Annotated in this window: 97 protein-coding genes, 2 tRNA genes and 1 pseudogene (1 of these 100 running past the window's edge); 31 read left to right on the top strand and 69 right to left on the bottom strand. The window is 60.0% G+C overall.

Annotated elements, in window-relative coordinates:
• A protein-coding gene (gene pyk / locus F0A16_RS06995) for a pyruvate kinase (protein ID WP_149434681.1) crosses the window boundary here: on the top strand, positions 1-208 show its final stretch. Its footprint begins 1,256 nt before the window's first position; 208 of the gene's 1,464 nt are visible here — the last part of the coding sequence; its start codon lies off the left edge, out of view; it ends in the stop codon at positions 206-208.
• A gap of 107 nt (positions 209-315) precedes the next feature.
• Here the strand turns inward: pyk and oadA are convergent, their stop codons facing one another.
• Positions 316-2,136: a sodium-extruding oxaloacetate decarboxylase subunit alpha gene (oadA, locus tag F0A16_RS06990; RefSeq protein WP_149434680.1), complete on the bottom strand. Its 1,821-nt coding sequence runs from the start codon at positions 2,134-2,136 to the stop codon at positions 316-318.
• Between the two features lie 55 nt (positions 2,137-2,191).
• Entirely contained in the window at positions 2,192-3,607 is a 1,416-nt protein-coding gene (locus tag F0A16_RS06985) for an acetyl-CoA carboxylase biotin carboxylase subunit (RefSeq protein WP_149434679.1), read from the bottom strand.
• 137 nt (positions 3,608-3,744) lie between these two features.
• On the opposite strand from F0A16_RS06985, the gene F0A16_RS06980 reads away from it, so the two are divergent.
• Positions 3,745-4,731 carry a LysR family transcriptional regulator gene (locus F0A16_RS06980; RefSeq protein ID WP_149434678.1) on the top strand — a complete coding sequence of 329 codons (987 nt, stop codon included), beginning with the start codon at positions 3,745-3,747 and terminating at the stop codon, positions 4,729-4,731.
• A 237-nt stretch (positions 4,732-4,968) separates the two neighbouring features.
• On the opposite strand, the gene lipA is transcribed toward F0A16_RS06980, so the two are convergent.
• The 12 genes from lipA to F0A16_RS06920 form a co-directional block, all read right to left on the bottom strand.
• Positions 4,969-5,958 carry a lipoyl synthase gene (gene lipA, locus F0A16_RS06975; RefSeq protein WP_223119730.1) on the bottom strand — a complete coding sequence of 330 codons (990 nt, stop codon included), beginning with the start codon at positions 5,956-5,958 and terminating at the stop codon, positions 4,969-4,971.
• Between the two features lie 35 nt (positions 5,959-5,993).
• On the bottom strand, positions 5,994-6,662 hold the full coding sequence (lipB, locus tag F0A16_RS06970; protein ID WP_149434677.1) for a lipoyl(octanoyl) transferase LipB: 669 nt from the start codon (positions 6,660-6,662) through the stop codon (positions 5,994-5,996).
• Positions 6,663-6,667: 5 nt separating this feature from the next.
• On the bottom strand, positions 6,668-6,955 hold the full coding sequence (locus F0A16_RS06965; RefSeq protein WP_149434676.1) for an HP0495 family protein: 288 nt from the start codon (positions 6,953-6,955) through the stop codon (positions 6,668-6,670).
• A gap of 138 nt (positions 6,956-7,093) precedes the next feature.
• Complete coding sequence (locus tag F0A16_RS06960; protein ID WP_149434675.1) at positions 7,094-8,314, bottom strand: D-alanyl-D-alanine carboxypeptidase family protein; 1,221 nt, start codon at positions 8,312-8,314, stop codon at positions 7,094-7,096.
• Between the two features lie 26 nt (positions 8,315-8,340).
• Positions 8,341-9,393, bottom strand: a complete 1,053-nt coding sequence (locus F0A16_RS06955; protein WP_239023740.1) for a septal ring lytic transglycosylase RlpA family protein — start codon at positions 9,391-9,393, stop codon at positions 8,341-8,343.
• The gene (mltB, locus tag F0A16_RS06950; RefSeq protein ID WP_239023739.1) at positions 9,390-10,421 is read right to left on the bottom strand and encodes a lytic murein transglycosylase B; all 1,032 of its coding nucleotides are present in this window, start codon (positions 10,419-10,421) and stop codon (positions 9,390-9,392) included. Before mltB ends, F0A16_RS06955 begins: the two co-directional genes overlap by 4 nt.
• A 35-nt stretch (positions 10,422-10,456) precedes the next feature.
• Positions 10,457-11,599, bottom strand: a complete 1,143-nt coding sequence (gene rodA, locus F0A16_RS06945) for a rod shape-determining protein RodA (protein WP_149434674.1) — start codon at positions 11,597-11,599, stop codon at positions 10,457-10,459.
• Positions 11,589-13,484, bottom strand: a complete 1,896-nt coding sequence (gene mrdA / locus F0A16_RS06940) for a penicillin-binding protein 2 (RefSeq protein WP_149434673.1) — start codon at positions 13,482-13,484, stop codon at positions 11,589-11,591. Before mrdA ends, rodA begins: the two co-directional genes overlap by 11 nt.
• Before the next feature lie 105 nt (positions 13,485-13,589).
• On the bottom strand, positions 13,590-14,057 hold the full coding sequence (rlmH, locus tag F0A16_RS06935; RefSeq protein WP_149434672.1) for a 23S rRNA (pseudouridine(1915)-N(3))-methyltransferase RlmH: 468 nt from the start codon (positions 14,055-14,057) through the stop codon (positions 13,590-13,592).
• The gene (gene rsfS, locus F0A16_RS06930; RefSeq protein ID WP_149434671.1) at positions 14,054-14,431 is read right to left on the bottom strand and encodes a ribosome silencing factor; all 378 of its coding nucleotides are present in this window, start codon (positions 14,429-14,431) and stop codon (positions 14,054-14,056) included. Before rsfS ends, rlmH begins: the two co-directional genes overlap by 4 nt.
• A gap of 114 nt (positions 14,432-14,545) precedes the next feature.
• The gene (nadD, locus tag F0A16_RS06925; protein WP_149434670.1) at positions 14,546-15,220 is read right to left on the bottom strand and encodes a nicotinate-nucleotide adenylyltransferase; all 675 of its coding nucleotides are present in this window, start codon (positions 15,218-15,220) and stop codon (positions 14,546-14,548) included.
• Positions 15,207-16,490, bottom strand: coding sequence for a glutamate-5-semialdehyde dehydrogenase (locus tag F0A16_RS06920; RefSeq protein ID WP_149434669.1), 1,284 nt, complete (start codon positions 16,488-16,490; stop codon positions 15,207-15,209). Before F0A16_RS06920 ends, nadD begins: the two co-directional genes overlap by 14 nt.
• A 209-nt stretch (positions 16,491-16,699) precedes the next feature.
• On the opposite strand from F0A16_RS06920, the gene F0A16_RS06915 reads away from it, so the two are divergent.
• Genes F0A16_RS06915 through F0A16_RS06905 form a run of 3 tightly spaced genes read left to right on the top strand, consistent with a single transcriptional unit; the run spans position 16,700 to position 19,844 of the window.
• Positions 16,700-17,527: a hypothetical protein gene (locus tag F0A16_RS06915; RefSeq protein WP_149434668.1), complete on the top strand. Its 828-nt coding sequence runs from the start codon at positions 16,700-16,702 to the stop codon at positions 17,525-17,527.
• Positions 17,518-18,441 (top strand): diguanylate cyclase domain-containing protein, encoded by a 924-nt coding sequence (locus F0A16_RS06910; RefSeq protein WP_149434667.1) that lies wholly within the window; start codon positions 17,518-17,520, stop codon positions 18,439-18,441. Before F0A16_RS06915 ends, F0A16_RS06910 begins: the two co-directional genes overlap by 10 nt.
• Entirely contained in the window at positions 18,438-19,844 is a 1,407-nt protein-coding gene (locus tag F0A16_RS06905; protein WP_149434666.1) for a bifunctional DedA family/phosphatase PAP2 family protein, read from the top strand. The genes F0A16_RS06910 and F0A16_RS06905 overlap by 4 nt, the downstream gene beginning before the upstream one ends.
• 174 nt (positions 19,845-20,018) lie before the next feature.
• Here the strand turns inward: F0A16_RS06905 and F0A16_RS06900 are convergent, their stop codons facing one another.
• Positions 20,019-20,657, bottom strand: a complete 639-nt coding sequence (locus F0A16_RS06900) for a flavin prenyltransferase UbiX (RefSeq protein ID WP_149434665.1) — start codon at positions 20,655-20,657, stop codon at positions 20,019-20,021.
• The gene (mpl, locus tag F0A16_RS06895; RefSeq protein ID WP_149434664.1) at positions 20,641-22,014 is read right to left on the bottom strand and encodes a UDP-N-acetylmuramate:L-alanyl-gamma-D-glutamyl-meso-diaminopimelate ligase; all 1,374 of its coding nucleotides are present in this window, start codon (positions 22,012-22,014) and stop codon (positions 20,641-20,643) included. Before mpl ends, F0A16_RS06900 begins: the two co-directional genes overlap by 17 nt.
• A gap of 432 nt (positions 22,015-22,446) precedes the next feature.
• Here mpl and F0A16_RS06890 point away from each other — a divergent pair, with 432 nt between their 5' ends.
• Both F0A16_RS06890 and F0A16_RS06885 read left to right on the top strand, forming a co-directional pair.
• Positions 22,447-23,706 (top strand): 6-phosphofructokinase, encoded by a 1,260-nt coding sequence (locus F0A16_RS06890; protein WP_149434663.1) that lies wholly within the window; start codon positions 22,447-22,449, stop codon positions 23,704-23,706.
• Positions 23,707-24,105: 399 nt separating this feature from the next.
• The gene (locus F0A16_RS06885) at positions 24,106-24,654 is read left to right on the top strand and encodes a glycine zipper 2TM domain-containing protein (protein WP_149434662.1); all 549 of its coding nucleotides are present in this window, start codon (positions 24,106-24,108) and stop codon (positions 24,652-24,654) included.
• A gap of 1,002 nt (positions 24,655-25,656) precedes the next feature.
• Here the strand turns inward: F0A16_RS06885 and F0A16_RS06880 are convergent.
• From F0A16_RS06880 to hemA, 5 genes are all read right to left on the bottom strand, one after another.
• Positions 25,657-26,403: a HesA/MoeB/ThiF family protein gene (locus F0A16_RS06880; protein ID WP_149434661.1), complete on the bottom strand. Its 747-nt coding sequence runs from the start codon at positions 26,401-26,403 to the stop codon at positions 25,657-25,659.
• Positions 26,404-26,454: 51 nt separating this feature from the next.
• Complete coding sequence (locus tag F0A16_RS06875; protein ID WP_149434660.1) at positions 26,455-26,955, bottom strand: Lrp/AsnC ligand binding domain-containing protein; 501 nt, start codon at positions 26,953-26,955, stop codon at positions 26,455-26,457.
• A 179-nt stretch (positions 26,956-27,134) separates the two neighbouring features.
• Positions 27,135-27,965 carry a peptide chain release factor N(5)-glutamine methyltransferase gene (gene prmC, locus F0A16_RS06870; protein ID WP_149434659.1) on the bottom strand — a complete coding sequence of 277 codons (831 nt, stop codon included), beginning with the start codon at positions 27,963-27,965 and terminating at the stop codon, positions 27,135-27,137.
• Entirely contained in the window at positions 27,965-29,050 is a 1,086-nt protein-coding gene (gene prfA / locus F0A16_RS06865; protein ID WP_149434658.1) for a peptide chain release factor 1, read from the bottom strand. The genes prmC and prfA overlap by 1 nt, the downstream gene beginning before the upstream one ends.
• A 16-nt stretch (positions 29,051-29,066) precedes the next feature.
• Positions 29,067-30,341, bottom strand: coding sequence for a glutamyl-tRNA reductase (hemA, locus tag F0A16_RS06860; protein WP_149434657.1), 1,275 nt, complete (start codon positions 30,339-30,341; stop codon positions 29,067-29,069).
• A 293-nt stretch (positions 30,342-30,634) separates the two neighbouring features.
• Between hemA and F0A16_RS06855 the strand changes: the two genes are divergently transcribed.
• The 9 genes from F0A16_RS06855 to F0A16_RS06815 all read left to right on the top strand — a co-directional run bounded on the left by F0A16_RS06855 (position 30,635) and on the right by F0A16_RS06815 (position 38,306).
• Positions 30,635-32,347 carry a tetratricopeptide repeat protein gene (locus tag F0A16_RS06855; RefSeq protein WP_149434656.1) on the top strand — a complete coding sequence of 571 codons (1,713 nt, stop codon included), beginning with the start codon at positions 30,635-30,637 and terminating at the stop codon, positions 32,345-32,347.
• Between the two features lie 114 nt (positions 32,348-32,461).
• Positions 32,462-33,160, top strand: coding sequence for a lipoprotein insertase outer membrane protein LolB (gene lolB, locus F0A16_RS06850; RefSeq protein ID WP_149434655.1), 699 nt, complete (start codon positions 32,462-32,464; stop codon positions 33,158-33,160).
• Positions 33,157-34,041: a 4-(cytidine 5'-diphospho)-2-C-methyl-D-erythritol kinase gene (gene ispE, locus F0A16_RS06845; protein ID WP_149434654.1), complete on the top strand. Its 885-nt coding sequence runs from the start codon at positions 33,157-33,159 to the stop codon at positions 34,039-34,041. The genes lolB and ispE overlap by 4 nt, the downstream gene beginning before the upstream one ends.
• A gap of 141 nt (positions 34,042-34,182) precedes the next feature.
• A tRNA-Gln gene (locus F0A16_RS06840) sits at positions 34,183-34,257 on the top strand.
• A 263-nt stretch (positions 34,258-34,520) separates the two neighbouring features.
• Positions 34,521-35,462, top strand: coding sequence for a ribose-phosphate pyrophosphokinase (locus F0A16_RS06835; protein ID WP_187775929.1), 942 nt, complete (start codon positions 34,521-34,523; stop codon positions 35,460-35,462).
• A 148-nt stretch (positions 35,463-35,610) separates the two neighbouring features.
• Complete coding sequence (locus F0A16_RS06830) at positions 35,611-36,267, top strand: 50S ribosomal protein L25/general stress protein Ctc (RefSeq protein WP_149434653.1); 657 nt, start codon at positions 35,611-35,613, stop codon at positions 36,265-36,267.
• A 33-nt stretch (positions 36,268-36,300) separates the two neighbouring features.
• On the top strand, positions 36,301-36,885 hold the full coding sequence (pth, locus tag F0A16_RS06825) for an aminoacyl-tRNA hydrolase (protein ID WP_149434652.1): 585 nt from the start codon (positions 36,301-36,303) through the stop codon (positions 36,883-36,885).
• Positions 36,886-37,033: 148 nt separating this feature from the next.
• Positions 37,034-38,125, top strand: a complete 1,092-nt coding sequence (gene ychF, locus F0A16_RS06820) for a redox-regulated ATPase YchF (RefSeq protein WP_149434651.1) — start codon at positions 37,034-37,036, stop codon at positions 38,123-38,125.
• Between the two features lie 104 nt (positions 38,126-38,229).
• A tRNA-Met gene (locus tag F0A16_RS06815) sits at positions 38,230-38,306 on the top strand.
• 99 nt (positions 38,307-38,405) lie between these two features.
• Here the strand turns inward: F0A16_RS06815 and F0A16_RS06810 are convergent.
• From F0A16_RS06810 to F0A16_RS06740, 15 genes are all read right to left on the bottom strand, one after another.
• The gene (locus F0A16_RS06810; RefSeq protein WP_239023738.1) at positions 38,406-39,278 is read right to left on the bottom strand and encodes a D-amino-acid transaminase; all 873 of its coding nucleotides are present in this window, start codon (positions 39,276-39,278) and stop codon (positions 38,406-38,408) included.
• Positions 39,279-39,312: 34 nt separating this feature from the next.
• On the bottom strand, positions 39,313-40,293 hold the full coding sequence (gene dgcA, locus F0A16_RS06805; RefSeq protein ID WP_149434650.1) for an N-acetyl-D-Glu racemase DgcA: 981 nt from the start codon (positions 40,291-40,293) through the stop codon (positions 39,313-39,315).
• Positions 40,287-41,288: an N-acetyltransferase DgcN gene (gene dgcN / locus F0A16_RS06800; protein ID WP_149434649.1), complete on the bottom strand. Its 1,002-nt coding sequence runs from the start codon at positions 41,286-41,288 to the stop codon at positions 40,287-40,289. The genes dgcA and dgcN overlap by 7 nt, the downstream gene beginning before the upstream one ends.
• 70 nt (positions 41,289-41,358) lie before the next feature.
• On the bottom strand, positions 41,359-42,675 hold the full coding sequence (locus tag F0A16_RS06795) for a TRAP transporter large permease (RefSeq protein WP_149434648.1): 1,317 nt from the start codon (positions 42,673-42,675) through the stop codon (positions 41,359-41,361).
• Between the two features lie 58 nt (positions 42,676-42,733).
• Complete coding sequence (locus F0A16_RS06790) at positions 42,734-43,294, bottom strand: TRAP transporter small permease subunit (RefSeq protein ID WP_149434647.1); 561 nt, start codon at positions 43,292-43,294, stop codon at positions 42,734-42,736.
• Entirely contained in the window at positions 43,291-44,376 is a 1,086-nt protein-coding gene (locus F0A16_RS06785) for a TRAP transporter substrate-binding protein (RefSeq protein ID WP_149434646.1), read from the bottom strand. Before F0A16_RS06785 ends, F0A16_RS06790 begins: the two co-directional genes overlap by 4 nt.
• Before the next feature lie 131 nt (positions 44,377-44,507).
• Positions 44,508-45,947 carry an N-acyl-D-amino-acid deacylase family protein gene (locus F0A16_RS06780; protein WP_149434645.1) on the bottom strand — a complete coding sequence of 480 codons (1,440 nt, stop codon included), beginning with the start codon at positions 45,945-45,947 and terminating at the stop codon, positions 44,508-44,510.
• Between the two features lie 37 nt (positions 45,948-45,984).
• Positions 45,985-47,391 carry an amidohydrolase family protein gene (locus F0A16_RS06775; protein ID WP_149434644.1) on the bottom strand — a complete coding sequence of 469 codons (1,407 nt, stop codon included), beginning with the start codon at positions 47,389-47,391 and terminating at the stop codon, positions 45,985-45,987.
• 64 nt (positions 47,392-47,455) lie between these two features.
• Positions 47,456-48,376, bottom strand: a complete 921-nt coding sequence (locus F0A16_RS06770) for an N-carbamoyl-D-amino-acid hydrolase (protein ID WP_149434643.1) — start codon at positions 48,374-48,376, stop codon at positions 47,456-47,458.
• A gap of 96 nt (positions 48,377-48,472) precedes the next feature.
• Positions 48,473-49,138 (bottom strand): amino acid ABC transporter permease, encoded by a 666-nt coding sequence (locus F0A16_RS06765; RefSeq protein ID WP_149434642.1) that lies wholly within the window; start codon positions 49,136-49,138, stop codon positions 48,473-48,475.
• Between the two features lies 1 nt (position 49,139).
• The gene (locus F0A16_RS06760; RefSeq protein WP_149434641.1) at positions 49,140-49,823 is read right to left on the bottom strand and encodes an amino acid ABC transporter permease; all 684 of its coding nucleotides are present in this window, start codon (positions 49,821-49,823) and stop codon (positions 49,140-49,142) included.
• Between the two features lie 105 nt (positions 49,824-49,928).
• Positions 49,929-50,957 carry a transporter substrate-binding domain-containing protein gene (locus F0A16_RS06755; RefSeq protein WP_223119727.1) on the bottom strand — a complete coding sequence of 343 codons (1,029 nt, stop codon included), beginning with the start codon at positions 50,955-50,957 and terminating at the stop codon, positions 49,929-49,931.
• Between the two features lie 25 nt (positions 50,958-50,982).
• Entirely contained in the window at positions 50,983-51,771 is a 789-nt protein-coding gene (locus F0A16_RS06750) for an ATP-binding cassette domain-containing protein (RefSeq protein ID WP_338100598.1), read from the bottom strand.
• A complete protein-coding gene (gene hydA, locus F0A16_RS06745; RefSeq protein WP_239023737.1) occupies positions 51,761-53,323 on the bottom strand; it encodes a dihydropyrimidinase in 1,563 nt (520 codons plus the stop codon). Before hydA ends, F0A16_RS06750 begins: the two co-directional genes overlap by 11 nt.
• Before the next feature lie 213 nt (positions 53,324-53,536).
• Entirely contained in the window at positions 53,537-54,436 is a 900-nt protein-coding gene (locus tag F0A16_RS06740) for a LysR family transcriptional regulator (RefSeq protein ID WP_149434640.1), read from the bottom strand.
• A gap of 167 nt (positions 54,437-54,603) precedes the next feature.
• On the opposite strand from F0A16_RS06740, the gene F0A16_RS06735 reads away from it, so the two are divergent.
• Entirely contained in the window at positions 54,604-55,263 is a 660-nt protein-coding gene (locus F0A16_RS06735) for an aspartate/glutamate racemase family protein (RefSeq protein WP_149434639.1), read from the top strand.
• A 145-nt stretch (positions 55,264-55,408) separates the two neighbouring features.
• Here the strand turns inward: F0A16_RS06735 and F0A16_RS06730 are convergent, their stop codons facing one another.
• Positions 55,409-56,725, bottom strand: coding sequence for a M18 family aminopeptidase (locus tag F0A16_RS06730; protein WP_149434638.1), 1,317 nt, complete (start codon positions 56,723-56,725; stop codon positions 55,409-55,411).
• 132 nt (positions 56,726-56,857) lie between these two features.
• Here F0A16_RS06730 and F0A16_RS06725 point away from each other — a divergent pair, with 132 nt between their 5' ends.
• The 8 genes from F0A16_RS06725 to F0A16_RS06690 all read left to right on the top strand — a co-directional run bounded on the left by F0A16_RS06725 (position 56,858) and on the right by F0A16_RS06690 (position 75,994).
• Entirely contained in the window at positions 56,858-58,975 is a 2,118-nt protein-coding gene (locus F0A16_RS06725) for a carboxy terminal-processing peptidase (RefSeq protein WP_149434637.1), read from the top strand.
• A 236-nt stretch (positions 58,976-59,211) separates the two neighbouring features.
• On the top strand, positions 59,212-60,930 hold the full coding sequence (ligB, locus tag F0A16_RS06720; RefSeq protein ID WP_187775928.1) for an NAD-dependent DNA ligase LigB: 1,719 nt from the start codon (positions 59,212-59,214) through the stop codon (positions 60,928-60,930).
• Positions 60,931-61,406: 476 nt separating this feature from the next.
• The gene (locus F0A16_RS06715; RefSeq protein WP_149434635.1) at positions 61,407-63,467 is read left to right on the top strand and encodes a capsular polysaccharide biosynthesis protein; all 2,061 of its coding nucleotides are present in this window, start codon (positions 61,407-61,409) and stop codon (positions 63,465-63,467) included.
• A gap of 1 nt (position 63,468) precedes the next feature.
• A complete protein-coding gene (locus F0A16_RS06710) occupies positions 63,469-64,716 on the top strand; it encodes a capsule biosynthesis protein (RefSeq protein ID WP_149434634.1) in 1,248 nt (415 codons plus the stop codon).
• On the top strand, positions 64,713-65,489 hold the full coding sequence (locus tag F0A16_RS06705; protein WP_149434633.1) for an SDR family NAD(P)-dependent oxidoreductase: 777 nt from the start codon (positions 64,713-64,715) through the stop codon (positions 65,487-65,489). Before F0A16_RS06710 ends, F0A16_RS06705 begins: the two co-directional genes overlap by 4 nt.
• Positions 65,486-67,045: an LTA synthase family protein gene (locus F0A16_RS06700; protein ID WP_149434632.1), complete on the top strand. Its 1,560-nt coding sequence runs from the start codon at positions 65,486-65,488 to the stop codon at positions 67,043-67,045. Before F0A16_RS06705 ends, F0A16_RS06700 begins: the two co-directional genes overlap by 4 nt.
• Before the next feature lie 37 nt (positions 67,046-67,082).
• Complete coding sequence (locus tag F0A16_RS06695; RefSeq protein ID WP_149434631.1) at positions 67,083-74,675, top strand: type I polyketide synthase; 7,593 nt, start codon at positions 67,083-67,085, stop codon at positions 74,673-74,675.
• Positions 74,672-75,994, top strand: a complete 1,323-nt coding sequence (locus F0A16_RS06690) for an aminotransferase class I/II-fold pyridoxal phosphate-dependent enzyme (RefSeq protein ID WP_149434630.1) — start codon at positions 74,672-74,674, stop codon at positions 75,992-75,994. Before F0A16_RS06695 ends, F0A16_RS06690 begins: the two co-directional genes overlap by 4 nt.
• A gap of 72 nt (positions 75,995-76,066) precedes the next feature.
• Here F0A16_RS06690 and F0A16_RS06685 read toward each other — a convergent pair whose 3' ends face one another.
• The 10 genes from F0A16_RS06685 to F0A16_RS06640 all read right to left on the bottom strand — a co-directional run bounded on the left by F0A16_RS06685 (position 76,067) and on the right by F0A16_RS06640 (position 83,228).
• Positions 76,067-76,321, bottom strand: a complete 255-nt coding sequence (locus F0A16_RS06685; protein ID WP_149434629.1) for a Txe/YoeB family addiction module toxin — start codon at positions 76,319-76,321, stop codon at positions 76,067-76,069.
• The gene (locus tag F0A16_RS06680; RefSeq protein WP_149434628.1) at positions 76,318-76,569 is read right to left on the bottom strand and encodes a type II toxin-antitoxin system Phd/YefM family antitoxin; all 252 of its coding nucleotides are present in this window, start codon (positions 76,567-76,569) and stop codon (positions 76,318-76,320) included. The genes F0A16_RS06685 and F0A16_RS06680 overlap by 4 nt, the downstream gene beginning before the upstream one ends.
• Positions 76,570-76,815: 246 nt before the next feature.
• Entirely contained in the window at positions 76,816-77,079 is a 264-nt protein-coding gene (locus F0A16_RS06675; RefSeq protein WP_149434627.1) for a Txe/YoeB family addiction module toxin, read from the bottom strand.
• Positions 77,076-77,318: a type II toxin-antitoxin system Phd/YefM family antitoxin gene (locus tag F0A16_RS06670; protein ID WP_149434626.1), complete on the bottom strand. Its 243-nt coding sequence runs from the start codon at positions 77,316-77,318 to the stop codon at positions 77,076-77,078. The genes F0A16_RS06675 and F0A16_RS06670 overlap by 4 nt, the downstream gene beginning before the upstream one ends.
• Positions 77,319-77,504: 186 nt before the next feature.
• Positions 77,505-78,494, bottom strand: coding sequence for a DctP family TRAP transporter solute-binding subunit (locus F0A16_RS06665; RefSeq protein WP_149434625.1), 990 nt, complete (start codon positions 78,492-78,494; stop codon positions 77,505-77,507).
• 47 nt (positions 78,495-78,541) lie between these two features.
• Positions 78,542-79,822: a TRAP transporter large permease gene (locus F0A16_RS06660; protein WP_149434624.1), complete on the bottom strand. Its 1,281-nt coding sequence runs from the start codon at positions 79,820-79,822 to the stop codon at positions 78,542-78,544.
• Complete coding sequence (locus F0A16_RS06655; protein ID WP_149434623.1) at positions 79,819-80,361, bottom strand: TRAP transporter small permease; 543 nt, start codon at positions 80,359-80,361, stop codon at positions 79,819-79,821. The genes F0A16_RS06660 and F0A16_RS06655 overlap by 4 nt, the downstream gene beginning before the upstream one ends.
• Before the next feature lie 30 nt (positions 80,362-80,391).
• Positions 80,392-81,372, bottom strand: coding sequence for an NAD(P)-dependent oxidoreductase (locus F0A16_RS06650; protein WP_149434622.1), 981 nt, complete (start codon positions 81,370-81,372; stop codon positions 80,392-80,394).
• A 12-nt stretch (positions 81,373-81,384) separates the two neighbouring features.
• Positions 81,385-82,176, bottom strand: coding sequence for an IclR family transcriptional regulator (locus F0A16_RS06645; protein ID WP_149434621.1), 792 nt, complete (start codon positions 82,174-82,176; stop codon positions 81,385-81,387).
• The gene (locus tag F0A16_RS06640) at positions 82,176-83,228 is read right to left on the bottom strand and encodes a D-2-hydroxyacid dehydrogenase (RefSeq protein WP_149434620.1); all 1,053 of its coding nucleotides are present in this window, start codon (positions 83,226-83,228) and stop codon (positions 82,176-82,178) included. The genes F0A16_RS06645 and F0A16_RS06640 overlap by 1 nt, the downstream gene beginning before the upstream one ends.
• A 260-nt stretch (positions 83,229-83,488) precedes the next feature.
• Here F0A16_RS06640 and F0A16_RS06635 point away from each other — a divergent pair, with 260 nt between their 5' ends.
• Positions 83,489-84,505: an L-idonate 5-dehydrogenase gene (locus tag F0A16_RS06635; RefSeq protein ID WP_149434619.1), complete on the top strand. Its 1,017-nt coding sequence runs from the start codon at positions 83,489-83,491 to the stop codon at positions 84,503-84,505.
• Between the two features lie 76 nt (positions 84,506-84,581).
• On the opposite strand, the gene F0A16_RS06630 is transcribed toward F0A16_RS06635, so the two are convergent.
• The 3 genes from F0A16_RS06630 to F0A16_RS06620 all read right to left on the bottom strand — a co-directional run bounded on the left by F0A16_RS06630 (position 84,582) and on the right by F0A16_RS06620 (position 87,546).
• Positions 84,582-85,841: a type II toxin-antitoxin system HipA family toxin gene (locus tag F0A16_RS06630; RefSeq protein ID WP_149434618.1), complete on the bottom strand. Its 1,260-nt coding sequence runs from the start codon at positions 85,839-85,841 to the stop codon at positions 84,582-84,584.
• Positions 85,838-86,137 (bottom strand): helix-turn-helix domain-containing protein, encoded by a 300-nt coding sequence (locus F0A16_RS06625; protein ID WP_149434617.1) that lies wholly within the window; start codon positions 86,135-86,137, stop codon positions 85,838-85,840. Before F0A16_RS06625 ends, F0A16_RS06630 begins: the two co-directional genes overlap by 4 nt.
• A gap of 395 nt (positions 86,138-86,532) precedes the next feature.
• Positions 86,533-87,546: a phytanoyl-CoA dioxygenase family protein gene (locus F0A16_RS06620; protein ID WP_187775927.1), complete on the bottom strand. Its 1,014-nt coding sequence runs from the start codon at positions 87,544-87,546 to the stop codon at positions 86,533-86,535.
• A 387-nt stretch (positions 87,547-87,933) separates the two neighbouring features.
• Between F0A16_RS06620 and F0A16_RS06615 the strand changes: the two genes are divergently transcribed.
• Entirely contained in the window at positions 87,934-88,128 is a 195-nt protein-coding gene (locus F0A16_RS06615) for a hypothetical protein (RefSeq protein WP_149434615.1), read from the top strand.
• Positions 88,129-88,634: 506 nt separating this feature from the next.
• Here F0A16_RS06615 and F0A16_RS22240 read toward each other — a convergent pair.
• Positions 88,635-89,105, bottom strand: coding sequence for a helix-turn-helix domain-containing protein (locus F0A16_RS22240; protein ID WP_149434614.1), 471 nt, complete (start codon positions 89,103-89,105; stop codon positions 88,635-88,637).
• A gap of 576 nt (positions 89,106-89,681) precedes the next feature.
• Here F0A16_RS22240 and F0A16_RS06605 point away from each other — a divergent pair.
• From F0A16_RS06605 to F0A16_RS06590, 4 genes are all read left to right on the top strand, one after another.
• Positions 89,682-90,920, top strand: a complete 1,239-nt coding sequence (locus tag F0A16_RS06605) for a Hint domain-containing protein (RefSeq protein ID WP_149434613.1) — start codon at positions 89,682-89,684, stop codon at positions 90,918-90,920.
• 118 nt (positions 90,921-91,038) lie between these two features.
• Positions 91,039-93,396 carry a glycosyltransferase gene (locus tag F0A16_RS06600; protein ID WP_187775926.1) on the top strand — a complete coding sequence of 786 codons (2,358 nt, stop codon included), beginning with the start codon at positions 91,039-91,041 and terminating at the stop codon, positions 93,394-93,396.
• Positions 93,397-93,446: 50 nt separating this feature from the next.
• Entirely contained in the window at positions 93,447-93,632 is a 186-nt protein-coding gene (locus F0A16_RS06595) for a hypothetical protein (protein ID WP_149434611.1), read from the top strand.
• Positions 93,633-93,778: 146 nt separating this feature from the next.
• Positions 93,779-93,970, top strand: coding sequence for a hypothetical protein (locus F0A16_RS06590; RefSeq protein ID WP_149434610.1), 192 nt, complete (start codon positions 93,779-93,781; stop codon positions 93,968-93,970).
• 139 nt (positions 93,971-94,109) lie between these two features.
• On the opposite strand, the gene F0A16_RS06585 is transcribed toward F0A16_RS06590, so the two are convergent.
• The 18 genes and pseudogenes from F0A16_RS06585 to cysN all read right to left on the bottom strand — a co-directional run.
• The gene (locus F0A16_RS06585; protein WP_149434609.1) at positions 94,110-95,129 is read right to left on the bottom strand and encodes a cellulase family glycosylhydrolase; all 1,020 of its coding nucleotides are present in this window, start codon (positions 95,127-95,129) and stop codon (positions 94,110-94,112) included.
• Between the two features lie 138 nt (positions 95,130-95,267).
• A pseudogene (locus F0A16_RS06580) lies at positions 95,268-96,433 on the bottom strand (IS3 family transposase).
• 342 nt (positions 96,434-96,775) lie between these two features.
• A complete protein-coding gene (locus F0A16_RS06575) occupies positions 96,776-97,357 on the bottom strand; it encodes a sulfotransferase (protein WP_187775925.1) in 582 nt (193 codons plus the stop codon).
• Positions 97,358-97,648: 291 nt separating this feature from the next.
• Positions 97,649-98,500, bottom strand: coding sequence for a hypothetical protein (locus F0A16_RS06570; protein ID WP_149434607.1), 852 nt, complete (start codon positions 98,498-98,500; stop codon positions 97,649-97,651).
• 136 nt (positions 98,501-98,636) lie between these two features.
• Positions 98,637-99,644, bottom strand: a complete 1,008-nt coding sequence (gene galE, locus F0A16_RS06565; protein ID WP_149434606.1) for a UDP-glucose 4-epimerase GalE — start codon at positions 99,642-99,644, stop codon at positions 98,637-98,639.
• 79 nt (positions 99,645-99,723) lie between these two features.
• Positions 99,724-100,542, bottom strand: a complete 819-nt coding sequence (locus F0A16_RS06560) for a hypothetical protein (RefSeq protein WP_149434605.1) — start codon at positions 100,540-100,542, stop codon at positions 99,724-99,726.
• 9 nt (positions 100,543-100,551) lie between these two features.
• Positions 100,552-101,478, bottom strand: a complete 927-nt coding sequence (locus F0A16_RS06555) for a hypothetical protein (RefSeq protein WP_149434604.1) — start codon at positions 101,476-101,478, stop codon at positions 100,552-100,554.
• Position 101,479: 1 nt separating this feature from the next.
• Entirely contained in the window at positions 101,480-102,334 is an 855-nt protein-coding gene (locus F0A16_RS06550) for a beta-1,6-N-acetylglucosaminyltransferase (RefSeq protein WP_187775924.1), read from the bottom strand.
• A gap of 8 nt (positions 102,335-102,342) precedes the next feature.
• A complete protein-coding gene (locus F0A16_RS06545; RefSeq protein WP_187775923.1) occupies positions 102,343-103,392 on the bottom strand; it encodes a glycosyltransferase in 1,050 nt (349 codons plus the stop codon).
• On the bottom strand, positions 103,385-104,491 hold the full coding sequence (locus F0A16_RS06540; RefSeq protein WP_239023736.1) for a KpsE/RkpR family capsule polysaccharide export protein: 1,107 nt from the start codon (positions 104,489-104,491) through the stop codon (positions 103,385-103,387). Before F0A16_RS06540 ends, F0A16_RS06545 begins: the two co-directional genes overlap by 8 nt.
• A 39-nt stretch (positions 104,492-104,530) precedes the next feature.
• Positions 104,531-105,571, bottom strand: a complete 1,041-nt coding sequence (locus tag F0A16_RS06535; protein ID WP_149434601.1) for an ABC transporter ATP-binding protein — start codon at positions 105,569-105,571, stop codon at positions 104,531-104,533.
• 31 nt (positions 105,572-105,602) lie between these two features.
• Complete coding sequence (locus F0A16_RS06530) at positions 105,603-106,412, bottom strand: ABC transporter permease (RefSeq protein ID WP_187775922.1); 810 nt, start codon at positions 106,410-106,412, stop codon at positions 105,603-105,605.
• 109 nt (positions 106,413-106,521) lie between these two features.
• Positions 106,522-108,297, bottom strand: coding sequence for a polysaccharide biosynthesis/export family protein (locus F0A16_RS06525; RefSeq protein ID WP_149434600.1), 1,776 nt, complete (start codon positions 108,295-108,297; stop codon positions 106,522-106,524).
• A 272-nt stretch (positions 108,298-108,569) separates the two neighbouring features.
• On the bottom strand, positions 108,570-108,929 hold the full coding sequence (locus F0A16_RS22235) for a DVU3141 family protein (protein WP_420853073.1): 360 nt from the start codon (positions 108,927-108,929) through the stop codon (positions 108,570-108,572).
• A 226-nt stretch (positions 108,930-109,155) separates the two neighbouring features.
• Positions 109,156-109,899, bottom strand: coding sequence for a capsular polysaccharide synthesis protein (locus tag F0A16_RS06515; RefSeq protein ID WP_149434598.1), 744 nt, complete (start codon positions 109,897-109,899; stop codon positions 109,156-109,158).
• A gap of 68 nt (positions 109,900-109,967) precedes the next feature.
• A complete protein-coding gene (locus tag F0A16_RS06510) occupies positions 109,968-112,079 on the bottom strand; it encodes a beta-1,6-N-acetylglucosaminyltransferase (RefSeq protein ID WP_149434597.1) in 2,112 nt (703 codons plus the stop codon).
• Positions 112,080-112,084: 5 nt separating this feature from the next.
• A complete protein-coding gene (locus F0A16_RS06505) occupies positions 112,085-113,092 on the bottom strand; it encodes a glycosyltransferase family 2 protein (RefSeq protein ID WP_149434596.1) in 1,008 nt (335 codons plus the stop codon).
• 421 nt (positions 113,093-113,513) lie between these two features.
• On the bottom strand, positions 113,514-115,343 hold a 1,830-nt coding region (gene cysN, locus F0A16_RS06500), incomplete at its 5' end, for a sulfate adenylyltransferase subunit CysN (RefSeq protein WP_149434595.1).

Genomic DNA, 115,343 nt, shown 5'->3' with positions numbered 1-115,343 from the left:
GCGTCGCATGGCACTATACCGGGGCGTGGTGTCACTGGTCTTCGACAGCTCGCGTTTCCCGTTGACCGAGATCAATGCCGGCGCAATCAAGGAGCTGGTCAGTCGCGGGCTCGCCGACAAAGGCGATCATGTCATTCTGACCCGAGGCGACCACATGAACGCCCATGGCGGTACCAACACCATGAAGATCATCCAGGTCGAGGAGTAAGCCGTGGCGTCAGGCGCCACGCGTCCGATCCACTGAACGACAAAACGCGGAGCCTAGCTCCGCGTCTTTTCGTCGTGCCGTAATCGACGGCGCAGCGCCCACGGTCGCTATTCAATCTCGACCAGCACCTCGCCGGGCGTCACCCGATCCCCCTTGGCCACGTGAACGGCCTTGACCGTGCCACTGATTCTCGCCTGGACCTCGGTTTCCATCTTCATGGCCTCGGTGATCAGCACGGCCTGCCCTTCCTTCACGCTGTCGCCCTCGGCGACCAGCACATCGACGATATTCCCCGGCATCGACGTGGTGACGTGTCCCGGAGAGCTGGCCTTGGCCCGCCCCCCGCTCTTGCCTTCCTGGACGAACTCGTCCTTGGCTTCGAACACGACCTCTTCCGGCATGCCATCGAGCGTCAAATAGACCCGGCGCTTGCGACCGCTGCCGCTGCCGACGCCCGTGATCTGTACCTCGTAGGACTCACCGTGAACGTCGATGACGAACTCGGTAGGCACGCCTTCGGACACCGGCCGGCTGGCGCCGCCGGAGGCTTCAGCGACCGGAATCGGTTCGGCCACCAGAGTGCCGTCACGCCGCCCCTGCAGATACTCCCGCCCGAGATCGGGGAACATGGCGAAAGTCAGCACGTCCTCCTCGTTATTCGCGAGATAGCCAATCTCCTGCTCGAGCTTGGCCATCTCGGGCTTGATGTGATCAGCGGGTCGGCCATCGTCGACCGACTCGTTGCCGATCGCCTTGCGACGAACATCCGCGTTCACCTCAGCGGGCGGCTGACCATAACCGCCCAGCAGGTACCGCTTCACTTCGTTGGTGATCGACTTGTAACGCTCGCCGGTCAACACGTTCATGGCCGCCTGTGTGCCGACGATCTGCGAAGTCGGCGTCACCAGCGGCGGATAGCCGAGATCGGCACGGACCTTGGGAATCTCGTCGAATACGTCCTGGATCCGGCCCAGGGCATTCTGCTCTTTCATCTGATTGGCGAGGTTCGACATCATGCCACCCGGTACCTGCCAGATCTGTACGCTGACGTCCTCGCGAGTGTACTCGCTCTCGAAAGCCGCATATTTCTTGCGGACTTCACGGAAGTAGTCGCCGATCTCTTTCAACGCCACCAGATCCAGGCCGGTGTCGTAGGGCGTGTCCTGGAACGCCGCGACCATCGCCTCGGTCGACGGGTGGCTGGTGCCTCCGGCAAAGGCGGAGATGCAGGTATCGATGTGTCGGCATCCCGCCTCGATCGCCTTCATCTGGCTCAGGGAGGCGAGCCCGGATGTCGCGTGAGCATGGAGATGAATCGGAACGTCTACCGCCTCGACCAGCGCCTGCACCAACTCGCCGGTCGCGTACGGCGTCAACAGGCCCGCCATGTCCTTGATCGCGATGGAGTCGGCGCCCATATCGACGAGTCGCTTGGCCTGCTCGACGTACATGTCACGGGTATGAACCGGACTGACGGTATAGCAGATCGTTCCCTGGGCATGCTTGCCGCTGGCCTTGACCGCCTTCATGGCAGTCTCGAGATTGCGCAGGTCGTTCAACGCATCGAAGACCCGGAAGATATCGATCCCGTTATCGGCCGAACGCGCGACGAACCGCTCGACGACATCGTCCGCGTAGTGACGATAGCCGAGCAGATTCTGACCGCGCAGCAGCATCTGCAGTGGCGTACCGGGTAGCGCCTCGCGCAGCGATTGCAGACGTTCCCACGGATCCTCCTTGAGGAATCGCACGCAGGCATCGAAGGTGGCACCGCCCCACACCTCCAGAGAATGGAACCCGATCGCATCAAGCTTGGCGCAGATCGGCAGCATATCCTCGGTGCGCATGCGCGTGGCGAGCAGCGACTGATGTCCATCTCGCAGAACGACATCGCTGATCTTGACGGATGACGGCTCGGCTTCGTTCATTTTTGTCTCCTGATTCTGGTCCCGATCGATTCGTCGCATTTCGAGTTGGCCGCGCTCAGAGTCCGGCATGGGCCGCAATGGCCGCCGATATCGCCAGGGCGATCTCCTCCGGATTGCGCTTGACGGAGTAGTTGAGTAATTCTGGATGCGCGGGAACGAACCCGGTATCGAACTGGCCAGCGCGGAACGTAGGGTGACGAAGAATTTCCTGATAGTACGGTGCGGTGGTCTTCACCCCCTGAAGGCGCATATCGTTCAATGCCCTGATGCCCCGGTTGAGCGTTTCCTCCCAGGTCATTCCCCACACGATCAGCTTGAGACACATCGAATCGAAGTATGGCGGGATGGTGTAACCGGTGTAGATTGCGGTGTCGGTGCGGACGCCGGGGCCACCGGGTGCGTAGTAGCGAGTTATGCGGCCAAAGCTGGGCAGGAAGTCGTTCTTGGGGTCCTCGGCGTTGATACGGAACTGGATCGCGTAGCCCTGATGGCGAATGTCCTCCTGGCGGTAGGCCAGTCTTTCCCCCGCGGCGATGCGCAATTGCTCTCGAACGATGTCGACCCCGGTGATCGCCTCGGTGATGGTGTGCTCGACCTGGACCCGGGTATTCATCTCCATGAAGTAGACTTCATTGTCCTTGACCAGAAACTCCACGGTACCGGCGTTCTCGTAATTCACGGCGCTGGCGGCACGGACCGCCATCTTGCCAACGTAGCTGCGCTGCTCCGGAGTCAACTGCGGACTGGGGGCGATCTCGATCAGTTTCTGATTACGACGCTGAATCGAGCAGTCGCGCTCAAACAGATGAATGACGCCACCGTGACCATCCGCCAGCACCTGGACTTCGATGTGCAGCGGATCGACGACGCACTTCTCCATGAACACCTCGGCGCTGCCGAATGCCTTGGTCGCCTCGGAGATCACCCGGTCCCAGGCCTGCGCCAGTTGATCGGGCGTGTCGCAACGGCGGATACCCCGCCCACCGCCGCCGGACGTCGCCTTGAGCATGACCGGATACCCGACCTCCTCAGCCACCGTCAGCGCCTCTTCACGGCTGGCGAGGTTGCCCTCGGATCCCGGCGTGATGGGTACGCCGGCTTCCCGCATGGCCGCTCGCGCCGCCGTCTTGTCGCCCATCTTGGCGATGACTTCGGCACTCGGGCCGACGAAAGCGATACCGGCCTCGCTACAGATCCTGGCGAACTCGGCACTCTCGGACAGAAAACCGTAGCCGGGGTGAATGGCGTCGCAACCGGTTTCCCGTGCCAGATTGACGACACGCCTCGGGTCCAGATAACCCGCCAACGGCTCCTCCCCGACGAAATACGCCTCGTCGGCGCCTTTGACGTGTAGCGAAAAGCGGTCGGGTTCGGTATAGATCGCGACCGAACGGATGCCCATCTCGGCACAGGCCCGTACAATACGTACGGCAATCTCGCCACGGTTGGCGATCAGCAGCTTTTTAAACACCGTAAGCTCTCCCGGTTGGCGGATAAGCGTTGGTTCTCCTTGGCTCTACGCTAGCCATCCAGGACCCAATAGAAAAATTGATATTTTTTTGCCAACCTATAAGCTCCACCTTATACCTGACCGCGAGAGCGTACCGAATGTCGAGACCCAACCTGCTCAATCGCCTGACATTCCGTCAGCTTCAGGTCTTCCAGGCTGTCCATCGACAGCAGTCCTACTCGCGCGCCGCAGAGCAACTGGGTCTGACACAGCCCGCCGTCAGCGCTCAAATCCGGCAGCTCGAGCAGGCACTGGCCCAGCCGCTGTTCAAGTATGCCGGCAAGACACTTCACATCCTGCCCGCCGCCGATGCCTTGGCCGCCTCGGTGCAGTCGATCTTCGGTCAGGTCTCCAGCCTTCAGATGGAGTTATCGGAGCTGGCCGGCACCATCCGCGGCGAACTCAACCTGGCCGCCGTCTCGACGGCTCAATACGTGGTGCCGCACATCCTGGCTCGCTTTCGCGCCCGCTACCCGGAGGTTCAGATTCGGTTGCGCGTCTGCAACCGGGGGCAAGCGCTCGAGCGACTGGCGGAAAGGCGGGATGACCTGGTGATCATGGGCATGGTGCCGGACGACCCCAATCTCGTCTTCATGCCCATTCTGGACAACGAATTGATTCCCGTCGTCTGGCCGGGCCATCCGTTGGTGACCGCCGACAGGGCCACGCTCGAGGATTTCGCGAGACACTATTTGCTGATGAGAGAACCGGGGTCCGGGGCACGCACGGCATTCGAGGATTTCGCGGCGCGGGAGCGCATTTCACTGCATCACACCATTGAACTCGGCACCAACGAGGCCATCAAGCAAGGGGTCATGGCCCATCTCGGCGTCGCCGTATTACCGAGACTGGCCGTACAATTGGAACTCGCATCGGGCCTGCTGGCGAGCCCGACGATTCCGGGCTTCCCGCTGAGGCGCTCGTGGTGCACGGTCTACCCCAAGGATCGTTACCCGACCCCGGTGACGGAACTCTTCCTGCGTTTCGTGCGCGAACTGCTGCCAGAGTTGAACGCACACTTCCGGGGGCCAATCACCCCGATCGAGACGCCTACACTATTGTGCCTTCCTGCCGATGATGGCTAGACGCCATCATCGTTCAGGCCTGAAAGCGGCACTTCGCGGAGATTCGCGCCGACACGCAGAACGTTTCAATACCACAATATGCCATCCGTGCCACGTCAGATGCATCGACACTCAAGCAAGACGATCGTTTCCCCAAGCCTTGGCGCCAGGCCAGCACCACGACAATCACTCACCAGAGACGGAACGGGCCCGCCGATGGAAGCGGCGGGCCCGACCGAGATTCGATTCAGGAGGAGGTTACTTCACTTCGACCCCATGGGCCTGCTTGTCGGCATGGTACGAGGAGCGAACCAGTGGCCCGGACGCGACGTGAGTGAAGCCCATGTTCCTGCCCTGCTCGGCGAACCAGTCGAATGTCTTGGGATGCACCCAGCGATCGACAGGCAGATGGTTACGGGACGGCTGCATGTACTGCCCGAGCGTCAACATGTCGACATCGTGCGCACGCAGGTCACGCATTACCTCGATGACCTGCTCGTCGGTCTCGCCCACCCCGAGCATCAGCCCAGACTTGGTCATCACTTCCGGACGGCGAGTCTTGTACCCCTTCAACAGGTCCAACGACCACTGATAGTCCGCACCGGGCCGAACCTTGCGGTAAAGGGACGGCACCGTCTCCAGATTGTGATTGAAAACGTCCGGCGCCTCGCCTTCCAGGATATCGAGAGCCACCTGCATGCGGCCGCGGAAATCGGGCACCAGAACCTCGATCTCGATCTCCGGGCTATCACGGCGTATCTCGCGAATGCAGTTGGCAAAGTGCTGCGCCCCACCGTCGCGCAGATCATCACGATCCACGGAGGTCACGACGACATAATTGAGCCGCATTTCGGCAATGGCTTCGGCCAACTCGCGCGGCTCATTCTCGTTGAGCACGTTGGGACGCCCGTGTGCGACATCGCAAAACGGGCAACGCCGGGTGCAGATGTCGCCCATGATCATGAACGTCGCCGTCCCGCCGCTGAAACATTCGCCCAGATTGGGACAGGAAGCCTCTTCACAAACGGTGTGCAGCCCATGCTTTCGCAACGTCTGCTTGATATGGGTCACCTGGGGAGAGACCGGCATCCTGACCCTCAGCCAGTCCGGCTTCTTCGGCAGGGTTTCGGTCGGAATAACCTTGACGGGAATCCGCGATACCTTGTCGGCACCGCGCAGTTTGACACCCCGCTCGGCACGGGCAGGCTTCTTGGCCTCGGGCGTTTGCATCACGGTCGTCTCGGTCATAGGTCCCTTCCTGATAGGTCTTGGAACGCCGGCAGCTAGGCAGTCGCTACCGGTTCAAAAGCTTGTGGCCACCGTGGCCGATCCTCGAGCTTCACCGCCAGCCGCTGCGCGAAACAGTCGGCCAGCCTCGTGGATTCACGGTCGAACGAGATCGGTCCAGGCAGATGATCGCGCAGTTGGGTCATCTTCAGGCCCGAATAGCCACACGGGTTGATACGGGAAAATGGCGACAGGTCCATGTCGACGTTGAGGGCAACCCCATGAAAGCTGCAGCCTCTTCGAATCCGCAGGCCCAGCGAGGCGATCTTGTCGTCACCGACATAGACTCCCGGTGCGTCCGGTCGCGCCCGAGCCGAAATGCCATGATGGGCCAGCAGATCGACGACCGCGCTCTCGAGCAGCGTCACCAGTTCACGCACTCCCAGTCCTCGTCGGCGAACGTCCAGCAGCGGGTACAGCACGATCTGGCCTGGCCCATGATAGGTCACCTGCCCTCCCCGATCACTCGCCACCACCGGGATGTCGCCAGGCATCAGCAGGTGTTCCGGCTTGCCCGCACGCCCCTGCGTGAACACGGGCTCGTGCTCCACCAGCCACAGCTGATCCGGCTCTGCGCTGTCGCGGCCATCGGTGAAACGCGACATTGCCTGCCAGACCGGCAGGTAGGGCTGACGCCCGAGGCGATAGAGCGACAGAGCGGACATCGGCGTCATAGCACCATGTGGACCCGACCGGTGGCCTTCAGATCCTGAAACAGCGCATTCAACTGCGCCTCGCCGGTGGCATGGATGACCACACGCAGCGACTGGAACCGGCCATTGCGACTGTCGGAGAGCTTGATCGATGCCGGATCGAAACCGGGCGCATGACTCTCGATCACATCACTGACGACCGCCACGAAATCGTCGGCAGCGTCGCCAACCACCCGTATCGGGTAATCGCAGGGAAACTCGACCTTGGGCCGGGGAAGATCAACATCGCTGGGAGTCTGGGTCATGGCATCTGGGAACGGAAGACATTTCCGACTATTCTACTCAACATTTACCCAGCTCACCAACCGATGCCGCCCCTCCGCCCCGCAGAATTCCTCCGAGGCGGCGGGAGAGGCGCCGCCGGGGCGACGCCAGAGCGGTACTCAGTCGAACAGGCCGGTCACGAACAGCACGATGGAGTCCCAGACGCGCTTGAAGATGCTGCCCTCTTCGACACCTTCCAGCGCGACCAGCGGCTCTTGTCCCAGCACCTCGTCGCCGGACTTGATTTCCAGCGTGCCGACCTGTTGGCCCGCCTGAATCGGCGCATGCAGCGTCTCCGGCAGGTTGAGGCGAGCGGTCAGGTTGTCGGCACTGCCCCGCGGTACGGTCATGCTGACCGCATCCTTGACGCCGAGGCGAACGGTATCGCTGTCGCCACCCCAGACCCGCGCCTTGTTGAGCACGGAACCGGCATCGTAGAGCTTGCGGGTCTGGAAGAAGCGGAAACCGTAATTGAGCAGACGCTGAGTCTCGGCCGCTCGTGCTTCATCGGAGTTGGTGCCCATGACCACCGCAATCAGGCGCGTATCCTGCTTCTTGGCGGATGCGACCAGACAGTAGCCGGCGGCTTCCGTATGCCCGGTCTTCAGGCCGTCGACGTCCGGATCACGCCATAGCAGGCGGTTCCGATTGGGCTGACGGATATCATTGTAGGTGAAGTATTTTTCGGAATAGACCTGATAGTGGTCGGGAAAGTCCATGATGATATGGCGCGCGAGAATCGCCAGGTCGTGAGCGGACGAGTAGTGATCGTCGTGCGGTAGTCCCGTGGGGTTCATGAAATGGCTGTTCTGCATGCCCATGCGCTGGGCCTGCTGATTCATCAGGTCAGCGAAAGCCGACTCGCTGCCGGCGACGTACTCCGACAGCGCCACGCTGGCGTCGTTGCCGGATTGCACGACCACGCCGCGCAGCAGATCCTCGACGCTGACCTGGGTGCCCTCTTGGATGAACATGCGGGAGCCGCCCGTGCGCCAGGCATTTTCGCTCACACTGACCATGTCGCTGTCGGAGATGCTGCCACCGTCGATCTCCTGTTCGACGATGTACGCCGTCATCATCTTGGTCAGACTGGCCGGAGGCAGACGCTGGTCCCCGTTGTGATTCACCAGCAACTGACCCGTGGAGGCATCCATCAGCACCCAGGAAGAAGCCGCCAGATCCGGCGGCGATGGAATCAGTTGCCCCGGTTCCGGATTGGCCGTGGACATCTGGCTGTCGGGAGTGGGCTGCTGGGCGCCGACCGGTGATGAAAATAGCCCCAGACACAATGACGCTGAGATGACCAGGCGTGAAACAGACGAAGTGAACAACGCTTTCATGACAATCGGGTTCTCATTGGAAAAGGTTACTGTGTGGGCGCTACCAGGAGCACCTGGCTGTAGCCGGCATCTCGCAAGGTAGCTCTGATGGATTCGAGCGATGCCAGGTCATCGAGGGGCCCGACCTGGACACGATAGAGAGGTGTCGCATTGTCAATGCGAACCGGTCGCGACAGCAAGCCCTGCAGGCGGCTTTTCAGCGCCTCCGCCTTGGCCTGAGAGCCCAGTGCGGCGACCTGAACGTAGCGCTGCCCGGCAGACGAACGCGAAGCGCCAGGCGCTGCTGCGGCATTGCCAGGTGGCGCGGAGGCGACAGCCGCGGGGTCGCCGTCATTGGCCGCCGAGAGGATGGGATCGATTCTCGCCTCGTAGTTCACCGCCGAGCCGACGCCCGACTTCGGGTCGGCCGGCCGGCTCGGCGCGGCCCGTTTCGATACCGCGGGCGAGGCGGATCGGGATGCGATATCGGTCTGTCCGGAAGAGCTGTCCGTAGAATTCGATCGGCCATGGGTACGCGCCCAGGCCACGGGGTCGATCGCCTCCACTTTCACCCGCCCCGTTCCGCCCTTCAGGATTCCCAGCCGGGCGGCCGCCGCATAGGAAAGATCGATCAGGCGGTCGCTGTGAAACGGGCCACGGTCGTTGACGCGAACGATGACCTTGCGACCGTTGTCGAGGTTGGTGACGCGGGCGTAGGTCGGCAGGGGGAGCGAGCGATGCGCCGCCGACATCTTGTACATGTCGTAGGTCTCACCGTTGGCGGTGTCGTAGCCCTGGAACTTGACCCCATACCAGGAAGCACGACCTTCAGCCGAGTATCCGGTCGGATCATCGAGTACGTGGTAAGTCTTCCCCCAGACGCTATACGTTGAACGATTGCCGCTTCTGGAGCGCGGCTCGACCCTGGGCACCGCGTCCGGCACGTTGGCGACGTCCTCGGGCGAGTCGGGGTAAGCGTCCTGGTCCATTGCGTAGCGCCCGCCGCCCTGCTGGGAGCCGCCACCGCCGGCACAACCCGCCAGTATCGACACCAGCACGATCATCGGCAAACCGCGCCATGTCATGCCTCGACGCGTCATACCCCGTCATCCATGGCCGTTTGAATGCGCTGGGCCAGTGTCGCCACCGCCATGGCGTAGAGATGACTGTGGTTGTAACGCGTGATGACGTGGAAATTGTCGAGACCCAGTACGTAGCGGACGTGGCCATCGGCGAAATCCAGCGCCAGCGGCACGACCTTGTCCTGCGGCTGGAGATTTCCCGCCGTCGGTTCGATACCCACGCGCTTCAGGGCCTCGACCGTGGTATCCGGCGGCGCGGTGCGGTTGAATTTCACATCGGGTGGCAGCGCCTCGGGACCACTGGCCTCGACCAGCACCGGCCGGTGTCGCTGCCAGCCATGCTCGCTGAAATAATTGGCGATGCTGCCGATGGCATCGACCGGATCATTCCACAGGTCTTTCAAACCGTCGCCGTCGAAATCGACCGCGTAGGCCTGGTAGCTCGTCGGGATGAACTGGGGATATCCCATGGCCCCGGCATAGGAGCCGTAGAGCGTCTGTGGGTCGACCCCCTGCCCCAGCGTGATTTCGAGAAAGGCCGCGAGTTCACCCCGGAAGAATCCACTCCGCGTGGGATGATGAAACGCCAGCGTCGACAGGGAGTCGAGCACGCGATGTGTCCCCTTGTGCCGGCCGTACTGGGTCTCGACTCCCAAGATTGCTACCACGACTTCCGGGGGCACGCCGTAGCGCCGTTCGGCGCGCTCGAGGGCTTCCCGGTTGGCGTCGAGAAAAGCGACCCCCTGCCGTATCCGCTCGGGCTGTATGAAGATGTCGCGATACTCGTCCCAGCGCAGCCGTCGCTCCGCCGCGTGGTTCATCGCCTCCAGCACCTGGGGCCGATATCTCGCCGCCCGCATGGCCGCATCGAGTTCTTGCTCCGACACGCCCTGCCGGGACAGCGACTCCAGCATCGCCTTCACCTCGGGGTGGGTGGCGGGATCGAAATCCTCCTCGCCCTGCGCGGCCGCGCTCGCCATGCCCAGCAGCCCCAGCAGCAGCAGAGTGAGGCTGAATCGAACTTCTCGTCTCCAACGCAGCGGCATGCGCGACTCGCTCCCTGATTGCGGCTTGTCCAGCGTCAGTGTGTCAACAGACGCCGGTGCGTGTGAATCGACATGAGAATACCGAACCCGGCCATCAAGGTCACGCTGGAGGTCCCGCCATAGCTGACCAGCGGCAGCGGCACCCCGACGACCGGCAGAATGCCGCTGACCATGCCGATATTCACGAATACGTAGATGAAAAACGTCAGCACGATGCTGCCGGCCAGCAGGCGTCCGTAGGTGTCCTGCGCGTTGTTGGCCATCACCAGCCCACGCGCGACCAGCAGCAGATAGAGAACCAGGATGGTGCCCATGCCGATCAGCCCGAACTCCTCCCCGAGTACGGCGACGATGAAGTCGGTGTGGCGTTCGGGCAGAAACTCGAGCTGGGACTGGGTCCCCAACCCCCAGCCCTTGCCTTCCAGTCCCCCACTGCCGATCGCCGTCTTGGACTGGATGATGTTCCAGCCGGCGCCCAGCGGATCGCTCTCCGGGTTGAGGAAGGTCAACACCCGCTGGCGCTGATAGTCATGCATGTTGATCCACAGCAGCGGCATCGCGCCACCGGCCATCGCCACGAGCGTCACGATGAACTTCCAGGAAAGTCCCGCCAGCAGAATCACGAATACTGCGGCACAGGTGACCAGCAGCGAGGTCCCCAGGTCGGGCTGGCGAGCGATCAGCAACACCGGGACGCCGACGATCACCCCGCACACCAGAAGGTCGCGCCATGTGGGCGGCAGAGGTCGGCGGTGAAGGTAGGCGGCCAGCATCATCGGCATGGCGATCTTCATCAGCTCCGAGGGCTGGAAACGCAGCGGGCCGATCTCCAGCCAGCGCTGCGCCCCCATGCCGATGTCTCCCATGATCTCGACGGCGACCAGCATCAGCAGCCCCGCACCATACGCGACCGGCGTCCACCGGAGCAGCGTGACGGGGGTGAACTGCGCGATGACGATCGCGCCAAGCAGCGCAACCCCCATGCGGGAAGCCTGCGCCATCGTCGTCGAGGTCGACATGCCGCTGGCGCTGTAGAGCACCACCAGGCCAAAGGAGATCAGCAGCACCAGGATCGACAGTAACCAGGGATCGAGATGGATGCGTAGCCATATCGAACGCTTGCGCCCGACTCGTGCCCGATGTGTTCGCGGTGCCACGCGCTGGAAATCAATCGCCATCGATACTCTCGACTTCTTCGTTGACCGTGGTGTCCGGTCGATTCTTCAGTTCGCCGTCCGGCAACAGCCAGGCATCGGTCAGTTCGCGCCCCAGACCGGAAACGCCGCCGCCGGCGTTCTCGACGATGACCGCGATTGCGATCTGCGGATCCTCGACCGGTGCGAAGCCGATGAACAGAGCGTGGTCCCGAAGTCGTTCCGTCAGTTCGTCGGCGTCGTACTTCTGATTCTGCCCCAGCGAAAACACCTGGGCGGTGCCAGTCTTCGCCGCCATCTCGTACTGCAGGCCGGCTCCCACCTTGCGGGCGGTCCCCTCGGACCCCTGGAGTACCGCTTCCATCCCCTTGTAAACGTCCTGCCACCAGCGTGCCTGGTCGACCTGAACGTCCGGCTTGGTGTCGGCGAAAGGCGGTTCGATGACTTGATCGCCAATCCGCTTGGCCAGATGCGGCCGAACCCAGTGGCCATGGTTGGCCAGCGTGGCGGTGGCCGCGGCCAGTTGGAGCGGCGTGGCCATGAAATACCCCTGGCCGATACCCGCGGAGAGCGTCTCGCCGGGGTACCACGCCTGATTGTACTTCTCGCGCTTCCACTCGCGGGAGGGCATCAGGCCCGGGGCTGCGCCCTGCACATCCAACGAGGTGACCTCACCGAAGCCGAACTGATGCATGAACGAGGAGAGTCGGTCGATGCCCAGCCGGTAGGCCATGGTGTAGAAGTAAGTATTGTTGGAGACCTCCAGCGCCCGCTCGAGATCGACTCGCCCGTGCCCCCAGCGCAGCCAGTTGTGGTAGCGCCGCGTGTCGTTGGGCAACTGGAAATATCCAGGGTCATAGATGACGTCGTTGGGCTTGACCACGCCATCCTGCAACGCCGCCAGCGCCTCGAAAGGCTTGATGGTGGAGCCGGGAGGGTACTGGCCCCGAACCGCGCGGTTATACAAGGGCAGATCGAGATTCTGCTGCAGGGCCCGGTAATCGTCATAGGAGATGCCGGTCACGAACTTGTTGATGTCGAAGCCGGGCGCCGAGACCATCGCCAGGATGTCGCCGGTCTTGGGCTGGATCGCCACGATGGCGCCCCGCCGGCCATCCAGCAGGTCGTAGGCCATGTGCTGAAGGCGACTGTCGATGGTCAGCGTGATGTCCTTCCCGGGCACCGGCGAATCTCGGTCCAGCTCCCGCAGGACTCTGCCCCGCGCGTTGGTCTCGACCTTGCGAAGGCCCGCCTTGCCGTGGAGTTGATCCTCGTAGGTGTACTCGATGCCGGTTTTGCCGATGAAGTGGGTTCCGGCATAGTCCCCCGAGTCCAGTTCGGCCAGTTCTTCCTCGTTGATCCGCCCGACGTACCCCAGCACATGCGACATCACGATGGGATCAGGGTAGTAGCGCATCAACTGGGCCTCGACCTCAACGCCGCTGAGCAAGTATCGGTTCACCGCCAGACGCGCGATCTGATCTTCCGTCAGGTCGCTCATCAGAAGTGCTGGCTGGTAAGGTCTCTGACGCTGACGGGAGCGCTCGCGGAAGGTCGCCACCTCGTCCTCGGGCAGATCGAGAATATCGATCAGCCGCTGCAGCGTGGTATCCAGATCATCGACACGCTCACGCACGATCGTGAGATTGTAGGTCGGACGGTTTTCCGCTAGCAGCTTGCCGTTGCGGTCATAGATCAGCCCGCGACGGGGCGGTAGCGGCTCGACCCGCATGCGGTTGTTGTCAGACCGGGTGATGAAGACGTCGTGCTCGATGACCTGCAGGTAGAACAGCCGGGAAACCAGCCCCCCGGCCATCAGCACGATGACCAGAGCGGCGACCAGTGAGCGGTTACGGAAGATTCGGACTTCCTGCTCGTGATTCTTGATGTTTTCGCGGCGCTTACGCATGACGAGAATGACGGTTCAGGGCATGAGGAGCCCCGGAGCGGGCATGGCGTCCAACGGCGTCGCTGTCGGCGGTATCGAATGGAAACAAGCGACTGACTCTCTGACTCAACGGTGGTACGGATGCCCTGCAAGCAATGTCCAGGCACGGTAGAACTGCTCCGCCAGCACCACGCGCACCAGCGGGTGTGGCAGCGTCAGCGCGGAAAGCGACCAGGAGACCTGAGCCCGGGCGGCAACTCGGGGATCGAGACCATCCGGGCCACCCACCACCAGCGCGACGTCTTGCCCCTCCAACCGCCACGCGCCGAGACGTTCGGCCAGTTGCTCTGTCGTCCAGGGCTGCCCTTTGACCTCGAGCGCGACGATACGTTCCTGATCTTTCAGCTTTTCCAGCATCCGATCACCCTCGGCCCGAACCGCCCGCGCGATATCGGCATTCTTGCCACGAGCGCCAGGAGGAATCTCGACCACCTCTAGCGGCATTTCTCGCGGCAGACGCTTGCGATACTCATCGACACCAGCCTCGACCCAGGCCGGCATGCGAGAGCCGACGGCCAGCAGCCGGATTCTCATCCCCGCAGCTCTTTCCGATCCGAACCGCCAGTGGCTCGCCGGGCATCGGCGGGCAAGTCGGCCCAGAGACGCTCGAGATCGTAGAGCTGCCGGGTCTCTGGCATCATCACGTGCGCGATGACATCACCCAGATCCACCAGCACCCACTCCCCGCTCTGCTGCCCTTCCACACCCAACGGGCGAAAGCCGGCCTCCTTGGCTTTCTCGATCACGTTGTCCGCCAGGGCGGAGACGTGACGCGAGGACGTGCCACTGGCAACGACCATGACATCGGTTACGCTGGTCAATTCGGCCACGTCCAGCTCGACGACATCGCGCGCCTTCAGTTCCTCGAGTGCTTCCACCACCAATGATTTAAGCGTATCTGTCTGCATAGCTCCTCGTCATATAACCCCTTCCGAGGAAGGGAATCGCTACCCCCGGGATCCGGGAGAGGCGCATTTTACGCGGATGGACCATTAACGCCAGCCCCGCTCTTTTGATATCGCTCACGAATGGCGATAGAGGGCATGACTGGCGATATAGCACTCCACCGCTTCGGGAATCAGATAGCGCACGCTAAGCCCTTGTTGCAGGCGTCGCCGCACTTCGGTGGCCGCAATGGCCATACGGCTCGGCAGGCGCAGGCGTAGTAGATGGCCTCCAGGCGCGGCCATCATCGACTCCACCGTCGACACCTCCCGCCCCTCGATCAATGAGGCCAACGCCGGCTCCAGCGGCGCCTTGTGGTCGGGACGATCGATCACCACGATGTGCGCCAGCGACAGCAGTCTCTCCCGCTGGTGCCATTCCGGAAGGCCGAGAAACGCATCGTGACCGACCGCCATGATCAACCTCGCCTGCTCGCCCCATTCTTCACGCAACGACGCCAGCGTATCGACGGAATAGGAGTGGCCCGAGCGGCGCACCTCGCGATCGTCGGCCACCAGCCCTGGCGTGTCGCCGATACCGGCTCTCAGCATGGCCAGGCGATGCTCGGCGGAAATCCCCGGCGCTTTCCGGTGCGGCGGCACGTGAGCCGGAATCATGTGTACCGCATCCAATGCCAACGCCTCTCCCAATTCGACGGCACTGCGTAGATGCCCCATGTGAACCGGGTCGAAAGTGCCACCCAGCATCGCGATGCGTGGAATCGAGAAATCCTGCACGTCAGTTCCGCACATGGCCGTCACCGAAGACGACATACTTTCGAGTGGTCAGGCCCTCGAGGCCGACAGGGCCCCGGGCGTGAAGCTTGTTGGTGGAGATGCCAATTTCCGCCCCCAGCCCGTATTCGAAACCGTCGGCGAAGCGCGTCGAGGCATTCACCATCACCGAACTGGAGTCCACCTCGCCAAGAAACCGCCGGGCGAGCGTCAGGTTTTCCGTCACAATGGCATCGGTATGCTGCGATCCATAGGTATTGATGTGATCGACGGCCTGGTCGAAATCGTCCACAACCCGGATGGAAACGATCGGTGCCAGATACTCCGTCGACCAATCCTCGACCGTTGCCGCCACGGCATCGCCTATCCACTCACGCGTGCGTGCGCACCCCCGCATCTCGACGCTCTTATTGCGATAGATAGCCGCCACCCGCGGCAACACCTGTCCCGCGATGTCGACATGAACGAGCAGGGTCTCCATGGTGTTGCAGGGCGAATAGCGCTGGGTCTTGGCGTTGTCCGCGATCGCCACCGCCTTGTCCAGGTTCGCGGCAGCATCGATATAGACGTGACAAATGCCATCAAGATGCTTGATGACCGGCACCGTCGCCTCGCTGGCGATGCGCGCGATCAAAGACTTCCCCCCCCGCGGCACGATGACGTCCACGAACCGCGGCATCGTGATCAGTTCACCCACCGCCGCGCGATCCGTGGTCGCAACGATTTGCACGGCGGTAGCGAGCAGACCGGCATCCGCCAGGCCATGACCTATGCACTCGGCAATCATCGCGTTGCTGGAGGCGGCCTCAGACCCGCCGCGAAGGATGCAAGCATTGCCCGACTTCAGACACAGGCTCGCCGCCTCCACGGTGACGTTGGGCCGAGACTCGTAGATGATGCCGATCACGCCCAGGGGCACGCGCATCTGTCCAACCTGAATCCCGCTCGGCCGATAGCTCAGGCCGTCGATCTGACCGACGGGATCGGCAAGCGCGGCGACTTGCCGAACGCCGAGGATCATCGTGTCGATCCGATCGGGGGTCAGTGCCAGGCGATCCAGCAGCGCATCGCTCAAACCGTTTTCGCGACCACGGGCCAGGTCGTCCTGGTTGGCCGACGCCAACGCCGGCCTGGCGTCATTCAGGCGCGCCGCGATAGCCTCGAGCGCAGCGTTTTTCCGGCCGGTGTCGACACGCCTCAACTCGGCACTCGCAACGCGTGCCTGCCGCCCCAACGCCTGCATGTATTCGGCGATATCCTCGACCCGTGGGGTCGCAGTCTGCTGCATGGTGTACTATCTCTTGTCAGTGGTAGTCCGCGACGAACGACGTTCGGCATCGAATCGAGAACGTCTCGACTGGCCAGGAAGCTTGACGCCAGAGATACGATAGGGCTTTGTTCTCTATTGCCATCGGCGCTATACGGTTATTCCCGGCACACGTGATAGTGAGAGACGAATCGCGCAAGCCATTCGCAATCGGTCCAATATAAGCCACCATGCAAAGCAAGTACAAAAGCCTCGGCTCCCGAACCCTACTGTCACTTCTCTCGCTGCTCGCCCTGCTGGCGGGCTGGCTGGCGGAGGACGCCACACGGGTGGTTGCCTGGATCGGTTGCATCGCGTTTGCCCTTTTGACGGTTCGCCCCTCGCGCCTCTCTCACTGGCTCCCCATCATGATCGCTCTACTGAGCATCGCGCTGCTTGCCACCCATCACGCCAGTAGCCATATCTGGTTGTGGGCGCTGCCGTTGTGCCTGCTGGGATTGCCAGGCAGGGCCGGGGTCACCGCCAGCGTGCTGATTTATGTCCTAAGCGTCATCTACGTCGGCTGGACCCTGCCCCTGCCTACCGCCGTCGTCGCCGGCATCGCTCTGGCCATCGTCTGGCTGCTGTGCCTGGATCGACAGAGAGTATCCGCGAAGACACCAGCGGACACCCAATCGAGCTGGCTTCTCCCAGCCGCCCAACTGGATAGCGGCATTCAACGAGAACTGAAACGGGCCGAGCGTGAGTCGTTACATGCGGAAGTCACGGTTTTCGGCTGCGCCCGCTCGACGACGGCCGACATGGCAGCACTCTGCCGCCGCCTTCAGGAAGCGCTGACGCTTTACGAACGCGCCTATCGTCTCAATGATTACGGTATCGCCGTGATCGTGGTGGCCACCAGCGCCGAGACGGCCAAACAGCGACGGCAGCAGTTGCGCCATGCGATTGCCCCGCACAAAGAGGTATCTTCAACGCCCCTGACGGAGATCGGGAATCGCTTCGCGAATTATCACGGCAAACGATCCTCCCCGGTTCCGGAGGTGCAGCCTTGGCATTGAGTCGATACAAGTTGATCGCTCAACTTCTCACGCTGGCATTACTGCTGGGTCTTGCCCTGTGGGAACATCTGATGCGTCACTACGATCTGATACTGCCGCCCACACTGATGGCCATCGCGCTGCTCGTCTCCATACCGCTGCAATGTCTCGACCGCCTGCATCCCGCTATCACCGACCACATATTGCTGTTCGGCGGTTTGGTTCTGTGTATCCTGGAAGCCCCCAGTAGCAACAACCCCATGTTGTGGCTGGGGCTGTCGATCACGCTCAGCTATTTGTTGTTGCCTCCCTTGCCGGCATTGCTGCTGACCCTGCTTCTGGTCCCCGTCTCGCTGGCATCGCTCGGCGAAACACACATGACGGCCATGAACCTGGTACTTGGCTGGTGGCTCTCTCTCACGGCGGCCACCTTGGCCCTGTTATTGGGCAGCACGTCCCGCACGCTGCGTTTCACGCTGAGGCCCTGGCGGGACGACAGGCGGCCTGCCAGTGAATTCATCACCAGAAATCTGGAAATGGAAGTGGCCAGGGCGTCCGCACTCGACCGCCCGCTGAGCGTGCTGGTACTTTACATTCCGCAACTGGATCAGGCTGGCGACCAGTTCGGCGGTCACATGCGCGAAATACTGTCAGCGAGTTTCAGCGAGGTGATCTCCGACAACAGCCGGCAAAGTGACCTGCTCGGCGAACATCATGCCAATGTCTTCTGGCTTATTCTGCCCAATGCCGGCGAACCCGGTGCCGTGGTAGCGGCCAAGCGGCTTTCGGATGCCGTAACGTCTGTCACACACCCGGAGATCGGATCTTTGGAAAGCTTCAGTCGAGTGTGCACACTGCGTGCTCAAGAGGACGTCGAAAGCTTTTCGCAACGTCTGGAAACCGCCGCCAACAAACTGCTGGAACCACGCGCTTGAATCTTACCCACTGGCTCTATTCTCTCGCGCCCCCTCCCGAGCTGTTGCTGGTCATAATATTCGTGGTGGCCTTGATCGAGTCACTCGCCGTCATCGGTATCCTCGTCCCCGGCGTCGTGTTGCTGGGTGCGGCAGCCTCGATCGCCGGTCATGACGACGTTCCCCTGTGGTCGATATTGATTGCCGGCATCCTGGGCGCGTTCGCCGGGGACAATCTCAGCTTCTGGCTGGGCCGCACGCAGCGCGCCCGTATTCCGCACTGGTGGCCGCTGTCACGCCATCCGCAGTGGCTGGCCCAAGGCCACGAGTTTTTCCAGCGCTACGGCATCCTGTCTGTTGTCGTCGGCCGTTTTTTCGGTCCTGTTCGCCCGTTCATTCCCATGATCGCAGGCATGCTATCGATGCCGACGAAGCGTTTCACGCTCGTCAATTTCGTCTCCGCGATGGCATGGGCCCCGGCTTACCTGCTACCCGGCTACCTCCTCGGTCGCTCCTGGGAGGAGTTGATGCAACTGCCTTCCGGCGCCGAGCGGTGGCTATTGGCCCTGTCCGTCTCGCTGCTGGTGCTGGCACTGCTGTTTTCGTGGATTCGCTATCAGCTCAGTGCCGAAGGTCGTTTGCACGCTTGGCTGGAGAGGCGCATGGTGGGCAGTCCCCGACTGGCCAAAAGCTGGCATGCGTTGTGCTCGCCGCCCCCGGCCAGCGAATTCCCGCTGGCGTCATTGTCGCTGCTCGTGACGAGCTTGATCGCCCTGGTCGCTTGGACGGCGTGGGTCCTGATGCACGATGGCCCGCTACCCATGGACCAGCAGATCCATTCCCTCGCCGGACTGCTACAGCGCAACTGGCTCATCGGAACCAGCGAGATCCTCGCCAAGGTGGGTGATGCACTGGGCATCGGCGTCCTGATGGCGCCCTGGTTCTTGTGGCTGCTGTGGGCAAAGCGCTTCGCCGCGCTGCTTCATATCGCCGGCGCCCTGATTCTCGTCGCCGTCAGCAACACGGTCTTCAAATCTCTGGCGGGCCGCGCCCGCCCGGATACGCCGGATTACCTGACGGGGTCGATGTCCTATCCCAGCGCCCATACCTCGACGATCGTCGTCGTGGTTGGGCTGACCGCCGCCTTTGCAGCCCAGGTGATGCCGCAGCGCTATCGTGGGTATGCTTACTGGCTGGGCATCGTCGCTTGCGTTCCCATGGCCCTGTCCAGGCTCGTGATTGGCGTCCACTGGGCCAGCGACTTGATTGGTGGCGCCCTGCTGGGGCTGATCGTCTGCGCCCTGACGCGAATCAGTTATCAGCATTTTCAGCGGCCCGAGCGCGACATGCCCCCCTGGGCCTGGCTCTGTGCAGCCTCGCTGGTATTGGAAATCCTGCGAGTCACCCTCTTTGCCCCCGTTTAGGAGTCTGTTGGGCTTAACACTAATCTGCTGCGAACCCCGGGCTTCTGGCCAATTTCATTCGATCGGATGCGTTAAATAGCGGGCTATTCGCCTTACCCGATCGATGAACTTGATTCAAAATCCGTTTTTTCTCGCGACAATTGGTCAAGCCCGACAGACTCCTGGGTCTGCCGATCAATCGCCCCAGCGCGGCATCAGCGTCTGGGCGACATCCAACTGGTTGAGAATGCGTGCCACGACGAAGTCGACCATCGCCTTGACGCTGTCCGGGCGATGATAGAAACCGGGGGCGGCCGGCAGTATCACACTACCCATGTTGGTCAACTTCAGCATGTTTTCGAGGTGGACGGCCGAGAGCGGCGTTTCTCTGGGAACCAGGATCAGTTTTCGTCGCTCCTTCAACGCAACGTCGGCGGCGCGCTCGATTAGGTTGTTGCTGGCGCCGCAGGCCACAGCGGACAAGGTGCCGGTCGAACAGGGGCAGATGACCAGTGCTTGCCAATTCCCCGAACCGGATGCCACCGGTGCCATCCAGTCTTCGCGCCCGAAGCAGCGGACCTGCCCCTCTTCAGCGTCGAATCGCCTCGCCAGGTCCCGCGCCAGCCGGTCCGGCTGGGCCGGCAGCTCGATCTCGGTCTCGACAGCGATAACGCGATGGGCCGCCTTGGATACCATCACGTAGACCTCGTGGCCGGCGGCGATCAGGCACTCGATCAGGCGTAACCCATACTGGACGCCGGAAGCGCCAGTAAGCGCCACCGCGATCGGTGCCCGATATTTCTTCGGAGAAGTCGCATCACCGCGAACTGCCATGTCGTACCTCCAGTGCCCGCAATAACTTATCGTGGATGCCGCCGAAACCGCCATTCGACATGACGACGATCCGGTCGCCGGATACCGCCTGTTCGACGACGTGGGCGACGAGCACGTCGAGATCGGTCTCGACGCGACTGGCCGCATGCCCGGCAATCACGTCGGCCAGCGACCAGTCGAGCCCGGGAGGCTGATACCACCAGGCGCTGTCTGCCAGCGCTACGCTATCGATCAGGCGCGCCCTCATGCTGCCCTGACGCATAGTGTTGGAACGGGGTTCGATCACCGCCAGCAGCCGACCGCCATGCCGGTCGTGGTTCAGCCCCTCGAGCGTCAGCGCGATGGCCGTGGGGTGGTGGGCGAAGTCGTCGAGGACCTGTATTCCACCCACCTCGCCGCGGATCTCCTGGCGCCGTCGGGGCGCGGCGAATGTCGCCAGTGCCCGGCAACCCTCGACCAGAGGGACGCCCAGCCGGCTGGCCGCGGCCAGGGCGGCGACGGCGTTGGCGGCGTTGTGTCGGCCACTCATCGCCCAGCGGACGATATGACTCTCACCACCCGAGACTACGGTGAAGGCGCGACTGTCGTCCGGATCGAGCAGCAGTTGCCACTCGCTCCCGGCCAGTTGCCCAAAGCGCTGCACCGGCGTCCAGCAGCCCTGATCCAGCACCCGCTCCAACGCCGGTTCGTCATCCGCGACCAGCAGCGAGCCATTACCCGGCACGGTGCGCACGAAGTGGTGAAACTGGCGCTCGATGGCCGCCAGATCAGGAAAGATATCGGCGTGATCGAACTCGAGATTGTTGAGAACGGCGATGTCCGGCCTGTAATGGACGAATTTCGAACGTTTGTCGAAAAACGCCGTATCGTACTCGTCCGCCTCGACGACGAAAGGCGCACCACCCCCTCCGAGCCGAGCGGAGAGGCCGAAGTTGCGAAGCACGCCTCCGATCAGGAATCCCGGCTCGAGACCCGCGCATTCCAGTATCCATGCCAGCAGGCTGGCAGTGGTCGTCTTGCCGTGCGTCCCGGCCACCGCCAGGACCCGACGCCCCGGCAATACCTGCTCGGCCAGCCACTGCGGCCCGGAGACATAGGGAAGCTTGGCATTCAACAGCGCCTCGATCTCCGGGTTGCCTCGGGAGAGCGCATTGCCGACGATGACCAGATCAGGCGACGGCCGCAAATTATCGGCGTGATAGCCCTCCTTCAGTTCGACGCCCATGTCCCGAAGCTGGAGGCTCATCGGCGGGTAGACATTGGCGTCCGACCCCGTCACGCGATGCCCCAGCATCTTGGCCAAGCGTGCCAGACTCCCCATGAAAGTCCCGCAAATCCCCACTACATGAACGTGCATCCGAACTCTCCCTCACATTAGCCGGCGAGCCTAGCATGGCCTCCTGGACCGGGCCACCGGACGCTTTGCGCGCTCCCTCGGGCACCGTGGCATGCGTGAAGCCGGCCTCGTCGAACCGGCGAGCCGACTCGGCGAATCCGACCATGCTGGCATCCCCCTCATTCCTCAGGCGCAGAAAATTGATCGCCCCCTCACTACCGCCTCGTATTAACAGGCATTCGCCTTTCGGCTATGCTGGGCCCGCATTCGTGCCCCGGCCCTCGACAGGGAGGTGTCACACGATTGGCCAGTCAGTTTCATCCTCTTGTGATGATTCAAGGTCGATCATTGCCAGCGCGAGATCGTCATGGAAGCCCGCGTGGGTGTGTGACCAAGCACGCCGCGCCATGACGCGAGACCAGCACAACCGAACCTCAGGAGATGAGAGCCGATATGGCCAAGCATAATGCGTTCTACGCCCAGTCCGGTGGCGTCACCGCCGTCATCAACGCCAGCGCCTGTGGCGTGATCGAAGCCTGCCGTCGTCACTCGGATCGCATCGGCCATCTCTACGCGGGGCACAACGGCATCATTGGCGCGCTTCTGGAAGACCTGATCGATACCAACCAGGAGAGCGAAGAGGCGATCGCGGCACTGCGCCACACACCCGGCGGGGCGTTCGGCTCCTGTCGCTACAAGCTCAAGTCCATCGAGACGCATCGCGCCGAGTACGAGCGCTTGATCGAGGTATTCAAGGCTCACGATATCCGCTACTTCTTCTATAATGGCGGCGGCGATAGTGCCGACACCTGCCTCAAGGTCTCCCAGCTGTCGGAGACGATGGGCTACCCATTGACTGCCATCCACGTTCCCAAGACCGTCGACAACGACCTTCCCATCACCGACAACTCCCCCGGCTTCGGCAGTGTCGCCAAGTACGTCGCCACCTCGACGCGCGAAGCGGCGCTCGACATCGAGTCGATGTGCTCGACGTCCACCAAGGTCTTCATTCTCGAAGTGATGGGTCGACATGCCGGCTGGATCGCCGCCGCCGGCGCCCTGTCCGGAGAATCTCCGGAAGAGGCACCGCATCTGATCATCTTCCCGGAGATCGCGTTCGACCGGGCGAAGGTCATGGCGCGTATCGACGAGGCGGTCAAGCATCACGGATTCTGCGTGCTCGTGGTCTCCGAAGGCGCCCAGTACGCCGACGGGACTTTCCTCACCGATTCGGGCAGCACCGACGCCTTCGGCCACAAGCAGCTCGGCGGGGTCGCCCCCACCCTGGCGTCGATGGTCAAGGAAGATCTCGGCCACAAGTACCACTGGGCGGTGGCCGATTATCTGCAGCGGGCCGCTCGTCACATCGCCTCCAAAACCGATGTCAACCAGGCCTATGCCGTGGGCGAAGCCGCCGTCGAACTCGCGTTGGCAGGCCAGAACTCGATGATGCCTGCCATCAAGCGCGTCTCCGATGCCCCTTACGAATGGAAGGTCGAACCGGCCTCCCTGTCCGAGATCGCCAACCACGAAAAATTCATGCCGCGGGACTACATCAGCGAAGACGGTTTCTATATCAGCGAAGCTGGCCGGCGCTATCTTGCGCCGCTGATTCTGGGCGAGGATTTCCCCCCATTCGAGAACGGCCTGCCCAAGGTCGCCAAACTGAAGAAGGCGAAAGTCGACCGCAAGCTGGCCAGGTTCGAGCTGTAAGCCACATCGGTATCAGGGTCGGCGCCGGCAACCCTGGTGCCGACGAGTCGCGCCCCCCCGCTATCTCTTCCCATCCTCTCCCTTTTCCACTCTCCGCTGGGAAGGCCGCTCAGCTCTCCCAGCCGCTCGAAGCTGACGCTCGCCGCCCCGGAGGATGTCCCCATTTGGAGACACTGTGGACACCAACATGAAAACAGTGTTCAAAAACCCACCAACCGGGCGCTCACCAACTGTTTCGAGACTATACTCACTCGATCTTGGGGAGACGTCCATGGAATGACATTCTCCGAGGATCATGCCAACCGGCAATCGATAGGGACACCACAGGAATTGCGTTGACTGCAGCGCTCGAGCGCATGACGGTTCGACGCTGCGGAGAACACAGAGAGGAGCAAGGTCATGAACAAACCGATCGTCATTGGTGGCGTCATTGCCGCACTGGGTATTGCCGGGGGCATCGCCGTCGGCTCCTATCAATCCTCCGAAAGCGGGCCCAGGTATGCGGAGATCGTCAGCGTCGAGCCAATCGTGCAGACCACCGAAACACCACGCGAAGTGTGCAAAAACGTCACGGTGACTCACCAGCGCCCGGTGAAAGACGAGAACCGCATCGCTGGCACCGCGATCGGCGCCATCGTCGGCGGCGTCGTGGGCAATCAGTTCGGTGGCGGCAGCGGCAAGAAGATCATGACGGCGGCGGGCGCCGTCGGTGGTGGCGTAGCGGGAAACCAGGTCCAGCAACAGATGCAGCAGGGCGACACCTACCAGACCACCGAACAGCGCTGCAGTACCGTCAACGACAGCAAAGACGAGACCGTGGGCTACGACGTTCGGTATCGCTATGACGGTGAAGTACATGAAGCCAAGCTGGATGACAAACCCGACAGCGACCGGGTTCTGATGCGCGACGGCGCTCCCCAGTGGAAGGATGATACTCAATCCTCCTGATGAGCTGGCCGCAGCTGTCTCTATTTCCGCCTGGAAGCCTCTGAAGATGAATCAGAGGCTTTCGCCATGTTATCGGGCCTAGCGATGAGTCGGTTTCCTCGGCCGTCCCTGAGGCCCGATTGGCTGACTTAGCGCGATTTCGATGGCGTGTTCTCTCTCGATTCCCTTATCAACGAGTTTCTTGACCCGCGTTTTCAATGTCCCCACCGGTATACCGGAAACTTGGGCGTGGTAGGCCAGGCTGCCTTCACGCGGCGCACTTCTTGTCCGTAGCTGGACAGGCTGAAAATCTCGCACGGTCAATTTCATGATCTTACCGAATATTCGCCTCCAATACGGCCATGATGCTAATGTGGCTGAACAGCGCCTGCCCTAAATTAATTAAAATTAACCAGCCTTATATCACCCTCCCTTCTCATTCACCTGGATCAAGGAATGACCGAAAAGAGTTATCCTTCAAAGGCCGAAACGAATCTCGATCTGCGTCGGGAATCCGAACTCAACTCGAATTATCGGCGTTGATATCAAAAGCTTGAGAACGTTGCAGAGCAGGAGTCCTGAAGGCGGGAAAATGACTGGCGGGTCGTGTAGAGATGGCTGACAAAAAAATGCCCGATAGACTCGATCGCTTGCGCTGAAGTCTATCGGGCCAAAGATCGCGGTATCGCGACCATGAACTTCCGGGCTACACACACCAGGTGCGCTCACCTCGATTCGCTAAATCATGGGATTCCGCTTGCACACCGGAAATCAACATATGGTAGATACGAACCCCACCCAACTACTATGGATATTAGGTTAGCAGGACATCGCGAGGGAGAGAAAGAGGAATTTCCATCGACTTTAGTGTTGCCGGACAAACGCCGCGCGCCGATCAGCGCCGTAACAGCCCCTCGGTCCGGTCGTGACGAGCCACGCTAGGGGATCGGCAGAACCATCGTCGCCTGCCATTGCCAGACGGGTCGCGATAGAGCGTCTCGTCCCCCGAAGGACCAGGAGCGTCTAACGGTTACCGCACACCGAGCAGTCAGGATCCCTGGGTAGCGCAAAGTGACGCCACTCGCCTTTCAGCGCGTCGAATGTCGATAGCCCACGATGAGGTTGCCCTGCACCACTGATCAACTTCATCGTCTCCAGCGCCTGGAAGCTGCCGATCAGGCCGACCAGTGGCGAAATGACACCGCTCTCCGCGCAGGTCAGCGCATCGTCATCCCCCTGCTCACCATAGAGGCAGGCATAACATGGCGATCGAGACTGACGTGGATCGAATACGGCCAACTGGCCTGAAAAGCGAATGGCAGCACCACTCACCAATGGTGTCCCGTTCTCGACACAAGCGCGATTGATGGCGAAGCGACTGGAGAAGCGATCCGTGCAATCCATCACGACATCGGCCAGCCCGACCTCCGTCATCAACGTCTCCCCGACAAGACGCGCATCCAGAGCCCGCACGTCGCACGCCGAGTTCAGACCCCGTGCCGCATCAGCCGCGGAACGCGCCTTGGAATGCCCCAGGCGCCCTTCCGCATGGGCGATCTGACGCTGCAGGTTGGATAGCTCGACGATGTCGTCGTCGGCAATGACCAGGTGGCCCACACCGGCCCCGGCCAGGTAAAGCGCGGCGGGAGACCCCAAGCCACCGGCACCGATGATCAATACGCGGGACGCCAGCAGGCGCTCCTGCCCCACAATGTCGATCTCATCGAGCATGATATGACGGCTGTAGCGTAGTAGTGCTTCGTCGTTCATGAATTTTCCTGGGCGCGAAAGCTACCGTTGTCGGCCAGTCCTACCCACGCGTTATCGGTCGTCTTCCGGCAGGAGATCGGGGATCGGCAACGCCAGCTCCTCCTTGACCTCTTCCATGACCACGTAGCTTTTGGACTCCTTGACGCCCGGCAACGTCAACACCACGTCGCCCAGCAGTTGTCGATAGGCGGACATTTCGGGAATCCGACACTTGAGAATGTAGTCGAACTGCCCGGAGACCAGATGGCACTCCTGGATCTGCGGCAGCTTGGCAACCGCCTTGCGAAACTCGTCGAACACCGACGGCGACTGCGTTTCCAGGCTGATCTCGACGAACACCAGCAAATTGGCGCGCAGTGCCCGGGGATCAAGTATCGCCTTGTAACCCCTGATGATACCGGAGCGCTCGAGTCGCTTGACGCGCTCCAGGCAAGGTGTGGTCGACAACCCCACTTGCGATGCCAGATCCACATAGGAAATACGTGCATTATCCTGCAGGCAACGCAGTATGTTGAGATCGATTCGATCGAGAGCTCGAGATTTGGCTTTCATTGCTGTAATTGTTCCAAGCCGATGGATGAGAAGTGTTCCGAACGACACGAGGCCGCCAACCCGTTGTCGCCACGGTCTCGCCGCCGCTCGCGGGGCATTATTACTATCACAGAGCTGTTACAAACCTCCAGTGAGCCCGGTCACCTTCGTTCAACGCAGACCCACATCGTTACCTCGAGTCAGGCCCACTGGCCGCCGCTCACTCGCTCGAGACCTGCCAGATCGCGATGCGACGCGACGCCCCGAAAACCGCGACGCCTCAGCGCTTCCCGCACTTGACCCGCCTGGCAATGTCCGTGCTCCACCCATAGCCAGCCTTCTGGACGCAAGTAGTTCGGCGCATGCTCGACCAGCCACGCCAGGTCCGACATTCCCCCCGCCTCCGCCACCAGCGCCGAGCGTGGCTCGAAGCGGACGTCATCGAGCAACAGATGCGGATCGTCTGCCGCGATATAAGGGGGATTGGACAAGATCAGGTCGAAGCGCTGCCCGGGCAGCGCGGAGAACCAATCGCTCTGGAAGAAGCGAGCGTTGGTTATCGCCAGCCGCCGGGCGTTGGTCTGTGCCAGCGTCACGGCATCGACGGAGAGGTCGACTCCGATAACCTGCCAGTCACGACGCTCGCTGGCAAAAGCCAGCGCGATCGCGCCGGTGCCGGTACCCAGATCAAGCAGCTCGCCAACCGGCCTCGGTGTCGACTCGAGCGCCACCTCGACGAGGCGCTCGGTATCCGGTCGCGGGATCAACGTCGCCGGCGACGTCTCGAGACCCAGTCCCCAGAACTCGCGCGAGCCGACCAGATAGGCCACCGGCAGCCCCTCGGCCCGACGGACGACCAGCGCCTGAAACTCCTCGCGCTGCACCGCCGTCAGCTTGCGATCGCCCCAAGTATAGAGCCAGGTCCGGTTCGTGGCACAGACATGGGCTAGCAGCACTTCGGCATCGAGGCGCGCCGTGGGCGACGCCACGAGTCGTCCGGCCGCCTCGCGCAGAGCCTCGTCGATCGTCATCACTCGCCCTGCAGCGCCGCCAGTTGATCGGCCTGATACTCGTTGACCAAAGGCCCGATCACTTCGTCGAGATCGCCGGCAACGACTTCACCCAGCTTGTAGATCGTCAGATTGATACGGTGATCGGTGAGCCGCCCCTGGGGAAAGTTGTAGGTCCGGATTCGCTCGCTGCGATCGCCCGACCCCACCAGTGAGCGCCGGGTATCGGCCTGCTGCCGGCGCTGCGAGTCCACGGCGGCCTGCTTGAGTCGCGCCGCCAGCAAAGACATCGCCTTAGCCCGGTTCTTGTGCTGGCTGCGCTCTTCCTGACATTCGACTACCAAGCCGGTCGGCAGATGGGTGATGCGGATGGCGGAATCCGTGGTGTTGACGTGCTGACCGCCAGCACCGCTGGAGCGGAACGTATCGACGCGGAGATCATTGCCGTTGATGTCGACATCACCGACCTCGCTCGCCTCGGGCATCACCGCGACGGTACAAGCCGAGGTATGGATGCGCCCCTGGGATTCCGTTGCCGGGACGCGCTGTACGCGGTGAGCACCGGATTCGAACTTCAACGACGCGTAGACGTTATCTCCCTTGACCCGCGCGATGATCTCCTTGTACCCGCCCTGCTCGCCATGACTGGCGCTGACCACCTCGACTTTCCAGCCCCGGCGCTCAGCATAACGGGAGTACATGCGGAACAAATCGCCGGCGAACAGCGCAGCTTCGTCGCCACCGGTACCCGCACGGACTTCCAGGAAGACATTGCTGTCATCATCCGGGTCCTTGGGCACCAGCAAGCGCTTGACTTCTTCCTCTAGTTCCTCGAGCTCCGCTCTGGACGATCGCCACTCCTCCTCGGCCAGCTCGCGCATCTCCGGATCGCTGTCCTGCCGCATCTGATCGGCCGCCTCGATATCACCTTCCGTACGGCGATAGGCGAGCCAGGCCCCGACCAGCGGCTCGAGCTCGGCATACTCGCGAGAGTAGTCCCGGAAACGCGGCTGATCGGCGATCACTTCGGGCTCGGAAAGAAGCGCGGACAGCTCCTCGAAGCGGTCCTGGAAGGCGTCAAGTCGTTCGCGCAAAGACGCTTTCATGCCCAGTCCTGTATTTTCATACCGAGTCCTGTGTCTTGGCGGGCCCCTCGATGAGCAGGTTATCGGCCGCCTGGATGATATCGTGACGTGACTGGCCCGATGCTTCGCGCAGGCGCAGCGTCGGGCCATGCATCAATTTGTTGGCCAACTGGTGCGAGAGCCGCTTGATCACCGTCTCGGGATCCTCGCCGCGCGCCAGCTGCGCCAGTGCTTCCGCTTCGGAATCGCGCCTTAGCGCCTCGCCATGCTGACGATAACGTCGAATCAGGTCCCCTGCGCCGCGAACCCGGCGCTCGTGCAGCCAGTGCTCGACGCCACTGTCGATCAGCGCCTCGGCCTGACGTGCGGCGACCTCGCGATGACGACGATTTTCGGCGATCACCTGCTGCAGATCGTCGACGCTATAAAGGAAGACATCGGCGAGATCTCCCACTTCGGGCTCGATGTCCCTTGGCACCGCGATGTCGACCATGAAGATGGGCCGGTGGCGGCGCACTTTGAGCGCCCGTTCGACCATGCCCTTGCCGAGGATCGGCAGTTCGCTGGCCGTGGAAGCGATCACGATGTCCGCCTGCTCCAGCGCCTGCGGGATGGCGCTGAGCTCGATCGCCCGTCCACCGCACTCATCGGCCAGCGCCTGGGCTCGCGCCAGAGTGCGGTTGGCGACGGTCAGCCCCATGATTCCCGCCTCGCGAAGATGGCGCGCGACCAGCTCGACCGTCTCCCCGGCGCCGATCAACAGAGCGCGTGCCCGGCCGAAATCGTCGAAGATCCGGCTCGCCAGGCTGACCGCCGCATAGGCAACCGAGACCGGGTTCTCGCCGATCGAGGTTTCGCTTCGGACCTGCTTGGCGACGGAGAACGTCTGCTGGAACAGGCGTTCCAGTTCGCTGCCGAGTCCCGCATGCTGGCGCGCGATCTGATAGGCGTCCTTGAGCTGGCCCAGGATCTGTGGCTCGCCCAGTACCATCGAATCCAGCCCAGCCGCCACCCGCATCAGATGTTTCGCAGCTTCGCCCTCGTGATAGTGATAGGCGCAGTTCAGCAGCTCCTCCGCGGGCATGCCGTGAAACGCCCCCAGCCACTCCAGCAATTGACGCTCACCTTCGGCCACGGTGATGCAATACAATTCGGTCCGATTGCAGGTGGAAAGCACCGCCGCCTCGCGCACGTCGGGCAGGGCCCGCAACTGTGTCAGCGCGGACTCGAGCTGTGCCGGCGAGAAGGCGACACGCTCGCGCATGTCGACCGCGGCCGTCCTATGATTGATACCCAGTGCTAGCAGCGTCATGAAATCACGGTCATTTGTCTTGCGTGGACCCGGCACTCGCGCCTTCGAACATCACGCGGCGCGACGGATGTCAGGTCGTCAAGCGCCCCACCAATGTTCGCGACCGGCCTGTGGCCAAGACGCCGAAACATGCCGGCCGACGCTAGTGTGGCCCGTCGGGCGAAGCGGCGCCATTTTAGCACACCCGGAAGACGCTTAGCAGGCAATGAATCATGCCCGCGGTGGCCGCCTTCGCGATTGACCCCCGCCCGCCAGCCGTTATGCTGGACCCACTGATCGATCTCGAGGACCGCATGCCTAGAAGTCTGTTATCCGCCGCTATCTGTGCGGTCCTGCTGGCTGGCTGCGAGAGCATGTCGGGCGGAACTGCGTCGCCGCCCGTCGACGACCCGTTGGCGACAGCGCCGCCGATCTCCAGCGGTTTCGATGCCGAAGGCCTCTCCCAGGTACTGCTTTCCGAGATGGCTGGCCAACGCGGCGACTTTCACCGTGCCGCGGCTGGTTACCTGGCGGCCGCCGAGCGCTACCGCTCCGCCGCCCTGGCCGAGCGTGCCACCCTGGCCGCGCGCTATACCGACGACACGGCACTGCTGAATACCACTGCAGAGCGCTGGCAGCAACTTGCGCCCGATGATACGGCTCCGGAAAAGCTGCTGTCGGGGATCGCGGTAGATCGCGGCAATTGGCCGGCGGCCCTGCAGCACAGGCTCGAACTCGCCCGGTCGGGGGAAGACGCGCAATTGCTCGACCTCGCCGACCTGATGGTGGAGTCCCGGGCGGAACTGCCGCCGCTGATTGCCCAACTGCGCGATTTCACCGTCGCCTTCCCGGACCACGCCGACGCCCAGATGGCCACCGCCCGGCTGGAAGCCGCCGACGGGCTGGTCGATGAAGCCCAGCAGCGCCTGAAAAGCCTGGCACGACGCCACGCCGAGCTACCCGAGCTCTGGCTGACCCGATCCCAGATCGCCCTCGAAGCCGGCGACTACGCCCAGGCCGCCTCCACCGCGAGGCGTGGCCAAGAGCTCTCTCCCGGTGACGACCGGTTCCTGCTGGCGCTGGCCCAGGCGCAGATCGCCGATGGCGACATCGCCGCCGCCGAAGGGCAGATCGATCGGCTGTTGGCACGGCACGACGCGACGCCGTCGCTGCGTATCGGCCTGGCCCAGCTCTATCTCGATGCCGGTGCGCTGGAGCCCGCCCGCCGACTGCTGTTGCCGCTGCTTGACCGCGACGATACGCCGCCGGCTACCTATCTGGTGCTGGGGAGCATCGCCGAGACCCAGGGCGAGATCGACAACGCGCTGCTCTACTACCGCCAGGTACCCGTGGGTCCGGGTTTCCTCGACTCGCGCGCGCTGGCCACCCGCATGCTGACCGCCAACGACCGCACCGACGAAGCCCAGCAGTTCCTGCGCGTCGAGATTCTGCGCCATCCCGGCCAACGCGTTGCACTGACCCAGATTGGCCTGCAGGCCCTCGACCGTGTCGATCAGTCAGCGGCGGCGGATGCCTTGCTTGCCAGCAGCCTCGAGCAGGCGCCGGACGAAGCCGACCTCCTCTACACCCGCGCCATGCGCGAATTCGAACGCGGCAACGTCGAGACGATGATGCGCCAGATGCGTCAGCTCATCGCCAGGTATCCCGACAACGCCGCAGCGCTCAACGCCCTGGGTTATACCCTGGCGACGACGACCGAGCACTACGACGAGGCGCAGGAACTCGTCGAGAGGGCGCATGCGCTCGAGCCCCAGAGCCCCGCGATCCTCGACAGCCTGGGGTGGGTATATTTCAAACGCGGGGAGACGCGCAAGGCGCTGGGATATCTACGCCGCGCTTACGCCGGCCAACCCGATCAGGAGGTCGCCGCGCATCTCGCCGAAGTACTGGTCGTGCTCGATCACCAGGACGAGGCCCATGCCCTGGTGAGGTCCGCGCTCGCCGACAACGACGTCCACCCGGACATCGACGACCTGTTGACCCGCTATCCCCAACTGGCCCCGTAGCCGGACGCCGCGGGGTGACGGGCGGCACTCGCAGTTCGTGACAACCCGGCGCCCCTGTTATCGTATGCGCCCCTATTCCACGTCGGAATCATCCGTACTCGACAGGAACTTCCCATGTCTCCAAGCCTTCTCGCCAACGATCGGCCTCGCTACCTGTCGTCCCCGTTTCAAAAACGGTGGCAGCCGCTGGGTGCACTGCTCCTGCTGGTCTGGCTGGCCGGCTGCGCCGGACAGGCGCCGGCCCCGGACGTGCCGCGACAGCCCGACGACTGGCAGCGGCAGCAGCAGGACCTGGCAGCGCTGGATACCTGGACGGTGGCCGGCAAGGTCGGGCTGCGCACCGCGGAAGAGAGCCGCAGCGCCAACCTGGACTGGTCCCAGGCACCCGATCACTACCGCATGCTGATCAGCGGCCCCTTCGGTGCCGGACGCAGCGTCCTCGAAGGCCGCCAGGGTGCCGTCACCCTGACCACCGGCGACGGTCGCTTCGAGGCGTCGTCGCCGGAAGCGCTGATGCAGCAACAGTTGGGTTGGTCGCTGCCGATATCGGCCCTGGACTACTGGGTGCGCGGACTCCCCGCACCGGGCCGGGCCCATCGGCAGAGCGATGATGAACTCGGCTTCCCCAAGACCCTGAGCCAGGACGGCTGGACCATTCGCTACCGGGACTGGACCTACGCCGATTCGCTGTGGCTGCCGAGCCGCCTGATCATGACGTATGACGACATCCGCGCCACGCTGGTGGTCAACCAGTGGCAACCGGGGAGCGGGAGCGAAGGAGCACCCGGGCAGGCGGCGGACGCGTCGCCATGAGGTCGCTGACGCTGCCCGCGCCGGCCAAGCTCAATCGGCTGCTGCGGATCACCGGGCGTCGCGAGGACGGCTATCACTCGTTGCAGACGCTGTTCCAGATCCTGGACCGCGGCGACACGCTGCGGTTCGAAACGCAGCCCCGGGGGAGCGATATCACCTTGTCGCCGGCGCTCGTCGGCGTCACCGAAGCGGACAACCTGATCGTTCGTGCCGCCCGCCGGCTTCAGCGCGAGACTGGCTGCCGACAGGGCGCGACCATCACGCTGGAGAAGCGCCTGCCGATGGGCGGCGGACTGGGTGGGGGCAGCTCCAACGCCGCCACCACGCTGCTGGCGCTTGATCGTCTCTGGGGTCTCGGGCTCGGACTCGAGCGACTGGCGACGCTAGGGCTGGAACTGGGCGCCGATGTCCCGGTATTCGTGCGGGGCCGCACCGCCTGGGCGGAGGGCGTCGGTGAACGCTTGACCGCCGTGGATCTCGAGCCTGCCTGGCTCGTCATCGTCCATCCTGGCGTGGAGATCGCCACGGCGGCGATTTTCAGCCACCCCGGTTTGACACGCGATAGCACGGTCATTAGTATGCGTCGCGCACTCGACGGGGCTGCCCCCGAAGTGGTGTGGCGCAACGACTGCGAGAGCATCGTGCGAGCGCTTCATCCCGAGGTCGATCGCGCGCTGAACTGGCTTGGCCAGTATGGCCCCGCGATACTGACGGGGACTGGCGCCTGCGTCTTTTGTCCGCTGGACGACGAAACGCAGGCCGATCAGGTGCTGCGGCAGGTCCCGGACGAATGGCAAGCCTTCAAGGCTCGCGGTTGCAACTTGTCTCCGCTGCACCAGGCTTTGAACCTTGCCGAAGGTTTGGGTCAGTCCCAAGCGTGATGTCGCCGACCTGGAAAGCCGGCTTACTTGCGCAGTTTTCATCAGTCTTTTCAGGCGGATGACGACTTCACGACTGGTTTTGCCCTCAAACCTAGCCAACGGTTTGCGCTTTTGCGCATAATGAGCGCGACCGATGATTGCTGGGGTATCGCCAAGTGGTAAGGCACTGGTTTCTGGTACCAGCATTCCCAGGTTCGAATCCTGGTACCCCAGCCACTTCCTGAATTTCGACAAGCCTGCAAACGGAAACCGGGACGCGATGGCCGCTCAGCCCACACGATTTCCCCACCGACGTTGCGGTTTTTTTTCCTGCCGTTTCGACGCGCGACCTCGATGCCAACCCGCATCGCGGTCGGGTAAGCATGGTGTCTCGGAAAACCCGCCCCTCGTCCCGTACTCTCCCGGCAGTCTTGTCACCCGTCCTGGCTTGAACCGAATGTCCCCTACTGACCTTCAACAGCTCCCAAAGGTGGCCGCGCGTGTCTAAATTGATGGTTTTTACCGGTAACGCCAATGTCGGACTCGCCTCAAAGGTAGCCGAGAGTCTGGATAACCGACTCGGCCATGCCACGGTCGGGCAGTTCAGCGATGGAGAAATCGCCGTCGAGATCAACGAGAACGTGCGCGGTAAAGACGTCTTTATTCTCCAGTCGACCTGCGCACCGACCAACGACAATCTGATGGAACTGATCCTGATGGTCGATGCGCTGCGCCGCGCTTCGGCAACGCGGATCACCGCGGTCGTGCCCTACTTCGGCTACGCCCGTCAGGACCGTCGCGTGCGCTCCGCCCGCGTGCCGATCTCGGCCAAGGTCGTGGCGGACATGATGGTCAAGGCCGGCGTCGACCGCGTCATGACCATGGACCTGCACGCCGACCAGATCCAGGGCTTCTTCGATGTCCCGGTGGACAACGTCTACGGCTCGCCGATCCTGCTCGATGACATCGAGCGCCAGAACTACGACGATCTGGTGGTGGTCTCTCCCGACGTGGGCGGGGTCGTGCGTGCCCGCGCCATCGCCAAGCAACTCAATGTCGACCTGGCGATCATCGACAAGCGCCGCCCGCAAGCCAACCAGGCCCAGGTGATGCACATCATCGGCGACATCCAGGACCGCACCTGCGTGGTGGTCGACGACATGGTCGATACCGCCGGCACGCTCTGCAAGGCCGCAGAGGCCTTGAAGGCTCACGGCGCCCATCGTGTGGTCGCTTACGCCACGCACCCAATCCTTTCCGGGCCCGCCGTGGACAATATTACTGGTTCAGTGCTTGACGAACTCGTCGTTGCCGATACCATACCGCTCTCCGAACCTGCACGTCGCAGCGGCAAAATCCGTCAATTGACGGTCGCCGGCCTGATTGCCGAAGCCATCCGGCGTGTCAGTAACGAAGAATCCGTCAGCGCGATGTTTCACTGATCCCTCCCCGGAAACGGGCGGGGGCGACAAGCGAAGCACGCGCGGATACGTGGGCCACTGCCGTGATGGCGGTGGTCCCTGCTGGAACGGCATCGTCTGGTCGCGGGCGGTGCCGATTCCTTTACTTGACCACTAGAGGTGACAATCAATGTCCCATTACACACTGACCGCCAACGTTCGTAAGGAGCTGGGGAAAGGTGCGAGCCGCCGCCTGCGCCGCAAGAACGAACAGGTCGCCGCCATCATCTACGGTGGCACCACGGCACCGCAGCCGATCACCATCGACAAGCCCGCCTTCTACAAGGCAATCGAAGACGAGGCGTTCTTCTCCTCGGTCATCGATATCAACGTCGACGGCAAGAGCGAACAGGTCATCATCCGTGATCTTCAGCGTCATCCGTACAAGGCGCTGGTCACTCATGCCGACTTCATGCGTGTCGATGCGACTCACGAGCTGACGATGAACGTCCCGCTGCACTTCGTGAACGAAGAGTCGTGCAAGGGCGTCAAGGACGAAGGTGGCGTTCTCCACGTCCTGAACAACGACGTTCAGATCAGCTGTCTGCCGTCCAAGCTGCCGGAATACCTCGAAGTCGACGTCGCCGATCTGGGCCTGGGCGAGACTATCCACCTCTCCGACATCAAGCTTCCGGAAGGCGTGACACTGGTCGAACTGAGCCATGGCGAAGAGCACGACGCCGGTGTCGTCAGCGTGACCCACCCGACTGTCGCCAGTGACGACGAAGTCGCCGGTGAAGGCGTCGACGAAGATGGCGAGCCGAAAGAAGAGAAAGGCGAAGAGTAAGCCAGCTCTTAGCGATCAGGACAGGCAGGCGACATGGGCGCAGTGAAAGCGATCATCGGTCTCGGCAACCCGGGAACGGAGTACGAAGACACCCGCCACAATGCCGGCGCCTGGCTGGTCGAGCAACTCGTCCGGGATGCAGCGGAAACGCTGCGTCCCGAACGCAAGTTCCTGGGTCTTCACGCCAGGATCCGTTTGGACGGGCAGGACCTCCATCTGCTCAACCCGACTACTTTCATGAATCGCAGCGGCGCCTCCGTGGCCGCGCTGTGCCAGTTCTTCAAGATCGCCCCGGACGAGCTTCTCGTCGCTCACGACGAACTCGATATCGCCCCCGGCTGCGCCCGCTACAAGACGGGCGGCGGACACGGCGGACACAACGGCCTGCGCGACATCACCAGCGCGCTGGGTAGCAACGGCTTTCACCGCCTACGTATCGGCATCGGCCATCCGGGCAGTGCCAAGCTCGTCACCAACTATGTCCTCGGTCGACCCAGCAAAGCCGAGCGTCAGGCCATCGATGATGCCATCGGCGAGATCATCGCCACCCTCCCCGATGCGCTATCCGGCGACTGGGCCAAGGCCATGAATCGTCTGCACAGTTTCAAGCCCGCCTAATTCGCTCGACGCTCGAAGCGAGGCCAAGAGTGTGGCCGGAACAGCCCGTCTCCCGTAGAATGCCCGCCATTCACGATTGCCCTTTCGCCCTCGAAAGCGAGTCTCCGGCATAGCCTTGTTCAGATTCACATTCCTTCAGGACCAAGCCATGGGTTTCAATTGCGGCATCGTCGGCCTACCCAACGTCGGCAAGTCGACTCTCTTCAATGCATTGACGCGCTCCGGCATCGATGCCGAGAACTTCCCCTTCTGCACCATCGAACCCAACACCGGTATCGTGCCGATGCCCGACCCGCGTCTCGACAAGCTGGCCGAGATCGTCAAGCCGGAAAAAGTGGTGCCGACCACGATGGAGTTCGTCGACATCGCGGGCCTGGTCGAGGGCGCCTCCAAGGGCGAGGGTCTGGGCAACCAGTTCCTGGCCAACATCCGCGAGACAGATGCTATTGCCCATGTGGTGCGCTGCTTCGAGGATGACAATGTCATCCATGTCGCCAACCAGGTCGACCCCACCGCCGATATCGAAACCATCAACCTCGAGCTCGCGCTGGCCGATCTCGATGCCGTCGAACGCTCGATCCAGCGTCTGACGCGCGTGGTCAAGGGTGGCGACAAGGAGGCGATCGCCACCAAGGCGCTTCTGGATCGAATTCAGCCACATCTGGCCGAAGGCCAGCCCCTGCGCAGTTTCGGCCTAGACGCCGACGAACAGCACCAGTTACGCAGCTTCGGCTTCCTGACGCTCAAGCCGACGATGTACATCGCCAACGTCAACGAAGACGGCTTCGAGAACAACCCGCATCTCGATATCGTGCGCGAGATCGCGGCCCAGGAAAATGCCGTCGTCGTGCCAGTCTGCAACAAGCTGGAAGCGGAGATTGCCGAACTCGAGGACGAGGAGCGCGCCATGTTCCTCGAAGAGATGGGCATGGAGGAGCCCGGGCTCGACCGCGTCATTCGTGCCGGCTATGGCCTGCTGGGCCTGCAGACCTACTTCACCGCGGGCGTGAAGGAGGTCCGGGCGTGGACGGTCAAGATCGGCGCCACCGCACCGCAGGCGGCCGGCGTCATCCATACCGACTTCGAGAAGGGTTTCATCCGCGCCGAAGTGGTCAGTTATGAAGATTTCGTGGCGCTGGGCGGCGAGAACGGCGCCAAGGAAGCCGGCAAGTGGCGTCTCGAAGGCAAGGCCTACGTCGTCCAGGACGGTGACGTGATGCACTTCCGTTTCAACGTCTAGACATCGACGCCTTCGAGCTGCGTATGGATTTCGAAAAGCGTTGACGTTTCATCGGGTTATGGTAGTATTCGCAACCGTTGTCGGGCGCCACGGGTTGCCCTTCAGGCTACGTAGCTCAGCTGGTTAGAGCACATCACTCATAATGATGGGGTCCCCTGTTCGAATCAGGGCGTAGCCACCAGATATCGCGAAAAGCCCGCCGCTCTCATGATCGGCGGGCTTTGTCGTTTTCGGCTCCATAATGATCGGCTGACTCGTTCAAGTCGGCCGCGACGGTGGCTCAAATTGCGCGTCGACGACTCTCCTCGATATAGGCCGCTCGCAAGCGCCGGGCCACCTCGCCGGGGCATCCGTCGCCGATCGAGACGTCGTCGATCGCGATGACCGGCGTCACGAACGAGGACGCCGACGTCACGAAGCACTCCTTGGCGCTTTGCGCTTCCTCGACACTGAACGCCCGCTCCTCGACCCGCAACGACAGCGCCTCGGCGATCTCCAGAACGACGGCTCGGGTAATGCCCGGCAGAATGGCGTGGGAGAGCTCGCGCGTCACCAGCGTTCCATCGTGCGTCAGCATCCAGGCATTGTTCGACGCCCCTTCGGTCACCATGCCGTCCTCGACCATCCAGGCGTCGTCGGCGCCGGCCGCTTTCGCCGCCATCTTTGCCATGGCGGGATAGAGCAGCTGCACCGTCTTGATGTCACGCCGCGCCCAGCGCCAGTCGGGTTGCGTCACGACACGAATGCCTTCGCTGCCACTGCGGCTATCGACGAGCGACTTGGCCTGGGTGAACAGCACCAGCGTAGGCGGTGTATCGGTATCGGGATAACCGAAATCGCGATCACCGGCACTGCCCCGCGTCAGCTGTAGATAGACCATGCCCTCCGCGAGCGCGTTGCGCCGGATCAACTCGCGATGGATCGTCAGCAGCGCCTTTTCATCCCACGGGAGCGCCATCTCGAGCTCCGCGGCCGAGCGTTTCAGACGCCCCATGTGGCCGGGAAAGTCGATCAGCTTGCCCTCCAGCACCGACGAAACCTCGTAGACACCATCGGCGAGCAGGAATCCCCGGTCGAAGATCGATACTCTGGCGTCCCGCTCCGCGACATACTCCCCATTCACGTACACCGTGCGCTGAGTCATTTCATCCATTTCTCTTGTCTCGATTCTTGCGCGACGTGGCTCGTCAACCCCACAGGCGTGGTGAAGCCGGATGGATACCCTCGGCGTCGAAGCGCATGCCATGCTCGCGATCCCGGGCCAGCAACAGCGGCCCATCGAGATCGACCACGGCCGCCCCCTGGGCCACCAACAGTGCCGGCGCCATCGACAGCGACGATCCCACCATGCAGCCCACCATCACTTCGAACCCCTGCGCCAGCGCCTCGCGCTTGAGCGCCAGAGCTTCGGTCAAACCACCGGTCTTGTCGAGCTTGATATTGATCATGTCGTAGCGGCCGACCAGATCGGGTAGCGACGTGCGATCATGACACGCCTCGTCGGCGCAGACCGGTAGCGGCCGTTCGATCTCCGCCAGCGGCGCATCGTTCCCAACCGGTAGCGGCTGCTCGACCATGCCGATGCCCAGCTCCAACAGCACCGGCGCCAGACGTGCGTAGGTGTCACGGTCCCAACCTTCGTTCGCGTCAACGATGATCCGTGCTTCGGGGGCGCCTTCGCGCACCGCTCGCAGGCGTTCGATGTCGCCCTCTCCGCCCAACTTCAACTTGAGTAGCGGTCGGGCGGCGTGGAGCCTGGCCTTCTCGCGCATGGCATCGGGCGTATCCAGGGACAATGTGAAGGCCGTGATCTCGGCCACCGGCGCTGACAGCCCGGCGAGTTGCCAGACCGGACACCCGCTGCGCTTGGCTTCCAGATCCCAGAACGCACAGTCGAGCGCATTGCGAGCGGCACCGGCCGGCAGTCGCGACTGCAGCGCGAGGCGATCCATGTCTTCTGCCAGGGCCTCACGCATCGACTCGATCTGGGCAATCACGCTGTCGACCGACTCGCCGTAGTGCGCATAAGGTACGCACTCGCCCCGTCCGGTGTGAACACCATCGCTCAATGTCGCCACCACGACTCGCGCATCGGTACGCGAGCCACGCGAGATGGTAAAGACTTCGGCGAGCGGAAAGACCTGCTCCTCGACGCTCAGTGTCAGCATGCCAACACCGCCTCCGCCAGCCGATCCGCGCCCTGGCGGTAGGGGTCGACGCAGGGCAACCCCATGCGCGTTTCCAGTGCCGCCAGATAGCGATCGGCCTCGTCGATCGCCATGCCGGAGGTATTCACCGAAACACCGACGACCTGGCATCCGGGATTCACCACCTGTGCCAGCGGCAGCGCCGTATCGCGCAGCTGTTCGAGCGTCGGCAATTGGTAATGCGGCAACCCGCGCATGTGCGTGCGCGTCGGTTCATGACACAGAATCAGCGCATCCGGCTGTCCGCCGTGAATCAATGCCATGGTGACCCCGGAATAGGAAGGGTGGAAAAGACTGCCCTGCCCTTCGATGATGTCCCAATGGTCGTCGTCGTTGTCCGGCGTCAGCCACTCGATCGAACCCGCCATGAAATCGGCGATGACGGCATCCAGTGGCACGCCCTCGCCGGTGATCAGGATGCCGGTCTGGCCGGTGGCGCGGAAGCTCGAGTTGGCGCCGCGCTCGCGCAGGGCGATATCCAGCGCCAGTGCGGTGTACATCTTGCCGATGGAGCAATCGGTACCCACAGCCAGACAGCGCTTGCCATGGCGCTTCTTGCCGTCGCCGATCGGATACTGGACCTGGGGGACGCGCACATCGATCAAGCGCCCGCCATGTCTTTCGGCCGCCTCGACCAGCTCCGGTTCGTCACGCAGCAGATTGTGCAGGCCGGAAGCGATATCCATGCCGGCAGCCAGTGCCTCCTTGAGCACCGCGATCCAACTGCGGGAGATCACCCCACCGCGATTGGCCGCGCCAATCACCAGCGTCCTGACACCTTGCGCCACAGCCGCGTCGATATCGAGATCCGGCAGTTTCATATCCGCCTGGCATCCGGGTAACCGGTACTGCCCTAACGCATACTCCGGGCGCCAGTCGCGAATGCCCTGAGCGACCTTGGCGGACAGCGGGTCGGGCACGTCGCCCAGGAACAGCAAATAGGGAGTCTTGAGCATATTGTCTTGTCTCTGATGAATAGATAGTGACGGAGCCCTCTCCGTCATGGCGACACGGCATCACGCTCCGCTACATCATACTCTGCGGCAGCCACAGCGAAATGGCGGGGAACGCCAGCAGCAGTGCAAGAATGATCAGATCGCACGCCACGAAAGGCCAGACACCCGCGAAGACCTCACTGATTTTGACCTCCTTGCCAGCAGCCCCGGCCAGCGCAAAGGCGTTGAGCCCCACGGGTGGCGTTACCCCTGCAATTTCGCACATCTTCATGGCAATGATACAGAACCAGATAGGCTCGTAACCTAGCTCTACCACGATCGGGAACACGATCGGCAGCGTCAACGCGAATGCCGCTGCGGGCACCACGACCATCCCCATCAGGAACCAGATGACCAGAATCAGTCCTAGGACCATCCATGAGGGCACGTCCCAGGAGGTCATGAAGCTTGTGATCTCGAACGGGATTCGGGTCAACCCCAGAAATCGACTGAAGAACAGCGCCGCGACGATAATGAAAAATAGCGTCGTGGTGATCCCTGCCGACTCCCTCAGCGCCCCGCGCAGCTTGTCGAGCGAGCGCAGGGGCCCGGTCGCCACGCCCAGAATGATCGCTCCCAGGGCCCCGACCGCACCGGCTTCGGTCGCCGTGAATAGCCCACCGTAAAGGCCCCCGATGACGACCCCGCCAAGCAGCAGGATCTGCCACAGATCAAGAATACCGCGTACACGGTCCCTCAGCATGATCCGGTGCTCCTCCTCCAGCATCGGCGCCAGTGCCGGATTGCGCTTGGCGCGCCAGACAATCGAGATCGCGTAGACGACAGCCGTCAGTACGCCCGGCACGATGCCGGCGATGAAAAGCTGCCCTACCGGTACGCCGGTGAAGATGGAGAACAGGATGAACATGCCGCTGGGCGGAATCATCGCCGCGAACGAGCCCGCACAGGCGATACTGCCCAGTGCGAAGCGCTTGTCATACTGATAACGACGCATCTCCGGATAGGCAATACGCCCGAACACGCTAGCGGTAGCCAAAGAGGAACCGCAGACGGTCGAGAACGCCGCGCTGCCGAAAGCCGTCGCGACGGCCAGCGAGCCGGGAATCCGCGCGGTCACGCGATGCAACCCCTTGTAGGCCAGCTCGGCGAAGCCGCTGGCCGCCGCCAGCGCTCCCATCAAGACAAATAACGGCAGCACCGTGAAGGTCGGCGAAGCGATCGCCGTGTACATGGTATCCCCCAGTAGCGAAGTGGCGCTGAAAGGGGTCAGAAGCGTGGCGATTCCGACGAAAGCGACCAGCAGGAAATTGATGGCCAAGGGAACGCCAAGCACGAGAAGTATCAGTAATGCCGCGACACCGACGACGCCGACTAGCGTGAAGTCCATGATGATATCCGTAGTAGTAGAAACGTCGGAAACCCAAAAGGCGCAAGCTTCTCGGTCTTCACGGACGCTTGAATCGGAATTGGGCCACCAGCCGGCGACACAGCTGTAGCCCGTAAAGCACCAGCGCGGCGAACATCACGAACTTGACCGGATAAACCAGGATCGGGCGGGGCCCGGCAATCGCCTGGCGGCTCTCCCAGGCATTGACCGCGTTGGTCCACACGGCCCACGCCACGATGATTACCGTCACGAGCGAAACCAGCGTTATGAATCCCGTCAGCAGGCGTGCGGCGAGGCCGCCAAGCTTATCCGTCAAGAATTCGACGCGAATATGCGCGTCCCGTTCTTCCGCGTGCGACAGGCCGAGATATACGACCGCGATCATCGTGAACATGGCCAGTTCCGAGACGCCGTAGAGAGGACGCGAAAAGCCTCGAGCCACCAGATCGACGATCATGAACAGCACCACCACGATCAATAGCCACCCGCACAACTCGGCCAGGCTCTGATTGAGCCGGGTCATCAGGCGCGGTTTGCGCGCCTGGTGAATGCCCGGTCCCGCGCCGGGCTGCCGGGTCCCGGGATGCGTTTGTGCATTACTGTTCGGCTTACCCTTCATGAGCCGCTGACCGACGAACCGTTATCGATGATCGCTTTCATCTTTTCGATGATCTGCGCGGGATTCTCCGCACCCGCATCCTCGGCACTCTGGATCCAGGTCTGTCGATTGCTTTCCACTGCCGGCAACGAGACGAATTTCTCGATATCCTCGGCAGAGGCGGCCGTCACCGTATAGCCGGCAGCCTCCTGTACCTCGACGATGCGATCGAACTCATTGGCGTAATAGTCACCAAAGGTCTTCTCCGCCCGAGCCGCGGCTTGCTCGAACCAGTCCTGCATCTCTGCCGACATCGCATCCCACTTGCGCTGATTGACGGTAAGGATCATGGGGACCGCCAACCACAAGCGGCGTGACGTCAGGACATTCGGCGCGACCTCGTCCATGCCTGTGCGGTTGAGGCTGTCGTAATTGGTGAAGACCCCGTCGATGGCACCTGACTGCAAGGACTGATAGGTGTCGCTCCAGGGAACCGATACCGGCGTTGCCCCCAGATCGCCCAGCAGATTGAGCATCCACTGGCTGGAAGCGCGCACCCGCTTGCCCTGGAAATCATCGAACGACGTCACGGGTTCGCGAAAGACACCGGCATAGGGAAGATAGGGGTAGATATAGATGATGTGCTGGCCCTGCCTGGCGAATTCCTCGCTTAGCTCGGGTACCTGATCATAGACATCATGGTAAACCGACATGATGTCCGCGTAGTTCTCGGGGCCGGCGGGAAACAGCTGGAACGCCCCATTCAGCAACAGCCGATTGGGATAGTAATTGATGTTGATATAGCCCATGTCAGCGACACCGTTGCTGACACCGCCGAGAATTTCATCGCCCTGCATGACCGACGCCCCCCAATAAGGCACCACTTCGATCTCGCCGTTGGAAACCTCACTCAAGGCATCCAGAAAGCCTTTCTCGGCGGCGCCGCGCAGGCCATTCGGTGCGGTATTGGTCGCATAAGTCAGCGTTTCCGCGGCGGCGGCGGTACCGGGCATCACAGCCGTGCCAGCTCCAAGAACCAAAGTCACGGCGGCCGCAGACATCAGTTGACGCCACTGGCGGGATTGCGGGTTCATCAAGGGCATGGGGTAAACCTCGTTATCGTTGTAGTCACAAGCTCGTCACCGAGCGTCCAAAAATAGTCAGCGATACAGTACACGCCTGTCTTATGCTTTATTCGTCAGCGTGGCATAACCTTGTGTTAAGCCACGGCAAGCTACTCGATTATCTCTTCACGCCGAAGCAGACGCCCTGCTCGATGGCGAACCTTTCCATCGATCCAAGCCGGGCGCCCATTGACCATCACCCAATCGATGCCGACTGCCGGTATGGTCGGCTCCACGAAGCTCGCGCCATCTTTCACGTTATCGAAGTCGAACAGGGTCAGATCGGCGAAGGCCCCCTCGCGGATCACGCCGCGATCGGTCAAGCCGAAACGCGCCGCCGACATCGACGTCATCTTGCGAATCGCTTCCGGGAGGGCAAACAGACCTTCATCGCGGCAATAATGACCGATGACGCGGGGGAAACTACCCCACAGCCGCGGATGCGGGTTGGGGTCGCTGGGAAGCCCATCGGAACCGATCATGGTCAGAGGATGCGCCAGAACGCGACGCACATCCGTCTCGTCCATGTTGTGGTAGATCGCCCCGGCCGGCATCAAACGGCTTGCCGCTTCGGTCAGATCTACGCCCCACTCCGTGGCGATCTCGGTCAGCAGGCGCCGCCCCTGATCGGGATGCGGCTTCGACCAGGTAATCAAGATGTCGAACTCGTCCGAGACGCGCCACAGATCCAGCGTCGTCGAGCAAGCCGAATAGGGATAACAGTCGCAGTTGCAAGGCTGCTCGGCCGCCGCTGCCTCGAGCTTCTCGATGGCGTGTTCGCTCTTGCCCCAGTTCTCGACGTCGGCGCATTTCAAATGCGAGATCACCAGCGGTACGCGCCCGTGACGCGCTGTCTCGAAGGCCTCATCCATCGCCTCGAACAGTCGCTCGCGCTCGTTGCGCATATGGGTGGTGTAGATCCCCCCCTCTTCGCCGACTACCTCGACCAGCGCCTTCACCTCACCGGCCGGCGCCTGACGCGCGTTGGTATAGGCCAGACCGGTACTGAGGCCGATCGCACCGGCACGCAGCGCCGTGCGCAGCGATTGGCGCATGGCCAGCACTTCCTCGTCGCTGGCGGCCCGGTCGAAGCGGTCCATCACGCCGGCTCGCAGCGTGGTATGGCCGATCAACGCGGCCACGTTCACCGCCGGCGCCGCCGTCTCGACGGCCTCGGCGAAGGCCTCGAACGTCGAGAAGAACGCGTCGCGCTCTCCCAGCAGATTCATCGGATCCGGCACCTCGCCAACGATCTTTACCGGAGAGGCGCTGATACCGCAGTTGCCGACGATCACCGTGGTCACGCCCTGGGTAATCTTGGGCAGCATCTCCGGTTCGCGGATGGCGCAGCTATCGTCGTGGGTATGAACGTCGATGAATCCCGGGGAAAGATACCGCCCTTGGGCTTCGACCACCTGCGCGGCATGAGTCGCATCCAGATCACCGATCGCCGCGATTCGCTCTCCCTTCACGCCGATATCGGCCACGAATGACTCACGACCGGTACCGTCGACGACATGGGCACGGCGAATGATCACATCGAATGTCATGTTGCTCTCCTGATGGCGAGGTACGGCCAACGTCTTGTCATTGAGGGGTTTTCAGCATGCTGCCCGGCTGGATGACCAGGGCGTCCAGCCCGGCAGCACGCACCGCAGTCTCGCCCGCCGGCGTAGTGACCAAGCGGCCACCGCGGCCGACGACAGCTTCGCCATCGAGCAGTCGTTGCCCATGGGCATAGGTCAAAACCGGACGCCGGCGTTCGAGATCGAGCACGGTAATATCCGCATCGGCACCAACACCCAGATGCCCCTTGTCGCGCAACCCGAGAATCCTCGCCGGATGTAGACTCGCCTTGCGTACGAAGCCCTCGAGACTCAAGGCATCGAGGTGCACCAGCGCGAGGCCGCGCGCCACGATATCGTTGCGCGGGATGCCGCCTCCGTCGGTTGCCAGGGCATCCACCGCGAAGCGGCCATCAAGCCGCGTGGCCGTCACCAGACGCAGGCGCGGCTCGGGAGGATTGGCGCGGAAACTGATACCGATGAGCGACCCGCAGGCGTGCCAGGCGGCCAGCCCCTCTGACCCGCCCACCAGTTCGATGATGCCGTCGCGCTCCAGATTGACCAGCGCCCAGCCGGTCAGAATCGCCTCAGCCATCCCCTCGCTGGTGGCCGCATACCCGCCGCGCTCGAGACCGAAGGCCGCCAGTCGGCTTCCCGGCACGCCGTCGATGCATTCGCCGCTGACCCCATTGAAGGGGGCCAGATAGGACTCCGAGCGGATGTGCGGATGCGCTGCCAGAAGCGCCAGCGCCTCCTCGCCCTCGGACACGGCATCATGGGTCTGACCGCGGCAGTAGCTGTTGATATGCGCCAGGTGAAGCGGATGTCCGGCGCTCAGTTCGCACGCCTCCCGCGTGCCCTCGATATTCGAGCCGACCGACTGCGTGCCGGCATGAAAGGCCGCGTACGCACCGTGCCCCGCAGCCGCTGCGATGGCCTGAGCCGTCGCTTCGGCCGTCAATGGATAGTGCCCACCCAACAGTTTCAGCCCGATCGCGCCCTGGCTCAGGGCGTGACTCAAAGCATCATCGATATCGCCCCGGCCGGGATCGGCGGAGGCGATAGTATGTCCCGGACGTAGATAGTTGACGCAGGCGATGCTCAGCCCGCAACCGTGACGGACCGCCAGATCGACGACGCCCTCGATGGGCCCGGCCATATCCAGCGCCGTGGTCACGCCCGCCAGCGCCAGCATGCGATGACCGCATCCTCCACCCAGAAAGGGCGAGAGATGCACGTGCATGTCGACGATACCCGGCATGACCAGCAACCCCGTCAGATCGTGCTCGCGTCTTGCCCCACCGGCAATGGACGACGCCACCTCGACGATTTTTCCGTCGCGTAGCGCAATGTCCCGGATCTCGTGCACCCCGTTGGCGGGGTCGACGACGGTGCCATTGCGCAGCAGGGTGTCGTAGCGCTCGATCATGTCCGCACCTCGGCGATTGCCGTTATTGTCGTTCTCGGGAAAGCGGCCTTCATCGCGGCAACCGCTAGCGCTCGACGCCCGTCTGCGAGGTAATTCGCCCGTAATGTTCGATGCGACGATGACGCGCAAAATCGAAGATGGTCTTCTTGCCGAACTGACAGCGCTCCATATCGCATCCCGCGGTGATCAGTTCATCACCCTCCCCCTGGGTACGCGCGACGACGAAGCCATCCGGGTCGACGATGATCGTACCGCCCATCAGCGGAAAACCATCCTCGACGCCCGCCTTGGCCACCGCCACCGCCCAGGTCGCATTCTGGTAGGCCCCCGCCGTGACGGAGAGCTCGGAGTGGTAGAGGCGCTGCGCCAGTCCCTCCCCTCGGTTCTGGGAGTTCACCGACGGCGTGTTGTAGCCGAGCATCACCAGCTCGACCCCCTGCAATCCCATGACGCGCCAGGTTTCCGGCCAGCGGCGATCGTTACAGATGCACATGCCCATCAGCGTGCCTTCGTTGTCGAAGGTCTCGAAGCCCAGGTCACCGGGTTCGAAATAGCGCTTCTCGAGATGCTGGAAGTCCCGCTCGGTGTCGTACTCGACGTGCCCAGGCAGATGCACCTTGCGATACTTGCCGACGATCTCGCCCTGACGGTTGGTTAAGATGGAAGTATTGAAATGGCGCCCTTCCGGTGTCAGCTCGGCATAGCCGAACGAGATAGCGATACGGTGCTCTCGAGCGCGGTCGAACAACGGTTGCGTGGCGGCGTTCGGCATCTCTCGCTCGAACCAGGTGTCGACCTCGGCCTGATCTTCCATGTACCAGCGCGGGAAGAATGTCGTGAGCGCCAGTTCCGGAAAGACGACGAGATCGCATCCCTCCTTCACGGCCTGGTCAAGCAGCGACACCATACGTTCGACGACACGCTCGCGGCTATCGTTCTTCTGAATCGCTCCCATTTGAGCGCCACCAATTACCCATTTACGCATCACTGTTTCCTTGCCTTTATCACGATCGTTGTGGGACGGACGCCGCCCCACTCCCCGCCATGGCCACGACGAGCAATGGCACTACGGCCAGATCGCTCACTGGCTCTGCTTACGTTCGAATCGGCTCACCATACGGACCAGAGGCCACAGGAGTATCAGATAGATCAGTGCTGCTAGCACGATCGGAGAGGAGTTGTAACTCATGGAGCGTGTCATATCCGCTCGATAGAGTAAGTCGCCGAGTGAAGCGACACTGGCCAGCGATGTCAGCTTGACCACCTCCACCGTATTCGAGAGAAGATCCGGTAGTACGTTACGCACCGCTTGCGGCATCACCACCCAGGTCATGGTCTGCAGTCGACTCATTCCCGTTGAGCGGGATGCCTCGATTTGACCCGGCGGTATGGACTGCAGTCCCGCTCTGTAGACTTCGCTGTAATAAGCGGAATTATTGAGAAGAAAGGCCAGTATCACAGCCGCATAGGGTGAGAGATTCACCCCCGCGAACGGCATACCCGAATAGACGAATATCAGCAGCACCAGAGGGGGGACCGCACGGAAGAAATCGACATAGACGATCGTCGGCCAGCGCAGCCAGAGACGCCGACTGTCACTGGCGACCGCCAGCAACAACCCACCCAGCCCGCCCAGCACGATCACGACGACACAGATCTGTAGTGTGACCCCAAGCCCTTTCATGAGCAGAGGCAGTGACTGCCACATCAAATCGAGATTGAAGAATTGGTCAACGAAATTATCCATCTCAGTGTCTCCGCCAATTCATTCTCGATTCTAGCCAGCGCCCCAAAATCACGAACGGCAGGAACAGCGCAACATAGGCCAGCGCTCCCATCGTCAATGGCGTGGCGCTACCGGAGAACGATTGCGCGCTAGATGCTTGATACAGTATCTCGGGAACACCGATGACCGTGCCGAGCGCGGTCATCTTGGTGATGGCGATGGCGCGGTTGGTCAATGACGGCATTGACATTCGCATGGCCTGGGGGAGTACGATCCAGATCAGTACCGTGATAGCACGCATTCCACTGGCACTCGCCGCTTCCCATTGACCGCGATCCACGGCACGAATACCTGCCCAGAAAATCTCCTCGGAGAAGGCTGCCAAGACCAGGCTCAGCGTGAGAAACAGGACCATCCAAGCCGAAAAGGTAATACCGATGCCTGGCAGGCCAAAATAGAAGATCAGAATGACGACCAGCGGCGGCAAGGCTCTCCAGATGTCGGCGAAAGCGATAATTAACGCATTCAAGGACCGGATTCCGGCACAGCGCAGACACGCGAGCAACAGCCCGGCGCTGATGCCGACCACGACGATCGCGGCCGCTAGCCCCAACGTCACCCGTAGGCCCCCGGCGATGGCCGGCCAATACTGGTTGATGATCGCAGGGTCGAGGAACACCTGCGAAAATTGCTGTACTCCACCCATGAGCTCTCTCCCATGAAGCGCTGATCACCCCACCACCGCTACCCGCTGGCGGCCGGCGGTTCGAATTCAGCGCTTGGCCTTCTCCGAAAAACTCACGCAAGGCACTCAATCACAGGAGAAAGCGTGATCGTCCTCGACGTATCCCGTGAAACCGGGCTGGCCGAAACCGGCTATCGGCGTAACGACCGTCGCCCCCTCGGCAGGCTCGAAACCGAACCACTTCTGTGAGAGTTCGGCCATAACGCCGTTCGTCTTCAGACACTCCAGTGCGCGCTCGACACGATCCCGGTTCTCGGTGTCATCCTTGCGAAATGGAATGGCCCAGACGAGCCCTGTATCCACGAGATAGGAGAGTTCTATGGCTGGATTTTTGCTCACGGCATAAGCGGAAACCGTATTGCCGGCGACGTTCGCCGTGGCGCGGCCACTCATGACGGCCTGAATGGCATCACTGTTGGTGCCGTAGGCCTCCACCCGCCAGCCGTACTCCTGCGCGTGCTCGCGAGCCCAACTGTCGTAGGCCGATCCTTTGTTGACGGCGATGACTTTTCCCTCGAGCTGATGCAGGTCGGTAATGTTGGGCCCGCCCTTCTTGACCACGAATTGGAAATCAGTGTCGAGATAACCTTCTGAGAACAGGAGGTTTTCGGCCCGCTGTTCGGTCACTGTTGTCGGTGCCATGAGAAAATCGTAGGTCCCTGCCTGTAGCCCAGGGATCAAACCGGAGAACTGCGTGGAGGTGATCTCCATGTCCATCCCCATCTGCTCACCGAGGGCATTGGCCAAGTCGACGTTGAATCCCTGAACGCCCCCCTCCATCGTCGGCATGGCGTGAGGCGCGAACGTGCCGTCGAGAGCGACGCGGTAACTGTCCGGCGTGCTTGCCTGCGCCGCCGAGAGGCCGAAACCCAGAGTCAGACAGCCGACCGTCGCATATCGCGCGATACGCGTCGAATCCTGAAGAAAACGCCAATAGGACATGGTTGTTATTCCTGTTTTATCGTTGTCGGAAAGATTTGAACGAGGGCGACTTGCCGTGACACACCCACTGTATTGTCGATATCGCAAACCCGCGCGCCGGGTGCTTGCATGCGGTGTCATCGGGCGAGCATCGCCCGCCACGTGAACAGGCAAGATTCCCTCTGCGAGCCGATTACTGTTAATGGCGCTGCTCGACGAACGCCCGGGTTCGCTCCTGGATGGGAGACTGAAAAATTTGTTCGGGGGGCCCCTGCTCGACGATGTGTCCATCGGCCATGAAAACCACTCGGTCTGCTACCGCCCTGGCGAAGGCCATCTCGTGGGTCACGACCAGCATCGTCATACCGATCTGTCGCAATTTCCGCATCACCTCGAGCACGCTACCCACCAGCTCAGGATCCAGCGCACTGGTCGGTTCGTCGAACAGCACGATCTTAGGACCCAACGCTATCGCCCTGGCAATGCCGACACGTTGCTGCTGGCCGCCGGAAAGCTGATGCGGATAGTGACCGGCACGCTCCCCCAGCCCTACGCGATTCAGCGCATCGAGCGCCGTTAGTTCGGCCTGGGCACGGGACATTTTCTTGACCAGCCGCAGCGCCAACGCCACGTTACCGAGCGCGCTGTAGTGCGGATAGAGATTGAATTGCTGGAAAACCATGCCGATTTTTTGACGCATTCGATCGATTGATGTCCGACGATCCATCAGATCGGTACCGTCGACGATCACCTGACCGCCGCTGGGTTCTTCCAGCCGATTGCAGCACCGCAGCATGGTGCTTTTCCCAGAGCCGGAGGGACCGATCACGCACACGAGTTCGCCCGGACGAACTTTAAGATCGATACTCTCCAGCACGACTTGCTGTCCAAACACCTTGCGCAGACCAATGAGCTCCAGTATCGGAAACGGGTTGCTCGTACCCACGGTGCTAGCCGCCGAGAGCGATGACATCGATTCATGCATCATGATTCTGCGCACCCGACGATAGCCCCACCAGCTTGCGAATCAGCGTATCGGGTTCGCGATTGGCACGAGCCTTGGCCACCGGTTCGGGGAGACCGCAGGGCAAGAACTCGCCCGTTCCACGGTCGACCTTGAGTTCTCCATTCTCGACAACGACGCGTCCTCGATTGATCACGGTGTCTGCCCAGCCAGTCACTTTCATGCCCTCATAGGGGGTGTAGTCGACGTTGTCATGAAGAAGATCGTTGGTAATGGTGACTTCTCGCGCCTCGTCCCAGATGACGAGGTCCGCATCCGACCCAACAGCGATGGTGCCCTTGCGCGGATAGAGCCCATAGGTTCGGGCATGGTTGGTTGAAGTCAGCGCAACGAATTCATTGATGGTCAGGCGGCCTTTGCGGTATCCCTCGCTGAACAGCAAGGGCATTCGCACTTCTAGGCCCGGCAGACCGTTCGCCATTTCGCGGAACCCGGTCTTTTCACCCTTCGGCAACTTACCCGTCTCGTCCCATCGATATGGCGCGTGGTCCGAAGAATAGAGGCTCAGTGAGCCCTCCATGAGTCCTTGCCACATGGCGCCCTGGCAGCGTTCGTCTCGCGGCGGCGGGCTGCAGCAGAACTTGGCGCCCTCGACACCTGGCTTGTCGATATCGGCGGCAGTCAGGAAAAGGTACTGAGGGCAGGTTTCGGCGTAGAGGGCCGCTCCCTTCTGCTGAGCCTGACGAATGCAGTCGAGGGTTTCGGCCTCGGAGACATGCACGATCAGGATGGGAGTCTCCAATATCCGCGACAACGTGACCACACGATGGGTGGCCTCGGTCTCGGCGAGCCCGCAGTGGGCGATCGCATGGTACTTGGGCGCCTGCAAGCCGCGTTCGGTCAGGCGATCCCCCAGCCAGCGGATGACATCATTGTTCTCCGCGTGAACCATCACCAACGCGCCTTCGCGATCGGCAAGCGCCAGCGTGTCGAGAATCTGATAATCGTCGAGCTTCATGCGCTCATAAGTCATGAAAACCTTGAGCGAGGTAATGCCCTGACGGATAGCCTGTGGCAGATCTTCGTTCAGGGTTTGCTCGTCTAGATTGGTGACGATCACGTGAAAGGCGTAGTCGATGACCGACTTCTCCACCGCACGCGCGTGATAGTCCTCAAGAACGTCACGCACGCGATCCTCACGATGCTGCGCCGCGAAGGGCATGATAGTGGTGTTGCCACCGAACGCGGCCGAGACTGTTGCCGAGTAGAAATCGTCGGCACACATCAGGCCCATCCCCGAAAGCTGCTCGACGTGACAGTGGCTATCGACGCCACCGGGCATCACCCAGCGCCCTCCCGCATCGATGTCACGCTTCCCCGTCGGCAGTCCATTGGCGATGGCAGCGATGCGCCCATCGATAATGCCAATATCCGCCCGATAGGTATCGCTCGCCGTCGCCACTTTTCCATTGCGAACGACCAGATCGAAATCAAGATCTCGGTGCCTCTCAGTCATGGTTGATGTCATACCAGCTCCAGTCATTGTTGCTTTATTGGAAGAGCGGAGAAGCTGCAAGGGCCGTGGTGACGTTGATGAACAGGCTGCGGCCTCGATGAATGACGCCTCGCCTACTGTCCCGATCAGGTGTCAGGCATCGTTCGAACGTCGAACCTGGGAAAGATTTTGAGAGGATTAGATATTGATGTCACATGCCTTTTTATCGTCTCCCATTAACATTTTGTTAAATGTAGAGCGTCGATAGAGATCTCGGCTGGCTTCATATGCCCCCTAAGCGAAGAAGCGATGCCGAAACACCTCATTGAGTTCTTCGATGAACACTCGCGCCAGTTGCGATAGCGGTTCGCTAAGCGGGTGAACCAGACTGACCTCGAGCGTCTGCGTGTAGGAGAGAGGCAGTGCGCAAAGCGCATTGGAGACGTCACTGTGTAGCGAGAACTCGTCGACCAAGGCGATACCGGCGCCACTTCGAACCAGCCCGCAAGCATAGTGCGGGGAGTCGACCTCGATCGCCGGCTGGTACACCATTCCATGGCTGTCATGAAGCTGCTGCACCAATCGACCAAAGGGCGTATCGACGCCATAGCCAATCAGCGCATGCTGGGAGAGCGTCTCGACGTTCAACACTTCCTCGGCGGCGAGCGGATGCTCTCGGTGACAGATACCCACCAGTCGCGTCTCGAACAGCGGTGATATCTCGAGATTAGGGTGATCGACGGGAAAGAGGGATATCCCGAGATCAGCCTGGTGGTCGAGCAACCGGTCCCGCAATGTCATGTTGCGGGTGCACTCCAGACTGACGCGGACCTGTGGATGATGGTACCGAAAGGCCGCTATCGCCTGCGGTACCAGCTGATGACCAAGGCTTGGACTGCATACGAGGCGAACCACGCCATGGCGACGCTGCACCAGATCACTAACAGTGGCGTTGACGCGCTGGACGTCACGGTATACGTGTTCGACATCACGGAACAGTCGACGCGCTTCGGGCGAGGGATATAGCCGCCCTTTGATCCGCTCGAAGAGTCGAAACCCGATTCGCTGCTCGCTGTAGGAAAGCATTCGACTTACCGCGGGCTGTGAAATCATCAGAAGCTGCGAGGCACCGCTGATCGACCCGGCGATCATGACGGCGCGAAACACCTCGATTTGACGGAGGTTGAGTGCCATGTCGGTCGCCCCCCTGCATGACCAATAACATGATGTTAAGGGTCATCAAGCAATAACCACGCCAAAAACCATAACCTCATGTTAAGTACCATCCCCATATCGTCAATCACGCCATACCCCAACGCACGGTAGACTGTCGGTCAAGCTTCATAGGGAGAGCGCCTGCCATGCCCCGCAGTATTTGCGTCATCAACCCAAATTCATCCGTCGACGTGACGCGAGGTATCGATGCCGCGCTGGAGCCTCTGCGTCTGGCGGGTGGGCCACCCATTACCAGCCACACGCTTCATGACGCCCCCGCCGGCATTCAGACCGAGGCGGATATCGTCCAAGTCCTTCCTCGACTGACAGCATTCATACAGGCCAATGAGGCCAATGCCTGCGCTTTCGTGATCGCCTGTTTCAGCGACCCGGGGTTGGCCGTGGCAAGGGAAGCGACGAGTCTGCCGGTGCTCGGTATTGGTGAAAGTGCCATGTTGACTGCACTGACTCAGGGCCAGCGGGTCGGCGTCATTGCCATTCAACCCACTTCCATCGCACGCCACTGGCGTACCTGGGGTGCGATGGGTATCACATCCCGCCTCGCCGGAGAACGCGCGCTGGGTCTCGATGTGGCCGAGCTCCAAGACACGCAGAGAACGTGGGATCGCTTACTCGAGATAGGAGGACAACTGCGCGACGAGGATCAGGCCAATGTGCTGATATTGGGATGTGCTGGGATGCCGCAATTCCAGCACTCGCTGTCGCAGATCCTGGGCGTGCCGGTTGTCGAGCCATCTCGAGCCGCAACCGGCATGGCCTTAACGGCTGCCTGCCTCACGTCATGAGCCTGACAACGCTTTCGGCGACCTTAATACGCCATGGAAGCCAGTGGGGAGCCGGCGCTCGGCCCTGATTCAGGTCGGCTCTTCAGCACCAACATCGGGAACGGGCTGACACCGAGAGCCGTCACTCGCCCCTCCAGGCTCGAAATCAATCGTTCATCAGCGCCGGCCGATTGAAGAACGCTGTGAGCGCCCGGATCAGATACGCCGGATCGCGGGTACCGGCCGTCTCGCGAATCGAATGCATGCCGAACTGCGGTACGCCCACATCGATGGTCGGTACGCCCAGTTCCGTGGCGGTAATCGGGCCGATGGTGCTGCCGCACCCCATGTCCGCTCGCGTCACGAACTGCTGTACGGGCACATCCGCCTCTCGGCAAAGGTCGTGAAACAGCGCCGCCGTCGTACTGTTGGTTGCATAGCGCTGGCTGGCGTTGACCTTGATCACCGGCCCGGCGTTGAGTGCTGGCCCGTGATTGGCGTCGTGCTTGTCCGCGAAATTGGGATGCACGGCATGGGCATTATCACAGGAGATCATCAGGGAGCGCTGGATCAATCGCACGAAGCCCTCGTCGCCCGCCTCGCCGAGCGCAGCGTTGAGTCGGCGCAGGACGTCGGCCAGAAATGGTCCCTGGGCGCCACAGGCACTGGCACTGCCGACTTCCTCATGATCATTGGCCACGAACAACGCGCCCTGCTGCCCATCGGCCGACAGCAAAGCCTCGATCCCGATGAAACAGGAAAGCAGGTTGTCCAGCCGCGCACTGGCGATCATCTCGCCGCCGACACCGACCCGCGAAGGCGGCTGAACATCATAGAACCCCAGCTCGAAATCGACGATGTCCGCCACCTCGAGATCGTGTTCTCGCTCGATCCACTGTTTCAGCAGGCGATCGAGGTCGGGGGCATCGCCGCCCTGCATCAACAGCGGCGCCATCTGCGTCTGCGGGTTCAGCGGCCGGCCGTTGTTGGCTTCGCGATCCATGTGAATCGCCAGGCTGGGTATGATCGCCACCGGCTCCTTCACGTTGAGCAGGACTGCCTGAAGCCTCCCGTCGGCACGGCGGACGTGGACGCGCCCGGCAAGCCCCAGGTCACGATCGAACCAGGGCGCCAGCAGCGCGCCGCCGTAGACCTGAACGCCCAACTGCAGCCAGCCCTTGTTGACAATCGCCGGTTGCGGTTTGAGACGCAAGGCCGGACTATCGGTGTGAGCCCCCACCATGCGCAGGGTCTCGAGAGACGATGCCGGTAGCTGAAACGCGATCAAGGCACTATCGTTGCGCGTCACGTAATATTTTTCGCCCGGGGACAACTTCCAGCTGTCAGTTTCCTTGAGCGGCCGATATCCTGCCGCCTCCAGCATGGTCACGAGATTCGCAGTGGCGTGCCAGGGAGAGGGTGAGCGCTGGAGAAAATCGATCAAGCGATCTTCGAGAGCCTTGTCGGCGGCGTGGTCTGACATGGGTTTCCTCGGATGTCGGTCTGTAGTCATGCGGACTGGCTGCTACAATAGGCCCGGACCTGAAAAAGATTCATGGATCCGGTGGTCTTCTAGGGAATAGAGAGTGTACAGGAAACCGGGAGTGCTTCATTGATGACCCTGACTGTCGCCGCTCGGCACGCGGCCATGTGTTTGCTACTGCTGGCATGGAGCGTCACGGCGCTGGCCGGTCCCACCCCAACCAACGATCAGCGCCAGGCGGCGAGCGAAGTCGCCGAGTCACTGCAGTACGGCTCCTACTCGGGAGTCGACCTCGACGACGACTGGTCGAAACGCGCCTTCCAGCGTCTGCTCGATGTGCTGGACGACCAGCGGGCCTACCTGCTGCAGCGCGACGTGGATAATTTCAACGATCTGGACACGTCGCTCGATGACGCCATCAAGTCAGGCGACCTGGACCGCGTCTATGCATTCTATTCACGCTATCAGGATCGCGTGGAGGCACGGCTCCAGTGGCTGGTGGACAAGGTCGACCGTGGCATCGACTACGACTACACCAGCAACGAACGTCTGGCGCTGGATCGCGAGGACTCCTCCTGGGCAGGCAGCGAGAGCGCGCTGGACGACCTCTGGAACAAGCGTCTGGAGAACGCCGCGTTGACGCTGTCGCTGAGCGATCAGACTCCGGAGGAGATCCAGAAGACACTCCACGACCGCTACGCCAACCAGCTCAACCGCGTGCGCCAGACCAATGCCGAAGACGTCCTGGTGCTGCTGATGTCGGCGGTGACCGGCACGGTGGATCCGCATACCGAATACTTCTCGCCGCAGCAGAGCGAGTCCTTTGATATCCAGATGCGCCTCTCGCTGGAAGGCATCGGCGCGCTGCTGCAGAGCGACGGCGAGTACGTCAAAGTGTCGAGTCTGGTTCCCGGCGGGCCAGCGGACAAGGCCGGCGTGCTGCAGCCGGCGGATCGTATCGTGGCCGTGGGTCAGGACGAGGACGGCGAGCTGGTCAATGTGGTCGGCATGCGTCTCGATGAAGTGGTCGACCTGATTCGCGGACCGAAAGGCTCGACGGTGAGGCTAGAGATCATTCCCGCCAAGGCCGTCGACGTGACCCGGACCCATACCGTCAAAATCACCCGGGATACCGTCAAGCTCGAGGATCAGGCCGCTCATAGTCGGGTCGAGGAGATTCAGCGTGGCGGCGAAACGCACAAGATCGGCATCATCACCGTGCCGGCCTTCTACGTCGACTTCGATGCCTGGCAGGCCGGGGAATCCGACTACCGCAGCACGACCCGCGACGTGGCCAAGGAGATCGACAAACTCAAGGCCGAACACGTCGAAGGCATCGTGCTCGACCTGCGCAACGACGGTGGCGGCGCCCTGCAGGAAGCCAACTCGATGATCGGGCTGTTCATCGATCGCGGTCCGACCGTCCAGGTACGCGATGCCCGCGGCCGCATCAACCTCTACGGAGACACCGATACCGGCGTCGCCTACGATGGCCCCCTCGCCGTCCTGGTCAATCGGCTATCCGCTTCCGCCTCGGAGATCTTTGCCGGCGCGATTCAGGACTACGGCCGAGGCCTGGTCGTCGGAACCCGGACTTTCGGCAAAGGTACCGTGCAGACACTGACCGACCTCAGCCATGGGCAGATCAAGCTGACCCGGGCCAAGTTCTATCGCATTTCGGGCGAGAGCACACAGCACCGCGGCGTCGAGCCGGACATCATCTATCCGAGCCTGATCGATCCGGACGAGATCGGCGAAAGCGCTCTCGACAACGCCCTGCCCTGGGATCGGGTCCGGCCGGTGCAATATCGCCTTTACGGCGAGCCCTGGCGCTATCTCGAGGCACTGCAGGATCGTCACGAGCAGCGCATCGCCAATGATCCCGATTTCGTCTATCTGGAAAAGCAGGCGCAGCTGAGCAAGCGACTACGCGAGCAGCAGACCAGCATCAGCCTCAACAGGGAGCAGCGTCAGCGTGAAATGGATGCCCAGGAAGCCGAGCAGCTGGCGCTGGAGAACCAGCGACGGCGCTCGCTAGGCATGGAGCCGCTCGATGACTGGACCGAAGCCAGGGATCGGAACGACGGCACGGGCCAGGACAATGCCGATGCCCAGGGCAACGACGAGGGTCAGGATGGCGGTGAAGACGAAGTGCCCGATTCGGATGACGCCAAGCCCATCGACCGCGCCGAACTGCAGGAGACCTCCCAGATCCTGCTGGACTACGTGAAGCTGATCTCCAAGGGCTGACCGTCGCGCTCTGGCCCAATGGGGCCAGGCGATCCCGGGTCCTGAAACGACAAAGCCCCGCGATATCGAATCCCCGACTCGGTGAAGTCGGTTCGTCTCGCGGGGCTTCGTCGTCTGGTGTCGACTCGTCCCTCACTCCTGCCGCGTCCCGCGGATCAAGAAAATCGCCGAGCGGTCGTTGAAGGATTCAAAGACCCCGGAGCGATGACGACATGCTGGCAATAGGGATTCGGGCCGTGACACTGGCCTGGTTGAGCGTAGCGGGAGTGTCCCACGCCCACGCGGCCGAGCCCGGCGATGCGTGCCCTCCAGGCAAGAGCCTGACAGCACGGCACGCGAGCTACGACGAGCTGACCCGACGAGTGCAGACGTGGGACGAGGCCTACTACCAGCGCGGCGAGCGGCTGGTCGACGACAGCGTCTACGACGAGGCCAGACGCCGCTGGCGACAGTGGCGCCGCTGCCTCGACCCGGATGCCCCACCGCCCCGACAGCCCACGCCCGTCTCGGCTCGGGACGAACTCGAACACCCCTACGCCCAGACCGGGCTCGACAAGCTTCCGGATCGCCGGGCCATCGGCGAATGGCTGTCCAGACAACCGAAGCGGCCACTCTGGATCCAGCCCAAGGTCGACGGTGTCGCCGTGACGCTCGTCTATCGCGAAGGCCGCCTCCAACGCGCCATCAGTCGCGGCGATGGAGAGAAGGGGCAGGACTGGACCGCGTCGGTCAGACGGATCGACAGCATTCCGGAAGAGTTGGCGACCGACGAAGCGGTGACCCTGCAGGGCGAGCTCTACCTGCGCTTGGCCGATCACGTACAGGCCCGGGATGGCGGAGCCTCGGCACGTTCCCGAGTCGCGGGGCTGCTGAACCGGCATGAGCTGAGCGCGGCGGAGGCCCGGGAGATCGGCTTCTTTGCCTGGGCCTGGCCGGATGGCCCCCGAACCGGTGAAGACCGCCTCGAGCGGCTGGCGCAGCTCGGCTTTCCCGACACGGCCAGCTATACCCGATCGGTCAGTCGACTCTCCCAGGTGGAGCAGTGGCGAGATCGCTGGTACCACGCCCCGCTGCCCTTCGCCTCCGACGGCGTCGTCATCAAGCGCCGCGAACGGCCGCCTGGTGCCTCCTGGCAAGCAGAGCCGCCCAACTGGTCCGTCGCCTGGAAATACCCGGCCGCGCGAACGCTCGCCGTGGTCGAGGCGATCGACGTCTCGGTGGGACGCACCGGACGTCTGACGCCCGTTGCTCGACTGGAGCCCGTTCTTCTCGACGACCGCGAGGTCGGCTCGGTCAGCCTGGGGTCGGTGGCCCACTGGAAAGCGCTGGACGTGCGTCCCGGCGATCAGGTCGACGTCGCTCTCGCCGGCGCCACCATCCCCCGGATCGAGCGAGTCGTCATCCCGGCCACGCCGCGTGCCGCCCTGCCGCTGCCGGACGCGACGCGCTACGACGCCCTCTCTTGTCTCGCCCCGTCAGCGGGCTGTCGCGAGCAGTTCCTCGCGCGCCTGGTCTGGCTCGGCGGCAAGCAGGGGTTGGACATGACCGGTATCGGGCCCGCCGCCTGGAGCGCCCTCGTCGATGCCGGTCTGGTCGACGGCCTGCTTTCGTGGCGGACGCTGGAGATCGACCAGTTGCAGTCGCTGCCCGGGGTCGGAGAGGCAAGGGCCCGGCAGTGGATCGAGGCCTTCCACGCCGCGGAAGCGAAGCGGCCGGTGCGCTGGCTGATCGCGCTGGGCATGCCGCCGCTGCCCGAAGCCGTGCGTCATTCCGCTCTCGCGGTGCCACTGGCGACCCTCCGTGCGCGCTCGGCAGCAGACTGGCAGACGTTCCCGGGCATCGGCCCGAGCCGAAGCGAACAACTGGTCGCCTTCTTCCATGACGCCACCATCGACAAGCTGCTGGCGACCCTGCCCACCGAGGCTGACAAGCCTCATCCTCCCAAGACGATTTAAACCACCGCCATATTCAGTTGGTTGCCTGCCCTGGCTGCCGCTCAGCCTAGAATCGCATATTACCGCCACCAATCAACCCTCGCAAACCATCCTGAGGCCATGCTGCTGCAGGCCCAAAAAAGGAGCTCGGTCGATCGAGGGAAGCGCAGTAAGAAGCACTTTCAAGCTCCTTGACTCAAAACACAACACTCACTTCAACGAAGAGCGGCCGCATCAGTCTCTGGACTAGGTGGCACCCCGAGCACATCCCGCATTAGCTGCGTAGGGTGTGCAGAAAACAGGGGGCATTACATGATTACGAAAAATCCCGGCGCTTAGCAATTCGATACAGCCGAAACGCGCCCTCGATCCGCGGTTTGCGTTACACTGCGCACCAGATTGCCTCACGCTCCGGACTCGGGCCGGTTGCGTCGGGCCAGCGCCCAAGGCAGTGACATGACATTTCCTCGACGGACCGCACCCGCTTTCTGTGACCCATGCATAACGATTCGACAGTCCTGCGACCGTCCTACCATCGCGTGGCCGGCTATCTCTCCAAGGGCCTGGCCCGCTGGAACATCATCCGCTGTCTGCTGCCGGAGTACTCGCGTCAGGTTCGCCTCAAGCCCGGTAGCCGCCAGCCCGTCGACGCCATTCTCGGCTGGGGCCTGAAGCCGACGTCGAAACAGGCACGTCGCCTGGCCACACGCCGGGGCCTGCCCTACATCGCCATCGAGGACGGGTTCCTGCGTTCACTGGGATTGGGCGTCAACTACTCCCAGCCCCATAGCCTGGTCGTGGACTACAGCGGCATCTACTACGATGCGACCCGGCCCTCGGACCTGGAGACGCTTCTCGCCGAGGCGACCTTCGGCACGGATGAGTTGGCACGCGCCGACCAAGCCATGCAGCGCTTGCGTCGATTGCGGCTGTCGAAGTACAACCACGCCCCGGATCGGCCGCTCGAGCCCGCCGACCGGCCCCGCGTCCTGGTCATCGACCAGACGCGTGACGACGCCTCGATTACCCATGGCATGGCCGACGCCGGTTCGTTCCAGCGCATGCTGGCAAACGCGATCGACGATCACCCCAATGCCGAAATTCTGATCAAGACCCATCCCGACGTCATCGCCGGACGCAAGCAGGGCTACCTGACCCGCGCCTCGGCGCATCCGCGCTGCCGGCTAATCGGTAACGATATCAATCCGTGGGCGCTGATCGACGCCGCCGACGCGGTCTACGTGGTCACCAGCCAACTGGGATTCGAGGCGCTGATGGCGGAAAAGCCGGTGCACTGCTTCGGCATGCCGTTCTATGCCGGCTGGGGCCTGACTCGGGATGCACTGCGCTGCGAACGCCGCCAGCGCGAGCGCACGCTTTTGGAACTGTTCGCCGCGGCCTATCTGCGCTATTGCCGCTACGCCAACCCCTACACCGGGCAGGTGTCGACGCTCGAGGCGACGATCGACCTGATCGCCGACCAGAAGCGTCAACGGGATCGACTGGCGGGACGTTGGCTGGCCGTCGGATTTTCCAGTTGGAAGCGTGCCTTCATTACCGATTTTCTCGGTCCGGCCTCCAGCGTGCGCTTCATTCCGGGCGATCACCCGCGGCCCCATGAACTCGAAGGCCGCGACAGCCTGGTGGTGTGGGGGCAAAAGGCTACCGACAAGATCAAGGCGCTATGCCGCCAGCACGGACTCGAGCTGTGGCGGATGGAGGATGGTTTCGTGCGTTCGGTCGGGCTGGGAGTCGATCTGATCCGGCCACTGTCGTTGGCCTTCGACTCCCGCGGACTCTATTACGACGCCGATCACGAAAGCGATCTCGAACGACTGCTCACCGAGACGGACTTCGAACCGACTCTGCTGGCCCGCGCCGGGCGCCTGCGCCAACGTCTCACCGAGCTCAAGCTCTCGAAGTACAACGTGCAAGGCAAGACGCGACCCTCGCTGCCGATGGACGCAATCGGCTCACGACCGGTCGTGCTGGTGCCCGGCCAGGTCGAGAGCGACGCCTCGATCGCCTACGGCTCTCCCGAGATCAAGACCAACCAGGCGCTGCTCGAGGCCGTTAGGCAGAATCGGCCCGACGCCTTCGTTATCTACAAGCCGCATCCCGACGTGGTCTCGGGCGCCCGGCTTGGCCTGCTCGACAAGACGGCGCGAACGCTCTACGACCTCGAACTGGTCGACTGCGACATCATCGACCTGATCGAGCTGGCCGACGAGATCCATACCATGTGCTCGTTGACCGGCTTCGAGGGTCTGATGCGCGGCGTGGAAGTGCACACCTACGGCCTGCCGTTCTATGCCGGTTGGGGACTGACCCGCGACCGGTTATCCTCCCCGCGGCGTCAGCGGCAGCTAACCCTCGATGCCCTGGTCGCAGGCGCTCTGCTACTGTATCCAACCTACGTCGACCCGGTCACCGGCGAGTTCTGCAACGCCGATACCGCCACCGAGTTGATGCAGCAACAGCGTGATCGGCGCTCGGGATTGCCGCTCCGAGTCCGCCTCTACCGGCTATACCGCAATCTGTTCTCCAAAAGGCAATGACTTGAGCACGACACGCAAACACTTTCTTCTTTTACAGGGTGTCTGCTCACCTTTTTTCGACCGGCTGGGCGCGCGACTGCGGGAAGCGGGACACTCGGTCATCAAGGTCAACTTCACCGTCGGCGACAGTGTCTACTGGCGGCAGAAAAACACCTATGCCTACCGCGGCCAGGCCAAGGACATCCCCGAATACCTCTCCGGCATCTGGGATCGACACGAGATTACCGACCAGATCGTCTTCGGAGACCGCCGTCCCGTTCATCGGCGCGCCATCCTTGCCGCCAGACGTCGGGGTATCCGCAACCACGTGTTCGAGGAGGGCTACTTTCGCCCCTTTTGGGTGACGCTGGAACGCGAGGGCGTGAATGCGCACTCGCTGTTGCCCCGGGATCCCGACTGGTATCGCGCGGCCGGCGAGCGCCTGCCCAGCGCCGGTCGTCCCCAGTCCTTTCCCAACCAGTTCCACATGCGCGCGCGCCACGATGTGCTCTATCACCTGGCTGGCGTCGCCAACCCGTTCCTGCATCCCCACTATCGCAACCACGCCCTGGTCACCGCCCCCGTGGAATACGCAGGCTTCGTGCTGCGCAAGATGCGCATGCCCTACCTGAAACGCCGGGACAAGCAGCGCGTCGAAGCGCTGATGGCTTCCAGGCGTCCGTTCTATCTGCTGCCGTTGCAACTGAAGAGCGACGCCCAGGTTCGCTATCACTCGGACTACAAGAACATGCAGGAGGTGATCGGGAAGGTGGCCGCGTCCTTTGCCTACCATGCGCCGAGGGATGCCTTGCTGGTGATCAAGAACCACCCGCTCGACATGGGCCTGGCCCAGTACGCGCGGCTGATAAAGGTGCTGACCCACGAGTACGATCTAGGTGATCGCCTGGTCTATCTCGAAGGGGGGAGCCTCGAAGCACTACTCAAGCACGCCAGCGGTCTGGTCACGGTCAACAGCACCGCCGGCAACGTCTCGCTAGGCTTCGGCTGCCCGACTCACGCCCTGGCCTCACCGATTTACGACATGGCGGGCCTGACCCATCAAGGCAAGCTGGACGATTTCTGGCACAATACGCCCGCTCCGGAAGCGGGACTCTTCCGGGCCTATCGACGAACCGTTGCCCAGACGGTTCAGATCAATGGCGGGTTTTACTGCCGCCCCGGGATCGAGCTAGCCTCGGAAAACGCCCTTCAGGCGCTGCAGCGAGATCGCTCTCCGCTGCAACAACTCATGGATGAGATCGCGTCATGACTCGAATCGTCATTACCGGCGCCACCGGAGCCATCGGACAGGCACTGGCCGCCGTCTACGCCAGGCCCGGCAATCGGCTGGTGCTGCATGGCCGCCAGCGCGAAGTGCTCGAATCGCTGACGGCAACCTGTCGCGAATCCGGCGCCGAGGTCGAATACAGCCAGATCGACCTGGGCGACGACGACGCCCTGTTCGCTTGGCTCGATTCGCTGTGCGCCCCCACTCCGCCGGACATTGTCATCGTCAACGCCGGCATGAACATCAACATCGGCGAAGACGGCAGCGGCGAGCCATGGGAAGACGCCAGCCGCCTGCTCGATATCAACCTGCGTGTGCCGATGGCAATGGGCAACTTCCTTGGCAAGCGCATGCGCGCGGCGGGACGCGGCCAACTGGTGCTGATGAGCTCGCTCGCCGCCTATCACGGCTTGCCGGTCACACCGAGCTACAGCGCCAGCAAGGCCGGGGTGAAAGCCTACGGTGAAGCGCTTCGCGGCTGGCTGGCGCCTCGCGGCGTCGGCATCACCGTGGTCATGCCGGGCTACGTCAGTTCAAAGATGTGCCATGAGATGCTCGGTCCCAAGCCATTTATCTGGCAACCCGAGCGCGCCGCCAGGGTCATCGCCCAGGGTATCGAGCGCAACCGTGCCCGGATCAGCTTCCCGTTCCCGCTCAATTTCGGCAGCTGGTGGCTGGCCGTGCTGCCGGCGGCGATCTCGCAACGCCTGCTCAAGTGGTTCGGCTATGACCACGGCGACGGAGCGCAGCGATGATTCATGGATTCTGGAACGGGGTCTGGGCGACGGTGGCCACGCTGGTCGTCACCAGCCTGTTCGAACTGCTGCTCAAACCGCGCCCCCGGCTGCTGTGGCAGCGCGCGCCGGCAGCAGTTGCCGTTCACCTGGCCACCGCCGTGCTGCATTTCGCCTTCTGGCTGTTGATCGTGCAGCGCCCCTGGTTTGCGTTGGTGATCGCCGCTTCGCTGCAGATGGTGGTGATCCAGGTCAACAACACCAAGTCGAGCTCGCTGCGTGAACCCTTTCTGTGCCAAGACTTCGAGTACTTCGTCGATGCGGTTCGCCATCCCCGCCTCTACATCCCCTTTTTCGGTATCGGTCTGACCATCGCCGCCAGCCTGGCCGGCGCCATCGCGATCGGTATCGGCTTCTGGCTCGAGCCCTCGCTCTACGGCCATGCCGACGCGCCGTGGTCGCTGCTGGGCACCCTGGTGTTGGTCGCGGCCAGTATCGCCGTGCTGATCTGGCAACTGCCCCGGCTGACGGGTTGTACGCTCGAACCCAACGACGACCTGGTCAGGCTCGGCCTCTATCCCTACCTCTGGGCCTATGGTCGCCTGACACGTGAGCCGATCGACCGTCAGGACAACGACAGCGCCTTCGCCTTGCCGGTCGATCTGGATATGGACAGCATGGATCCCGCCACGCTGCCGAACGTGGTGCTGGTCCAGAGCGAGTCGTTCTTCGACCCTCGCGACTGGCATCAGGCCATTCGCCGCGATCTGCTAGGCACGTATGACGCGCTCATGGCCGAAGCCCTGCAGGCCGGCCGTTTCGACGTGCCCGCCTGGGGCGCCAACACCGTGCGCACGGAGTGTGCGGTACTGACAGGGCTCACGCCATCCCGTCTCGGCGTGCATCGTTTCAACCCCTACCACCAGTTATCGAAGCTACCGGTCAACAACCTGGCCGGCGCGCTCAAGCGCCTGGGCTACCGGACGGTCTGCATTCACCCCTATCCCGCCAGCTTCTATCTGCGCGACAAGGTCTATCCCAACCTGGGCTTCGAGACCTTCGTCGATATCGCCGACTTCGATATCGACGAGCGCGACGGCCAGTACACCGGCGATCTCGCGCTGGCGGAGCGGGTTCGGAAACGGCTGACGATAGCCGACGAGAAACCGCTGTTCATTTTCGTGATCAGCATGGAGAATCACGGCCCGCTCCACCTGGAGACGGCGGACCCGGCCGTCGCCGAACGCTGGGTTGAAGGCGGCGTTACCGACGATTGCGAAGAGCTGACGGTTTATCTGAAGCATCTACGCAACACCGATAGTATGCTGGAACGACTCAGGGACTCTCTTCATCAAGGCGGACGGCCCGGCATTCTGGGTTTTTACGGAGATCACGTGCCGATCATGCCGAAAGTCTACGCACGACACGGTGAGCCGGATGGTTTCACGAACTATTTCATCTGGCAGACCGCACCCCGTTCGGGGGATAACGTGCGGATGACGCTTCCAGCCGATAAGCTGGGAGTAACAATCTACGACAGGATTATCGACCACGCTGGAAGGCGCGGTGCGAATTGAGAAAGGCGTAGCCCATGCTACGAAGCAAGGAGTCCCAATGACCAAACGCGTTGCCATCATCGGCGCGGCTCACCGGTTTCCGAGCGCTCCGACATCACAACGTTTCTGGCAAGCGCTCAAGACCGGCGAAGATCTCGTCACCATGGTCGCAGACGACCGCTGGGGCCTGGAAGCCTATCGCCACCCGGACAAGCAGCATCCCGGCACCAGCTACACCTTCGCCGCCGGTAGTCTCGGCGACATCTCCGGTTTCGACGCAGGTTTCTTCGGCATCTCGCCGCGCGAAGCTACCCAGATGGATCCACAGCAACGGATTCTGCTGGAGATGACCTGGGAAGCCATGGAAGACGCCGGCATTCCACCGCAGACACTGCGCGGCAGCCAGTGCGGCGTTTTCCTTGGCATCTCCAGTCTCGACTACTCCTACCGCATGGCCGACGACATGTCGGTGATCGACACCTCGACGGCGACCGGCAATACCTCGAGTATCGCCTCGAACCGAATCTCCTACGTGTTCGACCTGCATGGCCCGAGCATGTCGATGGATACCGCCTGCTCGTCCTCGCTGGTCGCCTTCCACCAGGCGTGCCAGTCGATCCGCAGCGGCGAGACCGAGATCGCGCTGGCCGGCGGCATCAGCCTGCACCTGCACCCGTTCGGCTTCATCATCTTCTCCAAGGCGAGCATGCTCTCGCCCACCGGACGCTGCCAGGTGTTCGATGAGTCCGGCGACGGCTACGTGCGCTCCGAGGGCGGCGGGGTCTTCCTGCTCAAGGATTACGACAAGGCGCTCGAGGATGGCGATCGCATTCTGGCCGTGGTCGCCGGCAGCGGCGTCAACACCGACGGTTTCAAGAAGGGCCTGACGGTCCCCAATCCCGACGCCCAGGTCGCGTTGATGACCCAGACCCTGGCGCGTGCCGGGCTGACGCCGGACGACCTCGACTACCTCGAGGCCCACGGCACCGGTACCGCCGTCGGCGACCCGCTGGAGACCCGCGCCATCGGCGCGGCAATCGGCCAGAAGCGCCAGACGCCGCTGCCGATCGGTTCAGTCAAGAGCAACCTCGGTCACCTGGAAACCGCCTCCGGCATCGCCGGTCTCGCCAAGGCGCTCTATGCGCTGCGTGAGCGTGAAGTTCCCGCCACCATCGGCATTCGCAAGGTCAATCCGCGCATCGCCCTGAAGGGCTGGAACCTCGACATTGTCGACAAACCGCGCAAGCTGAAGGCCGAGGGGCAACTCACCATCGGCATCAACTCGTTCGGTTTCGGGGGCGCCAACGCCCACGTCATCCTGCAGTCGCCGCCGGAAACGCCAGCAGCCGAGGTCGCCGAGTCGCCCGTTCGGCGTCTCCCGCTGTGCTTGAGCGCTCGCAGCCCGGAAGCGCTGCGCGAGTTCGCCGCGCGCCTCAGCGACAGCCTCACGGCTGGCGATGTCTCGCTCTACGACACCGCCTACAGCCTCGCCTTCCGCCGCGAACAGCACCCCCACGCAGCGATATTGCTGAGCGACAACACCGCCGACGCGATCACCCGCCTGGACGCGCTGGCCGCCGCCGAGAGCGTACCCGGCGCCGCCCTCGGCGAGCGCGTCGATGCCGGCTACGGCCCGGTGTTCGTCTACGACGGCAACGGCTGCCAGTGGACGGCGATGGGTCGCACGCTGCTGAGGGAGTCCCCTGTCTTCGCCGCTGCCGTCGACGAAGTCGACGCACTGTTCGCGAAACACGCCGACTTCTCGCTGCGTGCCGAACTCGATGGCACCAACCAGCACGAGGCCGTGGAGAGAGGCGATCGGCTGGCCCTCACGGAGATCGCCCAGCCCGCGCTGTTCGCGCTGCAGGTCGGCGTGACCCGACTGCTCGAGTCCGAGGGCGTGCGCCCCGCCGCTGTCATCGGCCACAGCGTGGGTGAAGTCGCCGCGGCCTGGGCCTGTGGCGCGCTTGGCCTGGCCGACGCTGTCAGCGTCATCTACTATCGCAGCGCCGGCCAAGGCCGCACCCGCGGCAGCGGTGAGATGACCGCTGTCGGCCTCGGCGCCGAAGCCATGCAGCGCTGGCTGGAAGCCCCCGCTCACTCGGCGATCGTGATCGCCGGCGTCAACGGCCCCAAGGGCGTCACCCTGGCCGGCCCAGCGGATGCGCTGGAACGCCTGGAAGCGGCACTCTCCGACGAGCGGATCTTCGCCAAGCGCCTAGCGCTGGACTATGCCTTCCACAGCCCGGCCATGGATCCGATTCGCCAGGAGGTCATCAACGCCCTCTCGCATCTGAAGCCCTCCGCCACCCGGATACCGTTCATCTCGACCGTGGCCGGCAAAGCGCTGGACGGCAGAGAACTGGGCGCCGAGTACTGGTGGCTCAATATCCGCGAACCGGTGCAGTTCTCACCGGCGGTCGATTCATTGCTCGAAGCGGGGGCTCGAGCCTTCGTCGAGATCGGCGCGCAACCGATTCTGCGACGCTACCTGACTGACGCCTTCTCCGCGCAGTCGGTCACCGGCAGCGTCATCGGCACGCTGAGTCGCGAGCACGACGGCGCCACCGCCATGGATGCCAGTCTCGCCGCGCTACTGGTCAGCGGCGCCGTCTCTCCCAAGGCGTGGTTCCCTGTCAGCGGTCGTTTCGTCGACCTGCCGCGCTATCCATGGCAGCGCGAGCGGTACTGGGTCAAGGCTACCGGAGACTCCCAGGGACTGATGGGACGCCACTACGAACACCCGCTACTGGGTTATCGCCTGGCTCGCCAAGGAATGGCGTGGGAAAGCCAACTCGATACCCGCCGCCTTCCGTGGCTGGCCGATCACCGCGTCGGCGACGCCACGGTATTCCCGGGCGCGGGCTTTGCCGAACTGGCACTTGCCGCAGCGGCCGCCGCCAAGGCATCGCCAGTGCTCGATATCGAGGCGCTGGAGATTCTCAGCCCGCTGCTGCTCGACGCCGTCCATGGCAAGAAGCTGCAACTGGAGATCCAGGATGCCGATGGCTCCCTGACCATGAAGACCCGCGAGCCGGCCAGCGAGGATGCCTGGACCCTTAACGCCCGGGCCCGGATCACGGTGCAGACCCGTGGCCTGCTGCTGACTCGCCGCGGCACGCCACTGCCCGACCGGCCGGCGGACGTCACCCGAGAACAGCATCTGGCGATGGCCGCTCACGTCGGGCTCGAGTACGGGCCGGGCTTCCAGGCGATCAGCGAAGTCTGGGTCGAGGGCGACCGCGCGCTGGGTCGCATCGACCTGCCCGCCGCCATCGCCGAGGACCAGCGCGACTGCCTGCTGGCACCGGGTATCCTCGACAGCGCCTTCCAGCTATTCATTCCGCTGCTGGCCGACGAACTCGCCAAGGGAGGCGGACTGGCCTTCGTGCCCGTGCGCCTTGAACGGCTGCAACTGCAGGTCGATGCTGCGCCGCCAGCGTGGATGGAAGTACGCCTCACCAGCCGCGCGCCGCATTCGCTGTGTGCCGACGTGGCACTGTTCGATGCCACTGGCAATGCCGTGGCGGTGGTCGAAGGCGCCCGTTTCAAGGCCGCCCGTCTGCGCCACGCGGTACAGCATCGACTCAGCTATCTCGACCATCGCCTCGTTCCGGCTCCGCGCGAAGCTGCCGTGTTGCCGCTGGACGAGACCACCGCCGAGCTGGCACTGGCGCAACTGGTCGACAACTACCGGAGCGTGACCGGAAGCCGTTACGGCGACGAGGTCGAGCCGCTGTTGGAGACCCTGGTCTCGGCGTTTCTCGACGAGGCCCTGCGCAGCCACGCCGACAGCGACGGTCAACTGCTGGCGGGCCATTTCGATGCCGGCGCGAGCGAGATCCGCCAACGCCGCCAGGCGCTGGTCGACCTAGCGCTTGCCATCGGCATCGTGACGGAAACGCCGGCCGGTTGGCAGTTGCAGGAAGCGCCGGAGATCGATGCGGCGACGGTCTGGAATCTGCTGATCCGGGACTACCCGGACTACGCCGCGCTGACCCACAGCATCGGCCGTTTCGGCCTCCATCTGACGGACTGGCTCAAAGAGCGTCTCGATGTCCCCTCGCTGGGTCTGGACGCCCCCCGCCTGACGAAACTGGTACAGGCCGCCGTCGGCGAACGCGGCTGGCACGCCCTGGCCGATACCTGGCTGGCCCAGTACGCCATGTCGCTTGAGCTGCTGCCGCCCCACCAGCGGCTGGTGATGCTAGAAGCCTCGGCGCTGCGCCCGCAGCTCGGTGAACGATTGATGGGCGGATTGAGCGGCGATCGCGCCCAGTATCGCTTCGTCGCCCTGCGCGACAACGCCCTGAATGAAGCCGAATCCCTGGCGGAACACGATGCCAGGGTCGACCTGCTGACGGTTGACGCCGCCCCTCCCGCGATCGGTGCCAATGTCGCACTGGTCACGCTGGATGGCACCCAGGACGAGATCGATACGCTGCTGCAGTGGTTGCCGGGACAACTGGCGGACGACGCGCAGATCGCGTTGCTGGCACTGGGCGACACCGACTGGCAGTCGTTCCTGTCACTGGCGATGGCGCCCGATTCACGCCCCGCCGATCTCGAGACGACCCGCCACAGACTGGAAGCACTGGGCTACCGTCAGCTCGAACGCCACACGCTGGAGAACGACCAGGGCGGTCTGCAGTTACTGACCGCTCAGGCACCGTTGTCTTCCGCCACGGCGGAGGCAGAGCCCGGAACCGCCCGTGACGACTCGGCCCATGATACCGAGCAGTGGCTGGTGGTCAGCGACGACAGCTCTCAATGGCTGGCCTCCAAGCTCGTCTCCCGCTTCAAGACACTGGGCCAGGCCGTCCACCACCTGGCCGGCAGCGAGCTGATGCCTGGCGAACTGCTGCCGCTGGCGCTGGAGTCCTTCACCCCGAGTCAGATCGTCGATCTGCGTGGCCTGGCAAGCGCGGCCGACGATCGCTGCGTGCTGGCCGCCCAGTGGCTGCAGACGCTGGAGTCGATGGAGAGCGACGCCGCGCTGTGGTGGCTCACACTCGGCGTGGGAGCCCACTTTTTCATACTGCCCGAGGCCGCAGCCGACCCGGTTTCGCGGCCTGAATCATCCGGGCAGTCCGGTATTTCCAAGCTAGCTGAAGACGCAGCCTTGTGGGGCTTCGGCCGATCGCTGCAGAACGAGGCCGGTAACCGACAGGTTCGGCTACTGGATCTGCCGCTGTCGAGTCGGGACTCGCTGTCGAGCGAGCTGCTGGATGCCGTGTTGTTCGAACTCAGCATGCCGGATGCGGAAACCGAGGTCGTGCTCGACGCCGGAGGCCAGCGCTGGGTGCCCCGCCTGGCCCTGGCACCGGCGCCGGGCACCCGGCCCAGCGAGGAGCGGCCCGGACACGATCGCGCTGTCAGCCTGGGCTTCGAGTTGCCGGGGCAGCTGCGTCATCTGCGCTGGCGGCCGCACGACCTGCCCGCGCCGCAGCCCGGCCAGGTCGAGATCGCGGTCAAGGCCACCGGCCTCAACTTCCGCGATGTCATGTATGCGCTCGGCCTGCTCTCCGACGAGGCGATCGAGAACGGCTTTGCCGGACCGACGCTGGGCCTGGAGTTTGCCGGAGAAGTCGTCAGCGTCGGCGATCCAAACGGGTCGCTGCGCCCGGGCGATGCCGTGGTCGGCTTCGGCCCCGCGAGTTTCAGCGATCGCCTGATCGCCGACGTCAACGCCGTGGCGCCGATTCCCGCGGAGATCGGCTACGCCGCCGCTGCGACGATCCCGACGACCTTCTTCACCGTCTACTACTCGCTCAAGCATTTGGCCCGCGTGCAGCCCGGCGAGCGGCTGCTGATCCATGGCGCGGCCGGCGGCGTCGGCCTGGCCGCAATCCAGGTCGGACGCTGGCTGGGAGCCGAGATCTACGCCACCGTCGGCTCGCCGGAGAAGCAGGACTTCTTGCGTCTGACGGGCGTTGATCGCATTTACGACTCGCGCAGCCTGACCTTCGCCGAGGAGATCCTCCATGACAACGCGGTCGAACGTCAGGCATCGAGAGACGGCGGCAACGGTCAGCGCATCGGCATCGATGGTGTCGACGTGGTGCTCAACTCGCTGGCCGGCGAGGCGATCAACCAGAACCTGCGGGTACTCAAGCCGTTCGGCCGCTTCATTGAACTCGGCAAGCGCGACTTCTACGAGAACACCAAGGTCGGCCTGCGCCCGTTCCGCAACAATCTGAGCTACTTCGGGGTCGATTCCGACCAGCTCATGAGCGAACTTCCAGATCTCACCGGCGAACTGTTCAGCGAGATGATGACCCTGTTCGCCGACGGCACGCTCGCCCCGCTGCCATACATCGCGTTCGGCAGCGATCGCGTGGTCGAGGCCTTCCGCTACATGCAACAGGCGCGCCAGATCGGCAAAGTCGTCGTCACCTACGAGCGACCGCCGACAATGGCGCCCGCGCCCGCCAGGGATATTCCGCTGATGCTGGACGCGACGGGCACCTACGTGGTGACCGGCGGACTCGGCGGCTTCGGCCTTGCGAGCGCCGAATGGCTGGCCGCCAAAGGCGCGCGCCAGCTGCTGCTATTGAGCCGCCGCGGTGCTGTCACCGAGGCAGCCGAGGCCAGCATCGAGCGGCTGGAAGCTCTCGGCGTGACGGTCGCTGCCCGCGCCTGTGACGTGACCGACGCCAAGGCGCTAGAGCGGGTGCTGGACGAAGCGCGTGAGAGCCTCGGCCCGATTCGCGGCATCGTACATGCCGCCACCGTCATCGACGACGGTCTGATCCGCAATCTCGACGCAGCACGCATCCGCCAGGCGATGGCACCGAAGCTAGAGGGCGCTCGTCACCTGGACTCGCTGACGGCGAACGATGCACTCGACTTCTTCGTTGTCTACTCCTCTGCCACCACCTTGTTCGGCAACCCCGGTCAGGCCAGCTACGTGGCCGCCAACCACTGGCTGGAGGCGTTCACCGCCAACCGTCGCGCCAACGGTCGCCCGGCGACGGTGGTCCGCTGGGGTGCAATCGAGGATGTCGGCTTTCTGGCGCGCAATACCCAGACCCGCGACAGCCTGCAGGAACGCCTCGGCGGCCAGGCATTGGCCTCCAGCGACGCGCTGGCCGTACTCGAGCAGATGCTGGTGGCCGATGTCGCCTCGCTCGGCGTGCTGGAACTCGACTGGCGAGCGCTGGCACGCTTCCTGCCCACGGCGGAAGCGCCACGCTACCGCGAAATCGCCCGTACTGCCGAGGATGACGGCGGTCAGGAAGGTGACGATGACCTGCAAAAACTGCTGGCCAGCCTGTCACCCGAAGCGCTCCACACCACTCTGACCGAAGTTCTCGGCAAGGAACTCGCCAAGATTCTGCTGATCGACGAGGAGAAGATCGATATCCACAAGTCCGTCTACGACATGGGCTTCGACTCGCTGATGGGCGTCGAGCTTGTCACGGCACTGGAAGCCCGTCTGGGCATTCAGGTGCCGGTGATGGTGCTTAGCGAGGCCGACACGCTGGCCAAGCTGTGCGACTACCTGATGCTCAAGCTGCGTGGCGACGATACCGAGACCGACAGCGACGAGGATGCACTCAGCGGCCTTGCCGCCCAGCACGGCGTCGACGCGCTTCAGAATGGCGCCGAGTCTCGGGACGATAGCGGGACCGAGAGAGGCGAATCATGAGCCAGCCCCGCGACGCCCTCAAGCAGCGCCTGCTGCAGGAAGCACGCCAGCGCCGCCAGCAACGGCCGGAGGGAGATACCGCCCCCAAGCCTGCCGCCAGCAGCGTCGACGAGCGCTTTACCCGCTTCGACCGCCATCCGGGCTATCAGCAGCTCAAGATGATGCGTGAAGGTGGCAAGCGGCTAGGTATCCCCGATCCGTTCTTCAAGGTCCATGAAAGCACCGCCGGCGCGACCACGGTGATTGGCGGACGGGAGTGCATCAATTTCGCCAGCTACAACTACCTGGGTCTGGCGCATCATCCCAAGGTAATCCAGGCCGGTATCGAGGCCCTGGAACGCTACGGCAGTTCGGTTTCCGCCAGCCGCCCGGTTTCCGGTGAACGTCCGATCCACCATGAACTGGAGCGGGCGATCGCCGACACTTACGCTGTCGAGGATGCCGTGGTCTTCGTTAGCGGCCATGCTACCAACGTCTCGACGCTGGGTTACCTGCTCGGCCCCAAGGATCTTCTCCTCCACGACGAGTACATCCACAACAGCACGGTAGTCGGCACGCAGCTATCCGGTGCACGGCGCATGAGCTTCGCGCACAACGATCCGGCCGCGCTCGAGGCCCTACTGGGGCGTCATCGTCGCCAGTTCGAGCGCGTGGTGGTAGTGATCGAAGGGCTCTACAGCATGGATGGCGACGCTCCGGATCTGAAGCGCTTCGTCGAGATCAAGCAGCGCCACCAGGCCTGGCTGATGGTGGACGAGGCTCACTCCTTTGCGGTGATGGGCGATCGGGGGCTGGGCCTGCGGGAATACTGTGACGTGCCATCCGGTGATGTCGATATCTGGATGGGCACCCTATCCAAGACGCTTTCCGGCTGTGGTGGCTACATCGCCGGCTGCCGGGAGCTGGTGGAGATGCTGCGCTACTTCGCGCCGGGTTTCCTCTATAGCGTTGGAATGCCTGCCCAGGTCGCCGGGCCATCCCTCGCCGCACTCCAGCTGATGAAGGACGAACCCGAACGGTTGAAGCGGCTGCACGACATCTCGCGCTACTTCCTCGAGCAGGCCAGGCTCAAAGGCTTCGACATCGGCGAGAGCATCGGCGTCGCCGTCGTGCCGATCATCGTCGGCAGTTCCGTGCTCGCCGCCGGGCTATCGGATGCCCTGCTCAAGCACGACATCAACGTGCAGCCGATCCTGCACCCGGCGGTGCCCGAGAAGAGCGCGAGGCTACGATTCTTCCTCAACTGCGACCATACCCGCGAACAGATCGACCAGACCCTCGACGTACTGGCAACGGAGTGGAAGGCGCGGGCCAACTAACCAGGGACTGTTCACACTAGCCTCACGAAAAACCGGCTCCATCGCGGCTGCATGGATAGTGTGAACAAGCCGTCAGTAGTGGTACCGAAGCTGGGCAAGAAGCAAGGCGTCCTCCATGACCTTGTAGACCATGCGGTGCTCGTCGTTGATTCGGCGAGACCAATAACCAGCGAGACTGTGTTTGAGGGGTTCCGGTTTGCCAACACCCTCGAATGGCTCTCGTTTCGTCTCCTGGATTAACTTGTTGATTCGGATAACGAGCTTCTTGTCGGTTTTCTGCCAGTACAGATAATCTTCCCAAGCGTTCTCGGAGAAGATAAGTTTCATTCAAGAAGTTCCTTTTCCTGGCCGCCGCCGCACTCCAGCTCGGCGACGGATTCCAACAGGCGACGGGCGTTCTTCGGTGCGCGCAGGAGATAAGCGGTTTCTTGCAACGCCTCATAGTCGTCAAGAGAGATCATGACTACGGACTGCGACTTGCTTCGGGTGATGATGACCGGTGAATGGTCTTCACAGACCTGCTCCATGGTTTTTGCCAGGTTGGTTCTGGCGGCTGTATAGCTAATGGCATCCATGAGACTACTCCTGTACAGGATATTGTACCATGTACAGGATAGCGTACAATATCGGATTCAGCAATCGGCTGCGCAGCGACCGAGTTTCCGCCGCCTTGCGGTTTCAAGACGGCGCGTGAGCCAGCATCATGAATACGGCCTTGCCACCTGAAGAGTGACAAGGCCGTTTGCGTGCTGGGAGGCATTCAAGACCCAGGACGAGATGAACGCGAAACAGGTCGAAGAAGCGATGCCAGGTGCGTTGCGTTACTCGTAATGGCTCCAGAGGCGAAGCACTTTCACGACCCGCTCTTCATCGAGCACCTGATAAACCAGACGGTGCTGGATATTGATTCGGCGCGAATAGGCACCCGCGAGATCGCCGATCAGCTTCTCGAACGGAGGCGGCTTCCGATACGAATCTTCCGACAGCAACGCCAGCAGCTCCTGGGCCTTGGGCTTCAGGCCGCTGGAGGCCAACTTCCGAGCATCTTTCTGGGCTTGCCTGGCGTAGACCAGCTTCCACGTCACCAGTCGAGCCCCTCGGAGCACTCATCGACCGGGGTCTCCATCCCCTCACGAATAGACTCACGCATACCCGGTACAGAGAGTAGGTAAAGCGTTTCCTGAATGGCGGCCCAGTCTTCCTCCGATACCAGAACCGCCCTGTTCCGTTTACCCATGATGACGATGGGTTGGTGAGACTCAGCGGTTTCATCGATCAAACGATAGAGGTTACCACGCGCCTCAGTTGCCGTAATTCCTGTCATAACGCACTCCTTGCACTTCGATATCCATAGCGTACGCTTTTAGGTACGTACGTCAAGACGTTCGGCGATTATCTTAAATGCCAAACCGGATTCGACAGCCCCGGCCTCTCTTCCAGCCGGCCCAATCATATTCGCGGGAGCGAGCTCGCGCGACCGAATCGAGACCTCCCGCATCCGCGCTACCGTTCAGCTCTGCTGCCCCGCCGCCCGTTGAATGCTGTCGATCAGCTCCTCGCCGTATTCATCGATGAAGTCCTGCCAGACCGGCTGCACCGCTTCCTGGAAGGCGGCGGTGTCGACGCCGCGATTGACCTCCATGCCATCGTCCTCGAGCTGCGAGATCATCTGCTCGGTCTGGTCGATGTTCATCTGTCGCTGCATGGCGGTGGCGTCGTCGGCGGCCTTCTGCACGATCTGCTGCTGCTCGGGCGTCAGGCTGTCGAACCGGTTCCTGTTCATGGCCAGCAACAGTGCCGCGTAGGCGTGATTGGTCATCGACAGATACTGCTGCACCTCGTCGAAATTGAACGACACCACGATACCCAGCGGGTGGTCCTGGGCGTTGACCACGCCGGTCTCCATGGCAGTGTAGAGCTCGTTGACCTGGATCTGCTGCGGATTGGCGCCCAGCAGCTCGAACATATTGTTGAGCACGATGGAGTTGTTGACCCGCATGCGCAGCCCTTCCAGATCCTTGGGCTCGCGGATCGGCCCCCGGTTATTGGTCATCTCCCGGAAACCGTTCTCGGGAAACGCGAGGCCCTTGAGGCCGGCACTCTCGAGTTCGCTCATGACCCGATCCCCCGGCTCGCCATCGAGGGCATTGAAGGCGGCCTGGTGGTCGGCGAACATGAATGGCAGCGTGAAGGCGGCGGCCTCGGGCACCAGTCCAGTGAAGTTGTTGAGACCCGATAGGGTGATGTCGATGATGCCCGAGCGGGTACCGTCGATCATCTGGGAGTCGTTGCCCAACTGGCCGTTGGGAAAGATCTGCACCTTCAGCTCGCCATTGCTGGCGCTTTCCACCTCCTCCTTGAACTTCTCCGCCAGGGTCTGCTGCAGATCGCTCTGCGGCGCCGGATGCGCGAAACGCAACGTCGTCGCGGCCATGGCGGAACTCGACACGAGCGCCAGCCCGAACAGCGTGGCGGTGGTTGCCTTGATGATCTTGTTCATGACACCTCTCCTTGCCTTGTTGTGCAGCGCTGCAGCTTTTACAGGCGCTAGCCGATCAGCCAATGCATCGGCACCGTGATGATCTGCGGCACCAGCACGAACAGCACCAGCAGACCGATGTACACCAGAACGAAGGGATAGACGCCCCGCACCGCGTTGGTCATGGTGGTGTTGCCGACGCCACAGACCACGTTGAGTACCGTGCCCACGGGCGGTGTGATCAACCCGATGCAGCAGTTGATGACGAACATCAGGCCGAAGTAAATCGGATCGATGCCCGCCGCCTTCACTAGCGGCATGAACAGCGGCACCAGGATCAGGATGGCGGGCGCGAGATCCATCACCATCCCGACCAGCAGCACCACCACCATGATCGCCGCCATCAACAGCTTCGGATCGTCCGCCAACGGCCCCAGCAGTCCGGCGAGTTGCTGCGGCAACTGGGCGATGGTGATCACCCAGGAAGCGACCATCGCCGCGCCGACCAGGAACATCACCAGGGCGGTGGAACGCCCGGCGCGGATCAGCACCGCCAGCAGCTTGCGCGCATCCAGCTCGCGATAGACCCCGGCGGAGACGGCGATGGCGTAGACCGCCGCCACCACCGCCGCCTCGGTGGGCGTGAAGACCCCGAAACGGATCCCGACGATGATGATCACCGGCAGCAGCAGCGCCCAGACGCTATCGCGCAGCGCCTTCAGCCGCTCGCCGCGGGTGGCCTTCGGCTGAGGCTCGAGGTCAGATTTACGCATCATGAAGCGCCAGGTGATCATCAGCGCCAGCCCCATGAAGAGACCCGGCACGATCCCGCCGATGAACAGCTTGGCGATGGACAGGTTGCCCGCCACCCCGAGGATGATCAGCGGCAGCGAGGGCGGAATCACCGGCGCGATGATGCCGCCGGCGGCCAGCAGCCCCACCGAGCGGGAGGCGGGATAGCCGCTTTTGCGCATCATCGGATAGAGGATGCTGACCAGCGCCGCCGCGTCCGCCACCGCCGAGCCGGAAAGCCCGGCCAGCAGCAGCGAGGTAATGATGGCCACGTAGCCCAGTCCGCCGCGCCAGTGCCCCACCAGCGCCATCGCCAGGCGCACGATACGATCCGACAGGCCGCCCACGGCCATCACCTCGCCGGCCACCATGAAGAACGGAATGGCCAGCAGGGCAAAGTTGTCGACGCCGTTGATCAACGACTGGGAGACGATGTCGGCGCTGAACATGCCCATCTGCAGCATCAGCGCACCCGCCGCCGCCAGCAGGGCAAAAGCCACCGGCAGGCGCAGCAGGATGGCGCCGATCAGCACCGCCAGAAACAGCGCCAGGGTCATGGTCTGGTCTCCTCGTCATGACCTTGCGCCGCGTTGTCGACGTCGGGAGCCCCTGCAACATGAGCCTCGACGCCGGGCGCCTCCGAATACCCCGGACGCAGCAGCCCGAGTGTCGCGGTCACGCTCATCAGCGCGCCGGAGACGACGCCAGCGAGATAGAAGAGCCCGCTGGGCAAGCCGGTGAGCGGCGAGATGTTGTGCCAGTTGGCCAGCGTCTGACGCCAGCAGCCCACCAGCAGCATGAGCGCAGCGATCAGGATCACCAGCCACAGCAGCCGCCCCAGGGCCAGGCGCACCGGGCGCGGCAGGCGATCGAACAGCTCGCCGACCGCCAGGTGCTCGCCCTCCTTCAGGCAGAGCGAAGCCCCCAGCATGACGATCCAGACGAACCCCAGCCGCGACAGCTCGATGCCGGGGCGCAACCCGGAAGCGAACCCGTAGCGCAACACCACGTTGACGAACACCAGGATCATCATCGCCGCCATCAACGCGGCGATGGCCCACTCGATTCCACGCCAGAAAGTCCGAACCGCCGTCATCGTTGCCTCCCACCCTCTCGGGTCAGCCTGTCATCGCTCACGCCCTTCGCCGGGCAGACGATCGAGCTCGGCGATATAACGCTGCGTCACGGTGAGGTCTTCGTCGCCGAAACCGCGCCGTCCCAGATCCTCGTAGAGCGCCGCCAGGGTGTTCAACTGAGGCGCCACCACCCCGCCCCGCGCCGCCTCGTCGGTGGCGAAGCCGAGATCCTTGATCATGTAGCGGGCCAGGCCGGCTGGGGTGTAATCCTTGTCGATCAGGCGCTGCCTGCGCGACTCCAGAAAGCGCCCGCCGGCATAGCCGCCACCGAGGCAGTCGAGCAGCTTGGACAAGTCGAGCCCGGCGCGCTCGGCGATCACCGTGGCCTCCGCCAGCGCCACCATGGTCGAAGCGACCACCATCTGGTTGCAGGCCTTGGCCACTTCGCCGGCTCCCAGCGGCCCCAGCAGCACCGGCGTGCCGAAGGTCGCCAACAGCGGCCGGGCAACGGCGAAGGCCCCCTCGTCACCTCCGACCATGATCGAGAGCGTTCCCGCCTCGGCACCATCGGCGCCGCCGGAGAGCGGCGCGTCGAGCAGCCGGACCCGGCCGTCGGTGCGCTGTTCGAGCTCAGCGGCCAATTCGCGTATGCCCGCCGGCGAGGAGGTCGAACAGATCACCAGCAGCAGCGGCTGGGAGAGCCCCGCCAGCAAGCCGTCCTCGCCCTCGAGCACCTCCCGTAGCTGCGGCAGGTCGGGCAGAACGGTAATGATCACGTCACTGGCCACAGCCAGCTTTCGTGGGCTATCGCACCATTCGGCACCGGCTTCCAGCGCCGGTCTGACCCTGCCCCGCGAGCGGCCGTTAACACAGACCCGGGCAGCGACACCCGACGCCAGCAGGTTGCGGGCCATCGGCATGCCCATGCTGCCAAGCCCGATCATGCCCACCCGCCGCCGGCTATCGGCGCCAGGGCCGGCGTCGGAACCGGTGCCGGGACCGATTTCAAAGGTCTCCTCGAACGTCGGCATGGAATCGTTCTCCTAGTCGCGACCGCCGCCATCGGCGGCGAGGTTCATGGGATTGGCGATGCGCGCGGCCATCGCCTGGAGCGCTTCCACCGCCCGCGTCTCGATCTCGTCGTCGCAGCGCTCCTGCATCAGCGACGTACCCAGGGCGTAGGCCTGCTCGCCGCTGTACTGGGGCGCGACCGTCACCGCCAGCCCGCGCACGCCCGGGAAGACCTCGCCCAGGTCGCGACCATGGCCACGGCGGCGCACCGTGCGAATCTTCTCCACCAGGGCGTCGAGATCGGTCACCGAGCGGTCGGTCCAGGCGGGGCGCGTGGCGGGGTCGGCAAAGCGGCGGCGAATCTCGTCGTCGTCGAGCCTCGCCAGCAGCGCGTTGCCCACCGCCGTGATCGAAGCGGGAAAGCGACTGCCGATGCTGGCGGTCATGCGTAGCGGCATGCGCCCGGCGTGGGCGGCGAGGTAAAGCACCTCGGTGCCGTCGAGCACCGCCAGCTGGCAGATTTCGTCATGCAGCAGCGGGGTTTCGTTGCACGCCTGGTAGAACGCCTGTACCGGGTCGTCGGTGCGGAGATAGGCGCCGCCCAGCTCCACCAGACGCCGCCCCAGCCGGTAACCGTTGCCACTGCGGGTAATCAGCCCATCGGCTTCCAGCGTCAGGCAGATGTTGAACAGCGAGGAGCGGGCCACCGAGAGCTGCCGCGCCATTTCGCTGACGCCCTGGGGGGTGCCGCCGGCCTTCTCCAGCAGCGCCAGCACCCGAATCGCCCGGCTCACCGCCGGCGTTCGCTCGCCCTCGCCCGCCATCAGTAGAACTCCACGGTGTTGACGCGGTTGAGCAGCGGCTCGCCGTCGAGATAGCGGCGCGCGTTGTCGGCAAACAGCTCGGCGATGAGACGATCCTCCGACTCGCTCAACGCCGCGGTGTGCGGCGTCAGCAGCACATTGGGCAGATCCCACAGCGGTGATTCGGGGTCCAGCGGTTCCACGGCGGTGACGTCGAGCACCGCCAGCCCCACCTGGCCGCGCTCCAGCGCGCGGATCAGCGCCGGTTCGTCGATCACCGTGCCGCGCCCCACGTTGACGATGGTCACGCCGGGCTTCATCGCCGCCAGCAGGGCGTCGTCCACCATGCCCTGGGTGGCGGCGGTGCCGGGCAACGAACTCACCACCGCGTCGGCGCGGCCCGCCGCCTCGTGCAAGCGATCGGGGGAGACGATCTCGTCGACATGCTCGACCGGGCGCTGATGACGCGACACGCCCATCACGTGCGCGCCCAGCAACGACAGCTTGCGCGCCACTTCGCGACCGATACCGCCCAGACCCAGCAGCAGCACGCGCTGCTCGCTGACCTGCCCCATCATCCAGCGTCCACTCCAGTGATGAGCGCGCTGCTGATCGAGAATTCGCGGCAACTGCTTGGCGCCGGCCAGCACGCCAAACACGGCGTACTCCGCCAGCGGGCCACCGTGGACCCCGGCGGACGTGGTGAACCGCACTCGCTCCAACTGCTCGGCGGAGAGGTTTGCCGCGTTCACCTGGCCACCACCGCCAGCCGCCATGATGTGCACCCAGCGCAGCGCGGGGTTGGCCTCGACGGCACGGGCCAACCGGGCGGGATCGACATCGGGTATGCCGTAGAGCACCTCGGCGTCGGCGAGCAGCGCGTCGAAGCGGGCCTCCTGCTCCGGGGTACGCCGGAAAGCGGGATCGCCGCCAAAGTCCGCCGGGTGACGCATGGGCGGCAGCAGCGATTGATCCCGAATGAGCGCGAGGCGAGGCTCGCGGGCCTCGATCCATTCGCACAGTTCCTCGCTCAGCGGCGTCGCGACCGCCACGCGTAGCCTGCCCTCGTTCATGAACCGTCCGCCTCTCCAGAGTTCCACGCTTAAAATTCGAGCCCAGCTATTAAAATTCGGGGCCAACTGGCAAAACCAGAGGCCCGCTATCAAAACTAGCGCCCCACTATTGTCCAATGAGCTGAACGTCGTTCAGCAGAATGTACAGTGGTATTCTGGAATCGTAAGCACGCCTTTGGTCGCGAGTGGAGGCCGGGCAACTGGTACATTGGTCTGATTCATTGGTTTGAGGCATCGATCACAACCCTGGAGGGAGCGTCATGAAAGCCCTGGTCATCCATGGAAAGCAGGACCTGCGCAGTCAGGAGTGGGAAACGCCCCAGCCACGACAAGGCGAGGTGCGGGTGCGCATCGCCTGGGGCGGGATCTGCGGGTCGGACCTGCACTACTACCATGACGGCGCCAACGGGGCTTTCGTGGTGCGCGAGCCGTTGATCCCCGGTCACGAACTGTCGGGCACCGTCGACCTCGACCCCTCTGGGGAGCTGGCGCCGGGCACGCAGGTCACCTTCCACCCCGCCACCTTCGGCGAATGCCGGCCGGGGCTCGAGGGTCAACCGCACCTGTGGCCGAACGGCGGCTACCTGGGTTCCGCCTCCACCACCCCGCACACCCAGGGCGGCATGAGCGAATACCTGGTGATGAGACGGGAGATGATCCGGCTACTGCCGGAGGGCCTGCCGCTCAGGCGTGCCGCACTGGCCGAGCCGCTGGCGGTGGCGCTGCACGGCATCAACGTGTCCGGCGGTGTCGAGGGCAAGCGCGTGCTGGTCTGCGGCGCGGGACCGATCGGGCTGCTGGTCGCGGCCGCGGCGCTGGCCAAGGGAGCAAGCGAGGTCACGGCGACCGACCTCCATGAGGGGCCGCTGGAGCGGGCGCGGGCGCTGGGGGTGCATCACACTCTGCGCGTCGGCGAGCAGACGCCGGAGGCGGAATCCTTCGACGTCGCCCTGGAGTGCTCCGGCGCGCCGGCCTCGATCGACGCCGCCATTCGGGCGGTACGCCGCGCCGGGGTGATCGCGCAGATCGGCATGATGGGCGCCGGCCCGCAACCGCTGGAACTGGCGCTGCTGATCTCCAAGGAGATCCAGTTGCGGGGCTGTTTCCGGTTCAACGACGAGGTCGACGACGCCATCGCCCTGCTCGCCAGCGACGCGCGCTTCGACCAGGTCATCACCCACGAGCTGGAAGCCGAAGACGCCGTCGAGGCGTTCACCATCGCCAAGGACGCCCAGGCCTCCGGCAAGGTCCTGATCCGGCTCTGGCCGCGGGAGTGAAAGCGTCGTTCTGAACGAGCGCGACCTTGCCGCCAGCTGCCGACTGCGAGGTTTCGGTCACGTTCAAGATCGCCATCTAACCGATACGCCACTCCGGCTGCAGCTTGCGCCAATGGTGGCGTAACTGGGTCTTCTGCTCGGGCAACATCGGGCTCTGCGCCAGCAGATCGGGCCAACGCTCGCGTGCACGACCCAGCGTGTCTTCCAGCACCACACGGATGGCCGGCCAGGGTGTGCCAATCGCGCGCGCCCAGGCTTCGAAATCGGCCCATCCGATGCGGTACCAGCGCTTGTTGCCATGGAGACTGAGCGCCATCTCCTGTTCATCCGCTATCCAGGCTTGGGTGAACACGATGTCATAGGCGGGGGACAGCACGGGATTGACACGATCCGGATACAGCAAGCTCCAGTTCTTCAAATGCGCATCACCATTGGCAAGCAACACATTCACCAGCAGCCGCCGGGCGAACTGCTGCACCACCACCAGCCCATCCTGGGTATAGTCCCGCAACAGCTTGCCCACCTGCTCATAATTGGCACCGCTGTACTTTTCGTGCGGATACTGGAACAGCACCTGCGCCATGTCTTCCGCATGCACGCGTGCCTCGCCATCCCTGTCGTAGCGTCTGATGGCATAGGCCCAAGGTTCCTGTGGCAGCGCGATGTCGGGCAACCCCTCCAGTGCGGAAAGATTCACCATTCTGATTTCGGGAATGTCGACGCCGGCCGCCTGGGCCAGCGTCATCGCGGTAAACTCGTTGGCGGGCACGCCCCGGTGGCGAGTCGATGGGGTCTTGACGATCCAGTTTCCCAGCACGTCTTCATGGCCGAAGTGAAACCTCCCCTCACGTTCGCGCATGGAAAACTTCATCTGCACACCAGCCAGCGAAAATCCGCGCGCAGACGCGAGAGACCTCACGACGGGCGTGATGCTCGTGCGATGCACCAGCACGTGTTCAGGAACCTCGTCAGGCTGGACGGGCTCGGCCTCGATGGCACCAGGGAGATCGTGACCCAGCTGTGCAAGCAGGGGAAATTCATTATCGGGATGAACCTTCAAACCCTGTGCCAGCCACTCCCTGAGAGCGCCTTCCGGCAGGAGGTTCGACAGCCACGGGTGTAGTCGCTGCTGGCGTATCCAGGGCGAGCCCAGCACGTGGGCCGCTCTCGGAGAGGCAGGGTGAGAGGACAGCGTCAACGTCGGTCGATCCGGATCGCCGCGGAACGATTCGTCGAAAACCATGACATTGCGTCCCCCCCGGTATCCCACCAGATAACCCACGGGCCTCGATGACAGGCTGACTCGCAATACTGAAACCGATTCGGACGCCATCATGACTCCTCGTCCAACAATCCGTGCCAGGGGTTCTCGTCCGCCGGCGGGCTAGCCTCATGGTCGTCTTCTTTCAATAGGCGCTGCACGGCCAGGCGTTTCTCCCGCGGGATCAGCATCAGCTCGGCATTGAGTCCCTCCGCGACCAGCGAGAGCGTGTCCAGACGCGGGTTGCCCTCGCGCTCCAGGCGCTGGTACTGCTGACGCGTCATGCCAATACGCGACTGCATGTCCTGCTGGGTCAGTCGAAGCTGTCGCCGTCGCTGAAGGATCTGTTCCAACACGGGCTTTCGATTCATACCTCGACTCCCTATCGTCTCGCCCCACAAAATGCACCATATAAGCTGCTTAACAATAGAAAAGCAACTTATTGATTGCATATATTCCTATACTACCCTTGCATTCCCATGTCAGCAAAAACTCCTTTCCGTCGCCCGGCACTTTACAGGCTGGCGACCATATGCGAGCCGATGTAACCACAACCGCCCGTCACGAGTAGCTTTTTCATCAAGTTCTTTCTTGCCGGAGGAAATACGACGTATCGGCAGCCGGCCGACTCATGTGGCCAGTACCGCCGCATCCACAAACGATCAATATTACAACACCTTGACACTGCCCGTTTGGGGGCCCAGAAACGCAGAAAGCAACCCGAAGGTTGCTTTCCGAATTCACGCGCTGTGTGGCGAATCGAAAACTATAGCCGCCGCTGCTCGATCACATGCCAGGACGACTGGCCCCCCTTGGCGGCGGCCTTCGCGTCTTCCTGTCGACGCATGCGCTGAAGCACGCGATACTGGAGCCGATTGAGGTAATCGAACCCCAGCCCCGGCAACGGCAGGAAGGGATTGGTACGGCTCATGCCCCACAGCGCCAGGCGAGAACTCCCCGGCTCGGCGTTGCCCCGGGCATGGACGCCGAAGGTGTTGGCGATGAGCAGCGTATTGGCCTTGACCCGGAACGGCCGCGGGCCGCCCTCGCCCAACCGCTCCGCCTCTTCCTGGCTTACCCGGAACGAGCCCCGCGCCGTGTAGCGATCCGCGTGCTCCCTGGCTCGCAGGCTCATCTGATATTCCCATTTCAGGCGCTCCCGATGCGGCCAGTTGGAGCCCGGCACGAACACGAACGGACCATTCTCATCGGTCACGTCCTCGAGATAGAGCCAGAACTTCATGGTGGGCTGGAAGGTATCGACGTGCAGGTTCTTCTGCGGGTCGCGTTCCGTCACGCTATCCCGACTACCATTATGCACGTTCTCGATATGGCAGATCGGCAAGCGGGCGTGCCCGGCACAGTAGCGGAACAGCCGCTTCAACGCCGAATCCTCCAGCACCGCCTTCACCGTCGGCAGTTGCTCGACAACCTCCGGCGCCAGCAGAACCCGGTGCGTATTGGTATCTCCCTGGCAACACTCGCGGATCTCGCCCTCGTAGGCGCCGATTTCCCGAATCAGCGCCTGGAACTGCTGGTCGGAAAGATAGTTTTCCTTGAGCACGTAGCCGAAACGCTGGAACTGCGCACGATCGGCCTTGGGCACGCCAGAAGCCAGCATCGCCATGCGCAGCCGAGACATCCAATACGCCGACCAGACACGAGCGGCGTGCAGGCCGTAGCGATTCAGCCGCTCGCTGCCAATGATGGGATTAGCCTTGAACGACTTGGCGCCAGTAAAAAGCTCACCGAGCCAAAGCAGAACCTTCACCCCTTGCATATTAGCTCCCGGAGCTACAGCCATATGTAGTAGCAGACTAGCCAAACGCGCCTTCTCTGCCTAGGGATGTTTTCGATGCTGTGCCATAGCTTCAGCGGTAGGCGTAGGGAATCGGCGCTACAGCCTCCGCCTCCTCCGCCTCCTTGGCTCCTTGGCTCCTTGGCTCCGCGGATATCGGCCGAGTCATCTAGATGACAGCTACCAGGCTGCCCTACATAATGCAACACTCCATACATATAGATATTTCAAAGGATTGGATGCCGCACCCCCAGAAATCGAATTATCATTAGGCCCGGGAAGGAACCTAAGCCTTACGTTGGGGGTCACACCTGTCCCGAAAGTATCGGGCCACTAACGCAATATCGATGACTATGGCAGGAGCAGCGAGTGACGAGATCGATGGGCATTATTTGTGACCGCTGCGGTGCTCTGGCGGTTGATTGCGATGATCAGGGTTACTATTTATGCGAAGCGTGTCTTGCATTCGAAGAAAACTTTGGTGCTGAAGAAGGCGATCGTGACGCTGACGAAGAGTTCCCTGATGAGAAGAACACAGATGGTTCTTCGCGGCAGTCAACCTGATTTTGCGATCATTCGTGTGCCAATCTGAGGGAGAAGTCAGCAACGAATAGGCCAAGTGCGAGAGAAGAGACCCACGACTGCGGGCCAAAAGCTCAGACATCAGCAGTTGCATAGCACACCAAACCACGCAACGTGTGCAGCATATGGTTTTTTGATTCATAAAAAACCCGCCTATGAAAGACGGGAAGTACATACGCAGGGGCACACAAACAGCCTATGCCCAGACGATATTTACCACATTTTTCTGACCTTTACACCCAGGCTTAACTAAAGCGTTAGCCTTTCCGCATCCTGCTACACTGCTTTGGTTAGGGGATGACCGCAAGACGTTTCACAATTTCAAGTCATTAATCAACACCGTCACTGCGATGACTTGGTGGCGGAGCCGCTTCGTCCGTAGGGCTATAATGTCTACCCTTCTTCAGTCACTGAAACAGTTTGGGGTTATCACTGTACATCTAATCAATGCCCTATCGAGTTCTTTGGATCGTTCACCGCTCAAGCTTTCACTTTTTTCGTCTTGCGGATTCCAATAGCTTGGCTGTCTCTCCCCGGTGTGGCTCAAGTCCGAAGGACTGCCAGATTCGCTGCACGCTGGCTGGAGAGATACCCACAATTTTACCCATCCGTCGAGTCGTCCAATGACTGGCATCTTCGGGTCGGGTTTGAGTCGTTCGATCAATAACTTCCTGAACCTGTTCATCGCTAATGCTTCTTGGCCGCCCTGAACGGGGTCCATCATTCAAACCTTTAAGCCTCCATTTACCGAACCGCACTCGCCATCGAGACACAGTGTGGACGCCGATCCCCAAACGTTGAGCGATAACGACCCCCGACTCCCCGTTGGCGCAGGCCAAAATGATCTCAGCCCGGATACGAGAATCGAACGACCCTTTGCGCTGATGGGCGCGGCGAGTGAGCTCGATGCGCTCTGCTTCCGTCAGGACAATAGGTGTCGCGGGGCGGCCTGTTTTCATATTCAGCCTCTCTGACTCGCATGAATGAACGTGACTCCAATATTATGCCTAATATTTGTGAGACAAAATATATTGGACAAACAAACAGACCAACGCGCATGCAGCGACAAGCCTCTCATTCTGCAAGAAAATGACTGCGTTTCCAAATGGTTACCAAAATGTTGACCATAGTAGACACACAAAATAACACCATGGAGTTACAAAAACAGATCACCTTTATTATCAACAACTTAAGTAGATAACGTCATGACAGCAAGGTGTTTTTACCACCAACATGACTTACCTAATTATTCCTAAGCTTGACATAGGATAGCATTAGAACCTATCACTACTACTCGTACGCGTCGTGGTCGCCTGACACCACGTAATACTAATGGATAGTTCTGGGAGGGGCGCGGAAAGCATAAAAATGAAACAATTTTCAACATATAGTTGAATTTCGGATGTGCTTGCAAGCTAATTCGTTGAAGTGCAAGGCTTTAGGGATTGGCAACAATCTATAACGATGCCATGTAAGCACTAGACAGCCACAGAACAGCAAGTATCGATCTCAATCATTGCAGGGAGAATCAAGAGATGGCTTTACTCAATCTAGATCTTGGGGGAACCGGGACAACCACAATCTCGGAGGAGAACGCTGATCAGGACAACACCCTCGACATTACAGCGCTGGGCGACCATGAGCTGATTGTTGACGGTGTCAACGCTACCGTTAATAGCGTGGCTGGGATTCAAGCCGGCGCGTCTCCCACCTACACCGTAACCAATGGCGGCAATTTCACGCTTGACCAAGGCTTGATCAACGCAAGTGCACTCAATGGCACAACGTTCGGCATCGAGGGTGAAAGTAGCGCGACGTTGGATGCATCTTCCATTAGTGGCTTAAACGGCCTGAATAGCTACGATGTCGACTTCTCTGGAGAAGGCCCTGGCTCCTTCACGTTCAACAAGCCGGACGTGGGGCTGCTGGATAGCTACAATTTCAATGTTACGGGAGCGGAAGCTGGCGACCAGATCAATCTCGGCGGCGGAGATTGGAGTCTGGATGAAGGCGGGATCCTGAACCCCCAGGACGCTTACCGAGACGGTGCCCTCCATTTGACCCAAGGTAATGCAGCGGTTGGGACTCAGGTCAACGCTGCCATCGAGATGTCCCAGGAAGATTACGAAGCATACTTGGAAGACCCCGATGCTTACCTGAACGGCGACTCGTTCACCTATCCGGGAGAAGTCGTCTGCTTCGCCAAGGGCACCATGATCGCCACGCCTGATGGTGAAGTTGCCGTCGAGTCGCTTGCTATCGGTGACATGCTCCTGACCGATACCGGCGAGCAAGTCCCGGTCAAGTGGGTCGGACGTCAGAGTGTGCGTAACGTTGTCGCGGCACAGAAGCTTCAGCCCGTGCGTATCAAGCAGGGAGCGCTTGGCGAGGATATGCCGAATCGGGATCTGGTCGTTACCGCGAGCCATGGAATGGTCGTCGATGGTCTGGTCATCAACGCAGCGGCGTTGGTCAATGGCAGCTCGATCGACTTCATGCCATGGAACGAAATGACTGAGACCGTGACCTACTACCATATCGAGACAGAAGGTCACAAAGTCATTATCGCCAACGGTACCGAATCCGAGACGTACATCGACTATGTCGATCGGAAGGTCTTCGACAACTATGCCGAGTACGAAGCGCTATATGGTGCCGAGACTCGGGTTGTGGAAATGCCCCGGCCGCGCATCTCATCTCGCCGCCAGGTGCCGATGAGCCTGCGTCAGCGACTCGGCATGGAGAGCACATTGGCAGTAGCGCAAGCCTCCTAAAGGGACGAACACAAACACATTGACCAGTTGAGCAAGTCTCGGTCAGGCGCTATGGATGGTGTCTGGCCGATTTTTCTGTGTCTCCAGGCAGACAGCCCGAAAGAAGAAGTGTTCGCTCATGCCCGACAAAGCTGAAGGCCCTATCCCAGCTACCCCAAACGCCTCATCCCCTTCTCCCACACCTTTGCAGAAAGCAAAGCGCGCCATGGCCGATGGAGAAGTGGAGTTAGCGGAAGCCCTGCTCCGTGATGCCATTCAAACAGGCAATCCCAAACCGGACGTGTGGCACCTATGGATTCGCACCGCTATTGTCCAGGGGAGAATCGATGTCGCGCAGGCCAGATCTGCCCAAGCCATTGAGGCGCGCCCCAATGCTCCCATGTTGCGGGCCTTGGACTCACGCATAGAAGCCCTCGCCGGCAATCCGAAGCGAGCGCTATGGCGCATCAACCAGGCTATCCCCCGCTGGCCCAACAACTTCCGACTGCGGTTACAAAAATTTCAGATCCTTCGAGATCTAGGCCGAACCCTGCCGGCCCTCAAGGCTCTACGTCCGTTGAGAAAACGCTGGTTCGATAAAGCCGAAGTTCAGATGGCGTGTGCCAACTTCTATCGAGCCCATGGCCGTCTACGGGCAGCAAAAAGCGTCATCGACCATCTGCTGAAACATCATCCGGAACACCGCCAGGCTCGCGTCATGCAGTTGATGCAGGCCAACACCGGCATGGAAACCGGTGACAAACATACCTCGGCACTGAGTGCCCTTCTAACGAGAGCACAAAACAATCTCGAGGTCTCCTCGACGGATGCCGTGGAGCTGCTACAAGCGGTCAAACTCACTACGCAACCCGAACTGGCCGTCACGTGCCGTGAATCTATCGAGTTCCTGGCAAACCACTCCAGCCAATTGACGGAGCTGGACAAGCTAGCGCTGCTCAACCAGGCCGAACGATTCGGCCTCTCAGTCATCGCCAATCAAACCCTGGCGGAGATCATGTTGGCAGGGCCGCGCACCGCCCAGGTTGCCAATGCACTCTTTCGGAAAGCATTGCTGTCGATAGACCGTCATCAGGTCGACGCCGTATCCGCGCGGCTATTGCAATATATCCCCGAATCCAAACACGCCTTTCTTGCCGCACAGTTCGCCTTGTCCGTCGAAGGCCCAAAGGGTGCACTGGACAAGCTGCGCGAACCCCGCAAATGCCGCACGCTACCCGAGGCTCACAACATCATTCAAATCCTGTGGGCGGGCAATTCCTATCATTTTGCCTTGCGCTACCTTCGCTTCTGTCGCCGGCGCTGGCCGGAAGATCCGGAGCTGCGTCTACAGCATGCGCGCTTCTTGCGGGAATCCGGACACCCGCAAGAGGCTCTCGAGGCGATCCGAGGGCCGATCCCCCCCGCCAAACGCATGCCATTCACGCGGATCCGTGCCCATAGCCTACTCGAGATTGGGCAAGCGGAAGCCGCCAAGGCCGTACTCGAGCGAGCGAGCCACCCACACAGATCAGCCAATGGCATTCGAGATTTACACCTACGGATATTGATCATGCTGGGGCGGGAAGAGGAAGCTTACGCGGTTATCGAAGAAGGACAACGAAAGGGACCGGGCAACCCGATGGCATCAGGCCATTTCTCGGTATCACAGATCGGGAATCTACTGAATGACCTGGTACTCTACCGGCGCGAGCAAGCAGCTCTACCGCCGGAAAAACACGATATGCTCGCCACGAACTACGTTCATGCTGCCAGCTCGGTGATCCGGCGCCGTTTCGAAGACACTCCCTCTCCGACAACCACGGCTGGCACACGACTCATTCCACTCAGAGTTGGGCAATACTGGAATGAAAAAACGCCACCACAAGCCGTGACGGAGATCATGCACTCCTGGTCGAGACGTCCAGGTATCGAGTACAAACGCTTTGATAGTGGCGAAGCCAAAACCTTTCTGAGAGAAACTTTTGGCCAGGACTACGAGCAAGCTTTCCGGTTGGCCAACAATATTGCGGAAAGCGCTGACTTTTTCCGGCTCTGCTACCTACGCCACTATGGTGGGTTCTATGCCGATGCAGATGACTATCTTTATGGCAAGCTGAGCAACCTTCTTCCCCCCGATGCCGGTATGGTGTGCTTTCTGGAGCCCTTCGATGTGCTGGCGAACAACGCTCTCGCCTGCGTTCCCAATCACCCCGCTATCGTGCTGGCTTCGGAAATGGCACGCGAGGCCCTGCTTGGCCGCGACAATGATAATACCTGGGGTAAAACGGGGCCGGGGTTGCTAACACGCGCCGTGGCCCACTATCTAATCCGTACGAATACCAGCACACCGAAAGAACGGATTGCCATTCTGCCAGCCCAGGTATTACGCAAGGAAGTCCAGGTTCATATAGCGCTACCTCACAAAAAATCCAAACGGCACTGGAACGCAACCCACAAGACAGCAGACATCGACATGCGGAAATTCATTACCGCGTGACTGTATGATCTCCAGATGCGGCGAAGAGAGACGATCTTCGCCGAATTTCCATGAAAAACCGTCGATTCCTGCTCGATACTCAGCAGGAACCGGCGGTGGAAAACACAGACATCGACACCGGTTTCCATTGCCATATCAACCCTGATGAAATGGTTATGGGTATTTCCTATAACCCCACCTCCCCTTTTCTATTCCCAACGACTTCCGTTTATGAAAACATCCTGCAACAGAATTAGCAGTTGCCCGTACACGGAAGAATGGAACGTTTGATTATAGCGGCGCGGGAGAGCCCAATTACGGAGACGAGCTGACCGTCAGAGGATGGCTGAAGTTCTTCGAGGACCATGCCGAAGGCTGTCACATCACCTTCTATGAAAATCTGGTGGAGAATGCCAGGAAATTGCATGGCCCGCACGCCCAGGGGAAAAACCAGGACCAGTTTCTGGACGACCTGGTCCAGGTCGCCAAAAGCTATGTCGGTATCAGCTTTTGGGAACAGGTCATTCGTCGCTATACGTTCATCGAAAAGCGCGGGCTGGAGAAATACTCGGAAACCAGCTTGCCTCCTTGTTGAATGCGGACATCGTTCATCTCCATGGCGTCGGCTACCTGAATAATTACGACCCAGAAAAAGGTTTCTATATAGGGCTACTGGCAGCGCTGAAGGAAAAGTACAGCACGGAGATTGTTGCAAACCGGCATTGGCTTTGGCCCTATTTACCAGTAAAATACTCATGGATCATCTGACCGGCTCCGCCTTTTCTTTCTCCTTTTTTACAAGACAAGTTGTCAAAAGTTGTATACTTAGATCCTTTCTTAATATTCCCCACATCAAAAGCCCAGAGAACGAGACCAATATCTTTCCCTTTTAGATACTCAAGTAGTTCTTTCGTATCATTAGGTAGGGAATTTCGACACCCCCTGTTGGCATATGCCATAAATTCTGTTGCCATTACAGGATGTGTATCAGCAAAATTTCCAAAATTTTTATCCCATTGCTTTTGCGTTTGGTTGATTTTATCGAGGTAAGGGTGCACAGCATAAGCAGTTTGTCCCAATGGATCATCCAGCTCTGGCGCGCCCTCCAGTACATGCGCCGATTTCAATCCGTCAACAAGAAGAACGTTCTGAGCCCCTTTTTCACGCAAGTAATCAATCAAACCTTGCATAGATTTTTTCCAAATTCTCCAATTTTTAGGGGAAGCTTTGTGTAGCTTTGGTTCATTAAAAACTTCCAGCAGTACACCTCTGTCATCAGAAAAATCATCTACGATCTGCTGCCACGCCCTTCTAGTTGTGTATGTTGGTAAGCCTCCCTCGTCTCGAGAACCAGAAGGCCCCTGCCATTGCATAGATATAATGACATTGAATCCAGCATCTCTAGTCTGCTTAATAGACTCTATTATCTCGTCCACATACTCCCTTTCATAGATAGGGGACTGTGGATCCAAACCACCTTGACTCACCTGGAATCGAACCAGATCGGCTCCATAATCACCGATAGAGTTTAATAACTCATCTCCATATTTTTCACGCGCCTTAGCGTAAAATTTCTTATTTTTCGCAACCTCAGCAGGAGAAACACGTCCAACCAGCGTTACTCCTTCGGCTATCCACAAGGAATCCCCCTTGAAAAACTTTTCATTTTTTATAGAAATCTCATCATTAGCAGCCACCTGATTGACAAAGCAAAAAAACAACACAACCACAACAGTTAGTCTCAAACTAAACATAGAACCTCCGTGCGTTTTTCATATCCTTCACAGGGCCACCTTTAATTGCAAGCGCATCTTAAATAACAAAGTTGTTTTAATAGCAACAACTTCCCCTCCGAGGCTTAATGATCTTGCCCAGCACTGGTGGACACCGACTTAAGCGATCATTCGAGCCTCGAAGGCCTCTGGGCTGATCATTCCGATAGCACTGTGTCGGCGTTGCCAGTTGTAGTCCAGCTCGATGTACTCGAAGACCTGACGGCGCATCTGCTCTCGCGTTCGGAAGCGCTCACCATGCACGGCTTCGATTTTGAGGCTGTGGAAAAAGCTCTCGGCACAGGCATTATCGTAACAGTTCCCCTTGGCGCTCATGCTGCAGTGGAGACCGTTTCGGATCAGCATCGACTGATACAGTGCCGAGCAGTACTGGCTGCCCGGTCGCTGTGAACGATTACCTCCTTCGGCATTTGGCGGCGCCACAGCGCCATCTGCAGAGCGTCAACAACAAGCTCCGCGGTCATGCATGCGCTCGCGCATCGCCCAACCAATGACCTTGCATGAATACAGGTCGGGCAGCACCGCCAGATAGAGCCAACCTTCATCGGTCCACAGGTAGATAATATCGCCGACCCATTTCTGATTGGGCGCTACCGCCAAAAAGTCCTGCAGCAGCAGGTTGGGTGCGACTGCCAAGTTGTGCCGCGAGTTCGTCGTCGCCTTGAAGCGACGAGCGGCTCTGGCACGAAGCCCTTGGCGGCGCAGACTGGCAGCAACCGTTTTACGGTTGATCGATAAGCCGTTGTCTTTGAGGTTCAGCGTCAATCGGGGAGCGCCGGAACGTCCCTGCTTCCGATGAAAGGCGCTGTCCACCCGATGATCGAGAGCCGCTTGCCGGTGACGCCTGACTGATGGCACGTCGTCACGATGTCTCCAGGCGTAATAGCCTCTACGAGCGACTCCGACGCTCTGACAAAGGCGCTGGACGGAGAACGCCTGACGGTGCTGATGGATGAAGGCGTATTTCACTTCGGGCTCTTTGCAAAATACACCGCGGCTTTTTTTGCGATCTCAAGTTCCTCTGCTTTCTCCGCGAGCTGGCGCTTGAGTCGCGCATTCTCCTCGGCCAACGCTTGCTCACGCTCGGACGTGTTCGCCTTCTGCCGGGCTTTGGCTCGCCACTGATAAAGCTGGCTGGTTTGCAGGTTTAACTCCCGAGCGGCTGTGGTAGCACCAACGCGATCAGCGAGCGCCAGGGCTTCAGTCTTGAAGTCCGAGGAGTGTCGGTTGCGGACCTTCTTCATCGAAGCGACTTGCCTTGTCATGGGTAACCTCGTCTCAGCGTACTGTCTTAACGAGGTGTCCACTGTCGGTGGGCAAGATCATAATCCAACTGCTCCCTAGTAGTGTCCATTATTTTTGCATCAGTTTCCCAAGTCGGAGAGCGGAGACAAAACGTAATCCCCCTGGTTTCCACCTGATGACTGCACTATACCCTACCATGTGCAGCTATGGAGGGGGACACTTCACCTACACCGAAGTGTAGGGTCATGAACTCTGACTACGAATATAAACTAGGGCAAGTATTAGCTCCCCCTATTCGACCATACCGAAGGTATTCAGAATGGTAATAGCGCTGACATGTTATCAACACGCACAGAATATGATTATTGATTTAGAGCTTTAAAATATAGCTCCATATCATCAGAGTTATTGGCTTCGATTCTGGCCACTAAACCTGAAGGCAAATTGTACTCGGGACCCTTAGGGTTCACATTTTCATTAACCTCTTCAAGAGCGACTCCTACTATCTCTGAAAGTCGCTTTAGATATTCATTATATTTTTGCTGAACTCCAACCAAGCACATACTAGAAATATCTAATGGATACAACTGCTTGGAGACAATGTTTTGAAACCACTCGTGATCAATAAATTCCTCTAATGACGAACAGTTTTTAGCAAATCTTGTAAGGTAATTGTTCTGACGAGACCTCTTTAGATAAGAATAGTAACTTGGCACCAAACTTCTGGGATCTCTTACTATAGTTACATATTGCGCATTAGGAAATATATCCAGGTATTTTGTCGCATAGAAATGCCCATGAATAATTTTAGCTTTATGGCTAGACTGGTAATCAGTCAAAAACTGCAACTTCCTTTTAGCCCGAGTTTGTTTGGCTTCAAAACTTACATCTGTAATTCTATCACCATAGTCTAAATAAGCCTCATCTTTCATTTTTTCTTTCAAGGTATTTCTCAGAGATGACCCCGCGCATTTTGGCAAGTGTATTGAAATAACAGGGCATTTAGACATACACATACTAACCTCTACAAGACGAGAGTGAAAAGTTTTTCATGATCACTTTAAAACAAGGAAAAAGTCATTATTTTCCTATTTACATTGGCTAACTAAAGTCTTTATATTCTGACAAAATCAATAAACCAGATATCTCCTTGTCCAGCGGATCGTCAGCGTCTCACCCATGGAGGGCAGATGCTCATTAGACAAGAAGCAATTATCCTTGACTCTTTCGATCGGTTAGCTTACCCTCTTCTCAGTTTTATTCACTAAAACGGCAAAGTTTTTCTCACCTACTGATTCCCGCGTATATCTTCTCATAATATTATTAAGGCCATGGTGATAAAGCCAACTTTTCGTGTGGTAGTGCCCAACCACCGCTTCACTTAGTTGATTGTAATCATTATTTAACCCATAATTAAAACACGGGTTCAGCAGTGAATATTTTAAACCAGATTTTTTAATGGCTATAGGCAAGGCTATTTGATCTAGCCATGGCCTTTTATTGCTTATCTTATCGTTCAAATCAAGTTCCACTGCTACATCTTTCCAAGCACTTGCAAAACCACTTTCTTCATAGAAAGCAACAAGACCGGCATTAAAATAAGGATAACTTTCTCTACCATCAGCTAACTTTATCTTCTCAGGATATGGCTCAACATCAACCTCTGAATATGCAACTAACCAGTCGGCTTCACTATTACTCCATCTATCTAGCCCTGCTCTAACTACAAAAACATCTCCTAAATGTTTATCAAGTTCAGCGCAGAATCTTGTTTTTTTTAAAAGCAGCATATCCGAATCCATAAAGATACCATATTTCGCTTTGTCTCTTTTCATTGCAGAAGAAACAATTTTATTCCCATGTGGGTAATAAGGTTGGAACATATTATTAATAGGGTTTATGTTGATATTGCGCTTTTCCAAATACCGCAACACAACAGGGCTCAGTCTACTAATTTTGTCAACACCGCAGTAAACGTTAATTGCAAAGCTGTCCTCACAATTCTCATATATGCTTTCAATCAACATCATCCCTTGCCATTCTAACTTCCCAGGCTCAATCATAATAACAAAATTTATATCATTCATACCTTTCCCTCAGTGGCCTTGATACGAAATTCCGCCTAAATTGTTTTATTCTAGACAACACCATGTTTTATATGATTTTGCTAATAATTCATGATTACTTTTCTATGGCAGCAAAACTTCAAAATCCAGATGTTGTTTAATAGGCATCTTTAAAACCATCTGCAAGATGTTTTTCCCAGCGCCAAGAGTGACGTAAAATCACTTTTAAGTCGGAATATTGCGGAGTCCAATCAAGATCTTTTTTTGCAAAAGAAGAGTCTGCCACAAGAACAGCAGGATCACCTGCCCTGCGTGGTCCCTCCTCAAGCTGAATTTTCATACTCTCTTTGGTAACGAGACTTTGTGCTGCTTCAATAACTTGTTGAACAGAAAACCCATTACCATTACCTAGATTATAGGCTGCTGCACCTTTTATTTTTCCAGAAACCAATTTTTCTAGGGCCAAACCGTGAGCCGAACATAGGTCTTCTATATGAATATAGTCTCGAATACAGGTACCATCAGCCGTCGGATAGTCACGTCCAAAAACCGTGATACTATCCCGACGGCCAGAAGCCGCCTGCAATATCAAAGGTATCAAATGGGTTTCCGGGTCATGGCACTCCCCTAACTCGCCTTCCGGATCGGCACCACAAGCATTGAAGTAACGCAGGCAGACGGAGTTCAAGCCATAGGCGTTAGCATAGTCCTTGAGTGCCCTTTCGATCATCAGCTTGCTAGCACCATAAGGGTTGATGGGTACCTGAGGGTGCAGCTCATCGATAGGCGTATATTCTGGCTCGCCAAATGTCGCGGCTGTCGAAGAAAAAATAAAATGTTGAACCTGATGACGAACCATGACATCTAACAGATTCAATGTGTTGGAGACATTATTGCGATAATACTTACCAGGGTCACCGACCGATTCGCCCACCAGGCTATTGGCTGCAAAATGCATCACGCCATCGAAACGATGGGTCTGAAATAGTCGCTCGAGCAGACTGGTGTCGGCAAGATCGCCGACAACAAGCTCTCCATACCGAACAAGATGACGAAAGCCAGTGCTCAAGTTGTCTATTACCACGACATCATGACCCGCCTTGGCCAATTGCTTGACCATATGAGAGCCAATGTAGCCAGCCCCACCCGCAATCAATACTTTCATTTATCCTAGCCCCTAGTTAACTCAGTAGGGCTGCCCGGTCCTGCCAGCCCTAATCGTCCGAAGAATAGCTGCTTACACCTTAAGCCAGGCCTAATACTTCTTTATCTTTCTCATATCTTTCTTTGAGGTGCTCAGAAAGGCTCTTGCTAAAAGGTTTAAGAGGTGAGGATTTACTTAATTGGCGGTTGCGATCAATCGTGTCCAACACTTTACGGACCATATGCCCTGGATAATGTTCCGCAACCAGCGATAGAATGTCGTAGGCTTCCTGGGATATCTTTGAGCGCTTGACGGAATGGCTTACCGAAGCAGGCTCAAATTCCAAATCAACTCCAGTAACTTTTTTTAGATATTCTTCTTCATTCTCAAAAATACTTTCAAAAGTAGTCACCACCGGTTCACTACTGGTAACTTTTTTTATTATCTCTATCAATGGCACCCAGGAGAAATCCCGCACGAACATTTCGTCAAAATACTCTCCAATATTCAAGTAGGGGTAGTGTCTGAGATACTCACAATATCGAGATATTAGATAAGCTTCGGGATCCCTTATGGTAACGTGGGTCTCAATTCTATCCACTCCGACAAGATCAAGAAACTGCCCTAGCCTACCCTCAGCATCCTTGTACGCACTCGTTCCTTTCGGCTTGTCGGTACCTCCGAGTATATTTTCATCCGAAATAAGACCGCATTTTGCGGCTTTAACAAACAGTTTTGCCTCAGCTTTAATCTCTTTCTTCTTTGCCCCAATTTGGGACGTGAAAAAGGCACGTGTTTCGTTCAGCCCCAGGTAAGAGACTTCCTTTTTAGCAAGTTTTTCACGACTATTCCAAAATCGAGACTGGAAATGTGTCGTGGCAGTCTTATGAACACCGAGATGAAGAATGAGCTTTTCCACACTCTACCTCTACCTAGCAGCCAGTTGAGAAATCAACTGAGGGATATATTTATGCAAGATTTTTTCCTCGGAAAGCGAAACAGGCTCTCCCGAAGACACTTGGAAATCGAACAAATGTTTCTTTGCCAAGATATTAGATAGTGCTTTATTAGACCCTTCGTATTTCGATAGAAGGTCATACCTTTGTTTCTGACTAAATATGGTCTTTGACCCATCATCTTCACTTATGTTCAGTTCTCTTAGCGCCTTTATGAATTCTTGCCTCTCTCCGGGCTTCATACTCATTAAGTCAAGGTGCCTGGCAATATCTAGTTGTGCTTTGGTCAAAGAACTGTTCTTGACATCCTCAGGTTTTGACTGAGGCAATTCGATATCAAGGAACTTAAAGAGATCAGATGCAGTATCTTCAACGGCACCTCGCTCCAAAATACCTATATGTAGATTCTGGATCGGCACAAACTGAGCGATAGTCTCTATTGTATTCTGATAATCTATCCAGTAAAAATCATCGGCATTCTCAATAAAAAACTCTGGCGTAGACTGAGAAAATTTTTTACTCCATGGCCATTTGATATGCTGGTTATACCAGGATTCAAGCCATAGATCCTGCCGCTTGAGATAGATAGAACCTTGTAGCTCGAAATGTTCCGAAAAGTATTTCAGCCAGGCAGGGTTCTTCAACTGACAAAAATCCTCCGAGGAGATTATTGCCATATGGTTCTCATCTGGTGACTCGGCCTCGATGCGGTCAGCGACCTCTTTTACGGTCATTTTACCTGAGAGCAGTTGCCAGGCAATCTTGACATGCCGGCAACCAACGCCCAAGTCAGGATAATAGCAGCCAAAGTCAGACAAACGTTCCCTATTGGCATACAAGCGATGATGTATCGACGTGGTACCAGTTCGATGAATTCCAAAATGAATATGTAACTTCAATTCAATACTCCATTACTTTTCTCAAGAAAAACTTTTGAGCACTATATTGCCTTGTCTGCCACATATTTAGAGACATTTCTTGAGGAATACCTTTTTCATCAAATTCATAATGAGTAAGTCCCTTTCTCAACAACTCGAATTTATCGACGAATGAATATACAGATGTTTGAAAAAAGCACTCATCAGGTATCCAACTTCTTCTGAAAAGAGCTTTGATCCTTTCATTCGTGATAATTCGGTGCACCGTCTCAATACTCAAACACCACCATTGACTGCCAAAGCGAACTTCCATATCCGTGGGTAATTTTCGCTTCATACCCAGCTTTTTCTGGAGCCGATACATCCAGCGGTGCAGCTTGGGGTGCTTTCGCTTATCGAGATAATGCCGGTAAAGATAGCGGTCCTCTCGGATGCCGCCTTTTATCCAGGAGCTGTCCCGGCTCTCGATGAATTCCCTGCCGGCATGCATTGTCAGGTGCTGCCTAAGCGCAATCAACGGCTGAACGGGGCAGCAGAACTCACTGATCAGATAGAAGTAGTCACTAGCGAAACCTGCCTTAAAAGCATAACGAATGGCTCGAAGTGGCGCTTCGACCAGGCCCCAGGTACCCCAGCCACAACGTACTCTATCCTTATCCATCACGTAACAGCGAGGGTGATTACCCAGCGCCTTCAGGATTGTCCGATATTTACTTATTGGGCTTTTGCGATCGAAGTGCACGATCAGTTTGCAGGTAGGGTCTTCCTCGAGCAGCCTACTGGCGCGTGCGATGACCCGCTCGGCGCTGTCATGGCAGAGCATGATAAAGGTTACCGTGAGCAGGCCATCCTCGGCTCTGAAGCCCTCTGCTTGCATGTCAACCGTCATTCCCAATTGGTTTGGTATTTCCAGACGCGCTCCACATCGAGTCGAGGCGATAGAGGTGAGAAAGTCGATACATCAGAATTGGCCGCCTCGAACGGCGCGTCGAACATGATGGAGGGTTTCAATTGCCGGCGCTGCCCCTGGGGCAATGGCTGCCGTGCCAACCAACGCCTGGGGCCGACCCGTAGCGAATGACGCTTCAAAATTTTCTGCAATAGGGTGAAATTGCGGCGGTGCTGGTAATACTTGCGCTCCGTCCGCTTGGGATGCCATAGATGAACCAGGGTACAACCGGCTCGACGCGCTTCTTCCCCGTAGAGTGCGAAATACGCCCGAAACCCCCGGTACTCCTGAATGTTCCCACTGCCCATGTTTCGCTCGTATTCCGGCGGGCGTGGCGCAATGGGAAAGCGCGAACTCAGGCGATGCAGTAGCTCGAAATCTTCCGCGCCATGGCCCCGGAAGCGCCTGTCGTGTCCTCCCATCTGTAGCAGATCCCTGCGGTTCAGCACCATGCAGGAGCTCCCCTGCACCAGGAAATTGAGCTGCCCGTAAGGCGTTACGTCGCGAAGGCGAAAACACCAAGGCTCCCGAGCCTGCTGAAACGCTCCCCAGAATGTCTGGGTGCCGGATTCACTCAAGAAGGCAACCGGCACGCAGAAGAAATTCTCGGGCCGCGTCGCCAGCTCCTGCTGTTGGACGTAACGATATATGCGTTCGTAAACTTCGGGCAGCCCTATGAAGTCGACATCGTGCAGCATGACCACGGAAGACCGGGCCACTCTTACGCCAGCGTTCCTTGCCCTGGCTAGCGAGAAACGCCGATACCGCGTATTGAGTCGCTTCAATGTCAACTGCCGTTCCTGCCCCCAACTTTTCACTCGACTTTCTAGATATCGATAGACCCGCCGATGGCTGCCATCATCGACGATCACGATCGCGAAGCAGTCAGGTATCGTTTCTAGCAGGATTTCCAATCGGGCGACTTCGCGTTGGTTCTCGGTTTCCGCCCTAATGGGAATAACGATCGAGACAAGAGATTCAGTCACGATGATCCTTGATAATCAAGATCAGCATGTTGATGATCAGGGTAACGAACATCGCGATCACGGCGAATACCGTAATATCGTAAAGCCGCTCCGGCTTCTCTGCGTATTGCGGTAGCGTAGGTGACTGCAACACTGAAACCTGTTTCAGCTTCCTGGCGGCCTCGATGCGAGTGTTTTGCAGTGCGGATAGCGCTCCCGAGTAGCTATCCTGTGCGAACTGAGCTTGCAATTGCAGGGTCTGGTATTGTGACGAAACCGAGTTCAGCGCATTGCCCGTCTGTCGTGCCAGTCGGTCGCGCTCCTGCGAAATCTGCTGGTTGAGCGCATTGATCTGGCTTTCAACTCGTGTCATCTCCGAAGAACGCGCACTCTGGTAGCTGGAAAGCGCGGTTTTCTGCGCCTTGAGCATAGCCAACTGCCCCTCCAGGGTCGCCACGACGGAGCTCAGACTTTCGACCGTACCTGTCGGAGAAACCAGCCCATTTTTATTCTGATAATCGAGTAATTCCTTGCGCGTCTGATCGAACTGCTTCTTCATCTCGTCGACCTGCACTTCCAGAAAACGCACCTGCTCTTCGGCCAGCCGGCGCCCCATCTCGTTCATATGGCGCTCACCTTCGCTGATCAATAGCTGGGCTATTTTATGGGCCTCCTCCGGCGTATAGGCTTCCACATCAATACGTAGTACGCCCGCGTATTCGTCCAGCTCGACGGAAACCCGCTTCAGATAGTAATCGTATAACTCTTCCATTGGCACATCGGGATCGCTGAGCCGACTGAAAATGTCTCCATTCTCCGAATAATGCTGCCGGAAGTCAGCTTTCTCGACCAGCAGTTGCAGCATATCCGTCGAAAGCAGGAAATCCCGCATCAGCAGCATATCCGACGTATTGGTCGCGCCACTGCCCGAGAGCAGGGTGCTGAAGTCCACTTCCGGCGTTGAAATTTGTGGACTTTCCAACACGACGTTAGCGTGGGAAACATATCGATCGCTGGCCCATACCAAATAATAGAAAGAGACCAGGACGATCAGAGCGAAACACACAACCCAGTGCGGGTACTGTTTTGCAAAGACTTTCATGCTTGCAAAGGCTTTCATTCACGATTTCCAATTACAGAGATTTCGAAGCAATGAGCATCATTGGGTCGGAGCTTGCGGCGCCGATGGTGCGGGCTTGGGCTGTTCAGCTTTTTCGGGCTCTTCGGTTCGGAGCTCTTTGTTCGGCTCTTCCGAATCGTTCTCTTCCAGGCTATTCAACTGCTTGATGATGTCCCGGTGTACACGAATTTTCTTCCGCAAGGAGGCTATCTCGGCTTCCAGAGACTGCCGGCTTTCAGCCTGCTCTGCGTCCTTGGGCAACGCCGCCAACTGCTCCTTGAGCGGAGCGATCTGATCCTGGATTCGCTTGATCTCTTTTCGATTGGTAGCTATGGGCGAAGGAGAATCTGTCTTTCCCTGCGCGGCAGGCTTTCTTGCTGCCTTTGGCTTGGCGGCCTTCTGCTTTTTCGCCGGGCTGCTGATGCGATAGGCGCTATGATAAGCCTTGATGGCATCATGAATGTCGTCGTACCAAGCCGCCTTTCCCTTATCGAGAAAAATGCCGGCTTGGCACATCTCCTTGAGAATACCTTCACCATGAGAAACCATGATCAGGCTCGCCTTGGAAACCCTATCGGCAAACGCCTGCTTCGCCTTGGCTTTGAAGGCACGGTCCCCCACCGCCGTCGCCTCGTCGGAAAGATAAACATCGAAATCGAACGCCAGCGACAGCCCGAACTGCAGGCGGGCGCGCATCCCGGAAGAGTATGTCTTGACTGGCTCGTCAAAGGCTTCGCCAATCTCGGCAAACTCTTCTACCTGGCTAATTATCTTGTGAGTATCACCGCTGTGATTATGAATTCGGGCCACGAACTTGACGTTCTGACGCCCAGTCATCGAGCCCTGGAAACCACCACCCAGGCCAATCGGCCAGGAGACTCTACATTGACGACTGATAGCACCCTTATCCGGCGAGTCCATTCCACCAATCAGCCGCAACAGTGTCGATTTTCCGGCACCATTGCGGCCAACCAACCCCACGCTGACATTCCTCGGAATGGTCAGATTGATATCTCTCAACACCCAGTCGCTACCATGATGGTTATGGTAGCGCTTGTATAGATTCACAATCTTGATCATAAAAGCTGCTATCCGCGCCTTTGGCGATTCTCTATCTTGCTTTCAACCGATTCTCGAAGCGTAAATGGAGCATCAACCCCAAAGTCATCATCGTCAAAGCCCAATACCATAAATAGGCAAGATCGATTCCATCCAAACTTCGATAGCTAGGGAAAAAGTTGAGACGCATGCTTTCCAAGCCATGAACAATCGGGTTCAACAGCACATATTGCTGGTACTCATGGGGAACATATTGTAGTGGAAATATAACCCCCGACAAAATCATCAATGGCATACTCGTCAACCGGATAATGTTGCCGATTTCTGGGACCAACGAGGCTGCGACAGAAGATAGTAGTCCTGCCCCTAATCCAAGCATCCATAGGGATAACCAATCGAAAAGCGCTTCCAGGGGACGATGCGGAACAATCTCTATCTTCATCAAATTGCCTAAGAGAATGAGTAGCAACAAGACAAAAGATTTGAGCATGAACTCCAGAAAACTTCGCACCAATACGGTATCGACCGGCTTTACCTGTCGATAGGTAAAGAGCCCAGCATTGGCATCGACAGCCCCCATCAAGCGCATCAGGTTTTCGCGGAATAACGTGAACCCCATCAGACCGACAAGAATCCAGGGAATAAAATCTGCACCTTCGATATGACGCCCCCCCAGAATGACGCCGCGAATGGCGATCATGACAGCCACGACAGCCATCGGTTCGAATATCATCCAGAACCACGCCATGCGATCAGCCATGGTACGGGCGACCATTTCCCGCATGAACATGGCATGCCATACATTCCAGGTAACGCGCCAGGATGGGCCTAGGCCGGAAAACAGAGAAGAGGATGAAGACATAGCATGTTCGCTATACAGTGGTAAAAAGAAGCCGCAAAATAAACGACCCGCAGGGACTCATTAGGCCGGTGGGGTGGCCCATCATCCCTGAAGGTCTTCGATCCATGCGTTAGAGGTCCAGGGCTACCTTGGTGGCAACGGCGACCTGATACAGGATCTGGGTGATACTCGACGCCAGTTCGATATTGCTGGTCGGTGCCGCCGGTAGCACCAGAATCTCGTCACCCGCGCGCAACTGGGTCTGGCCGGCATGAACCACCGCACCATTGCGGTGAACGACCAGGACCTGATCGTCATCCGCCCGAGGCGTGAAGCCACCAGCCTGTTGGATATAGTCTTCCGCGCTCATACCCGGTGTATAGACCATGGCCTGGGGAATGACGACCTCGCCACTCAGCAGGACCGAATCGGAGCTTTCCGGAATCGTGACGACATCGCCATCCTGCAGGCGAACATCCGCGATATCGTCTCCACGCGCGACGACCAGCCGGCCTGTCGGCTCAACCTGGCGCGCTTTCTGCACGAAGCGTTCGATCAACTCGGCCTGACGAACCTGGATCTCGCCTTCTTTCGCCGTTCGCGAAGGATAACCGAGATAGGTTTGCTCCAGGCGACGCAAGCTATCCTTCAGCGATTCCTCCTGCTGCTCTTTTACGCTCTCCCGGCGGATGGATACGTCCTTGTAGCTGGTCATGCTCTGGGGCACGCCGACCGCATTCAGGAACTCGCCCAAGTGAGCGTCGCGCGGCAGTACATAGCGCGAGGGTCCGTAATAGCTTCCTTCCAGCTGTACGACGATGTTTTCACTACGCTGATCCGCACTGAACATTACTTCGTCGCCGCGTCTTATATTCGCCGACCGGAAGCCATCCAGTGTGTAATATTTGGCGAAGGGGCCTTCCGGGCGATCTCCCCGTAGCAACACATGAGTAACACCGGAACGTAACCTCGCCAGGTTGACGACATCGCTGCCTGTCAGCGTTTCGTCGGCCAATTCGTAACGAAACGGCTTTTCGACATCCCCCACCACGGCTACGGCAGGACCACGCTCCTCCACCACGACGGTATCGCCATCGCGGAACTGAATGTGAGGCATATTGCCGTCAATCAAAAAGTCGTAGAGGTCGGCGTTGCCGATGACTTGGCCGTTGCGCTTGACCGTGATGTGCCGGTAGCTGCCCAACGCCTGGTCGATGCCGCCGGCCTGATCGAGAAAGTAGAGCAGCGAATCGCTCGGCGTCCCGGAATATCGCCCCGGATCCTTGACATAACCGGTCACGAAAACACCAACGGGCTGAACACCCTGCAGGTTGGTGTATACCTGCACGTTTTCCGGATAGACGGTCTTGACCGCCGACGTAACCCGGGCATTGAGCTCGCTATTGGAAATGCCCTGAACATTGAGCGGCCCGATACCAGGCAAAAAGATGTTCCCCTGGGAGTCCACCGTCAGCACACTTTGTAATTCCGTCCCCCCCCAGACCCGCAAATTGATCTGATCACCAGGTTTGATGGTATAGGCCGGATTGAGACCATCGGCCATCACCCCCCGGAACCCGCCGGAGAAAAGGTTTTCCCCGAATGGCGGCAGCATTTCCGGATCGACCGGCGCCTGCTCAGCGTTTGGCGGCGCTTGCTGCGAGGTAACGGGGCCATAGTTGGCATTGTTCCAATCGGCGCGGGGCATGTCGTCGACTGGTGATTGCTGCTGTTGCTGTTGCTGCTGCTGTTGATTGCCGGTCTGCGAGCTCATCGACTGGGTCTGCTGCTCTGGCGCCAAAATGTTGCTACTGGTACCGAACGATTGCGCACTGGCAACACCCACGTTCAGGCACGCTACCGCCACCAGACACCCGGCCCGGAAAAACGATGCTGCATGTTTCATGCACGACTTCCTGTTGTGTTCACACAGTCCATGCCTATCTACCCTCCGGCCTGTGTGGCTTCCTACCATTTTGGACGATACAGGTAGAGGTAAGGGCATGGACATTGGATTTTTGTTAGAACCTGTACACGACCTGATGCGTATCGGCCAGACGTCGTTGAAAACGATCCGGAACGCTAGCCCAGTCGAATGCGCGTTTGGGCCCATGTCAGCTCCGCTCCTTTATACGTTTTCGCTTATCCGATCAAATCCCGCGAGGTCGTGAGCGGCTCTTACGAAGTACTGGGGGCCGCCAGCAGTTGTGTTACCAGACGCTGGGTATACCAACCCTTCCCTTGGACAAGGCAAGCCACTTGCGCCCGTTGCCCATAATTCGCAACGCTACCTGGTACGACACCGCTTTGTGGTGCTGAGCCAGATTGTGAAGTAGCGCCAGTACTCGACGGCACTGCGCCCTCGCGAGCCACGTCCAGATGCGCACAGATCATCCCGCTGGCGGAAAAATAGCGTTTCTGAACGATCACCGATACGTTAGACCCCCACGGGCTCTTCTGAAAGGTGGCAATGCTACCGGGCGTCGCGTTATCGAGAAAGCTGGAGATCTCTTCCCCCGTCGGCGCGCCTCCCCGCATCGTGCCCACGTTATGGCCCTGGGAGCCCCCCGAAGTGGCGCAACCACTCAAGGCGCCATACAGGACCACAGTCATCGCCACCACTCCAAGGCGATATCGGCGTGAAGACAAGCATTGGTAGACTTTGAACATGTCATGGGCTCAAGGTAATGAAAGAAAAATGAGGTACCGATATACGGCCTGTTGCTACGATAACAGAGAGCGATGCGATTGCTATACAGCCCACTCAATGACCACGACCCGATTGATCGCCATAGCGCTTGGACATTCGCATCCAGAACGAACCTTCCTCCGGCACTTCCAGGCTCAGCGTTTCATCGTTGCGGAACATCTCCTGCCAAAGATGTACGAAGGGCGTACCTCGCAACTTGTGCTGAACCTGCTTGGTATCGGCACGTCGCACATAGTATTGATACTCACGCCAATGTACAGGATAGGCATAGGCCGGAGGATAGGCCAGATGGGTGATTGAATGGCCTTTGGCAATCGCGGTCAGCAGATATGGACCAACCTGCCCCCACTCCAGCGCGTCCGTGCCCGCTGCCCGGCATTTTTCCTTGAGCTCCTCCAAGATCGGATGTCCAATCGGAAATTTGAGAATAGCGTTGCAGATCCGCTCTTCGTCTTCCCAACCGAAGAAGAGTTCTCCCGGCGGCAAGACGCCGGGGCGACATCGACACAATACATCGGCATCTACCCACCACCCCCCAACCCGAGAGAGCAGTTCATAGCGAAACAGGTCCGCAAAGGCGGCAATGCTTCCCCGAGAGCCATCCTCGTTCCGATAGTAGAAAATTTCGGATTCTTCCAGAATCTCTCTTGCATCGATACCGATGGCGCCGGCCGGGATCTCGAACTCGCGATAAGAATACAAATGGTATTCATGGCCATGCGCCAAAAACGAGTTTATGGCTATTTTTACGAACTCAGGCAGTTCTTCCCCGTGCCAAAAACTTTGAAAAACCGCCATGAGTTATTCGTACTCCAATTGGGTGTTCCATCGAATTTTGCGGTAGCCAATCGACCTATACAGGTGCATCAAAACTGCTCGTTCGACTGGTAAGCATGTTCAGTCAACCAATTATGAACATCGATCATGAAACAGTCCATTTCATCGTTACGGTATGACAAGAAATCGCACTGGCGTTCTTGCATGTAAATATTGAGAAGATCACGCTCGGCCTGAACTCTATCCTGGGCCTTGAACTGATCCATGGCCCCTTTCGGCCTCAGGACTATACTATCACTCGTAACGTTTTCTCCTTCGACGTGAATGACCAACAGTTCTTTTTTCCAGCGCAAGGTCTCGAGACGCGGAATATCGTCAGTGGAGAAATGCATGGCAAAAATATGCTCACCGGAGGCTTGGGCATTGAGATAAGCCAGATCGGAAAGATAATAGTGCCAATCCAGGGTCCTGTCTCCTCTGGATATGACATCAAAAACGTTGGTAAAGACATTGACTGAATGATTGCCTTCTATCAACTCGATGACTTTTCTTTTATCGCCTTCATTCTCGGTAATTAGAACCACCATTCGGCTGCGTAGCGCTTTGAGAAAAGCATAGTGATCGTGATCTTGACGTAGCAGACTTGGCCACTTTTGCTTGGCTTGTTTTGACTCCAATGCGCCCAAAAAATAACGCCAAGAGTGGTTATTGCTTATGCATTGTCCAACCAATTCGTTCAAGCTTTCATTAGAAATACGAGAGAAGTGGCAATGCCGATGCTGCAGCTTGTAATAGGTTTGACTTTTGAGATACAGATCTTCCATCACAGTCCTGGAATGATAATCTGTATACTTACCATCAACCATGACGACATTGACCAAAGGGCTCCAGCGCAGCACATCAAGGAATTGCTTGGCATTGCGACCAAGAGAAAAAACAACCGTTTTGCCTGGCGCGTGATAGGCTATATCGCCTAGCACCTGGTGCCAGGTATGCCGTGCCAGCTTGACGGCATCCTTGCTAATGCCAAGATAGCCCGTGTGCTCGTAGCCCGCGCCAACTTCCTGGGGATCGAATAGGTCACCGTAGACGACCGTATCCTGCATGGAGTCCAATGTCGTCAAAGCCGCTCGCTTGGTTTCTCTATCCCCACCCACCAATACGATGATGCGACTGGGGATACTCTTGATATAATCGAATTTATTCTCTAAATGTGACGCCAAATTGAACCATTGATTGCCTTTAATGTGTTCGAGCAAATCAAGATGGGAACGTAACGCCAGCAATTCTTCATGGCAATCTCGCTCAAGATAGATAGCAAACTCGCTATTTTTCATGATAGCGATCTGACGCAGTCTTTCACGCAACGTCAATGCAGTGTGGGAGACCTTTCTGACAAAGAACTTCTCCTCCGCCAACAGCTCGGCAATATCATTGTCAAAGTAGACTCTAGGAACACCCCACTCATTGAAACGATAGCGAGTGACAAGATCATCAACGACCTCGGTTTTAGGTACCAGATTCGCCACCATGGTTTGGAAAAACAACTCATCAGGCACCCAGGTTCGCTTGTAAAATCGCCGGAGGACCGAACGCTTCGAGACCAGGTCGTGAATCGATAGAACCGTGGACCGCCGCAAACACCACCATTGGGACCCCATATGTGGAGTATGGCCCAATGGGATCTTGCGATTGACCTTTAATTTTTCCTGCAGTTTCAGTGAGTAATCAAAACGACGCTGCTGATACCGCCAGTTGAAGAGGTGGTATAGACTCCAACGCTCCTTTTGGATACCCGCCGTAATCCAATTGTATTTCACGGCATCGACCGCCTCGATATGGTCTTTGCCGCTCTGCTCCAGATACTCTTCCAGCAATTGAATGGGTTTAACCGGCATACATGAACCCGACAGCAACATAAAGTAGTCACTATCTTCATCATGCTGGTGGATCTGGTCGATACAATTCAGGGTCGCTTGAACGATGGACCATTCTCCCCAAACCACCTTGACTCGGTCGGCAAAGAAAATCTTGCCCGGCAACCGATCATAGCCCCACGATGCCACCGCTTCCGCCAGATTGCCTGGCGTGCCAGCATCATGATGCACGAAGACATTGCTGCCTGCCCCGAGTAGGGCCCCCAGAAGGGACTTCAGCTTATCGGCAGGTTCGTGCGCAAGGAGAATAAACGAGACTTTCATGTTGCTCACCAACCTCCCAAGTTAATCAACCCTCGGCGGGCCAAATCTTGCCAACCCGAATACTTAACGGATACGTTCTCATTATAGAGAACATCTTTCTTCTCAATAACAGCGCCGTACTGCTTATATTCCGCCGAATCATTATAGTGCTGTTTCGCCACCATTTCCTGCCTCACCTTATTGTCTAGCTGACCAATAAATTTAAAATGCAGCAATGCTCCAGTCAGCATTCTCTCATCGATGCATCGATTCAGGCGGCGCGGCAGCATCATATGCATCGAAGAAATATAAACGTAATTCCACTTCCATTTGACCAAGGGCACCTTATTCAGAGCAGGAGCATGCCCCGGCTCTTCCTTGGCAAAAATACGCCGACGCACTCCGCCTTGGACAAACAAATTACGGTGATTGGTATTGTATTGTTTGGAATAACCGCTGCCATCGAAGTAGGGGCAGGTGTCGAGAGGGTCCGTTCCCGCCTGGTAGTAGGATTCGGCAACAGGCTTGTCACTGTACATATCCAGCATGACAGTGAAAAAAGAGTCTTGATTGATACTCTCGAGATGGCTAGTCAGATCTCTTAAGGAACGATGTTCCATATGGGGATAAATGAAAAATTCATCCGGATCACAGGTAAAGCACCAATGACCACAGCCATATTTGAACAATAAATAATTCAGCCAATGCATGCCAAAATTGGAATCCTTATACCCGCCCTCTGTATAAAAAGAGGTTACGTCTTGCTGGGCGGCCAAAAACTCTGATGTTCCGTCATCAGAACCATTATCGACGACGAAAAAATGATTGACTCCTAGCCCTCGATAATACTCGAAAAAGTACTCCAGACGATGAACCTCATTTTTCATCGTTACAAATAGCAGTATATCGTTTTTCTTTATTGTTTTGGTGCGATTGTTCTGTACCTTCAAGGACCGGCCACACCTGCGGGCAGCTTTCATATATGGCAGCAGTTCTGCCAACCACGCTTTTTGCTTCTTGATAAAGCTACGCACATTACCTCCTTGTCAAATGCCTTCACCACCTTTGGATGTTACTGAGCAGGGTGGCCTACTCCCTACAGGCACAGGCCAAACAATCATTGCCCAACAAGCGGTTCTATCGACCACCAAACCCTTGCCATGGCTGGCAAGCCACCTGGACACGCTACCGCCGAACTAATGCCACCATTGCCAACAGACCTGGCGGACTGATCAGTTTCGTAAAGCTGCGGTTACAGAAATAGCCCCGCGCTCTTTTATAGCAAAGACCATAAAAAATATATACATCCAACGAGCACAATAACATATTCTTACTTATAGACAGTCAATCGTTACAAAAACAATGACCCCCCAACCACTGGTTGGGAGGCCTGTTTTTTAGGCGACGAAAATAGCGTTACGGAACATAACCGCTATGCCTATCAACATTTTCCAATTACACGATAACCTGGTACTTACGCAGCGCCTGCAGCAGATCTCTCACTGTCTCTTCCACGCTCAGCTTACTCGTATCGATCTCGATTTCCGGCTTTGCGGGTTCCTCGTAAGGCGAACTGACACCGGTGAAGTCCGCAATCTCTCCCGCGCGGGCTTTTTGATAAAGCCCCTTGGGATCACGCTGCTCGCAGACATCGATGGAAGTGTTGACGAATACCTCGATGAACTCGCCGCTGTCGACCATATCCCGCACCAATTGTCGATCGCGCTGGAATGGTGAGATGAACGACACCAGCGTGATCATGCCGGCATCGACCATCAGCTTGGCCACCTCGCCCACGCGGCGAATATTCTCCTGACGTTGATCGTCACTGAAGCCGAGGTCGCCGCACAGCCCGTGCCGCACGTTGTCGCCATCCAGCAGATAGGTGCTGTAGCCCATGCCGAACAGTTGGCGTTCGAGCGCATTGGCGGAAGTCGATTTACCCGCGCCGGAGAGCCCCGTGAACCAGATGATGCACGGCTTCTGGTGGTTGCGTTCGGCCCGGCGCTGTTTGGTCACGGCCATGTCGTGCCAGACGATATTGCTAGCGCTAAGCGTCTCGACCACCATGCCTGCGCCAACGGTCACGTTGGTCATGCGGTCGATGATGATGAAGTTGCCGGAGTGCGGCGAGCGCACGTAAGGGTCCAGCGCCAGCGGCTGCTTGACTTCGATCTGGCAGCGCGCAATACCGTTGAGCGGTAACGTCTCGGCGGCGTGATGCTCGAGCGTGTTGACGTCGGTTTGATGGATGATCCGCGCCACGCGGCCGCTGACGACGCTGGTGCCAGCCTTGATTTCGTACTCGCGCCCCAGTTCCAACGGCGTGTCGTGCATCCAGACGATGTCCGAGGTGAAGGCCGTGGTCGATTCCAGCTCGCTATCCGCCGCCACCAGCATGTCACCACGCGAGATATCGATCTCGTCTTTCAGGGTGACGGTAATCGCCTGGCCGGGGTAGGCCGCCTCCAGCTCGCCATCGTAGGTGATCAGGCTCTCGACGCTGGAGGTCCTGCCGGAACCAAGCACACGAATGCCGTCGCCCGGATGAAGAATGCCCGCAGCCAGCGTTCCGCAGTACCCACGGAAGTTCAGATTGGGTCGGTTGACGTACTGCACCGGAAAGCGCAGATCCTTGAGATTGCTGTCGTGTTTGACATCCACACTTTCCAGCAGACGAAGCAGGGATTCGCCTTCATACCAATCCATGTTCTCGCTGCGATTGACGACATTGTCGCCTTCCAGTGCGGAAATTGGCACAAAGTAGAGGTCAGCATCGTTCAGGTTGTTCGAGAACGTCTTGTACTCTGCAACGATCTCGTCGAAACGTTCCTGAGAATGGTCAACCAGGTCCATCTTGTTGATGGCAATGACCAGATGGCGGATACCCAACAACGAACAGATGTAACTGTGACGCCGCGTCTGGGTCTGGATGCCGTGACGGGCATCGATCAGGATGATCGCCAGGCTCGCGGTGGAGGCCCCGGTGGCCATGTTGCGGGTGTACTGCTCGTGGCCCGGCGTGTCGGCGATGATGAACTTGCGCTTGTCGGTGGAGAAGAAACGATAGGCGACATCGATGGTGATGCCCTGCTCGCGCTCCGACTGCAGGCCATCCACCAGCAGCGCCAGATCGACCTTGTCGCCGGTCGTGCCGCTGGTCTTTGATGCCTGGGTGATCGCGGCCAGTTGGTCCTCGTAGATCATCTTGGAGTCGTGCAACAGCCTCCCGATCAGGGTGGACTTGCCGTCATCGACACTGCCGCAGGTGATGAAGCGCAGCAG

Source organism: Salinicola corii, assembly GCF_008298015.1.
GTDB classification, from domain to species: Bacteria; Pseudomonadota; Gammaproteobacteria; order Pseudomonadales; family Halomonadaceae; genus Salinicola; species Salinicola corii.
This window is presented reverse-complemented; position numbering and strand designations above follow the sequence as displayed.

Coding starts and splice junctions, on each gene's coding strand:
- F0A16_RS06535 (WP_149434601.1), bottom strand. CDS start 105,571: ATGATCAAGATTGTGAATCTATACAAGCGCTACCATAACCATCATGGT.
- ispE (WP_149434654.1), top strand. CDS start 33,157: ATGAGGTCGCTGACGCTGCCCGCGCCGGCCAAGCTCAATCGGCTGCTG.
- hemA (WP_149434657.1), bottom strand. CDS start 30,341: ATGACGCTGCTAGCACTGGGTATCAATCATAGGACGGCCGCGGTCGAC.
- F0A16_RS06650 (WP_149434622.1), bottom strand. CDS start 81,372: ATGCCGACGTTCGAGGAGACCTTTGAAATCGGTCCCGGCACCGGTTCC.
- F0A16_RS06875 (WP_149434660.1), bottom strand. CDS start 26,955: ATGAAAGCCAAATCTCGAGCTCTCGATCGAATCGATCTCAACATACTG.
- F0A16_RS06920 (WP_149434669.1), bottom strand. CDS start 16,490: ATGCAGCAGACTGCGACCCCACGGGTCGAGGATATCGCCGAATACATG.
- F0A16_RS06965 (WP_149434676.1), bottom strand. CDS start 6,955: ATGACCCAGACTCCCAGCGATGTTGATCTTCCCCGGCCCAAGGTCGAG.
- F0A16_RS06725 (WP_149434637.1), top strand. CDS start 56,858: ATGACCCTGACTGTCGCCGCTCGGCACGCGGCCATGTGTTTGCTACTG.
- F0A16_RS06585 (WP_149434609.1), bottom strand. CDS start 95,129: ATGTTTAGTTTGAGACTAACTGTTGTGGTTGTGTTGTTTTTTTGCTTT.
- F0A16_RS06785 (WP_149434646.1), bottom strand. CDS start 44,376: ATGCCCTTGATGAACCCGCAATCCCGCCAGTGGCGTCAACTGATGTCT.
- mrdA (WP_149434673.1), bottom strand. CDS start 13,484: ATGCGTAAGCGCCGCGAAAACATCAAGAATCACGAGCAGGAAGTCCGA.
- F0A16_RS06660 (WP_149434624.1), bottom strand. CDS start 79,822: ATGACCCTGGCGCTGTTTCTGGCGGTGCTGATCGGCGCCATCCTGCTG.
- F0A16_RS06510 (WP_149434597.1), bottom strand. CDS start 112,079: ATGAAAGTCTCGTTTATTCTCCTTGCGCACGAACCTGCCGATAAGCTG.
- F0A16_RS06730 (WP_149434638.1), bottom strand. CDS start 56,725: ATGTCAGACCACGCCGCCGACAAGGCTCTCGAAGATCGCTTGATCGAT.
- rsfS (WP_149434671.1), bottom strand. CDS start 14,431: ATGCAGACAGATACGCTTAAATCATTGGTGGTGGAAGCACTCGAGGAA.
- F0A16_RS06880 (WP_149434661.1), bottom strand. CDS start 26,403: ATGAACGACGAAGCACTACTACGCTACAGCCGTCATATCATGCTCGAT.
- F0A16_RS06795 (WP_149434648.1), bottom strand. CDS start 42,675: ATGGACTTCACGCTAGTCGGCGTCGTCGGTGTCGCGGCATTACTGATA.
- mltB (WP_239023739.1), bottom strand. CDS start 10,421: ATGCCGCTGCGTTGGAGACGAGAAGTTCGATTCAGCCTCACTCTGCTG.
- F0A16_RS06550 (WP_187775924.1), bottom strand. CDS start 102,334: ATGCAAGCAGAGGGCTTCAGAGCCGAGGATGGCCTGCTCACGGTAACC.
- nadD (WP_149434670.1), bottom strand. CDS start 15,220: ATGTGCGGAACTGACGTGCAGGATTTCTCGATTCCACGCATCGCGATG.
- F0A16_RS06770 (WP_149434643.1), bottom strand. CDS start 48,376: ATGCGTAAATGGGTAATTGGTGGCGCTCAAATGGGAGCGATTCAGAAG.
- F0A16_RS06955 (WP_239023740.1), bottom strand. CDS start 9,393: ATGACGCGTCGAGGCATGACATGGCGCGGTTTGCCGATGATCGTGCTG.
- ychF (WP_149434651.1), top strand. CDS start 37,034: ATGGGTTTCAATTGCGGCATCGTCGGCCTACCCAACGTCGGCAAGTCG.
- F0A16_RS06680 (WP_149434628.1), bottom strand. CDS start 76,569: ATGGATGCCATTAGCTATACAGCCGCCAGAACCAACCTGGCAAAAACC.
- F0A16_RS06635 (WP_149434619.1), top strand. CDS start 83,489: ATGAAAGCCCTGGTCATCCATGGAAAGCAGGACCTGCGCAGTCAGGAG.
- F0A16_RS06600 (WP_187775926.1), top strand. CDS start 91,039: ATGCCCGACAAAGCTGAAGGCCCTATCCCAGCTACCCCAAACGCCTCA.
- F0A16_RS06665 (WP_149434625.1), bottom strand. CDS start 78,494: ATGAACAAGATCATCAAGGCAACCACCGCCACGCTGTTCGGGCTGGCG.
- F0A16_RS06655 (WP_149434623.1), bottom strand. CDS start 80,361: ATGACGGCGGTTCGGACTTTCTGGCGTGGAATCGAGTGGGCCATCGCC.
- F0A16_RS06540 (WP_239023736.1), bottom strand. CDS start 104,491: ATGAAAGCCTTTGCAAGCATGAAAGTCTTTGCAAAACAGTACCCGCAC.
- galE (WP_149434606.1), bottom strand. CDS start 99,644: ATGAAAGTATTGATTGCGGGTGGGGCTGGCTACATTGGCTCTCATATG.
- F0A16_RS06670 (WP_149434626.1), bottom strand. CDS start 77,318: ATGACAGGAATTACGGCAACTGAGGCGCGTGGTAACCTCTATCGTTTG.
- mpl (WP_149434664.1), bottom strand. CDS start 22,014: ATGCACGTTCATGTAGTGGGGATTTGCGGGACTTTCATGGGGAGTCTG.
- F0A16_RS06915 (WP_149434668.1), top strand. CDS start 16,700: ATGCAAAGCAAGTACAAAAGCCTCGGCTCCCGAACCCTACTGTCACTT.
- F0A16_RS06570 (WP_149434607.1), bottom strand. CDS start 98,500: ATGAATGATATAAATTTTGTTATTATGATTGAGCCTGGGAAGTTAGAA.
- F0A16_RS06620 (WP_187775927.1), bottom strand. CDS start 87,546: ATGCAAGGGGTGAAGGTTCTGCTTTGGCTCGGTGAGCTTTTTACTGGC.
- F0A16_RS06810 (WP_239023738.1), bottom strand. CDS start 39,278: ATGGATGAAATGACTCAGCGCACGGTGTACGTGAATGGGGAGTATGTC.
- prfA (WP_149434658.1), bottom strand. CDS start 29,050: ATGAAAGCGTCTTTGCGCGAACGACTTGACGCCTTCCAGGACCGCTTC.
- F0A16_RS06715 (WP_149434635.1), top strand. CDS start 61,407: ATGCATAACGATTCGACAGTCCTGCGACCGTCCTACCATCGCGTGGCC.
- F0A16_RS06735 (WP_149434639.1), top strand. CDS start 54,604: ATGCCCCGCAGTATTTGCGTCATCAACCCAAATTCATCCGTCGACGTG.
- F0A16_RS06595 (WP_149434611.1), top strand. CDS start 93,447: ATGAAAAACCGTCGATTCCTGCTCGATACTCAGCAGGAACCGGCGGTG.
- lolB (WP_149434655.1), top strand. CDS start 32,462: ATGTCTCCAAGCCTTCTCGCCAACGATCGGCCTCGCTACCTGTCGTCC.
- lipA (WP_223119730.1), bottom strand. CDS start 5,958: ATGACCGAGACGACCGTGATGCAAACGCCCGAGGCCAAGAAGCCTGCC.
- rlmH (WP_149434672.1), bottom strand. CDS start 14,057: ATGAGAATCCGGCTGCTGGCCGTCGGCTCTCGCATGCCGGCCTGGGTC.
- F0A16_RS06855 (WP_149434656.1), top strand. CDS start 30,635: ATGCCTAGAAGTCTGTTATCCGCCGCTATCTGTGCGGTCCTGCTGGCT.
- F0A16_RS06900 (WP_149434665.1), bottom strand. CDS start 20,657: ATGGCAGTTCGCGGTGATGCGACTTCTCCGAAGAAATATCGGGCACCG.
- F0A16_RS06690 (WP_149434630.1), top strand. CDS start 74,672: ATGAGCCAGCCCCGCGACGCCCTCAAGCAGCGCCTGCTGCAGGAAGCA.
- F0A16_RS06695 (WP_149434631.1), top strand. CDS start 67,083: ATGACCAAACGCGTTGCCATCATCGGCGCGGCTCACCGGTTTCCGAGC.
- F0A16_RS06525 (WP_149434600.1), bottom strand. CDS start 108,297: ATGAAACATGCAGCATCGTTTTTCCGGGCCGGGTGTCTGGTGGCGGTA.
- dgcN (WP_149434649.1), bottom strand. CDS start 41,288: ATGCTCAAGACTCCCTATTTGCTGTTCCTGGGCGACGTGCCCGACCCG.
- F0A16_RS06790 (WP_149434647.1), bottom strand. CDS start 43,294: ATGAAGGGTAAGCCGAACAGTAATGCACAAACGCATCCCGGGACCCGG.
- F0A16_RS06515 (WP_149434598.1), bottom strand. CDS start 109,899: ATGGCGGTTTTTCAAAGTTTTTGGCACGGGGAAGAACTGCCTGAGTTC.
- F0A16_RS06830 (WP_149434653.1), top strand. CDS start 35,611: ATGTCCCATTACACACTGACCGCCAACGTTCGTAAGGAGCTGGGGAAA.
- F0A16_RS06890 (WP_149434663.1), top strand. CDS start 22,447: ATGGCCAAGCATAATGCGTTCTACGCCCAGTCCGGTGGCGTCACCGCC.
- F0A16_RS06780 (WP_149434645.1), bottom strand. CDS start 45,947: ATGACATTCGATGTGATCATTCGCCGTGCCCATGTCGTCGACGGTACC.
- F0A16_RS06530 (WP_187775922.1), bottom strand. CDS start 106,412: ATGTCTTCATCCTCTTCTCTGTTTTCCGGCCTAGGCCCATCCTGGCGC.
- F0A16_RS06640 (WP_149434620.1), bottom strand. CDS start 83,228: ATGAACGAGGGCAGGCTACGCGTGGCGGTCGCGACGCCGCTGAGCGAG.
- F0A16_RS06685 (WP_149434629.1), bottom strand. CDS start 76,321: ATGAAACTTATCTTCTCCGAGAACGCTTGGGAAGATTATCTGTACTGG.
- oadA (WP_149434680.1), bottom strand. CDS start 2,136: ATGAACGAAGCCGAGCCGTCATCCGTCAAGATCAGCGATGTCGTTCTG.
- dgcA (WP_149434650.1), bottom strand. CDS start 40,293: ATGCTGACACTGAGCGTCGAGGAGCAGGTCTTTCCGCTCGCCGAAGTC.
- F0A16_RS22235 (WP_420853073.1), bottom strand. CDS start 108,929: ATGCGGGGAGGCGCGCCGACGGGGGAAGAGATCTCCAGCTTTCTCGAT.
- F0A16_RS06765 (WP_149434642.1), bottom strand. CDS start 49,138: ATGGATAATTTCGTTGACCAATTCTTCAATCTCGATTTGATGTGGCAG.
- F0A16_RS06760 (WP_149434641.1), bottom strand. CDS start 49,823: ATGGGTGGAGTACAGCAATTTTCGCAGGTGTTCCTCGACCCTGCGATC.
- rodA (WP_149434674.1), bottom strand. CDS start 11,599: ATGGCGATTGATTTCCAGCGCGTGGCACCGCGAACACATCGGGCACGA.
- F0A16_RS06960 (WP_149434675.1), bottom strand. CDS start 8,314: ATGAAAGCGTTGTTCACTTCGTCTGTTTCACGCCTGGTCATCTCAGCG.
- F0A16_RS06885 (WP_149434662.1), top strand. CDS start 24,106: ATGAACAAACCGATCGTCATTGGTGGCGTCATTGCCGCACTGGGTATT.
- pth (WP_149434652.1), top strand. CDS start 36,301: ATGGGCGCAGTGAAAGCGATCATCGGTCTCGGCAACCCGGGAACGGAG.
- F0A16_RS06740 (WP_149434640.1), bottom strand. CDS start 54,436: ATGGCACTCAACCTCCGTCAAATCGAGGTGTTTCGCGCCGTCATGATC.
- F0A16_RS06625 (WP_149434617.1), bottom strand. CDS start 86,137: ATGAATCGAAAGCCCGTGTTGGAACAGATCCTTCAGCGACGGCGACAG.
- F0A16_RS06705 (WP_149434633.1), top strand. CDS start 64,713: ATGACTCGAATCGTCATTACCGGCGCCACCGGAGCCATCGGACAGGCA.
- F0A16_RS22240 (WP_149434614.1), bottom strand. CDS start 89,105: ATGAAAACAGGCCGCCCCGCGACACCTATTGTCCTGACGGAAGCAGAG.
- prmC (WP_149434659.1), bottom strand. CDS start 27,965: ATGACGATCGACGAGGCTCTGCGCGAGGCGGCCGGACGACTCGTGGCG.
- F0A16_RS06700 (WP_149434632.1), top strand. CDS start 65,486: ATGATTCATGGATTCTGGAACGGGGTCTGGGCGACGGTGGCCACGCTG.
- F0A16_RS06605 (WP_149434613.1), top strand. CDS start 89,682: ATGGCTTTACTCAATCTAGATCTTGGGGGAACCGGGACAACCACAATC.
- lipB (WP_149434677.1), bottom strand. CDS start 6,662: ATGTCCGCTCTGTCGCTCTATCGCCTCGGGCGTCAGCCCTACCTGCCG.
- F0A16_RS06980 (WP_149434678.1), top strand. CDS start 3,745: ATGTCGAGACCCAACCTGCTCAATCGCCTGACATTCCGTCAGCTTCAG.
- F0A16_RS06630 (WP_149434618.1), bottom strand. CDS start 85,841: ATGATGGCGTCCGAATCGGTTTCAGTATTGCGAGTCAGCCTGTCATCG.
- F0A16_RS06645 (WP_149434621.1), bottom strand. CDS start 82,176: ATGGCGGGCGAGGGCGAGCGAACGCCGGCGGTGAGCCGGGCGATTCGG.
- F0A16_RS06750 (WP_338100598.1), bottom strand. CDS start 51,771: ATGATGCATGAATCGATGTCATCGCTCTCGGCGGCTAGCACCGTGGGT.
- F0A16_RS06775 (WP_149434644.1), bottom strand. CDS start 47,391: ATGATCGAGCGCTACGACACCCTGCTGCGCAATGGCACCGTCGTCGAC.